Origin of the sequence: Alkalihalobacillus pseudalcaliphilus, from assembly GCF_028610675.1 — a bacterium.
Taxonomy (GTDB): Bacteria; Bacillota; Bacilli; order Bacillales; family Bacillaceae_D; genus Alkalihalobacillus; species Alkalihalobacillus pseudalcaliphilus.
This window is the reverse complement of the sequence record NZ_JAQQWS010000001.1, coordinates 212,287-327,629: the sequence shown is the minus strand read 5'-3', so window position 1 is coordinate 327,629 and position 115,343 is coordinate 212,287. Positions and strand designations below refer to the sequence as shown.

The 115,343-nt window shown below is 37.0% G+C and carries 108 protein-coding genes, 2 pseudogenes, 3 riboswitches and 1 other annotated feature (2 of these 114 only partly in view); of the genes and pseudogenes, 15 read left to right on the top strand and 95 right to left on the bottom strand.

Translation table 11 applies throughout. The features are described 5' to 3' along the window. From menG to prsW, 23 genes are all read right to left on the bottom strand, one after another. Positions 1 to 179, bottom strand: partial view of a demethylmenaquinone methyltransferase gene (menG, locus tag PQ479_RS01605; protein WP_047989324.1) — the start only. 532 nt of this gene lie to the left of the window's left edge; 179 of the gene's 711 nt are visible here — the first part of the coding sequence; its start codon is at positions 177 to 179; its stop codon lies off the left edge, out of view. Continuing rightward, positions 176 to 946 carry a heptaprenyl diphosphate synthase component 1 gene (locus PQ479_RS01600; RefSeq protein WP_047989325.1) on the bottom strand — a complete coding sequence of 257 codons (771 nt, stop codon included), beginning with the start codon at positions 944 to 946 and terminating at the stop codon, positions 176 to 178. Before PQ479_RS01600 ends, menG begins: the two co-directional genes overlap by 4 nt. 156 nt (positions 947 to 1,102) lie before the next feature. Then, complete coding sequence (gene mtrB, locus PQ479_RS01595) at positions 1,103 to 1,321, bottom strand: trp RNA-binding attenuation protein MtrB (RefSeq protein WP_047989326.1); 219 nt, start codon at positions 1,319 to 1,321, stop codon at positions 1,103 to 1,105. Between the two features lie 27 nt (positions 1,322 to 1,348). Beyond that, positions 1,349 to 1,930, bottom strand: coding sequence for a GTP cyclohydrolase I FolE (gene folE / locus PQ479_RS01590; RefSeq protein ID WP_420535506.1), 582 nt, complete (start codon positions 1,928 to 1,930; stop codon positions 1,349 to 1,351). A gap of 125 nt (positions 1,931 to 2,055) precedes the next feature. Next, on the bottom strand, positions 2,056 to 3,534 hold the full coding sequence (spoIVA, locus tag PQ479_RS01585; protein WP_047989328.1) for a stage IV sporulation protein A: 1,479 nt from the start codon (positions 3,532 to 3,534) through the stop codon (positions 2,056 to 2,058). A 293-nt stretch (positions 3,535 to 3,827) separates the two neighbouring features. Next, positions 3,828 to 4,553: a hypothetical protein gene (locus PQ479_RS01580; protein WP_047989329.1), complete on the bottom strand. Its 726-nt coding sequence runs from the start codon at positions 4,551 to 4,553 to the stop codon at positions 3,828 to 3,830. Between the two features lie 33 nt (positions 4,554 to 4,586). Next, positions 4,587 to 4,793 (bottom strand): DUF2768 domain-containing protein, encoded by a 207-nt coding sequence (locus PQ479_RS01575; RefSeq protein ID WP_047989330.1) that lies wholly within the window; start codon positions 4,791 to 4,793, stop codon positions 4,587 to 4,589. A 312-nt stretch (positions 4,794 to 5,105) separates the two neighbouring features. Beyond that, positions 5,106 to 5,372 (bottom strand): stage VI sporulation protein F, encoded by a 267-nt coding sequence (locus tag PQ479_RS01570; RefSeq protein WP_047989331.1) that lies wholly within the window; start codon positions 5,370 to 5,372, stop codon positions 5,106 to 5,108. Between the two features lie 74 nt (positions 5,373 to 5,446). Further along, entirely contained in the window at positions 5,447 to 6,490 is a 1,044-nt protein-coding gene (locus PQ479_RS01565; RefSeq protein ID WP_047989332.1) for an NAD(P)H-dependent glycerol-3-phosphate dehydrogenase, read from the bottom strand. 47 nt (positions 6,491 to 6,537) lie between these two features. Beyond that, the gene (gene plsY, locus PQ479_RS01560; protein WP_047989333.1) at positions 6,538 to 7,173 is read right to left on the bottom strand and encodes a glycerol-3-phosphate 1-O-acyltransferase PlsY; all 636 of its coding nucleotides are present in this window, start codon (positions 7,171 to 7,173) and stop codon (positions 6,538 to 6,540) included. 18 nt (positions 7,174 to 7,191) lie between these two features. Further along, positions 7,192 to 8,505, bottom strand: coding sequence for a ribosome biogenesis GTPase Der (gene der / locus PQ479_RS01555; protein WP_047989617.1), 1,314 nt, complete (start codon positions 8,503 to 8,505; stop codon positions 7,192 to 7,194). Positions 8,506 to 8,638: 133 nt separating this feature from the next. After that, positions 8,639 to 9,322, bottom strand: coding sequence for a YphA family membrane protein (locus PQ479_RS01550; RefSeq protein WP_053070430.1), 684 nt, complete (start codon positions 9,320 to 9,322; stop codon positions 8,639 to 8,641). Between the two features lie 409 nt (positions 9,323 to 9,731). Further along, positions 9,732 to 10,787, bottom strand: coding sequence for a type 2 isopentenyl-diphosphate Delta-isomerase (gene fni, locus PQ479_RS01545; protein WP_047989334.1), 1,056 nt, complete (start codon positions 10,785 to 10,787; stop codon positions 9,732 to 9,734). Between the two features lie 16 nt (positions 10,788 to 10,803). Beyond that, positions 10,804 to 11,961, bottom strand: a complete 1,158-nt coding sequence (rpsA, locus tag PQ479_RS01540; protein ID WP_047989335.1) for a 30S ribosomal protein S1 — start codon at positions 11,959 to 11,961, stop codon at positions 10,804 to 10,806. Between the two features lie 80 nt (positions 11,962 to 12,041). Further along, positions 12,042 to 12,629: a lysophospholipid acyltransferase family protein gene (locus tag PQ479_RS01535; RefSeq protein WP_047989336.1), complete on the bottom strand. Its 588-nt coding sequence runs from the start codon at positions 12,627 to 12,629 to the stop codon at positions 12,042 to 12,044. Next, complete coding sequence (gene cmk / locus PQ479_RS01530) at positions 12,630 to 13,304, bottom strand: (d)CMP kinase (RefSeq protein ID WP_047989337.1); 675 nt, start codon at positions 13,302 to 13,304, stop codon at positions 12,630 to 12,632. A 500-nt stretch (positions 13,305 to 13,804) separates the two neighbouring features. Beyond that, positions 13,805 to 15,157, bottom strand: coding sequence for a germination protein YpeB (gene ypeB, locus PQ479_RS01525; RefSeq protein ID WP_047989338.1), 1,353 nt, complete (start codon positions 15,155 to 15,157; stop codon positions 13,805 to 13,807). 18 nt (positions 15,158 to 15,175) lie between these two features. Further along, a complete protein-coding gene (sleB, locus tag PQ479_RS01520) occupies positions 15,176 to 16,063 on the bottom strand; it encodes a spore cortex-lytic enzyme (protein WP_047989339.1) in 888 nt (295 codons plus the stop codon). Positions 16,064 to 16,714: 651 nt separating this feature from the next. Then, positions 16,715 to 20,161 (bottom strand): methionine synthase, encoded by a 3,447-nt coding sequence (gene metH / locus PQ479_RS01515; protein WP_047989340.1) that lies wholly within the window; start codon positions 20,159 to 20,161, stop codon positions 16,715 to 16,717. A gap of 39 nt (positions 20,162 to 20,200) precedes the next feature. Continuing rightward, entirely contained in the window at positions 20,201 to 22,033 is a 1,833-nt protein-coding gene (locus PQ479_RS01510; protein ID WP_047989341.1) for a bifunctional homocysteine S-methyltransferase/methylenetetrahydrofolate reductase, read from the bottom strand. Next, positions 22,030 to 23,154: a methionine biosynthesis PLP-dependent protein gene (locus PQ479_RS01505; RefSeq protein ID WP_047989342.1), complete on the bottom strand. Its 1,125-nt coding sequence runs from the start codon at positions 23,152 to 23,154 to the stop codon at positions 22,030 to 22,032. Before PQ479_RS01505 ends, PQ479_RS01510 begins: the two co-directional genes overlap by 4 nt. Before the next feature lie 102 nt (positions 23,155 to 23,256). Beyond that, a riboswitch (SAM riboswitch) is annotated at positions 23,257 to 23,358 on the bottom strand. An 87-nt stretch (positions 23,359 to 23,445) separates the two neighbouring features. Beyond that, entirely contained in the window at positions 23,446 to 23,610 is a 165-nt protein-coding gene (locus tag PQ479_RS01500; protein ID WP_273716720.1) for a hypothetical protein, read from the bottom strand. A 17-nt stretch (positions 23,611 to 23,627) separates the two neighbouring features. After that, positions 23,628 to 24,275: a glutamic-type intramembrane protease PrsW gene (prsW, locus tag PQ479_RS01495; RefSeq protein ID WP_047989344.1), complete on the bottom strand. Its 648-nt coding sequence runs from the start codon at positions 24,273 to 24,275 to the stop codon at positions 23,628 to 23,630. Between the two features lie 114 nt (positions 24,276 to 24,389). Between prsW and PQ479_RS01490 the strand changes: the two genes are divergently transcribed. Further along, complete coding sequence (locus tag PQ479_RS01490) at positions 24,390 to 25,358, top strand: asparaginase (RefSeq protein ID WP_047989345.1); 969 nt, start codon at positions 24,390 to 24,392, stop codon at positions 25,356 to 25,358. Between the two features lie 504 nt (positions 25,359 to 25,862). Here the strand turns inward: PQ479_RS01490 and PQ479_RS01485 are convergent. From PQ479_RS01485 to PQ479_RS01445, 9 genes are all read right to left on the bottom strand, one after another. Beyond that, positions 25,863 to 26,834, bottom strand: coding sequence for a YpdA family putative bacillithiol disulfide reductase (locus tag PQ479_RS01485; RefSeq protein WP_047989346.1), 972 nt, complete (start codon positions 26,832 to 26,834; stop codon positions 25,863 to 25,865). 26 nt (positions 26,835 to 26,860) lie between these two features. Then, positions 26,861 to 27,781 (bottom strand): D-alanine--D-alanine ligase family protein, encoded by a 921-nt coding sequence (locus PQ479_RS01480; RefSeq protein ID WP_047989347.1) that lies wholly within the window; start codon positions 27,779 to 27,781, stop codon positions 26,861 to 26,863. A 186-nt stretch (positions 27,782 to 27,967) separates the two neighbouring features. Further along, entirely contained in the window at positions 27,968 to 28,567 is a 600-nt protein-coding gene (locus PQ479_RS01475; RefSeq protein ID WP_047989348.1) for a genetic competence negative regulator, read from the bottom strand. A gap of 111 nt (positions 28,568 to 28,678) precedes the next feature. Beyond that, on the bottom strand, positions 28,679 to 29,554 hold the full coding sequence (locus PQ479_RS01470; RefSeq protein ID WP_053070431.1) for a MerR family transcriptional regulator: 876 nt from the start codon (positions 29,552 to 29,554) through the stop codon (positions 28,679 to 28,681). A gap of 52 nt (positions 29,555 to 29,606) precedes the next feature. Next, positions 29,607 to 30,374 (bottom strand): metallophosphoesterase, encoded by a 768-nt coding sequence (locus PQ479_RS01465; RefSeq protein WP_047989349.1) that lies wholly within the window; start codon positions 30,372 to 30,374, stop codon positions 29,607 to 29,609. Positions 30,375 to 30,389: 15 nt separating this feature from the next. After that, on the bottom strand, positions 30,390 to 31,181 hold the full coding sequence (locus PQ479_RS01460; protein WP_047989350.1) for a hypothetical protein: 792 nt from the start codon (positions 31,179 to 31,181) through the stop codon (positions 30,390 to 30,392). Further along, entirely contained in the window at positions 31,178 to 31,720 is a 543-nt protein-coding gene (locus tag PQ479_RS01455; protein ID WP_047989351.1) for an RNA polymerase sigma factor, read from the bottom strand. Before PQ479_RS01455 ends, PQ479_RS01460 begins: the two co-directional genes overlap by 4 nt. Positions 31,721 to 31,903: 183 nt before the next feature. Continuing rightward, positions 31,904 to 32,047, bottom strand: coding sequence for a hypothetical protein (locus PQ479_RS01450; protein WP_273716718.1), 144 nt, complete (start codon positions 32,045 to 32,047; stop codon positions 31,904 to 31,906). Between the two features lie 66 nt (positions 32,048 to 32,113). Beyond that, entirely contained in the window at positions 32,114 to 33,325 is a 1,212-nt protein-coding gene (locus PQ479_RS01445) for a M20 family metallopeptidase (RefSeq protein ID WP_047989352.1), read from the bottom strand. 718 nt (positions 33,326 to 34,043) lie between these two features. Here PQ479_RS01445 and PQ479_RS01440 point away from each other — a divergent pair. Then, positions 34,044 to 34,265, top strand: a complete 222-nt coding sequence (locus PQ479_RS01440; RefSeq protein WP_047989353.1) for a hypothetical protein — start codon at positions 34,044 to 34,046, stop codon at positions 34,263 to 34,265. Between the two features lie 122 nt (positions 34,266 to 34,387). Here PQ479_RS01440 and PQ479_RS01435 read toward each other — a convergent pair whose 3' ends face one another. Genes PQ479_RS01435 through PQ479_RS01415 form a run of 5 tightly spaced genes read right to left on the bottom strand, consistent with a single transcriptional unit; the run spans position 34,388 to position 38,275 of the window. Continuing rightward, on the bottom strand, positions 34,388 to 34,828 hold the full coding sequence (locus PQ479_RS01435) for a DUF2663 family protein (RefSeq protein WP_047989354.1): 441 nt from the start codon (positions 34,826 to 34,828) through the stop codon (positions 34,388 to 34,390). A gap of 46 nt (positions 34,829 to 34,874) precedes the next feature. Further along, a complete protein-coding gene (locus PQ479_RS01430; RefSeq protein WP_047989355.1) occupies positions 34,875 to 35,147 on the bottom strand; it encodes a hypothetical protein in 273 nt (90 codons plus the stop codon). After that, entirely contained in the window at positions 35,147 to 35,731 is a 585-nt protein-coding gene (locus PQ479_RS01425; RefSeq protein WP_047989356.1) for a CPBP family intramembrane glutamic endopeptidase, read from the bottom strand. The genes PQ479_RS01430 and PQ479_RS01425 overlap by 1 nt, the downstream gene beginning before the upstream one ends. Continuing rightward, complete coding sequence (locus PQ479_RS01420) at positions 35,728 to 37,242, bottom strand: RecQ family ATP-dependent DNA helicase (protein WP_047989357.1); 1,515 nt, start codon at positions 37,240 to 37,242, stop codon at positions 35,728 to 35,730. The genes PQ479_RS01425 and PQ479_RS01420 overlap by 4 nt, the downstream gene beginning before the upstream one ends. Beyond that, positions 37,226 to 38,275, bottom strand: coding sequence for a YpbB family protein (locus PQ479_RS01415; RefSeq protein ID WP_047989358.1), 1,050 nt, complete (start codon positions 38,273 to 38,275; stop codon positions 37,226 to 37,228). Before PQ479_RS01415 ends, PQ479_RS01420 begins: the two co-directional genes overlap by 17 nt. Before the next feature lie 278 nt (positions 38,276 to 38,553). Between PQ479_RS01415 and PQ479_RS01410 the strand changes: the two genes are divergently transcribed. Then, positions 38,554 to 38,802, top strand: a complete 249-nt coding sequence (locus PQ479_RS01410; protein ID WP_047989359.1) for a ferredoxin — start codon at positions 38,554 to 38,556, stop codon at positions 38,800 to 38,802. A gap of 608 nt (positions 38,803 to 39,410) precedes the next feature. On the opposite strand, the gene PQ479_RS01405 is transcribed toward PQ479_RS01410, so the two are convergent. The 3 genes from PQ479_RS01405 to PQ479_RS01395 form a co-directional block, all read right to left on the bottom strand. Further along, positions 39,411 to 40,142 carry a sulfite exporter TauE/SafE family protein gene (locus tag PQ479_RS01405; protein ID WP_047989360.1) on the bottom strand — a complete coding sequence of 244 codons (732 nt, stop codon included), beginning with the start codon at positions 40,140 to 40,142 and terminating at the stop codon, positions 39,411 to 39,413. A 97-nt stretch (positions 40,143 to 40,239) separates the two neighbouring features. After that, positions 40,240 to 40,941 carry a FadR/GntR family transcriptional regulator gene (locus PQ479_RS01400; RefSeq protein ID WP_047989361.1) on the bottom strand — a complete coding sequence of 234 codons (702 nt, stop codon included), beginning with the start codon at positions 40,939 to 40,941 and terminating at the stop codon, positions 40,240 to 40,242. 101 nt (positions 40,942 to 41,042) lie between these two features. Then, positions 41,043 to 42,083: a M14 family metallopeptidase gene (locus PQ479_RS01395; RefSeq protein WP_047989362.1), complete on the bottom strand. Its 1,041-nt coding sequence runs from the start codon at positions 42,081 to 42,083 to the stop codon at positions 41,043 to 41,045. Positions 42,084 to 42,201: 118 nt separating this feature from the next. After that, positions 42,202 to 42,479, top strand: a binding site (T-box leader). 109 nt (positions 42,480 to 42,588) lie between these two features. On the opposite strand from PQ479_RS01395, the gene serA reads away from it, so the two are divergent. Continuing rightward, on the top strand, positions 42,589 to 44,211 hold the full coding sequence (gene serA / locus PQ479_RS01390) for a phosphoglycerate dehydrogenase (RefSeq protein WP_047989363.1): 1,623 nt from the start codon (positions 42,589 to 42,591) through the stop codon (positions 44,209 to 44,211). A 51-nt stretch (positions 44,212 to 44,262) separates the two neighbouring features. Here serA and PQ479_RS01385 read toward each other — a convergent pair whose 3' ends face one another. The 21 genes from PQ479_RS01385 to PQ479_RS01285 form a co-directional block, all read right to left on the bottom strand. Next, positions 44,263 to 44,655 carry a hypothetical protein gene (locus tag PQ479_RS01385; RefSeq protein WP_047989364.1) on the bottom strand — a complete coding sequence of 131 codons (393 nt, stop codon included), beginning with the start codon at positions 44,653 to 44,655 and terminating at the stop codon, positions 44,263 to 44,265. An 87-nt stretch (positions 44,656 to 44,742) separates the two neighbouring features. Further along, positions 44,743 to 45,894 carry a peptidoglycan DD-metalloendopeptidase family protein gene (locus tag PQ479_RS01380; protein ID WP_053070433.1) on the bottom strand — a complete coding sequence of 384 codons (1,152 nt, stop codon included), beginning with the start codon at positions 45,892 to 45,894 and terminating at the stop codon, positions 44,743 to 44,745. Between the two features lie 90 nt (positions 45,895 to 45,984). After that, positions 45,985 to 47,103 (bottom strand): Ger(x)C family spore germination protein, encoded by a 1,119-nt coding sequence (locus tag PQ479_RS01375; RefSeq protein WP_083991275.1) that lies wholly within the window; start codon positions 47,101 to 47,103, stop codon positions 45,985 to 45,987. Continuing rightward, positions 47,084 to 48,205, bottom strand: a complete 1,122-nt coding sequence (locus tag PQ479_RS01370; RefSeq protein WP_047989366.1) for a GerAB/ArcD/ProY family transporter — start codon at positions 48,203 to 48,205, stop codon at positions 47,084 to 47,086. The genes PQ479_RS01375 and PQ479_RS01370 overlap by 20 nt, the downstream gene beginning before the upstream one ends. A gap of 14 nt (positions 48,206 to 48,219) precedes the next feature. Beyond that, complete coding sequence (locus tag PQ479_RS01365) at positions 48,220 to 49,716, bottom strand: spore germination protein (protein ID WP_047989367.1); 1,497 nt, start codon at positions 49,714 to 49,716, stop codon at positions 48,220 to 48,222. 155 nt (positions 49,717 to 49,871) lie between these two features. Next, positions 49,872 to 50,801 (bottom strand): VanW family protein, encoded by a 930-nt coding sequence (locus PQ479_RS01360; protein WP_047989368.1) that lies wholly within the window; start codon positions 50,799 to 50,801, stop codon positions 49,872 to 49,874. 350 nt (positions 50,802 to 51,151) lie between these two features. Next, positions 51,152 to 51,736, bottom strand: a complete 585-nt coding sequence (locus PQ479_RS01355) for a cob(I)yrinic acid a,c-diamide adenosyltransferase (protein WP_047989369.1) — start codon at positions 51,734 to 51,736, stop codon at positions 51,152 to 51,154. Continuing rightward, positions 51,711 to 53,057 carry a heme ABC transporter ATP-binding protein gene (locus PQ479_RS01350; protein ID WP_053070434.1) on the bottom strand — a complete coding sequence of 449 codons (1,347 nt, stop codon included), beginning with the start codon at positions 53,055 to 53,057 and terminating at the stop codon, positions 51,711 to 51,713. The genes PQ479_RS01355 and PQ479_RS01350 overlap by 26 nt, the downstream gene beginning before the upstream one ends. 4 nt (positions 53,058 to 53,061) lie before the next feature. Further along, the gene (locus tag PQ479_RS01345) at positions 53,062 to 54,093 is read right to left on the bottom strand and encodes a FecCD family ABC transporter permease (RefSeq protein WP_420535532.1); all 1,032 of its coding nucleotides are present in this window, start codon (positions 54,091 to 54,093) and stop codon (positions 53,062 to 53,064) included. A 192-nt stretch (positions 54,094 to 54,285) separates the two neighbouring features. Next, positions 54,286 to 54,409, bottom strand: a riboswitch (cobalamin riboswitch). Between the two features lie 64 nt (positions 54,410 to 54,473). After that, positions 54,474 to 56,240: an ATP-binding protein gene (locus PQ479_RS01340; protein ID WP_047989371.1), complete on the bottom strand. Its 1,767-nt coding sequence runs from the start codon at positions 56,238 to 56,240 to the stop codon at positions 54,474 to 54,476. Beyond that, positions 56,240 to 56,956 (bottom strand): response regulator transcription factor, encoded by a 717-nt coding sequence (locus tag PQ479_RS01335; RefSeq protein WP_047989372.1) that lies wholly within the window; start codon positions 56,954 to 56,956, stop codon positions 56,240 to 56,242. Before PQ479_RS01335 ends, PQ479_RS01340 begins: the two co-directional genes overlap by 1 nt. Before the next feature lie 233 nt (positions 56,957 to 57,189). After that, positions 57,190 to 58,380 carry a c-type cytochrome biogenesis protein CcsB gene (gene ccsB / locus PQ479_RS01330; RefSeq protein ID WP_047989373.1) on the bottom strand — a complete coding sequence of 397 codons (1,191 nt, stop codon included), beginning with the start codon at positions 58,378 to 58,380 and terminating at the stop codon, positions 57,190 to 57,192. A gap of 2 nt (positions 58,381 to 58,382) precedes the next feature. Then, positions 58,383 to 60,071 (bottom strand): cytochrome c biogenesis protein ResB, encoded by a 1,689-nt coding sequence (gene resB / locus PQ479_RS01325; protein ID WP_047989374.1) that lies wholly within the window; start codon positions 60,069 to 60,071, stop codon positions 58,383 to 58,385. Between the two features lie 13 nt (positions 60,072 to 60,084). Then, on the bottom strand, positions 60,085 to 60,612 hold the full coding sequence (resA, locus tag PQ479_RS01320) for a thiol-disulfide oxidoreductase ResA (protein ID WP_047989375.1): 528 nt from the start codon (positions 60,610 to 60,612) through the stop codon (positions 60,085 to 60,087). A gap of 138 nt (positions 60,613 to 60,750) precedes the next feature. Then, complete coding sequence (locus PQ479_RS01315; protein ID WP_047989376.1) at positions 60,751 to 61,479, bottom strand: pseudouridine synthase; 729 nt, start codon at positions 61,477 to 61,479, stop codon at positions 60,751 to 60,753. Positions 61,480 to 62,184: 705 nt separating this feature from the next. After that, entirely contained in the window at positions 62,185 to 63,282 is a 1,098-nt protein-coding gene (locus PQ479_RS01310) for a branched-chain amino acid aminotransferase (protein WP_047989377.1), read from the bottom strand. Positions 63,283 to 63,519: 237 nt separating this feature from the next. Then, positions 63,520 to 64,386, bottom strand: coding sequence for a foldase protein PrsA (locus PQ479_RS01305; RefSeq protein WP_047989378.1), 867 nt, complete (start codon positions 64,384 to 64,386; stop codon positions 63,520 to 63,522). Between the two features lie 26 nt (positions 64,387 to 64,412). Continuing rightward, the gene (locus tag PQ479_RS01300; RefSeq protein ID WP_047989379.1) at positions 64,413 to 65,654 is read right to left on the bottom strand and encodes a S1C family serine protease; all 1,242 of its coding nucleotides are present in this window, start codon (positions 65,652 to 65,654) and stop codon (positions 64,413 to 64,415) included. Between the two features lie 629 nt (positions 65,655 to 66,283). Continuing rightward, positions 66,284 to 67,810 carry a BCCT family transporter gene (locus tag PQ479_RS01295; protein WP_047989380.1) on the bottom strand — a complete coding sequence of 509 codons (1,527 nt, stop codon included), beginning with the start codon at positions 67,808 to 67,810 and terminating at the stop codon, positions 66,284 to 66,286. Between the two features lie 197 nt (positions 67,811 to 68,007). Continuing rightward, a complete protein-coding gene (gene ssuE, locus PQ479_RS01290; protein WP_047989381.1) occupies positions 68,008 to 68,526 on the bottom strand; it encodes an NADPH-dependent FMN reductase in 519 nt (172 codons plus the stop codon). An 84-nt stretch (positions 68,527 to 68,610) separates the two neighbouring features. Next, positions 68,611 to 69,105, bottom strand: coding sequence for an NADPH-dependent FMN reductase family protein (locus tag PQ479_RS01285; RefSeq protein ID WP_047989382.1), 495 nt, complete (start codon positions 69,103 to 69,105; stop codon positions 68,611 to 68,613). Between the two features lie 288 nt (positions 69,106 to 69,393). On the opposite strand from PQ479_RS01285, the gene PQ479_RS01280 reads away from it, so the two are divergent. Then, positions 69,394 to 69,786 carry a hypothetical protein gene (locus PQ479_RS01280; protein ID WP_273716716.1) on the top strand — a complete coding sequence of 131 codons (393 nt, stop codon included), beginning with the start codon at positions 69,394 to 69,396 and terminating at the stop codon, positions 69,784 to 69,786. A gap of 19 nt (positions 69,787 to 69,805) precedes the next feature. On the opposite strand, the gene PQ479_RS01275 is transcribed toward PQ479_RS01280, so the two are convergent. The 17 genes from PQ479_RS01275 to PQ479_RS01195 form a co-directional block, all read right to left on the bottom strand. Next, entirely contained in the window at positions 69,806 to 70,885 is a 1,080-nt protein-coding gene (locus PQ479_RS01275) for a sulfate/molybdate ABC transporter ATP-binding protein (RefSeq protein ID WP_047989384.1), read from the bottom strand. A 7-nt stretch (positions 70,886 to 70,892) separates the two neighbouring features. Beyond that, positions 70,893 to 71,765 (bottom strand): sulfate ABC transporter permease subunit CysW, encoded by an 873-nt coding sequence (cysW, locus tag PQ479_RS01270; protein WP_047989385.1) that lies wholly within the window; start codon positions 71,763 to 71,765, stop codon positions 70,893 to 70,895. Between the two features lie 17 nt (positions 71,766 to 71,782). Continuing rightward, positions 71,783 to 72,562: a sulfate ABC transporter permease subunit CysT gene (gene cysT / locus PQ479_RS01265; protein WP_047989622.1), complete on the bottom strand. Its 780-nt coding sequence runs from the start codon at positions 72,560 to 72,562 to the stop codon at positions 71,783 to 71,785. A 110-nt stretch (positions 72,563 to 72,672) separates the two neighbouring features. Then, positions 72,673 to 73,704, bottom strand: a complete 1,032-nt coding sequence (locus PQ479_RS01260) for a sulfate ABC transporter substrate-binding protein (RefSeq protein WP_047989386.1) — start codon at positions 73,702 to 73,704, stop codon at positions 72,673 to 72,675. A 23-nt stretch (positions 73,705 to 73,727) separates the two neighbouring features. Continuing rightward, a complete protein-coding gene (locus tag PQ479_RS01255) occupies positions 73,728 to 73,889 on the bottom strand; it encodes a YezD family protein (RefSeq protein ID WP_083991277.1) in 162 nt (53 codons plus the stop codon). After that, the gene (locus PQ479_RS01250; protein ID WP_047989387.1) at positions 73,876 to 74,319 is read right to left on the bottom strand and encodes an RrF2 family transcriptional regulator; all 444 of its coding nucleotides are present in this window, start codon (positions 74,317 to 74,319) and stop codon (positions 73,876 to 73,878) included. The genes PQ479_RS01255 and PQ479_RS01250 overlap by 14 nt, the downstream gene beginning before the upstream one ends. A 196-nt stretch (positions 74,320 to 74,515) precedes the next feature. Next, complete coding sequence (locus PQ479_RS01245; protein WP_053070436.1) at positions 74,516 to 75,307, bottom strand: ABC transporter ATP-binding protein; 792 nt, start codon at positions 75,305 to 75,307, stop codon at positions 74,516 to 74,518. A 628-nt stretch (positions 75,308 to 75,935) separates the two neighbouring features. Next, positions 75,936 to 77,858, bottom strand: a complete 1,923-nt coding sequence (locus PQ479_RS01240; protein ID WP_083991278.1) for an LTA synthase family protein — start codon at positions 77,856 to 77,858, stop codon at positions 75,936 to 75,938. 369 nt (positions 77,859 to 78,227) lie between these two features. Further along, on the bottom strand, positions 78,228 to 79,718 hold the full coding sequence (zwf, locus tag PQ479_RS01235) for a glucose-6-phosphate dehydrogenase (RefSeq protein WP_047989388.1): 1,491 nt from the start codon (positions 79,716 to 79,718) through the stop codon (positions 78,228 to 78,230). Positions 79,719 to 80,365: 647 nt separating this feature from the next. Next, on the bottom strand, positions 80,366 to 80,842 hold the full coding sequence (locus tag PQ479_RS01230) for a thioredoxin family protein (protein WP_047989389.1): 477 nt from the start codon (positions 80,840 to 80,842) through the stop codon (positions 80,366 to 80,368). A gap of 4 nt (positions 80,843 to 80,846) precedes the next feature. After that, complete coding sequence (locus PQ479_RS01225; RefSeq protein WP_047989390.1) at positions 80,847 to 81,266, bottom strand: disulfide oxidoreductase; 420 nt, start codon at positions 81,264 to 81,266, stop codon at positions 80,847 to 80,849. Between the two features lie 209 nt (positions 81,267 to 81,475). Next, positions 81,476 to 82,825 (bottom strand): 5'-deoxyadenosine deaminase, encoded by a 1,350-nt coding sequence (locus PQ479_RS01220; protein WP_047989391.1) that lies wholly within the window; start codon positions 82,823 to 82,825, stop codon positions 81,476 to 81,478. A 356-nt stretch (positions 82,826 to 83,181) separates the two neighbouring features. Then, complete coding sequence (locus PQ479_RS01215; RefSeq protein ID WP_047989392.1) at positions 83,182 to 84,000, bottom strand: uroporphyrinogen-III synthase; 819 nt, start codon at positions 83,998 to 84,000, stop codon at positions 83,182 to 83,184. Further along, positions 83,985 to 85,439 (bottom strand): HAMP domain-containing sensor histidine kinase, encoded by a 1,455-nt coding sequence (locus tag PQ479_RS01210; RefSeq protein WP_273716714.1) that lies wholly within the window; start codon positions 85,437 to 85,439, stop codon positions 83,985 to 83,987. Before PQ479_RS01210 ends, PQ479_RS01215 begins: the two co-directional genes overlap by 16 nt. Continuing rightward, on the bottom strand, positions 85,417 to 86,106 hold the full coding sequence (locus PQ479_RS01205; RefSeq protein WP_047989393.1) for a response regulator transcription factor: 690 nt from the start codon (positions 86,104 to 86,106) through the stop codon (positions 85,417 to 85,419). Before PQ479_RS01205 ends, PQ479_RS01210 begins: the two co-directional genes overlap by 23 nt. Before the next feature lie 64 nt (positions 86,107 to 86,170). Further along, positions 86,171 to 87,313, bottom strand: a complete 1,143-nt coding sequence (locus PQ479_RS01200; RefSeq protein ID WP_337957075.1) for an acyl-CoA dehydrogenase family protein — start codon at positions 87,311 to 87,313, stop codon at positions 86,171 to 86,173. A gap of 5 nt (positions 87,314 to 87,318) precedes the next feature. Further along, positions 87,319 to 88,155 carry a S1C family serine protease gene (locus PQ479_RS01195; protein ID WP_047989394.1) on the bottom strand — a complete coding sequence of 279 codons (837 nt, stop codon included), beginning with the start codon at positions 88,153 to 88,155 and terminating at the stop codon, positions 87,319 to 87,321. Positions 88,156 to 88,306: 151 nt separating this feature from the next. Here PQ479_RS01195 and PQ479_RS01190 point away from each other — a divergent pair, with 151 nt between their 5' ends. Together PQ479_RS01190 and bshB2 are read left to right on the top strand one after the other, a co-directional pair. Then, positions 88,307 to 88,660: a YojF family protein gene (locus tag PQ479_RS01190; protein ID WP_047989395.1), complete on the top strand. Its 354-nt coding sequence runs from the start codon at positions 88,307 to 88,309 to the stop codon at positions 88,658 to 88,660. A gap of 16 nt (positions 88,661 to 88,676) precedes the next feature. Next, positions 88,677 to 89,345, top strand: coding sequence for a bacillithiol biosynthesis deacetylase BshB2 (bshB2, locus tag PQ479_RS01185; protein ID WP_047989396.1), 669 nt, complete (start codon positions 88,677 to 88,679; stop codon positions 89,343 to 89,345). A 504-nt stretch (positions 89,346 to 89,849) separates the two neighbouring features. On the opposite strand, the gene PQ479_RS01180 is transcribed toward bshB2, so the two are convergent. After that, positions 89,850 to 91,646 carry a methyl-accepting chemotaxis protein gene (locus tag PQ479_RS01180; RefSeq protein ID WP_047989397.1) on the bottom strand — a complete coding sequence of 599 codons (1,797 nt, stop codon included), beginning with the start codon at positions 91,644 to 91,646 and terminating at the stop codon, positions 89,850 to 89,852. A gap of 331 nt (positions 91,647 to 91,977) precedes the next feature. On the opposite strand from PQ479_RS01180, the gene PQ479_RS01175 reads away from it, so the two are divergent. Both PQ479_RS01175 and PQ479_RS01170 read left to right on the top strand, forming a co-directional pair. After that, a complete protein-coding gene (locus tag PQ479_RS01175; RefSeq protein WP_273716712.1) occupies positions 91,978 to 92,895 on the top strand; it encodes a 5'-3' exonuclease in 918 nt (305 codons plus the stop codon). A 94-nt stretch (positions 92,896 to 92,989) separates the two neighbouring features. Next, positions 92,990 to 93,499, top strand: coding sequence for a hypothetical protein (locus PQ479_RS01170; protein ID WP_047989399.1), 510 nt, complete (start codon positions 92,990 to 92,992; stop codon positions 93,497 to 93,499). Positions 93,500 to 93,907: 408 nt separating this feature from the next. Here PQ479_RS01170 and PQ479_RS01165 read toward each other — a convergent pair whose 3' ends face one another. From PQ479_RS01165 to PQ479_RS01150, 4 genes are all read right to left on the bottom strand, one after another. Next, positions 93,908 to 94,558, bottom strand: a complete 651-nt coding sequence (locus PQ479_RS01165) for a hypothetical protein (protein ID WP_047989400.1) — start codon at positions 94,556 to 94,558, stop codon at positions 93,908 to 93,910. 810 nt (positions 94,559 to 95,368) lie between these two features. After that, complete coding sequence (locus tag PQ479_RS01160) at positions 95,369 to 96,223, bottom strand: DegV family protein (protein ID WP_047989401.1); 855 nt, start codon at positions 96,221 to 96,223, stop codon at positions 95,369 to 95,371. A 198-nt stretch (positions 96,224 to 96,421) separates the two neighbouring features. Next, entirely contained in the window at positions 96,422 to 98,545 is a 2,124-nt protein-coding gene (gene recQ, locus PQ479_RS01155) for a DNA helicase RecQ (RefSeq protein ID WP_273716711.1), read from the bottom strand. 72 nt (positions 98,546 to 98,617) lie between these two features. Beyond that, positions 98,618 to 99,769 (bottom strand): PQQ-dependent sugar dehydrogenase, encoded by a 1,152-nt coding sequence (locus tag PQ479_RS01150; protein ID WP_273716710.1) that lies wholly within the window; start codon positions 99,767 to 99,769, stop codon positions 98,618 to 98,620. Between the two features lie 162 nt (positions 99,770 to 99,931). Between PQ479_RS01150 and PQ479_RS01145 the strand changes: the two genes are divergently transcribed. Next, a complete protein-coding gene (locus PQ479_RS01145) occupies positions 99,932 to 101,521 on the top strand; it encodes an ABC-F family ATP-binding cassette domain-containing protein (RefSeq protein WP_047989402.1) in 1,590 nt (529 codons plus the stop codon). 563 nt (positions 101,522 to 102,084) lie between these two features. Here PQ479_RS01145 and PQ479_RS01140 read toward each other — a convergent pair. Then, the gene (locus tag PQ479_RS01140; RefSeq protein WP_047989403.1) at positions 102,085 to 102,852 is read right to left on the bottom strand and encodes an alpha/beta family hydrolase; all 768 of its coding nucleotides are present in this window, start codon (positions 102,850 to 102,852) and stop codon (positions 102,085 to 102,087) included. A gap of 435 nt (positions 102,853 to 103,287) precedes the next feature. Between PQ479_RS01140 and PQ479_RS01135 the strand changes: the two genes are divergently transcribed. Both PQ479_RS01135 and PQ479_RS01130 read left to right on the top strand, forming a co-directional pair. Then, complete coding sequence (locus tag PQ479_RS01135; RefSeq protein WP_047989404.1) at positions 103,288 to 103,818, top strand: PadR family transcriptional regulator; 531 nt, start codon at positions 103,288 to 103,290, stop codon at positions 103,816 to 103,818. A 341-nt stretch (positions 103,819 to 104,159) separates the two neighbouring features. Further along, positions 104,160 to 104,294, top strand: a pseudogene (locus PQ479_RS01130) (Tn3 family transposase); the annotation flags it as partial. A 260-nt stretch (positions 104,295 to 104,554) separates the two neighbouring features. Here PQ479_RS01130 and PQ479_RS01125 read toward each other — a convergent pair. The 5 genes and pseudogenes from PQ479_RS01125 to PQ479_RS01105 all read right to left on the bottom strand — a co-directional run bounded on the left by PQ479_RS01125 (position 104,555) and on the right by PQ479_RS01105 (position 108,302). Next, the gene (locus tag PQ479_RS01125; RefSeq protein WP_047989629.1) at positions 104,555 to 105,808 is read right to left on the bottom strand and encodes an aminopeptidase; all 1,254 of its coding nucleotides are present in this window, start codon (positions 105,806 to 105,808) and stop codon (positions 104,555 to 104,557) included. Between the two features lie 356 nt (positions 105,809 to 106,164). Further along, the gene (locus tag PQ479_RS01120; RefSeq protein ID WP_273716709.1) at positions 106,165 to 106,287 is read right to left on the bottom strand and encodes a hypothetical protein; all 123 of its coding nucleotides are present in this window, start codon (positions 106,285 to 106,287) and stop codon (positions 106,165 to 106,167) included. 814 nt (positions 106,288 to 107,101) lie between these two features. Then, complete coding sequence (locus PQ479_RS01115) at positions 107,102 to 107,251, bottom strand: CGNR zinc finger domain-containing protein (protein WP_083991281.1); 150 nt, start codon at positions 107,249 to 107,251, stop codon at positions 107,102 to 107,104. A gap of 259 nt (positions 107,252 to 107,510) precedes the next feature. Further along, positions 107,511 to 107,624, bottom strand: a pseudogene (locus PQ479_RS01110) (ClpX C4-type zinc finger protein); the annotation flags it as partial. Positions 107,625 to 107,753: 129 nt separating this feature from the next. Next, positions 107,754 to 108,302, bottom strand: coding sequence for a metallophosphoesterase family protein (locus tag PQ479_RS01105; protein WP_047989630.1), 549 nt, complete (start codon positions 108,300 to 108,302; stop codon positions 107,754 to 107,756). A 184-nt stretch (positions 108,303 to 108,486) separates the two neighbouring features. Further along, positions 108,487 to 108,601: riboswitch (TPP riboswitch) on the top strand. Between the two features lie 132 nt (positions 108,602 to 108,733). Between PQ479_RS01105 and thiC the strand changes: the two genes are divergently transcribed. Beyond that, entirely contained in the window at positions 108,734 to 110,500 is a 1,767-nt protein-coding gene (gene thiC / locus PQ479_RS01100) for a phosphomethylpyrimidine synthase ThiC (protein ID WP_047989405.1), read from the top strand. Positions 110,501 to 110,931: 431 nt separating this feature from the next. Here the strand turns inward: thiC and PQ479_RS01095 are convergent, their stop codons facing one another. From PQ479_RS01095 to PQ479_RS01080, 4 genes are read right to left on the bottom strand one after another with little or no spacing between them, the layout of a single operon-like run. Beyond that, entirely contained in the window at positions 110,932 to 111,315 is a 384-nt protein-coding gene (locus tag PQ479_RS01095; protein WP_273716707.1) for an alpha/beta hydrolase, read from the bottom strand. A gap of 13 nt (positions 111,316 to 111,328) precedes the next feature. Then, the gene (locus PQ479_RS01090) at positions 111,329 to 111,655 is read right to left on the bottom strand and encodes an alpha/beta hydrolase (protein ID WP_053070439.1); all 327 of its coding nucleotides are present in this window, start codon (positions 111,653 to 111,655) and stop codon (positions 111,329 to 111,331) included. Then, the gene (locus PQ479_RS01085; protein ID WP_047989406.1) at positions 111,655 to 112,278 is read right to left on the bottom strand and encodes an MFS transporter; all 624 of its coding nucleotides are present in this window, start codon (positions 112,276 to 112,278) and stop codon (positions 111,655 to 111,657) included. Before PQ479_RS01085 ends, PQ479_RS01090 begins: the two co-directional genes overlap by 1 nt. Continuing rightward, positions 112,275 to 112,844: an MFS transporter gene (locus PQ479_RS01080; RefSeq protein ID WP_047989407.1), complete on the bottom strand. Its 570-nt coding sequence runs from the start codon at positions 112,842 to 112,844 to the stop codon at positions 112,275 to 112,277. The genes PQ479_RS01085 and PQ479_RS01080 overlap by 4 nt, the downstream gene beginning before the upstream one ends. A gap of 116 nt (positions 112,845 to 112,960) precedes the next feature. Here PQ479_RS01080 and PQ479_RS01075 point away from each other — a divergent pair, with 116 nt between their 5' ends. Beyond that, positions 112,961 to 113,842, top strand: coding sequence for a LysR family transcriptional regulator (locus PQ479_RS01075; RefSeq protein WP_047989408.1), 882 nt, complete (start codon positions 112,961 to 112,963; stop codon positions 113,840 to 113,842). Positions 113,843 to 113,985: 143 nt separating this feature from the next. Here PQ479_RS01075 and PQ479_RS01070 read toward each other — a convergent pair whose 3' ends face one another. Further along, positions 113,986 to 114,474, bottom strand: coding sequence for a GNAT family N-acetyltransferase (locus PQ479_RS01070; RefSeq protein ID WP_047989631.1), 489 nt, complete (start codon positions 114,472 to 114,474; stop codon positions 113,986 to 113,988). Between the two features lie 233 nt (positions 114,475 to 114,707). Beyond that, positions 114,708 to 115,103 carry a VOC family protein gene (locus PQ479_RS01065; protein WP_047989409.1) on the bottom strand — a complete coding sequence of 132 codons (396 nt, stop codon included), beginning with the start codon at positions 115,101 to 115,103 and terminating at the stop codon, positions 114,708 to 114,710. Positions 115,104 to 115,324: 221 nt separating this feature from the next. On the opposite strand from PQ479_RS01065, the gene PQ479_RS01060 reads away from it, so the two are divergent. After that, a protein-coding gene (locus PQ479_RS01060) for a TetR/AcrR family transcriptional regulator (RefSeq protein ID WP_047989410.1) crosses the window boundary here: on the top strand, positions 115,325 to 115,343 show its 5' end (the start). 566 nt of this gene lie beyond the right edge of the window; only the first 19 of its 585 coding nucleotides appear in the window; the start codon lies at positions 115,325 to 115,327; its stop codon lies off the right edge, out of view.

Genomic DNA, 115,343 nt, shown 5'->3' with positions numbered 1-115,343 from the left:
TCGCCCGTTCCACAACAAACATCTAGTGCGGATTGACCTTCCTTTACTGCCATACGCTTCATCGTATCTTTTCTCCAAGATTTATGGCGTTGAAAGCTTATGACTGAATTCATGACATCGTATCGTTTATAAATCGTTTCAAATACTTGATGTACACGTTCCTCTTTTGACTGTGTCATTCTCTCACCTTTCTTTCATCGTTCTTAGGTGTCGCTATCTTTAGCATGTTCTCTAATCGTTCGATGATAAACGAATCAAAGCCTTGAATAGTGGAAGCGATTTCGATGACTTTATCTTTAAGCCATTCACACTTTGCCTCTAATTGCTCTTCTTTGTCAAAACGAGCATTCGTCAGAGTTATATTCTTTCCGTTTGTAATACGCTCACTGTTAAGCCTTAATCTTTTCAATAAGAAAAAGTGTCTGAATAATCGTGTCCAATTGTCCTCCTTAAAGTAAGAGGATATATTTTGCAAAAGCTTTGATTCGATAATCATAACTTCATCGATTTGAATAGTTGACTGGTTTAGATTAGATGGATACACATTCATCTTCGACTCATTGATTTCTTGAATTGAACGACTAAATATTCGAATCATTTCCGGGCTTTTTAGCTGGGCAAGTAGATAATAATAGAGGCTACTATAGTAATCACCCGCTAAAACCGTTAGCTGTCGCTCTTTTTTTGCATGCTCTGCCTCAAGTTTCTCTAATGATACCTCTTCATGTACATCTAGAGCAGATTGAAGTAATATGGCAGACAATATAAGAGATTGACTATCTTGACTCGAAAGGTGTTTAGATAACATCGCATAAAGAAATGACACTTTATCCGTATCAATGACGGGACTGTTTATATGTTGCTGTAAATATGTATGTTCAATTAGCTTATAAAATCGACTTGATATTGTCTCTACTTGTATATTTAGCTCTTCTGTACTAACCATTAATAGGCCCCCAAATCACATCACTACATTTTCTATCATCGCGTTAGATACACATTAAACCGCATTCTATTATAGCATAACTTCGTTGCTTGGACTAATTAATTCACTCATTCTTCCTAAAACGATAGAATAGAAAAAAGCAGGGGGATCCCCGCTTCAATCTTCCGTATCAATCGTTCCGTGTATCGTTTGAATAATAGCCTTGCCTCTCACTTTAATAGCTGAAGTATGCTCGGTAAATTGGGCAATCATGACCTCGCCCTTATCTAGCTTCTCGGAATGATGAAAGCGTGTATCAGAGCCTCTTGTTAATCCAATAACATTAACACCATTTTCTTTTGCTTTAATTACAATGCTTTCATTTTGGTTCGCCATTTCTTCGCTCTCCTTCTCTCAACCTACTCAACTTTTGATTAAGCTAATTGCCTCTGCACGTAATGTGGCATCCTCGGCATAACGTCCCCGAACGGCCGTAGTAATGGTTTTTGCACCTGGTTTCTTAACACCACGCATCGTCATACACATATGTTCAGCTTCTACAACAACGATCACACCATGTGCCTCTAATGATTCCACCATTGAATCGGCAATCGTTGCTGTAATGCGTTCTTGTAATTGAGGTCTTTTAGCTACAGCTTCAACCGCTCGAGCTAGTTTACTCAAGCCTGTTACCTTCCCACCTCTAGGTATGTACCCAATATGGGCATGTCCGAAAAATGGAACTAAATGATGTTCACACATCGAAAAGAAAGGAATGTCTTTAACAAGTACTAATTCCTCGTGTTCTTCTCCAAAAACCGTTTGAAAGTGCTCTTTCGGATCTTCATTTAACCCTTGAAAAACTTCTGCGTACATTTTTGCGACTCTTTTTGGTGTATCCTCTAATCCTTCACGACTAGGATCTTCACCGATCGCTTCTAATATCATCGTGACGGCTTGTTTGATTTTCTCATGATCTACTGATTGCAACGTCTTTGCCTCCATTTATCCAGTTCTTGTCATAAAGGATGACATAATTAAATATTAGCATACTTTTTTCAAAAAACGCAAAGAGGAATTCCTTAATTAACGGAATTCCTCTCCATTTAAGCAGGCTTTGCACACTACAATTAAAGAATAATCGCGATTAACCCTCCAGAACCTTCATTAATAATTCGCTCAAGTGTTTCTTTTAATTTGTAACGTGCATTTTCTGGCATTAACGATAATTTAGCTGATATTCCTTCACGAACAATAGAATTAAGGGAACGTCCAAAAATGTCAGAGTTCCAAATTGATAATGGGTTTTCCTCAAAGTCCTGCATCAGATAACGAACTAACTCTTCACTTTGTTTTTCCGTACCAATTATCGGAGCAAATTCTGACTCAACATCGACTTTAATCATATGAATAGATGGTGCAACTGCTTTTAAACGTACACCAAATCGTGCTCCCTGACGAATAATTTCTGGCTCATCTAAGCTCATATCTGACAAGGCAGGCGCTGCAATTCCATAACCCGTTTGTTTGACCATTCTAAGTGCTTCGGAGACTTGATCATATTCGGACTTAGCATGAGCAAATTCTTGCATCAATTGAAGCAGGTGGTCTTTTCCACGAATCTCAACTCCGACAACTTCCTTCAAAACTTGGTCATATAAATCATCCGGGGCATATAAATCAATTTCAGCGATACCGTGGCCCATTTCAATGCCAGCAAGCCTCGCATCATCAATAAATTCGAACTCCGAAAATTGACCAACAACCCGGTCTACATCACGTAATCGTTTTATATCATTAACTGTTTCTCTCACTGATTCTTCATAACTTTGTCTTAACCAATGCTCCTCATGTAAGACCATCACCCAGCTAGGCAAGTTCACATTGACTTCATGTACAGGAAACTCAAATAATACTTCCCTTAATACATTATTAATATCTTGATCGGTCATACTTTCAATACTCATCGAAAGAACCGGAATGTCATGTTCTTCAGCTAATCCACGACGTAATTGTTCTGTATCAGGGTGAAACGGTCTCACACTATTTACAATCATAATAAAAGGCTTACCAACTTCTTTTAATTCTTCTATAACTCTCGTTTCAGATTCAATGTAATCATATCGTGGGATATCTCCTATCGATCCATCCGTTGTGATCACAACACCAAGTGTTGAATGCTCTTGAATGACCTTTCGTGTTCCTATTTCAGCCGCTTCTTGAAACGGAATTGGCTCCTCATACCATGGTGTATTAATCATCCTTGGGCCATTTTCATCTTCATACCCTTTAGCTCCTGGAACCGCATATCCCACACAATCAACGAGCCTAATGTTCACATCAAGTCCATCGTCCACGTGAATCGATACCGCTTGATTTGGAACAAACTTCGGTTCTGTTGTCATGATGGTTTTTCCTGCTGCACTTTGTGGTAGCTCATCCTGTGCTCTTACTTTCTCAGACTCATTAGTAATGTTCGGGAGTACGACGAGCTCCATAAATTTTTTAATAAATGTCGATTTCCCCGTCCTAACTGCCCCTACTACTCCAAGATAGATATCACCGCCTGTTCTTTCGGCAATATCTTTAAAAATATCAATCTTTTCCACTTGATCCCCTCCCGATCATGTAAGGATTTGAAATGTATCGATTCCGTCTAATCTTTGGACACTATCATTCTATGATGTTGTCCTACGAGATATGACAAACGTTTCAATCGAAACATTCATTTACTTTTTGCCGAAAAGGGGATGCCGAAGAATTGGCACAAAAAAGCCCCTTCCAATCCTATATATATCAATTGGTAAGGAGCAATAGACCATTTTTTTAGTCTTTCATAACATGAATTGTTATTCTTTTTTTACTAGTAAGTATTAGCCTCGATTACTCATACTTCCTAAAGCTAGCGTTCTAAGCTCATATCATATTGCGGTTCGCCATTTTCATCTAACGAATATGGAATGGAACGATTCGGTAAAAAATACGTATTTTCTACTAGAATAGAACGAATGTCTTCACCTTCAGAGAAATCGTGTTCAAATTCATTTAAGGCCATATTTAAATCAATCCGATAGTCAATAACAATTTCTCCGCTATTCAGTATTAATAATGGTAAAAACGTATCATAATATGGACTTTGCACATGTGGTTCACTCGTAAATCCTAATTTTTCATAGTCTAGCTTGAATAAACCTTGATCGAGAATTTCTGCAACAGGTGGATACGTATGTTCACGCATATAATCGTTAACTTTCGATTGAAATTCTTGAATTTCTCGCATCGTCCTTAAATCAATAACGCGAGCCTCAATCTCATCCTCGACGTTCCACAGCGCATATTGATAAACGCCTCCATTTTCAAATGCCGTAGCAGGAGCTTGCTGTAAATACCTTGGAACTAGTTGATTAAAATCAATTATATAACGTTGAAATTGTGGGGTTCCTTCGTCAAATGTCCGAATGGGAAGAACCCCACTATCTTCTTGAAACCTTTCTGCAGCCATTCTAACCGCATCAAGTTGATCAGGATAACTTAATTGATTTTCCACTCTATTTTCATCAGGATAAAAACACCCTGTTAGGTATGTAGCTAATATAAGTATACAAGTAAGCATTAAACCTTTTTTCATTTGATCCCGCCTAACTTTATTCCTCAAAATGTTTTAGTCTGCTATCGCAGTTGGTCCACCAAACACAATAATAAAGACGATTAAACCCGATACACATAAACAAATAAAGGAGAAAGTAAGAACTACCTTTTGAATAAAACCTTTTAATTTTGTTCGACTAACTAGAGCTGTCACGACTGATATAAACATAAGTATCATCGCAAAAAAAGAAACATACATATTCAGCATTGCTTGAGACATGCCAAAAAACCTCCTCAATCAAAATATGACCAAATAAATTATAGCATACAAAGAGTCATAAAGATAAACGGAATAAAAGCTTGTCTACCAATAATACGACAATTTTGTGACATGCATAAAGACTTAATGCACAGCAGAAACTATCGACGATATGTACAACTTTTAAACAAAATAAAAAAGTTGAAGAAGCGGGGCACACTTCTTCAACGTAACTAAACCCTTCGAGAATAAAGCCCTATTTATAATGTTCGTTCTTTAAAGTATATGCAACTCCGATGAAGTTGCGTTCAGCATCTGCCTATTAAGAGACACCTATTTTTTATTGAACATTTTTGCAAGAGAAGAGAAATCAGTTGGAACATTATTCTGCAATATCGCTTGCACAAGCTGGTCTTCTTTTTCCTTTGAAACCGGTTTGTTTGCAATTTTAGCAACTTGACTAATTAGCTGCCTAACCGTTGCTTCATCTTGAAGATTTGCATGACTAACTGAATTCGCCAATTTAAATAATTGGTCAGGTCTTACATTCGTTTTCTTTTGGACATTGTCCATAAACGAAGGATCATTCTTTTGAAACATTGCGCGACCTCCTTCATACATAGTGTCAATCCTATCCTATGCAAATATCTAGTGAAGGTGCACATCCTAACTATTTAGTACTCGTTATCTGTTAATGTATAATTAGAAATTGCTTCAACCTCATGCTTTTTGACTCTGCCCATTAACTCCTCAGCCGCTTCTTGTGGCGTTACATTCTCAAATAACACCTTAAATAAAGCAGCTGTGATTGGCATCTCTACATTTAATTTTGTTGCTAATTCATGGGTCGCTTGGGTCGTTCTTACCCCTTCAACAACCATACCCATTTTCTCTAAGACCTCATCTAAGGTCATACCTTGACCTAACATATGACCACAACGCCAATTTCGTGAATGAACACTTGTACATGTCACAATTAAATCACCTAGACCAGACAATCCAGAAAAAGTTAGTGGCTTTGCCCCTAGTGCCACACCTAACCTAGCCATTTCTGCAAGCCCACGTGTCATAATCGCCGCTTTTGTATTATCACCAAAACCTAGTCCATTTGTTAAACCACATGTTAAAGCAATAATGTTTTTAATAGCTCCACCTAACTCAACACCGACTAAGTCTGGATTTGTATATACTCTAAAATTTTGATTAATAAAAAGATCTTGCACTCTTTTGGCCGCTTCAATGTTTAAAGATGAGCTTGTGACTGTTGTCGGCTGTCGTAAGCACACTTCCTCTGCATGACTCGGCCCAGACAAAACAACTATATCTGCTAACTTATTAGAGTCCGCCATTTCTTCAGCGATCATTTCAGAAATACGTTTATGTGTTTGAGGCTCAATCCCTTTACTAGCATGGACGATCGTTGCTTTTGTCGTTAATAGCTCTCTTAACTGTTGAACAGTCGAACGGACGGCTTTCGTTGGAACGACTAAAACGATATCTTCCATACCAGCAACCGCTTCACGTAAATCGGTTGTACCTACAATGGATTTTGGTAATTCAATTTCAGGTAAATATTGTTGATTTGTATGTTTTTCATTGATCTCATCAATCTGTTCCTGCCTTCTTGCCCAAAGCATTACGTCATGACCATTATCTGCTAATACGATGGCTAATGCTGTACCCCAGCTCCCAGCACCAATTACCGCAACTTTTGACATATTGATCATCTCCTCGTTTCATTTCTCTGATGCACTTCATCCACTTCTCAACTTGCTGAACTTTTTTGACCTATCTTACTTTCAGTTCCGTTAAAAATTCGTAAAACATTCGTTCTGTGTCTCCAAACGGAAAGAACAGCAACAACTAAGGTTAAATAAATAAATACGTGAGGATACTCTATATACGGTAACAAAAGAAAGGTCGATACTGGTGTTAAAAGCATGAATAATAAGGATCCTAAGGATACATACCTTGTAAATACAATGCTGATAATCGCAATAATTCCAGCTATTAATGCTGGCCAAAAAACAAGTGTTGCTAACACACCTATCGTGGTTGCCACACCTTTACCACCTTTAAAGCGATAATAAATCGGCCAATTATGGCCTATAATTGCCGCTAAACCAGCTGCCACCGGAAACCATGCTGACCAACCAAGCTCAGTACCAGCTATCCAAAAGCCTAACCATACAACAACTACGCCCTTAAATACATCCAATGCTAAAACAGCTAAGGCTGGCCCTAACCCTAACACTCTTAAAGTATTTGTTGCTCCAGCATTTCCACTTCCATGCTGACGGATATCCACCTTTTTAATCTTTTGCGCAATAATATAACTAAAACTTATTGACCCTAATAAATAACTGATAATAATGAGTAAGACTAATAAGATACCCTCCATATTCTCCCCCAAAATAAGTTAATCGTTCTTTTTACGTGTCAATATTTTGATTGGCGTTCCTTCAAATTCAAATGTGGCACGTAAGCGGTTTTCTAAAAAGCGTTGATAAGAAAAATGCATTAACTCTGGCTCATTGACAAAAAACACAAAAGTTGGCGGCGAAACGGCCACCTGTGTCACATAATTAATTCGTAGACGCTTCCCTTTATCGGTTGGTGTCGGATTCATCGCCACCGCATCCATGACAACATCATTTAACACATGTGTCGGTACTCGAAGTGTGTGATTTTCGGCCACTTCATTTACTTTTGGTAAAACAAATTGTAAGCGTTGCTTCGTTTTTGCAGACAAAAATAACACAGGTGCATAACTTAGGAACAAAAATTCATCTCTAATTTTTTGTTCGAAGTTTTTCATCGTCTTATCATCTTTCACAACGGTATCCCACTTATTAACGACAATAATGACGGCTCTTCCTGCTTCATGCGCATAACCGGCAATTTTTTTATCCTGTTCAATAATTCCTTCTTCTGCATTAATGACAATTAATACAACTTTAGAACGTTCAATTGCTTTAAGCGAGCGTAGAACACTATATTTTTCAGTTGCCTCATACACTTTACCACGCTTACGCATTCCTGCAGTGTCAATCAATACGTATTTCTGATCATCTTTTGTAAAAGGTGTATCGATAGCATCACGTGTCGTTCCAGGAATATTAGAAACAATTACCCGATCTTCCCCGAGTAAAGCATTCACAAGGGATGACTTTCCAACATTCGGACGGCCGATTAAAGAAATACGGATCGTTTCTTCATCGTAAACCTCTTCTTCATCCGGTGGGAAATGCTCAACTACAGCATCTAATAAATCGCCAAGTCCTAATCCATGAGCACCTGAAATAGGGTATGGTTCGCCAATACCTAAAGAGTAAAACTCATATAACTCTTCACGCATTTGCGGGTTATCAATTTTATTAACGCCTAAAATAACTGGTTTTTTTGACCGGAATAACAGCTTCGCAACCTCTTGATCAGCTGCTGTTATCCCTTCTTTACCATTCACAATAAAAATAATTACTTCAGCTTCTTTAATCGCAAGTTCTGCTTGTTCTCTCATTTGCACAAGTAGAGGTTCGTCACCTAGTTCAATACCACCAGTATCAATGAGGTTAAAATCTCGATTTAACCATTCCCCTTTACTATAAAGCCTGTCTCTTGTTACACCAGGCATATCTTCTACAATGGCAATTCTTTCTCCGACAATTCGGTTAAATATCGTTGATTTCCCGACATTCGGACGACCTACAATAGCCACAACTGGCTTCGTCATAGCGTCACGACCTTCCTTTTTAAACTTTACCTTAATACGAATCGTTTCGTAACTCATTCATTCTACTAAAAGTTGCCACACTTGTACACAACATTTATTGAAACGTCATGGAATCCACATGATTGTAGGTAACCTATTGGGCATCGATTTTAATACTTTGCTGTCGTTGTAGCTGTTTGAGTTGTCTTCTTGAAGTAATTAACGGCCAACTTGAAGCAGGAACACTGCTTTGATTTGTTTGTGGTTGGAGCAAACGAAAAGCTGTATCTAATACATATTTTATAAGACCTACTACTAAAAAAGCAATGACAACATATGCGAAAGCATCCCAAAATAACATTCTTCCGATTTCCGCCTTCCCTACTAACCAAAATCGGACAATTCCACTAAAGCATTCTCCCTGAATTAATCCAAGTAAAGCTGCTATGAGCCGATCTTTGATTGTCCCCAAAAGAAAAAAGGCGAAAATAAATGAAATACCAGCTAAATAAATAGGGTGAGCAATAAATAAAACGACAGGGTCATAAATCGTAAAAATATCGAATGCTGTATAAGCACTAGCTAAGAATGTTGTGAGAATAAATAAGTACAGCAACTTCCCCGGCCGATAATGAAAGCACATGTAGGATAAAATTAGTAATCCAAAAATAATCCCCAAACTTATATTCAAGTCGCCCATTTTTACATGCTGTGGCATACAAATAATCACGATGAGAATGGACATCGATAGCCATGTTCGTTGGGTTGTTTTTTTAGATATAAAAGTATAAAAAGCCCAAGCTAACCATGACACCCAATAAAAATAAATTCCTTCCATCATTGAAACACCTTTCTGAACAGCCATTCTATGAATAAATGACTCTCTTATCTGATAGATCCATTATCGACAAAAGTTAGATTTTTTAGTCAGCTTGAAGCGAACTTACGGTGCTCGTTTTGGAAAGGATAATATAGAAACGGGATTGTCCGTTCATTAGCACGAATCCCATGAAAAAACACGTTTCCAATAACTTACGTTACATTTTCTCCATTTTGTATTGGTACTACTCCTCTTTTCTTCAACTCTAGATGCCTTTACTCCACTAGTATTGTTACTAATTCACTTTTCCTATACCTCCGTCACATCCTCCACTAGTGATTTTACTACATCCAAAACTCCCTTAATTCTTAGCAAAAAAGAACGAGAAGCCCTCAATAGCTCTCGTTCTCATTCGTTATTATTTTTATCATGTTCGACTCTTAAGAAAATCATGTAATGGGAAACCACGTTGTTGACTCCAATTTAATGTTTCACCACTAATGGTAATCGGTACTTGTTGAAGCTCTTCTATAGAAGAAACCCCTAAGGCTAGCATGATAAGGCGCATTTCTGCTTTCAGATCCTGAATCTCTTGAATGAGTGCCTCAGGTCCTTCACTCATTAATAATTGCAGGAAACGTCCAGCAAATCCACCTGCCTTTGCTCCAAGAGCCAGACACTTCGCTAAATCACTCGACTGCTGAAGACCACCTGAAGCAATGATTTGACATTTATTCCCGACAGATTGAGCTTCTAGTAATGAACTAGCCGTCGTGATCCCCCAGTCATTAAAGATGTTCAGTTTGCGTGTACGCCGTTTATTTTCTATCTTTGAAAAATTGGTGCCCCCATAACCACCAATGTCAATGATTTGTACACCGACATTAACCAAGGATTCAATGGTTTCACGGCTCATACCGTAGCCTACTTCTTTTATAATAAGTGGTACTTCAACCTTTGTAACCAGTCCCTCAATCCGTTTTAATGTTCCACTAAAATCACGGTCACCTTCTGGCATTACTAATTCTTGAATAACGTTAACATGAATTTGTAAGGCATTAGCTTCAATCATTTCAACCGCTTTTCGAGCTTGATCTACTGTAGCTTCTGCTCCTAAGTTAGCTATCAAAGTCCCATTTGGATATACTTTTCGAACAATACGATAACTTTCCTCTTGACTCGAATCTTTTAGTGCTGCCATTTGTGAACCAACGGCCATGCCGACATTTGTCTCTTTTGCCACATCAGCTAGTTGTTGATTGATATTAACCGTCTTTGTTCCCCCACCACCTGTCATCGCATTGATAAAAATCGGCGAACTTAACAAAAGTTCACCGATTTTTGAGCTCATATCTATTTGTTCTATATTCCCTTCTGGAATGCTATTATGTACGAAGCGAATATCGTCTAAACCATTTGAACGATTATGGCCCATTTCATATGCGTGAAGGAGATGGTCTCGTTTTCTTTTTTCGCGGGACAATCGCCATCACCTCTTTTTACTTTGATTTTAAATTCTTTAATTGATCGCCAATCCTGTCTGCTAAAGAAAAGCCACTAGATTCTTCTTCCTTAAATTGCTCATATTCAGCATAATGATCTTCCTTTGTATCTTCTTCTAATAAAGCACGAATACTAAGGGAGATACGTTTTTCTTCTAAATTAATATCGAGCACTTTCGCCTCAACTTGTTCACCTTCTGTTAAAACTTCTGACGGAGTACCAATATGTCGATTCGCAATTTGAGAAATATGAACAAGACCCTCGACACCATCAGCAACCTCAATAAAGGCACCAAATGATACTAAACGCTTGACAGTTCCATCCACAACATCTCCTTGTGAAATGTTTCCTTTAATATTTTCCCATGGTCCTGGCAAAGTATCTTTGATTGATAGTGAGACTCTTTCACTCTCTGAATCAACAGATAGAACCTTTACTTTAACTTGTTCTCCTTCTTTTACAACTTCAGCAGGTGTTTCTACACGATGGTGTGCCAATTGAGAGATATGAACTAACCCATCAACACCTCCTAGATCAACAAACGCACCAAAACTTGTTAATCGTTGCACAGTACCTTCAATAATTTGTCCAGGAATAATTTCTTGCAAGACTGACTTCTTCTGACTTTCTGCTTCTTCATCAAGAACAGCCCGTTGTGAAAGAATGAGTTTATTATTTTCCTTATCAAGCTCAACCACTTTTAGACGTAGTGTTTCTCCTTTGTACTTAGAAAAATCTTCTACATAATGGCGCTCTACAAGTGAAGCTGGGATAAACCCTCTTACGCCTAAATCAACAACAAGTCCACCTTTTACCACTTCTGCAACAACGGCTTCAATCACATCATCATTAGAATAAATCTCTTGCAATGATTCCCATGCTTTTTCTGATTGAATCGCTCTTTTTGATAAAACTAGTTCATCATCTGTTAACTTTATGACCTTTAATTCTACTTCATCATCAACCGTTAAAACATCTGCCACTTTCTCGATATGCAAACTAGATAATTCACTAATAGGTATGATGCCATCTTGCTTATAACCAACATCCACAAATGCTTGCTTATCTTCAATTTTTGTTACTTTTCCCGTTACGATTGTACCTACTTCAAATGCCTTCATACCAGCTAATTCTTGATTCATTTCGTTGACCATGTCTGCTCCTCCTTCAGTCATAAAACTTTTAATTAATATAATCTTTATGATGAAAACCTTCACAACAATAGTGAAAGGGGTTACCGTGATGTATGTTTAACTAATAACTTTTGGATTTCATTCATGATAATTTCAGTCGCTTGCTCAGCGTTAATCTTTTGTTCCCGATAAGTGGAAAAATCTATTGGTTCTCCATAAACCATTTTAACTGGGTTAAATTTCTTATAAGGACCAATAACAGCACACGGTATAATTACCGCGTCCGATCGTAAAGCAAAAAATCCAGCTCCAGCAAGTCCTTTCCCTAAAGTACCATCTTTACTACGCGTACCTTCTGGGAATAAGCCCAATACTTTTCCGTCACGTAATAATTGAATCGATGTTCGTAACGCTTGTTTATCGCCCATCCCTCTTTTTACTGGAAAAGCACCTAAACTTGTTAAAAGTTTATTTAATAAAGGCTTTTCAAACAACTCCTGCTTGGCCATATAATGAATAGGACGCTTAATATACGCTCCGAGTAAAGGGGGGTCAAAATTGCTAATATGATTGCTACATAATAAAACGCTACCCTCTTTAGGAATATTCTCTTCTCCTTCAATTTTCACTTTGTAAAAAGTAGAAAGTACACAGCGACAAGCAAATTGTCCAAATTGATAAATGCCCATTTACGAAATTCTCGCTTTCGCTAATTCTATAATCGCCTGAACGACTTCTTCTATAGATAAATGCGTTGTATCTAATTCTTCCGCATCCTCGGCTTTACGAAGAGGTGAGACTTCTCTTGTTGAATCAAACTGATCACGCCTTGCTATGTCAGCTTTTAGTTCTTCAAAATCAGAAGGCATCCCTTTTTTCACCTGCTCCTCATGTCTTCTTTGGGCTCGCTCTTCTACAGATGCTGTTAAGAAAACCTTTAATTGAGCATTTGGCAATACATGCGTACCAATATCTCGTCCATCTAGAACGACTTCACCAACCTTTGCCAGTTCTCGTTGACGTTCAACCATTTCTTCCCTAACAGCCTGATGACTCGAAGCTAATGATACATTCTGATTCACTTCATTTGTGCGAATTTTATCGGTTACATCTTCTTGATTAATCAAAACTTTGGATACTTCTTTTTCATTAACAAGCTTAATATTTAATGTATCTAGCAATGTTCTCATTGCGTTTTCATCATGTAAATTAACTCCTTGTTGGAGGGCAGAAAAAGTAAGTGCTCGATACATGGCACCAGTGTCTATGTATAAAAAAGAAAGCTTTTCTGCAACTAATTTGGCGACCGTACTTTTTCCTGCACCTGCAGGTCCATCAATCGCAATGGCTAAACGTTCATTCATTCAATTACACCTCATCCATTTTAAACAAAACAATCTCATAAGCTGCTTTGATTTCACTATTTCTATATTTTATCATATTCTTAAAAGGTGGTCTAACGTATATATTGAAATTACTTGAATCCTTTTACTTATTTTTTTGAATAATGCGTGATATTTAGTAAATTTTTGTATGAAAGTGTACTTAGGAGCGATAGTTTGTGCCTTGAAGTTAGCTGGTCATCTTTGTAGGTGGTCGAGGTAGGTTGGCTTCCTTCATTAAGAAGTTTTACTTTTGACTGACTGGTAGGATACTTTTGCAGGTGTTGGCCACCGTTCTCTACGCTAGGATTCGTACTTTGTTTCTTTTTGGGCAGTGGTGCCGCCATTCTTAGCTCTGTTATTACAGCATGCAAACACCTCAGTTTTTTGGCTAGGTTACTATAATGAAATAAAGCTTGTTGATTTCTCGATTTTAGCCGAGGGGATCAACAAGCTTGTTTTTTTAAACAATTGGTACAAAATTATGATTTATAGTTGTGCATAACTTCTGCTTGTGGCATTCTTTCAACTTTTTCTTCATCACCATTGTCTGCATTGATGAAAATACGGTAAGTTTCATCATTTAATAAAGCATAAAACTCATAACATAAAACTTCTTCACCTAAATCATTTTGAATTAAACCAATTTGATCTTCCATTACTTCTAAATGTTCATTAAGACTTTCCATCGCTTCCTCTTTAGTTAATTTCGGAGAAGCAATCTCTCGTTCTTTATGGTTAATTAAATAGTCTTTCGCTTCGTAACCAATAATATCTCCTTCGTCTAATGCTACCTCGACTACGAGTGAATCTGGATAAATCCGATAATCATCTTGTACGTACACAAAGTCAAGCATAGCGATGGAATCATATTGTTCACTGTTAACAAGTTGCATATTTTCAAATCCTTGTTCTTCTAAATACGCTTGTGCTAACTTTGAAGCCTCATTTAAACTAACATTAACCTCACCGATGTCACGAGCTTGCATAAACCAAATCGGATGCCCTCCGTGTACACTTATGTCCATATAATAGTTTGCTTTATGATGGGGGTCATCAATTGACAATGAATAAGCTTCATATTCTAAGCCATCACCTGACTCTTCGACCAAAAATGTTGCGTTTTCATTAAAATCTAGATACTTAGAAGCAATGTCTTTCGCTTCCTCTTTCGTAATTCGTTTTCCTTTTAGAGCCTTTTTTAATTGACCATTCAAATCCTTCATCGAGGCATTTTCAGGCCCCCATTCCAGCTCGCTATAACCTTCAACAGTTTTATTCATTACTTCAAAATGTGATAAAACGGTATTGTCTTTAGGCTCATATTGGGCAACCATTTCTTTTTCAATATCTAACCAACGATGACCATCAGCTAAGACCTCTGCCTGAGTTTGCCTCATCTCCTGCCTAATATCTTTGGAAACATGATAGAGATTTTCTAAATTCTCATACTCTTTATCCGTTAGAGGCTCATCATCTAAATCCCTTATCGAAGTTCTGTATGCCAATTTGCTTAGATTATATAGAAATTCCTCTGTTTTTCCGATATCCACATTCGTTAAAGGTAATTGACCCATTTCTTCCTGAGCAAGGCTCGTTACTCTCCATACTTCTGCTAAAGATGGGGAAAGTTGATTTCTACTACTCATAGCGAGTGTTGCCCCTAATTGATCTTCGATTTGATCTAAATGATAGGTTAAATCATGAAACGCTCGTTGATAGTTATTTTCCGCTTGCATCGCAACCATGTTTTTTTGTCCTTGTTCTTGAAAAGCCCAATAACCTGTTGCAATCAGTGCCACACTTAGCAAGCCAATAATCACATTTTTTACCATATCGCCACCTCCTACTTTTTAATGACAGAAAATATGTTGTCCAATTTTCTTAATTTGAGGTCTAGACCAAATCCAAGCTGAAGTTGCCGTATCAGGGTTAAAATAATACAATGCATTCCCACTTGGATCCTGTCCGTTTATAGCATCTAATACTGCTTTTCGTGATTGTTCATTAGGGTCAAGCCAAATTTGTCCATCAGCTACTGCTGTAAAAGCACGTGGTTCAAAGATAATATCATAGACTGTATTTGGGAATGATGGACTGTTTAATCTATTTAAAATTACCGCAGCTACGGCTACTTGCCCAATATATGGCTCACCTCTCGCTTCGCCATATACAGCTTGTGCCATGATTCTAATATCATTATCTGAAAAACCAGCAGGTACGTTCGTTGCTTTATCTATTGTCGCTTCATTGTCCTGTTCTGCGGGGGTTCCAGGTGTTGGCGTTTCAGTTTGTCCACCACCAGTACCACCGCGGCCTCCTCCACCATTGGAGCTACCGCTTGGACCACGCTGCTCAGATTTTGGTGTTCCACCGTAGTGAGTAAATTTTCTTCCTTCATTAATAGATTGTTGAACATGTTCTCGATTATAGTTTGTTGAAGCAACGAGTTTGTCTTTCATCGTTGGTCCCACTAAACCATCAATATCTAAACCAAATTCATACTGGAAATTTCGGACGGCCCAATATGTACCCCACCCGAAGACACCGTCAATTTTTCCATTGTAGTAACCGATATACTGTAAACGCGCTTGTAATTCAACGACATCCTCACCCGTTGCTCCATGCTGAATGACTTGTTCAGAGAAAGCATATGTCTTTGTTTCTTCTCCTAAAAGACAGAAACACGCAATGATTGATGAGAACAGTATTAGATTTCTGTAATTGAACAGACGACTCATGTTGTGATATCCTCCTTAGCTGATTGTCTAGGTTAATCATTCATTGATAATACTTTAATGGTAGTGTCTATCATCTTCCTTTTTTTATGCAATCGAAATATAAATTTACAAATTATCTATTATTGTTTTTAGGGTAGAAATAAAGCTTTTGCTAGTGGTGGCTAGTTGTGTGGTACACTAAAACGAGTACTATCCAGATGGTGGGGCTACTTCGAAAGGGGAAAAAACTTAGAACCTTTATTGAATAAAAAGCCCGCAGTAAAAGAGTGAAACAACACTTTGATTGTTGATATTGATGAATTTATTAGCCAGTCATCATGGAAGTTTTTTTGTACGTATACTTCTTGCGACTCCTTATCGTGATAAATTTGAAAAAAATAAAAAGTAACTGAACTATTTAAAAATAGTTCAGTTACTTTTTTCATTTATGCTTAGTTGTGGATAGATCTTTATTTTTAGAACCTTTATTTCATTAGGCTGCTTCTGATCAAAAATAATTAAATTTAAACATGATCCGCTCTATTTCCCCTAAATTACAAAAGGAACTTGCTCATGCAATTTCCTAAAAAATGGTATTTTTCATTCCTGGGGATCCTTTTTTATCGATGTATTCAATTCATTATTTTAAGCCACTATGAGTGATTCCCAGCCTTACATCACATTAAAATACCGTCCCTCCGGATGGGCAAACACCATCGCAGTCACACTTGCTTCTGGTTCCATCATAAACCCTTCCGTTAGTTCAATTCCTATGTCCTCTGGTTGTAAGAGTTTGAAGAGCTTTGCTTGGTCTTCTAGGTCTGGACATGCCGGATAACCGAAGGAGACGCGGACGCCTTGATATTTTGCCGCAAATCGTTGTTCCATTGTAAAGTCAACGGGATCTGGGAAGCCCATCTGATCACGCATTAATTGATGGACACGTTCTGCAAAACCTTCCGCAGTCTCTAATGCTGCCGCTTGTATGAGATGACTTTCTAAATAATCACCCGAATTCTTGGCCCATTCCGCCCATTCACGAACACCTTTACCTGCTGTAACAGCTAAAAATCCAACATAATCAACCTCTTCACTGTTAGAAGGGCGAATATAATCAGCTAAGCAAAAGTAAGGAGCTTTTTGTTGGCGTGGGAATGTAAATGTTTCAATAATTTGTTTGTCTGTTTCATTATTATATATATAAATCGAATCGCCCTCTGATTGAGCGGGGAAAAATTGATACATCCCATTTAACTGAAGTAGTTTTTCTTTTTTAGCTCTAGCCATAAACTGATCGACTCGTTCCTTAAGCTGAAGCGTACGTTCATCTCGTTCAGCTACTAATCGCGAAATATTACCCTTTAGACCAAGATGCCTTCCTAATAACATTTGCTCATTTATATAAGGCTCAATATGGGACAATTGATAGTCACGTAAAATGTGACGTTGTAAGTCTGCCGGCTTATATATAGGAACATCTAATGAAATTTTCGAGCGTTCTGGTAAAATGGCTGTAGTCTGGCGTTGTGGCTTCCGTTCTCGAACTAAGGCTTTTTTGGCACGGCTTTCCTGTAATTCCTCAACCATTACCTCTTGCTCACCTGGCTTCACTAAACGGTTTGCCAACTCTAATCCGTACATCGCATCCTGGGCATACAAAACAAGACCATCATATTCAGCAGCAATTTTTGTATCGGTAAATTTACGAGTCAGTGCAGCTCCGCCAACCAATATAGGGATCGATATATTTTGCTGTTTCAAATCCTGAGCCGTCAACACCATTTGTTGGGCCGATTTAACAAGCAATCCAGATAAGCCAATTGCATGTGGCTTTTCCTTTTTGACTGCTTCAATAATCTCATTAGAAGTAACCTTAATCCCTAAATTAATGATTTTAAAACCATTGTTACTTAAAATGATTTCAACTAGATTTTTACCAATGTCGTGGACATCTCCTTTTACCGTAGCCAATATGATTTTTCCTTTTCCGTTATCGTCCCCTTCTTTTTTCTCCATAAACGGCTCAAGATGGGCAACAGATGCTTTCATCACTTCTGCACTTTGAAGCACTTCAGCTACGATTAATTCATTGTTATTAAAAAGCTTACCCACTTCATCCATACCAGTCATTAAAGGACCGTTAATGATATCTAGAGGATCGTCATATTTTTGCAGTGCTCGATCAAGGTCTACAGCCAAACCCTCTTTAGTCCCTTCTACAATATAAGCAGCCAATCTTTCTTCTAACGAAAGTTGCGAAACCTCTTTTTTCTTTTCTGTTTTTTTACCACGATAAAAAGCAGTAAAAGTCGCTAACGTTTCATCTGTCGTTTCAAATAATAACGCATCAGCCATGTTTTTCTCTTCTTCGGAGATCGAGGCATAGCGCTCTAGTTTCTCGGTATTAACAATGGCATAATCTAAGCCGGCCTGTGTGCAGTGATATAAGTAAACCGCATTTAAAACCTCACGGCCAACCGGTGGTAAGCCAAATGAGACATTTGAAACACCTAGTATCGTTAAACAGTCTGGTAGTGCCTCTTTAATTAACTTAATCCCTTCAACGGTCGCATTAGCTGAACCAATGTATTGTTCATCACCCGTACCAACTGGGAAAACAAGTGGGTCAAAAATGATATCGCGTGGATTCAACCCATACTTGTGAACAAGAAGATTATGCGAGCGTACCGCCACCTCTAGTTTACGTTCAGCCGATACAGCCATCCCCTCTTCATCAATAGTGCCAACAACAACCGCAGCTCCATAATTTTTAATTAAAGGTGCGATTTTTTCGAACCTTTCTTCCCCATCTTCTAGATTAATTGAATTAATAATCGCTTTACCTTGTGAATAGGTTAAGGCTTTCTCGATCACGAATTCATCCGTAGAATCTATCATTAAGGGTACTTTTATCTTATTAATCACGAATTTTAAGAAGTTTTCCATATCCTCTAATTCTTCACGATCAGGGTCGGCTAAGCAAATATCAATTACATGGGCTCCCTTTTTCACTTGAGCTCTGGCAATTTCGGATGCTTCTTCATATTTCTCGTCAGCAATTAATCGTTTGAACTTTCTTGAGCCAATGACATTCGTTCTCTCCCCTACAAATAACGGTCTCATACTGTCATCGTAAAGAAGTGGTTCTATGCCAGCAACGGCGTGTTCATGATATTCCTGCTTCACTCTCGGATCTGCTTCTACGAGCTCTTTTCGTAAGACTTCAATGTGTGCCGGTGTCGTTCCACAACACCCTCCCACCACATTAATCCAGCCTTTTTCTGCAAAAGCCTGTAGTTTTTTTGCTAGTGATAGAGGTGATTCGTGATAATGCCCTTCCTCATCTGGTAAGCCTGCATTAGGATAACAGCTGACATAACCTGTTGCAAGTTCAGATAAAGAACGAATATGGTCTCTCATAAATTCCGGCCCTGTTGCACAGTTTAATCCGACAATAAGTGGGTTCATATGTTCTAATGATAAATAAAAAGCTTCAATATTTTGTCCAGCTAACGTTGTGCCCATTGGCTCAATCGTTCCTGATATCATCAGAGGGAGTTCTAACTCCAGCTCTTTAAAGGCTTTTTGAATCCCTAAATATGCCGCTTTAACATTACGCATATCCTGACTCGTTTCCAATAACAGTAAGTCTGAACCACCACGAATCAAACCACGTGCTTGAATATAATAAGATTCAATTAATTGTCCAAATGTGGTACCACCTGTCACAGATAATGATTTAGTCGTCGGGCCCATCGCCCCGGCAACAAATCGCGGCCAGGAAGGCGATGAATAGTCTGCCGCTGCTTTTTTGGCCAATGTAGCTGATAAATAACTTAGTTCCTCCGCTTCATGACCTAAATCATAATCATCAAGAACTAGATCCGTTGAGCCAAATGAATTCGTTTCGATAATATCAGCACCCGCTTCTAAATAGTCACGATGAATGCTCTCAATCACATGAGGTGCCGTCTTATTTAAATATTCATTACACCCTTCAAACTCTTCCCCGCCAAAATCATCTGCTGTTAAGTTGGCATCCTGCAACATCGTTCCCATTGCACCGTCCATAATGAGAATCCGCTTCTTTAGTTGTTGTTCGATTAATGATTTTGTCATCGTCCATTCTCCTAACCCTACTACATTTTCAGTCTTTATTTAGATTCCTTTAACGAATGATTTCTCTTTTATATAATTTGTTAATTCAATCGTCATTTCATATCGTAGAAATGGTGTGATTAAATAAATACCGTTAAAATATTCTGTCGCTGCATCGATAAGGTTTTTAGCAATATTTATACCTTCTCTCGTAGACTTTTCCTTATCACCGTCACAACTTTTCATCGTTTCGCGAATTGAGTCGGTCAATTTAATGCCGGGTACTTCATTATGCAAAAATTCAGCATTTCTAAAGCCTGTCAATGGCATAATTCCAATATAAATAGGCTGAGTAATATGACTCGTTAAAGATGCGAGCTCGATAATTTGCTGTTCATTATAAATCGGTTGGGTCATAAAATAATCAGCACCACTATCAATTTTTTTCTCCATTCGGGCAACAGCCTTATCCAAATGGCGTACATTCGGATTAAAAGCAGCACCTACCGAAAAGTTTGCTTTTTGACCTAAATCCTTTCCTGAAAAAGAAATGCCCTCATTTAATTGCTTAATCATCGTAATGAGCTGAAATGATGTCATATCATACACAGAAGTAGCACCTGGAAAATCACCAATTTTAGTTGGGTCACCTGTAATCGCTAAAAGATCATGTATTCCTAATGCATGTAGACCCATTAAATGTGATTGAAGCCCGATTAAGTTTCGATCTCGACACGTGACATGAACGAGTGGTCTCGCTTGATAACGCTCTTTCATTAGAGAACCTAATGCCATGTTGTCAACTCGAGGTGAAGCTAATGAATTATCGGCTAATGTAACAGCATCAACACCCGCATCTGTCAGTGCCTTAGCCCCTGTCAAGAACTTCTCAATCGATAATTTTTTCGGCGGATCAAGCTCGACAATAATGGATGAGCGCTTTTGTACAATATCTGGTAATGTTTCTCTTGCTGGAGGCTCTTCTTTTCGAATCGATACCGGTATCTCTTTCGTCTTTACTCCAATTCTTGCAACAGGTTGATAGCTCTTCGCAATAGCAGCAAAAGCTTGAATTTGTGCCGGCGTTGTCCCACAACACCCTCCGATCAATCGAACCCCCTGTTCAATAAAAGCCCTACCCATTTCGGCGAAATAATCTGAATTCGATTGATAGTAATAACGTCCATCACGAAAATCTGGCAAGCTAGCATTTGGATAAACAGCTAAATAGGCTTGCTCTGAAATAGTCAGTGTTTCAATCGATTTTAACATATGGAATGGTCCCATTCGACAATTCAAACCAACCACATTCGCACCAGCTTCAATTAATTGTTCATAGACTCTATCTAACGTAATTCCACCTTGCATAACACCAACCTCACCAATTGATACGTTGACAATTAAAGCTTGATCGGTTAATTTTCTCGCAAGTTGGGTCGCCATTAAAGCTTCTTCAAAGTCATAAAACGTTTCTAAAAGTAACCCATCGACACCTTCCTTAAGCAATTCATTCATCTGTTCAAAAAAAGCCGACTTAATTTCTGCCAATGTCCATTCTTCCGTTGAATAACGTCTAATCCCACCAACTGTGCCTAAAACATAAATATCCTCGTTGGCTAATGCCGAAGCAATCTGAACTCCAGCTTGATTAATTTCTTTAACTGATTGAGCTAGCCCGTATTTTTCTAGCTTTAATCGATTTGCTGCATAGGTGTTCGTTTGAATAACAGTAGCGCCAGCATCGATATAAGCTTGATGAATATGAGCGACTTTCTCAGGAGCTGAGAGGTTTAACTCTTCAAAACATTGGTCAATCCCTTGCTCATATAATAACGTCCCCATTGCCCCGTCACCGACAAGAATTTCTTTTTCTAACCTCTCGATTAAGTTCAAACGCTCTCCTCCTTCACTAGCTCGGCTGTTTTTGCAAATGCTTGCTCTAAATCATCAATTAAATCCTCATGATGCTCAATTCCTACTGAAAAACGTAAAAGGCGATTACAGACACCATTGGCCACGCGAATCTCTTCCGGAATATCCATATGAGTTTGTGTCGCAGGATACGTCATTAAACTTTCTATACCACCTAAACTTTCTGCAAATGATATCAATTGTAGCTGTTGTAAAAATGGATTGACCATATTTTCATCGAATATTCTGAATGAAAGCATCCCACCTTTACCTGCATAAAGAACGTCTGTTACAAGTTCATGCTGCTCTAGATAACGAACAATCGCTTTTGCATTTTCCTGATGCTTTTGCATTCTTAAAGATAAAGTTTTCATTCCCCGAATAAGTAACCATGAGTCAAACGCTGGTAAGGTGCCGCCGATCCCGTTATGGTAGTAACCAATTTGTTCACATAATTGGTCCCCTTTTGCTACAATGAGTCCAGCAATTAAATCATTATGTCCACCGAGATATTTTGAAGCACTGTGAATGACAACATCAGCACCATCTACTAAAGGTTGCTGTAATAAAGGTGTTAGAAATGTATTATCAACAATTAATAGAAGATTATGTCTTTTCGATATTCGAGCTAGTTCTTGAATTGATACTTCTTGCATCAATGGATTCGTTGGTGTTTCAATAAAAATCGCTTTTGTACTTTCTGTAATCGCATTCTCTACTTGTTCAAATTGTCTTGGGTCTACATATGTAAATCTAATCCCCCATTTTTTCCAACCTTGTTCAAACAATCGATAAGTTCCGCCATACAGATCACTTGAACAAATAATCTCATCACCTTGTTCAAAAAGTGAAAATACCGTCTGGATTGCAGCCATACCAGAGCTACAAGCAAAACCTTTCTCACCTTCTTCTAATAAGGCAATCGAATTTTCTAATACTTCTCTCGTTGGATTCCCTGTACGTGCATAGTCATACCCCGTCGACTCACCAATACCAGTATGTCGATAAGCTGTCGATAAATAAATCGGTGTATTAATAGTCCCTGTTTTATCATCTAATCGATTTCCTATTTGAGCCAATGTTGTTTCTAAATGCTTATTCATACGCTCCCCACTCCTTTTATCGCCATCATTTGTATTTGTGCTAAAACAAAAACACCTTCTTCAAAAATTAAGAAGAAGGTGCAACATTTATCATACAACCCCTTCTTATCTTTCAAGCATAAGCTTGATGGATTTAGCACCTGACCAAATTGGCTGGTTGCTGAGACTTCTTCGGGCCATTCCCTCCATCTCTCTCGATAAGAAAACAAAAATATATTCGATTAAAAAGATAAAAATTGTATTGAACTAAAATTACAATAATTCTAACATAATTGCAAGGGTTTTTTATCTTTATTTTTCGGGGATTGCATCAATGTGTAAATTCGTTTCATTTCCACAAACACAACGCTTAAAACCTGTTTCATACTGTCCTTCCACATTGCGTTTTCCTCGTAGGATAAATTTTTCGCCACATTTCAAGCAACGAATCGTAATTAAGTAACGGTGGTTATCCAACTTTTCTACCTCCCTCTTCAGCTGTCAAACCGACTTGCTAGCTTTACTTTATGTAGGGCAAATAACCATAAGCAAATCATAAATGGTATCACTACAAATAAAAAGTAATGATTGACGAGTCCTGTAATTAAATCATAGACGCTATGTAATGTCACTGGTACGAGCAAGGCTAAAAGCAAATAGGAGTTTTTCCCCTCTGCTTCAGTCTTAGCTTTACCAAAATAATAACCCATTATCACACCAAACAAAGCATGACTTGTAACTGGTAATAACGCTCTACCTATAGCAGTTTCTACCCCAAATGCGACTAAATAAAACACATTCTCAACGGAGGCAAAACCTAAAGCTACGGCAACACCAAAGATAATACCATCATAATGCCTTTTAAACTTTGCATGCTGATAGACAAGAAAAAACAATAAAAACCATTTGAAGAACTCTTCAAAAAAACCGTATAAAATAACAGCTTGTGAGATCGTATCTGTAAATATGCCTTCTACGATAAACGCGTATTGTAAAACCATAATCGGAAAAACTAATATACCACCAGCGATAAAAGAACGCAAAACAAGTCCATTGATTTCATGCGTATACTGGTGCCTCAAATAAAAATAGGATAGTAAGGCCATACCTGGAGCAATGGCCGCGGTTAGCACTGCAAACAAATTCGGTCCGACCCTTCTTTTAGGAAACTTAATAAAATTGATAGGCACTATCTCATAATATCGTTATAATAATATCGTAACACGTGGTGTAATGAAAAAACAGAGGTGATAGCGATGAATAAAATCTTGATCGTTCATACAGGTGGTACGATTGCCATGCAAGAAGATGCACAAGGCTCAGTAAAGCCTTTTGAGATAAATCCATTATATTCCACAGTTGACTCTCTCGCAAGTGAAGCGTTGCTCGTGAATGATGAATTTATGAATATTCCTTCTCCACATATGACGCCTTCGATCATGCTAGATTTAGCAAATCGAATTAAAACAAGAGTGCTGCAAGAGCATTTTAATGGTGTTGTGATAACCCATGGAACAGATACACTAGAAGAGACTGCTTATTTCTTGGATTTACTTTTTGATTGGGAGATTCCGATTGTTGTTACAGGTGCGATGCGTTCTAGTAACGAATTAGGTTCAGATGGTCCTCATAACTTAATTTCTGCCATTAAAGTAGCTTCTTGTGAAGCGGCTCGTTCTCAAGGAGTTTTAGTTGTTTTTAATGACGAAATACATAGTGCTAAAAATGTCACAAAAACACATTCAAGTAATATTGCGACTTTTCAAAGTCCACAATACGGTCCGATTGGAATTATTACGAAGCAAAATGTTAATTTCCACCACACTTTAGCTAACCGTGAAAGTTTTAAAATCAATCAGCTGACAAAAAAAGTAGTTTTGTTAAAGGTTTACGCGGGAATGGAGCCCGAAATTCTCGATGCTTTACTTGCAAGGAAAGTGGATGGTTTTGTGATTGAAGCGTTCGGACAAGGCAATGTGCCTCCACTGATTGTAGCGAAGCTTGAGGAGGCTTTAAGTAGGCAGATACCTATTGTTTTAGTATCGAGATGTTTTAGTGGGATTGTACAGGATGTTTATGGCTATGAGGGTGGCGGACGCCGTTTAAAGGAATTAGGTGTTATCTTCACGAATGGCCTAAATGGTCAAAAAGCCCGTCTGAAACTACTCGTCGCTCTTGAATTAACGAATGACCCTAATGAATTACAGGAGTTATTTTTGAAGTAATCTGCAACTTTCAAACCCCTTGACTGCAAGGGGTTTTTGTATGAAAGTTACATGGGTGGTGCACATTTCTCGAGATAACTTGACCTTTCAAAGTCTTTGTTTTTGGTCCATTTTTGAAAATCGAAATGACCTCACCAGTCGAATGAATTCGTCTGAAGGTTCATTTCGATTTTCAAAACTTCACGCAGTCGCGTGAAGTAGCCAAGCAAGCTTGGCTAACAGTCCAAAAACACTTGGATTTTAGATGCTAATCCTGATGAGTTACTACTCTCTCTTTTTTTTTGGTGGTGGCTGTTTGTGCGGTGCGCTGAATCTTTTTAGGAAAGCTCTTGCGAGTTCCTCCCTAAAAAGCGGTGGGGTTACGGCAAAATATGAGAATCCTCAAAACTTTTTATGAATGAAAAGCCACCAGTTACAGAACAAAATACCATTTTCACGTTTGCTCGGTTTTTTTTCTGCTTTTCCGGTTCGTAATTCCGCGTTTGCTCGGGCTTCGCTCGTATGTTAATTCGAACGTTCTCTGCTGAGAATAGCTTGGGCGATTCTTTCACCGTGGAAGCGTCCGTTTTCAATGAAGATTTCATTAGCATTATTTCCAGCAGCGATTACTCCTGCAATATAAAGTCCTTCTATATTTGTTTCCATTGATTCGTCGAGAAAAAGAGGTCTTCCAGTACTTGAATCAACCGTTACACCAGCAGCTTTTAAGAATGAATGATCAGGATGATATCCTGTCATCGCAAAAACAAAGTCAGCGTTAACCTTTTTCTCAACTCCATTGATTTGATAAATGACTTCTTTCTCTTTAATTTCAACCACTTCTGCTTGAAAGAAATGGTCGATTTTTTTATGTCTAACTAAAGCGTCATATTCAGGTAAAATCCAAGGTTTGACACTTGATGAATAGTCAGAGCCACGATAAAGAACGGTCACTTTTGCACCAGCTTTTTCTAATTCTAAAGTCGCATCGACTGCTGAATTTTTTCCACCTATTACAACAACCTCTTTATTAAAAAAAGGATGTGCTTCTTTAAAATAATGAAAGACATGAGGTAAATCCTCTCCAGGGACCTTCAAAAAGTTTGGTGAATCATAATAACCGGTTGCGATAATGACATGGCTTGCTTCATACGTTTGTTTATCTGTTAGCAGCTTAAATCCTTGTTCTTGTTTTTGTACCGACTGAACCATCTCATACGTATGAATTCGTATTTGCTTGCGTTTGACGACTTCACGATAATAAGCAAGTGCTTGATTACGCTTTGGTTTTCGTTCTTCAATGACAAAAGCCACCCCACCAATTTCTAATTTTTCACTTGTGCTAAAAAACGTCTGATGGGTCGGATATTGATAAATGGCATGAACAATATTACCTTTTTCAATGACCAGAGGATCAAACCCTGCCTCTTGACAAGCGATGGCAGCTGCTAATCCACACGGACCCGCACCAATAATAACGATTTTCTCTTTATTCATGAATTCCACTCCCACTTACATTTCGACTATTTACCTTTATTTAACGATAATTGAATCAATTCTTCTATCATTTCATCATACTCTAAACCAACTTCTCTCGCTGCATCTGGATAAAGACTCGTTGGAGTCATCCCTGGTAATGTATTCACCTCAAGAATAACAGGGTCTCCCGTTTCCGGCACAATAAAGTCTACACGAGAATAGACTTCACACCCTAATACTTGATGAGCATAGACGGCATGCTCTTGTACGTAGTCCATTTGTGCTGTTGATAACCTAGCTGGCACAATATGTTCACTCATACCTTGTGAATATTTAGATTCATAATCATAATGTTTATTTTTAGGAACAATTTCAACGACAGGCAGGCTTTTTTCAGAGCCTTTATTCCCGAGCACAGCAACCGTTACTTCTGTTCCCTTAATGTATTCCTCTAATAATATCGTCTCATCAAACTGCAGAGCTTGCAAAATCCCATTCATTAATTCTTCGTGATTTTCTGCAATCGTTAAGCCAATGGTTGAACCTTCTTGATTCGGTTTAACAACTACTGGAAATGCTAATTCACAAACAAATGTCTGCTCTGAGAATTGATGCTTATATAATACTTGTTCCTTGGCAACTCTTGTATTCATGAGTTCAAAGAAACGTTTTGACTTTGCTTTATCAATCGCAAGCCCAGAAGCTTGCGAGCCAGAACCTACATAAGGAATGGCTAACATATCTAATAACGCTTGAACTTTACCATCTTCACCAAAACGTCCATGTAATCCGATATACACGACATCTACTTGCAAGGAAATGATTTCTTCTAATTTTTTCGGGTCAAAATCAATACCGATGACCTCATGTCCTTTATTTTTTAACGCTTGAATAATCCCTTTTCCTGATGAAAGTGAAACCTCTCGCTCTGCTGAAACTCCTCCATATAATACGGCTATTTTCATTGATGACTCACTCCTAAGTTTAGTATGTATTGTAGTGTATTCGTCCAAATGAATCTGGTCACATATGTACTCGCCTCATTAGTTTAACAAAAAAACGTCAAAAAAACAGTCTTTGAACATCGTAGGCATTCAAGGATAACGTTTTCTTCACAAAAAAAATTGATGACAAGTTTTGCCACCAACTTCTTACTTCTGCATAAATATTCGGTAAAGCTTGTATACTGCTTCAAATTCAATAAGCTCCTTACCATATTCTCGGATCCGATAAATGGATGCCGTTGAAGAATTTCCATATTCAGATAATAAAGCAATAAATGCCTCTTCATTTAAATGATTAATATCAAATTCTTCGAATTGAAGGTAATAACGATTTTCAAAAAGATATAAAGCTCCACCGATAACGCCAAAATCAAATAAGCGACCAGAAAGCTGAATCACATCCTCAAATTCTTTAAATTCATAAAGGATATCTTCACTTTCATCTAAAGTGACCTGCATTTCTATATACCCTTCTTCAAATGCGTCTAAATCAAATTCTTCATCAACATCACCTTTTGTCACGATAATGACCATACCTTGTGCAGGCATTGCAAAAACTTCTACAGCTATAGGACCATCTATTTTAAAACCGAGCTCATCATCGGCTTCCATCATCATATCACGAAATAAATCATGTACTTTCGGGACATCTTGCCATAAGTCTTCTTTAGTGATGCCACGTTCATTCATATCGTCAAAGGTTAAGAATGCTTTAAATTTATTGATATCTAAACGTTCTAAACGCACACACATGGCCCTCCTTCTACAATGAAAATAAAAGTATCCCATAAAAGATCTCTTACCATACGGTATGTAAAGAGCAATCATATGGTTCTAGTTCAATCCCCATGTACAAACCTAAATATTCGAGATTATATCTTTCGCCCAATTTTCCCAGCTGATTTGACTTGTATCAAGTTGCTTTGATTTCCACTTTAATTCTTTGCCCGTAAAAAAGGTATCGTGATAAGAACCTATTGGCTTGTCCTCAACATTATTATGTTCAACGATATATATATAATCCGCTTCTGACGTCACGATAAATGCAGGTTGAACCTGGTCAGTTACATGTATAAGATCCTTTTCACTCATGCTTGCACCTAGATTAATAACCTTAAACCCTTTTCGCCTTAAAAACAAGATAAAACATACAAGCGCTAATTCATTGGGGTTCTTCTCAGCTGAAACAGCTAAAATCTTTGGATGTGGACCTTCTTTTGGCGAGCGGTCGTATATTTGACTCATTTTCATGGTCAAGAACGTTTCCACGAAATGAAATTGGGCATTTCCTACCTCATCGTTATTTTTCATTTGATGAACACGATGATAAACCGTTAATACAAGATCTTGAATGACATGCTCTATTGAAAATAGACTAAAAGCCATCTCTAGTTTCTGTTCAGCTTCTCTCTCATCAAAAATAAGCAGAGCGTTCAAGCAATCATTCACCAGCTTCTCATTAGGATTAGATAACTGACCACTTCTAACTTCTGATATACGTCCTTCATTTGTCAGCCACTCCACAGCCTGTCCTATCGTTAGGCCATGCTGCATTTTCTCAATAAGCCATTGAATAGTCCTGATCTGTTCATCCGTATAAACTCGATGGCCAGCTTGATTTCGAAGCGGTTCAATAAATTGATACCTTCGCTCCCAAGCCCGCAATGTCCCCGGTTGAATGCCCACTATTTTAGCCACTGCTTTTATATTGTACTTTGCTTCCTTTGTAGACATCTCTACTCCCCTTATCAAGTCACATACCATCTCCACACCTACTAGTAAAACATCAATTTGATGAAGAGTTTCTTAATTGAATGAGATGTGTTTCACTTTTGGCACCTAGTCTTAATGGCAATAAAGACGTACCATAACCATTACTAATTAATGTCGTTAACTGCTTCTTTTGTGTAAGAGAGCCAAGGTCCTCGAGTCCCCATCCGAACAAACGAATTTGTCCTCCATGTGTATGCCCAGCTAACAGTAAAGAAAAAGGGTGTTCTTCCGGTAAATATTCACGGACTAACGGGAAATGACTGACTAAAATAGTGAATGGACTTTCCACTTTTTTATAAAAAGAATAATGATCAAGTGGCTTATCTAACGCCTTAACCCCTACTATTTGTATTCGTTCATCCTCTTGATTTAAATCAATGACCTCATTTTCTAACATATGAACATGATATTTATCAAAAAGTGCAACCAACTTCTCTTGATCGGCTTCAACATCATTATTTCCCCAGACAAAATAGACATCTGCTAATTGGGTAAGCTTTTGCAGGTTGGCTTCAACCTTTTGTAATGGGACCGTACGCTCGGTAAAATCGCCCCCTATAATCACCGCATCACAATGACCGATGGAACTGAGCAATGAATTACTTATAGAACGACGATGAACATCACTAATAAAAAACAAACGATAACCGTCAAAAGCCTTCGGTAACGTTGGAAAATCCAAAGTATGGTGCAACAGTCGATTTCTGTTCGCTTCTAAATACATGTAAGAGAATGTCGCGATGGCCCCTATTGTTAAAAATGATGTCATTATTTTTTTCATAAAATGCTCCTCCAACTAGTATGACTCTTCCCATCTCATTGAATGGATCATAGCTATGCTTTTTTCGAGTTGTTCCTCCTGTTTTCCTGCATGAACCTCTACAGTATAAACAAAATAACCAAGTTCTCGTTGTTCAACCCAAATATAAATCGTTTCATCCACATTACCTGTTTGCTTGACTCCCATTAATTCACGTGGCAGTTCAGGCACATGAATATCTAACTCTTCACCTGGTAATTGTTCTACAAAATCGTTTATGTCAGCTTGATTTTCATAATGAGCGATCGTCATTAGTTCCACTGATTCAGATTCATCATAAAAAATGATTTCCTGACTCTTTTCTCGATAAGAAATGTGGTTTGGAACTTCGATACTAAAACTTTCTTCTTCCAATTCAAAAACGAATTCAGTTGTCATGAGCTCTAGTTGTTCCTTCTCTTCAGACTGCTCACTAGGGACTTGATTTCCCAAATTAGAATCGTAGGCCTCTTCATCTGAAGCATCTTCATCCATAAATATCTGAAAGTCATCCCCAGCTTCCATACCTGATTCACTATCATTTGATGAATAAGGGATTTGCTCAAAAACTTGCATAAACAACCAGCCAACACCAAATACAACTAGTAATGTAGCACAAACAGAAGCCCATTTCCAATAAGGACGCTTTTCGTAAAGTGGCACTCTATTTTGTTCTTCATTAGCTTCTATGATTTTAGACATAATACGGTCTGCATTTTGCTCAGAAGGGAGCTTATCATATTGTTTTTTTAGTTTTTTTAGCTTTTTCTCAAGAGGATCCAAACTCATATAGGCTCACCTTCTTTTGTATATTTTTCTTTTAACTGTTTTTTCGCACGCAACATCCGAGTTTTGACAGCTCCTTCGGAAATCTCCATGACATCCGCAATTTCTAGATAACTTAAATCATGGAAGTAATGAAGAACAATCGGTACTTTATATTTTGAATCTAATGATTGAACCAATACATGTAAATGACGTGACTCCTCATCAAAATGTTTTTCAATATACGCTTCATCTGAAAGAAGTTGTTTTTTTTCTTTCAGCTGTAGCCACTTTTTCTTTTGACGCTGTTCATGACGATAAAAATCTCTTACTACATTTAACGTCAACGAATAAAGCCATGTCGTAAACTTTCCATGTGTATGCTTCGTAATAAAACGATAAACCTTAATAAACACTTCCTGTGTTACATCATCAATTTGATAGGCAGGTACACCTAATTGAAAACAAAATCTTTCAACGGTTTTTAAATGGGTACTTACTAAGGAATGAAATGCCTCCTCGTTCCCTTCTTTAGCCTGCCTTAACCATTCTTCTTCTTTCACATTAAAGAACCCCCTACCTAACCACATCTCTAAACTTTACAGGTAACGAGTATCCCACTACCTATAAAACGCTAACGATCGTCAATACGTTTCAAAAAATTCTTCAATGAGTACCCAGTACCCCTCATTCACCAATCCATATTTTTCATCGGAAGAAACAGAATATCGCCTTTATCTTCACTTTTATTCAAAACTCAAATGGCGAAGCTCGTTCACTTCGCCACCACAAAAATCAAAGTAGTGGCGACTATTTAAAAAGTTGGTTCTTTCTCCATCACCACTAGGAGTCACACGAACAAACATGGAGCAATGACCTGCTAACTTCAAGGCACAACCTACCACCCATAAGTACACTTTCATTCAAAAGAAAAAAGCCAGTCAACGGACCAGCCTCTATTTTCCTGACAATACATCCTCACTTTGGATAGAATGCTTTAATAAATAAGTAAGAGCAGACGAAGCCAACAATTGTGCAGCGTGTAAAAGAGCTGATTCATCAATATCAAATTTAGGGTGGTGATGTGGATACGTAATCCCTTTTTGCTGATTACCTGCCCCTGTAAAAAAGAACGTCCCCGGAACACGTTCCAAATAATACGAAAAATCCTCTCCACCCATTACTGGACTCATTCTCGTGAAGCTCAAATCTTTAAATAAAGACTCCTGTCCTTCCACAAACTGCCTCGTAGCATTAACATCGTTAACCACAGTTGGGTAACCTTTCTTATATAAATAGGAATAACTGGCCCCCATCGCCTCACATACACCCTTCGTCACTTGTTCGATTCTTTCAATAATATAATCTTGTATCTTGTTATCAAAAGTTCGGACCGTTCCAACTAATTGAGCCGTATCCGCGATTACATTAAAAGGACCACCCGCATGAAAAGAAGCAACCGTAATTACTGCAGACTCTAATGGATCAACATTACGACTTACAATCTGCTGCAGACTTAGAACGACTTGACTACCAACCGTAATAGCGTCAATCGTCTCATGTGGAGAAGCACCGTGACCACCTCGACCTTGGACGACTATTTCAAACCGATCTGCTGCCGCCATACTTGGCCCTTCTAAATACCCAATTTGTCCAACTTCGAATGGAGACCATAAGTGGGTGCCATAAATGACATCCACACCATCTAAGCAACCGGCTTTAATCATTTGAATCGCACCACCAGGAGCTAGTTCTTCTGCGAATTGATGTATAAGAACGATAGTTCCTTCTAATTCTTCCTGATAGGTCATTAATGCTTTCGCTACAAGAAGTAATGATGCTGTATGACCATCATGCCCACAAGCATGCATTTTTCCAGGAATCGTACTTGCAAAAGGTAAACCCGTTTCTTCTTGAATAGGTAAGGCATCAAAATCAGCTCTTAAAGCAACGGTTTTTCCCGGCTTTCCACCTCGAATATATCCGACAACCCCACGTCCACCAACTTCTGTATGTACCTCAACACCAATATTTTCTAGATAAGAAGCTATTTTTTTCGGTGTTTCAATTTCTTCAAAAGAAAGTTCCGGATATTGATGTAGCTCACGCCTAATCATAATCATTTCCTGTTCATGCTCTCGTAAGAAGTTTAAAACTTTCTCAATCATCCAAACACCTCACTTTTTCTTTTTATTTTACCTTCCAATCTCAGAAAAGAAAATGATATTTTCGAAAACTCCAACAAATAAACCGTCACAATTCCGAAACATTACGAAACAAACTCCCCTAAAAACGGGCCAACTGTTTAAAAAGTCTCCACTACTTTCACCTTTATTGGTGGAGAAGTGAACCTGGACGTCTATCAGGTCATTTCGATTTTCAAATTAAGGCCCCAAAAATAAAACCAAGGAATCAACTTTTATGGAGCATAACCACTAACTCTCATACAAAATAAAAACTGATACCCAATTGGATACCAGCTTGCTCATACATTCATTAATCTGTTAACTCAGAAAGCTTCAACATATAATAAGCCATTGCTACTGCAGAAACCATAGCCAATAGACCGATTCCTAACACTGCGGTAAGTTGAACTAAAGTCATGAATCAACACTCCTATCTAGCAATATAGCGTTTCACAATTAAAATTATAACATATTGAATGAACCTCTCCGCTCTGAAAATGTGACAACTTTTCTAACAAAAGGACAAAACTCCAATCAAAATACCCCTTTTTGCCAAAAATACTCGAACATTTAATGGGTAGAAAATCCAACATATTAATTGAAAACTCAAAATAAAAGCTTTATACTGAAAATAACAGAGTCAGGAAAACGCTTTCATAACATGTACATTCTAATCGCTTTAAAAAGAGGAGGTATAATCATGAACTTACAAAAAATCACGAACAAGTCTTTGATTACTAACGCAGACTTAAGTTTTAGTCAACGCTTCGGCTTGCCCATTGAAGTATGCTGTTGCAAAACAAGCGAAACACTGGCTTTTGGTCAAATTCAAGATTTCAATGACCGGTTCATCATGGTCGCTGATCGTTTATTCCAGCGTGACAGTAATTTATTTTTCGGAAACCGCCACTTAACTGCTTAAACTTCAAGTCACGTTTATCACCCACCAACTTACATTGTCCTCTAGTCATGTTATTTTCTTTTACACAAATAGAGAGCTGTTTCTATTTATGTAGAATCCGCTCTCTAACTTAGATCTCTTTGCTATTTATAAAATAGATTGATATCATGCTGTTTACCAATTTGTTTGAAAAGTTTATGTCTTTTGACCCAAGTACCGTCTGCTTCCCACAGCTCAGGCGTTTTTTCAATGACTTCAGCCCGCAACTCCTCATATTCCTTTTCAGCTTTTTTCTCTTTCTTTTGGAAATATCGAACTTGTGCAATCCCTATGGCAACTAATAATACAAGAAATATCGTCATTGGATCTATTTGGAATAACTTGTGATAATTAAACCCTGATTTAAAAGCTCCAAAGCTAAATGCATAAAAAGCAAGTAACACTAAAGCCGCTATACAACCTAAACAAAAGTACGTCCATATCTTCGTTGCCTTTTCCATCTGTATCAACTTGTTCCTACGCTTGATTAATTCTTGAAGCATCTCTTTAAAAAATAATGGCATTTCTTCTTGTTTGTGATTCATCGTCCAACACCTCCCTCAATATAAGAATATGAGGTGGTGAAATAGACTAGAACAAGCTTTCAAATAATGAGCGAAACCAATCAGGGTTGTATAAGAATGTCGTAATGATGATAATAAAAAGCACAAGTAACGTACGAACGGTTAATAATCTTAAGCTACGGTTACGCTTCACCGCTTTTCTATTTGTTTGATGCTTATCTGACCTCGGAGTCCACTCCGCTTTTTCTTCTAATACCTCTAATTGATATTCATATTGTGTCTCTAATTCCATCTCATCTAGCTGTCCTGGGTAAGGACGCTGTGCTCTTGACTTTTCCATTAGGCTCCTCCTTCAACTAACTGTAACCGTATTAACAGGCCCAACATGGCATCTATCAAAAAATGTATCATGATTGTGACGAATAAATTGCCTGTCCATTCAAAAATAATACCAATCAAAAAACTTAAAACGATAACCCCAATAAATAATACAGGTTTGCTAATATATCGAAAATGCAAGCCCGCAAAAACGATGCTTGCAACCACTAAACCAAAACTTGATTGAATGACACCGCGAAAAAATACTTCTTCACAGAAGGCTATCACCATTGATAAGAATAAAATATGGGGAATGGAGAGTCCTTTAAATAACTTTTTATTTAACCCACCATCATTAAATGCTTCTTCAGAAAATACCTTCATTGCGACAATATTTAGGAAAACCACTATGAAAGCAACAAAGGAACCGATGATCAATATAGAGAAGGGCTGCCAGCTAAAAAGTGTCAACCAATCGCTCCACTGTTCAAAAAATAAAAGGCTTAAAATACCTGCTAAAAGGAGTAATAACCCTTGTGTTAAATAGACACTAATAGTTAAACCTTTTACCGTAAGTTGTTCGATCGTTACATGTGTTTGCTTCACGTTTTATTCCCTACTTGTCCAAGTTTTATTGCGAGCTGATGTTGCCACCCTTTTTCCATTTGTATTGGTTGATGATAGTCTTGAAAAAATGTTGTTTGATCGAAACCACAAATGTCACAACAAATGGACAATTGTTCCGTTTTTAATTCGTCAAATACAGTCAAAATTCCTTCTCTTCTACACCGATTTACATAGATCCATTGTTCCATTTCTTTTAGCTTTTCTTCTTTAATATGAAGCCTCTCATTAAAAAAGGATAAAAGCCGCTCCACTAAAGTAAACTCAGTCATACCCTTTGCATTTACCAGTTCCCCCTCAATAAAACCCCATTTTTCCAATTGAAAATAAAGGACTCGAGCTGCGGTTTCTCCGCTTCCATATTGAAGGCATAAATCATACCATTGCTCGGGTGTGACATGGTTAATTTGAAGAAAACGAGAAAGGATTGCTTGAAGTTGCTCTCGTTCCAATTTATCCATCGAAATCAACTGTAAGGCTAATCCATGATCATACGGACATGTAAGTAAATAAGCAATGCTTGGTTTTTGATCTCGACCAGCCCTCCCGATTTCCTGGAGGTAAGATTCTAAATCCGTTGGGTAATGGAAGTGGATAACAAATCGAACATCGTGTTTATTTAACCCCATTCCAAATGCACTTGTACAACAAATAACTTCTAATTGCCCTTGTACAAATTGCTGCTGAATCATTAATCGCTCTTCATTTTTCATTCCTCCATGATAATGGCTTACTCGTTTCCCTTGTCTTTTTAAAAGCATGCTAACTTTCTCTGACCATAAGCGACTAGAAAAATAAATCATCCCAGGACCTTCTAAGTTTTTCACTAGTGTAAATAATCGGTCTAGCTTGTCTTCGGCTGTCTCAAATTTCTCAATTCTTAGTGCTATATTCTCTCTCTCAACTGAATGAATAAACATTGTAGCTTCTTTTATATCTAAAATACGGATTATATCCTCACGTACCTCGGCGGTTGCGGTTGCCGTAATTGCTAGCGTCGGTGGAAAACCCAGTTCTTGTCTTATTTCTCTTAAACGTACATAGTCTGGTCTAAAATCGTGGCCCCACTGTGAGATACAATGGGCTTCATCAATAACCAATAAAGAAATCGTTAAGCTGTATAACCGTTCTTTCACTTGGTCATTTTGTAACATTTCAGGAGCTAAATAAATCATTTTATACGTATGCAAACGGTCTAGATGATATTTTTTTTCTTGATAACTCAAAAAACTATTTAAAGCGACCACTTCTTTTTTTCCGTTCTTTTTTAATTGTTGGATTTGATCTTCCATTAAGGAAAGTAGAGGCGATACAACAATTGTCACACCATGACTCATAAAAGCAGGAAGTTGGTAACATAAAGACTTCCCTGACCCTGTAGGTAACATCGCCACTACGTTTTGTTGCTCCATAATGGCCTGAATAATTTCCTTTTGCCCAGGCCGAAAGCTATCTAATCCAAAGTGATGTTTTAATTCAGCTTTCAAATTCATGATTTTTACTCCTTCTAGCCAATACTAAACGAATCATGAAGTAATCTATATATTCAGGAAGTACCTCTTTTAGCTCTTTAAGCTTTTTCGTTTTTTTACTTTCGATTGCTTCTTCCACTATTTGAATACTTGGCTCATCAAATAAAGAATATAAGTCAAACTCCGTTTCCAATAAAGCCAGTTCAACAATATGATCTTGAATCGTCGCTAGTTTCAAATCGCGCTTTTTACTAATTTCCTCCACGGAGAATCCTTGATAGTAATATTGTTTCGTTATTTCAGTTGAGTGCGACAATTTCTGCTTTTTTTGTTGGTTTAAATGGAGGAGACTTAGCACTGGATAGGCATTTGGTTGTTCATAAAGCTGCTGCAATAATTCATGTAAGGTTGCTTTATGTAGTAAATAAGCTTCATCTCTATCGACAAGAATAAGTTCCGCAGCTTGACTAATTGTGAGTCCAATTAACTGTGAACCGCTAAGCTGATGAACAAATAATTCTGCCTGCTCCTTCGTCATTGTCTGTAAGAAGGTTGCTAGTTCTTTATGTAATTGCTCCAAGGTCACGTCTGAACGTTTCTTTAAGGTGAGTACGATCTGTTTGACCTCTTTTTGTATCTCCCAGTCAGAAACGATAGGCACAAAGTTCTGTTTCTTTGAAACGGATGTTATCGTTTGAATAAATAAAATCAATCGTCGCCAAAAAGTCTGATCGATGCGGTGATAATTCCAACCGTTCCATTCAAATTGGTTGAATTTTTCGCAGGACTCTACATGTAATTTCTTAGCTTTTTCTGATAGCTGTAAATCAGTCAGCAAAATTTGCTCTTTTTGTAAAGTATCGATGTATGTTGTGAACTCCTCTTGTGTTAAAAAAGAAAAAAGACCGAAATAGTTAGTTAGTCCAAAAAGGTGGGTGTCTTGAATGGTTTGAACCGTTCTTTTCCCTTGAAGGATGGACCAGTAGCCGACTAAAGACTTTTGTCCTTTGCATCGGTTAATCGTATCTACAATGATATAGTCAATCAGCTTCATAATCTCCCACCTTTATAACTTTCTCTGGTTCTATTGTATCAGATCCTTGTCTATTCTCGTCTTAATTAGATAGATTTTATTTATTTTTGTCGATTTCTGCTTTACAGAGAGTGAAATTCTTCCTTTTGTGATACGAAGCTGTTGAAAAGTTTTAATTTTGGCTTTAAAATAGATGAAGGATAAAAACAGTCTGCTTCAGACGACATTCTAGATATGAAAAAATGTCATACCCTTTAGAGAGACTGATTATTGAGAATAAAATTGGAGGGTTTAATGTAATGGCTAAATTTACAATCGTTGATCAGGATACATGCATTGCTTGTGGTGCGTGTGGTGCTGCAGCTCCAGATATTTATGATTATGATGATGAAGGGATCGCTTTTGTCATACTTGATGACAATAAGGGAGTTACACCGGTTCCTGAAGAATTTGAGGAAGATATGATTGATGCATTAGAAGGATGCCCAACAGAATCCATTAAAGTGGCCGATGAATCGTTTGATGGAGATGCATTAAAATTTGAATAGATGCTTGTCAAGAAACTGTACGAATATCATGATAATGGTATCGTGCAGTTTTTTATATGAAAGTGCGAACATAGAGCGTTACTCGTCGCTCCAGAAATGCTCGCTCCGCGTCCTGCGGGGTGGCGCCGAACTAACTAGCTTCGCTAGTGGATTTCGGCTCTGCCACTATTTCCCGCGGGAGTCTTCGCGGCTTTTCTTCCGCTGGGTTATTGCTAATTCTCAAGTTCTAAAACAATCCAACAAACAAAATCAAATTTAAAAAGATCAAAACCAAATTGTATGAAGAGTTGAGTTGGAAAGGGCTTTTCGCCACTTTCATTTTTGTTGGTGGCGAAGCTTTGCTCGAGTAACTGTCATCATCGACCTTTTTCGTGTCGTTACTCAGGCTCTTCCCTCAAGTAACTGTCATGTTCGCCTCTTTGTGCAGATGCTACAAGGTTTGACCTCCGTATCTGCACAACTTGTATATCTTTATGGTGGCGATTGGCGTTTTATATGGAAGTTGCTGCTGATACTCATGTGCTTCTCATTCAAAACCAAATTGGTTCAAAATTCCATCAGTTATAGAGGCTAACATAACTTTCATATAGATAAATCCGATATCTTTGTTAGTGAAAAAAGATAAAATTAATGGCTGAGCACGCGACTAACAGAATTGCCATTCTTCTTACCACACTTGCTGAAACTTTTGTAAAAGCTTTTAATCCTAAAGAAGTACCAATAAGTACAGCCACTAAGCCAACAAGCACATACAGAATAGAGCTTGTCCCATAATCGCCATTAATCCCATGTAGTAGGACTGTAATCAAACTCGTTATAAAAAATACTGCTTGTAAATTTGCATTGTATCTCCCTTTATCCGCATAAACCATTAAAAAATAAAAGACATAAAAAGGCCCACCTACTGCAAATACTCCCCCTACTACACCACCAATAAATCCTATCACTATGGCTATAAACGTAGTCATCTGTTTGGAATGCATCATGATTTTTTTACTCCACATCAAATATATAACCATGAGTAATAATATTATTCCAAGCCATGTTTTTAAAATCTCGAGGTCTCCAAAGTATGTAAGAATAAAGAAACCAACCCCCCGCCCGACTATTGCGGATGATAGAACAGGTATTAACCCTTTCCAATCAAGATTTTTATATTGTTTACTCAAAATTCGGAGCGTAATAAACAAAGTTAACGTAATCACTAAAATCGTACTTTCTTTTACAGTAAAGAAATACGGTAGAATACTCATCGCAATTAACCCGAAACCAAAACCACTTACACCTTGAGCAAAGCTGCCAATTAATAAAACAACAAATATGAATATAATTTCCTGCATCACAATACTCCTCTGCCTTCATTCAAAGAGAAAAGAAAGCAGAATAAAACCCGCTTTCTTTGCTTAGTATAATCCTTTTACTTCGACCTCATTAATATTAGGAAAATAAATCTTTTTCCACAGCGACAATGTGATTCATCATTTTCGCATAAGCGACTTCTGCATTTTGCTCCATAATCGCTTCAAAAATTTCAACATGCTCTTTATATAAAGTAATAAGTCGCCGCCTATCATTATATAGAAACTTCTCACGTGCTTCTTTCATCGCTATTTGCATCGTTTCTGAAACCGTACTTAATAAATCTTGCAACATCTTATTTTTAGTGGCACGAACGACACATTCATGAAAAACAATATCTGCTTTTTCTCCTACTTTTCCATCATCGAGATTTTGTGCCATTTCATTAAGGACTTGTTTAAGGGCTAATAAATCCTCTTCTGTGCGATGAAGAGCCGCTAATTGAGCAGCACCTGTTTCAATAATTTTACGTATTTCAAATAATTCTTTTAAATCCTCTTTTCGCATCCAATTAACAGAAGGTAGAGCAGCTTTCGCTAAATTGTGATCAATTTCCTTAACAAAAGTACCTTCTCCTTGTTTTATCTCAATTAATCCTATTGCATTGAGTGCACTTAATGCCTCACGAATAGCTGAGCGGCCTACTTGAAACTTTTCTGCTAGTTGAGGTACTGAATCAAGACGTTCCCCTGGTTTTAATTGTTCATTCTTTATTTGTGCAGTTAATTGTTCGGCTATTAGTTCATACATTTTCTTAGGTTTGATCGGACCAAGAGACATAATTCCCCTCCAAAAAGCTACATATGCTCACGTAATATTCTTCTGTTTATTTCTTTTATTTTAGCTTTCATTTCCATCACTAGCAAGCTTCTTATTAAGTCTTATAAAGTTAGACCTTCTAAAGCTAATCCAATATTATTGGACCATATTTCAGCAAATGCCTCATTGGGAAGTGGGTTTTGGCCGTTACCGATCTCTATCGTAAAACCCGGCCTACCTGTGTGTAAAATAAACCAATCCTTATAACCACCATCACTATCAGCGGTATGAATCGGCGTATAAGAACTAGCGAGTGATAGCTTTTTTACCATCTCCTCACTTTCTTTAGGCTCATAACCTCTATACCCCCAATAAATGACTTGACCTTGAGAGTGAAAAGCTAATACATAATGAAAATCATATTTTTTTGTAAGGTTATAAATAGCTATCGCCTCTGGTTCCGACAAAGGGGCTGGACCACTATAATGTCTTGACCAAGGTTTTTGTGGACTTTCTTCAGCTTCCAATTCCCAACCAGCTGGCCATTGGTGGTTTAGATCAACACCACGAATATTACTTGACCAATGATCAAATCTTCTTTGCCCTTTATTGATTTCAATGACTTCTTCATAAAAAGAATGCTCTGGATAAATACCTTGTTCAACTAATTCGATTCCATCAGGGTTAACCATCGGTACGACCGTTAACGTAATTTTTTTTAAAATATCGACGACTGGATAACCATAGACTTCTTGATTCTGTTCATTTACTGAAGAAAGAACATCTAAAAATTTCATCAATAATTTTGATGTATGTGCTTCATTAGCATGCCAGCCTCCTGAATAAAATACATGCCTTGGACCTGTGCCAATCTTACATTCATAAAGAGGCTTTCCCATCACAGACTGTCCACATTGTGATACATGTACACCACTTTTTTCTAATATCTTTAGATCCTTTTCAAGATCAGTTGGCCCGTACTCGGTTTCAAAACTTAATCGTTTTTGATCCTCTTTTAGCGGCAGCTGTAGTATAGTTCCAGGCTGAATATAATCCTTCTCATTTAATAGACTTGGATTATAATACACCAAGTCAAAAGGCCTCATTTTATTAGCTAAAGCTACTTTAGCAATCGTATCCCCTCTTTTGACAACATATGTCATTGTTTATCCCCTCCTACTCATACGTATGATGATATCCGTTAATAAAGTAAAAAGATTTTTCTGAAAACACAATTGACAATACCTAGTTCATATGATAAATTATCTAACAATTACCATATTAAAAACATGGATGAAGAATGAAGAAATGAATTCAATTAAGAGAGCTAGTGGTCGGTGTGAACTAGTTTGAATCATTTTGGATAGCCCTTCTGAGTTAATATGCTGAAATGTACTGACTAAGTCCCATGCGTAGGCATATTCGGTTAATCCGTTACCTTATGGCTAAAATAGCCTCTGAGATGATTATAAATCAAAGACATCAGGAACATACCTTTTTGTTGTAGATTTATCTTCAAATGAGGGTGGAACCGCGGCTTTATAACTCCCGCCCCTCACAATTTGTGAGGAGTGGGCTTTTTTTGTGTAACGCTTTCATAATGTTCAGAAAATGATCATTGACTACACCACACTAACGTATTACAGTAAATAAAAGGAGTGGAGAGACATGAACAAACAAGCAGTAGCTGACAAAGAGGATATAAAGCCTACTTATACCAAGTTTCAAATCTTAGTATCCGATGCAATGAGTGAGGAAGGATTAGCGCCTTTGCTTCAAAGTGACTTAGTAGAATGTGTTCAGAAAAAAATTGAAGAGGTTGAGGACTTATCCGTTTTTGATGCGTTGCTAGTGAGAAGTGCCACAAAGGTTACAGAGGAATTACTAGTGAAAATGGCAAACATTAAAATTATTGCAAGGGCTGGTGTTGGTGTTGACAATATCGATTTAGAGGCTGCGACAAAACGTGGTGTTGTTGTTGTTAATGCCCCCGATGGTAATACAATTTCTACAGCTGAACACACCTTTGCGATGATCTGTGCTTTACTGCGTAAAATTCCTCAAGCTAATGCTTCCATTAAAGCAGGTCAATGGGAGCGTCAATCGTTTCAAGGCTCTGAATTACGAGGAAAAACATTAGGTATTGTTGGATTTGGTCGTATTGGTACGCAAATTGCTCAACGAGCAAAAGCCTTTGAAATGCCCTTACTCGTGTTCGATCCATTTCTAACCAAAGAACGTGCTGAAAAAATCGGTGTCGTCCCAGCTTCTTTAGAACAGTTACTAGAAACTGCCGATATTATTACCGTTCATACTCCATTAACAAAAGATACAAAAGGTTTACTCGGTATGAAAAATATCGCTAAAACTAAAAAAGGCGTTTACTTAATTAACTGTGCCCGAGGTGGTATCATCGACGAACAAGCCTTAAAGCATTATTTAGAGAATGGTCATATTGCCGGAGCTGCCTTAGATGTCTTTGAAGAAGAACCGGCCACTGATCGTGACTTAATTGACTTTGACAATGTCATTACGACGCCACACATCGCTGCGTCAACGGTCGAAGCCCAGTTAAATGTCGCTTCTCAAGTCTCTGAAGAAGTACTACAATTCCTTTTAGGAGAACCAGCTAAAAATTCTATAAATTTACCAGCACTTTCAAAAGAAGTATATGAAAAAATAAAGCCTTTTTATGATCTCTCAAAAGATATGGGGAATTTCCTATCTCAAGTGATGAAAACACCAGTTAAAGAAATTGAAGTTTATTATAGTGGCAGCGTCACTAATTATGAGACGTCCATTACAACAAAGAGTTTACTTGCTGGTTTCCTTCAACCACGGATTGATGCAAGTGTGAACGATGTGAATGCTTCTCTCATTGCTAAAGAAAGAGGTATTAGCTTTGGTGAAAAACATGTAACCAAATCCTATGGCTATTCGAATCTCATTCATGCGGTCGTAAACGGTGAAGATCGTGCCTTCGAAATTCAAGGAACTTATATTAAAGAATACGGACCTCGAATCGTGAACGTGAACGGTTTTAATGTCGATTTTGTTCCAAAAGGTCATATTCTCTATATTCAACACACAGACCGCCCAGGGGTTATTGGTCGTATGGGGCAGTTACTAGGTGAGCACAATGTCAATATCGCTACGATGCAAGTGGGTCGTAAAGAAGAAGGTGGTGAAGCGATTATGATGTTAACTGTCGATAAACAAGTTAGTGATACATTACTAACCGCACTAGCCAATGTTGAAGAAATTGTATATGCTAATAAAATTGAAGCTTAACTTGTGCATTCTCGGTACCGTTTTTATAAAAAGAACGGTACCGTCCGTTTATCATCCCCAAATATACTGAAAAAGTAAATCCAGTTGATCCTCTTTATTGGATAATAAAAATATACGGCCTTTTTCTGTTAAATAAATCGTCTGTTCATTTACGTCAACAAACCCTTCTAATAAGGCAACCTTTACATAAAACTCATAGAGAAACTGAAACTCACCTTTATTCGCTTTTGTTTTTAGCTTATAACCAAAAGCTCGATTATGCGAACGCCAAAAACGGGGATGAATCGTCGTTGAGTCTATCATACGGATTTGCTTATGTCTTTTCAGTTTTTGCAGCATAAACAAAAATCCATCAATTAAATCAATTTGAGTTCCGGTCAAATCAGTTTGCTCATTTAACAGCTTTAATAAAGTTGTATTGACAAAAGAACGGTCTTTATTCATGGTAAAACTCCCAATCAAACGTTATAAATTAGTTCTATTCTACCACAAAAACCAACTAATCTACATCATTTGATTCGTTCGTTTTTTTTATTGATTGACGATTAATCGTTCACCAGGGTGAATGATCGTTCCGCTTAGTTCGTTTAATTCCATTAATTCTTCTAAGTTTAAATCGTATTCTGACGCTATCTTTGATAAGGTATCACCGCGCTCAACAAAATGATACTTCCCATCTTGTATCATTTCATATACGACTAGCTCTTGATTAAGACTTAATACATCGGTTTGTAAGCTATTCCACTCCATTAATTCAGACACGGTTACTTGATACTGCTGAGCAATTCCCCATAATGTATCCTCTCGTTGAACGGTTATAATATGTTCCACTATTTCGTCTACTCGTTCTTCAACATTATCGCTTTCAATTAACCAAAATTCCGTTTCAATTTCGGGTAAATATGCCCATAGATTTTGCTCGACCTGCTCAACACTCACTTCGTTATTTGAGACTTCTTCGCTTTCTTTTTCCTCTTCATCCGAAGTGCCTAATAGAGCCTTCAATGTTTGTTCAACCATTGCGATCGCAGCCTCATAATTATCACTATCATCTTCTTGAAGTGCTGCCGTTTGTTCCGCTGTTTGCGAGAGATTATCATTCATATAGTCTTCGTCTATATAATGGCTCATCGCCTCAATCGCATGATCGTCCATATGCTCTAAAACGGCATAAACAGACTCCTCATCTGTCCCTAAATATACTAATGGATCGACTGAAGCTGATTTATGCAAATCCCATTCACTATCGTGCATTTCAAAATGTAAGTGATTACCGCGTGAATGACCAGTATTACCGACAGTTCCAATCAACTGATTAGCTTGTACCAAATCTCCCTCAGCTACTTTTCTCTCAAACAAATGGGCATAAACCGTTTCCATATTACTTTGTTCATGTTTGATAAAAACAACATTTCCATATGAAGACGAATAATAGGACTTGGATACGATTCCTTCTTGAACAGAAACAACGGGTGTTCCTTCAGGTGCAGCAATATCCAAACCAAAATGCTTTCCGCCCCTTGTTCCATATGTATCTGTCAATTCACCTATAGTTGGCCATATGAAACTTCCCTCGAAACTTCGATCAGCAGCACGTACCGTATGATTTGTTCCCCAAAAAAGAACACCTATAAATAATGCTAGCGATAATGCAATCGTTACTCTTTTTATAAAATCAAGCATAAATGCCTCCTTAAAAATAGTCGTATTAGCTATAGAGCTTTTCCGATAACTAACACTACCCTATGACAGCATGACCTATTTTATGCTCAATTATTCAATCGCTCCTGTTTGAGAAATTCTCACATCTGCTTCCACTTCAAACTGTAAAGACTGATAAATTTCGTTTTCCCAACTCTCTACATTCCAATCTCGATGTTTGCTTCTATATATTTCACCGGCTCCGACTGGGTCGATTTTTAACTCTTGAAAGTGATATAAAAGTTCTTTACACCTTTCTTCAATATCTTCTTTAACAGCTTTTTCAATTTTCTCTATATCATTACCTGTATATAAATTAACACTACTTGTTGTATCAAAAATGGTCGTAACAATGTCGAGCTTATATTTCACCGTTTTCGTATCACCTTTTTCCGTATATTTTTTATGAATATTACTTTTTAATACCTCAATAACAACTGGCCATTTTTGTTTTATTTCCTCCACATAGAATTCTTGAAACGAATGATCAGAGCGTTTACGCATTAACTTTAAATAAAAGCTCTGTTCTAGCGATAATTGATCGACCATTTTGTCTCGGGAAAATAAAGCTAGACCCGCTATTTCTATATTTTCGTCCCCCAACGTCTTAATTATAGGCAAAACCGGATCTCGTACATCACTATACATACTAAACAAATATTCATGTAAATTTGTACGTGGTACTTGACCATGCGTTTGGTTCTGATCTAAAAAATCGGGAATATAGACACCTACTTGTTCACCTGTACCTACCGTACCTTTTAAAATATCATAAGCTTGACCATCTTCAACAACGGCCATTAAAATACGATTACCAACGGTAGGATCTCGATATAACGGTAGGATATAAGGCTCTAACCCTTCTTTTGCTAATGGCTCTCCAAATAATGCAACACGTAACTGTCCAGTCACCAAAGGCTTCTGTGAACGGTTATTTAAATGATTAATGACAGCTCTAGGAGTTTCTCCTACAGCGCTTAATGATACTTGTTCCAACATTTGTTCAGAGATTTGTTCAGTAAATGTAGGAAAAGTAACGGTAATTCTAATTTTTTTGTCCATCCCATCAATATCATATCCAATTGCACGTATAATCGATAATTCGTCAATAATTTCTGATTTCACATAACAACCAGAAAAGGTTATGAGGAAAACAAATATGATTAACATTCTACATACTCGTCGTTTCATTTTGGGCACCCTTTTTCTTCACCTTATAGACAACAATCTGTAATAGTAGTAGTAACGGAATATAAGCAAAAGCAAAATAAAAACCAATTTCACTAAAAATATCTGTAATCATATTTATTTCTTGCCGAGTAGGAAGCAACATAATTCCTCCGGCTAACATGAATACAAATACAATGAGCACGTGCCTTTGGTTAAACTCAAACACCCTTTTTACCATTCGGCTAGCAGCCCAAATTGCTAGGGCAATATTAGGAGCACAAACGATCATCCACATTGTTATACCAATATATTCAAACCTCTCCAAAAATGGAAATTCAATAACCTTAAATAACGTCAAAGTAGCCCAAACAGTTTTGTTAATTTGCTCTTCACTATAAAAAAACAAACAAATTAACATAATATATGTATAAAGAAGAGTTGTGAATATTCCCCCTAACTGCGTCCATTTCTGACTAAACTCCTTCTTTTTTAAAAAGGGATAATAGATTAACAACAGCTCAAATCCGCTATAACTAAAAGTGGAAGCTTTTGCTCCTAAAAATAATTCAGTAAAGCTATGTTTCCAAACAGGTAATATATTAATGTAATGAGCAAACTCCAAGGTCATGAGAAATAAGGGGTAGATAGGTAATGTAATTAAAATACTAACAAACGCTAACCCTACAACGGTTCGGAACCCCCCTGATACGACATAATAAAAAAAGGGAATAGATAATATCGCGATGAACCACGTTTGTAAATCCTCAAACATCCATAATTGTAAGACCTCTAGATAGGTGCGAAAGATGATTAATGCCAAAAAGAAAAAATACAAACCTATTGCCGTACTTAATATTCCACCAACCCACTTACCAAACAATTGCTGATGGACTTTAATAATATCACCATCAGCCCTTTTCAGAAGGGCATACATACAAGCAATACTTATTGCCACCATGACCCCTGATAGAAGCACAGAGATCCAAGCGTCATAGCCAGATTCTTCAACTACCATTCTCTGGAAACCTAATACACCTACCCCAACCTGCATAGCATGGATGATAAAAAAGGATAAAAATGGCGAAATTAGATATTGTTCTTTGATTACTTTTTCATCACTCATTTTTTCTCCTCCTTTTACTCGTCAATGTCATGCTTTTTATTGGCTTTTCTAAAGTTTAACCTTTTTCTTTTTTGTGGCCTCAAATAGACAGGCCTACTATTCATCCAGCTAAAGGGTAAACGGATAAAAGCATCCTTCCAATCAGTCACTCGAGGTGGATAAATAGGTGCTAAGTAAGGCCTTCCTAAAGATTGTAAATGTAATAAATGAACAAGCATATATAAAACGGTTATCCCAATTCCAAACAATCCTAACCATGCAGCCATAATTATAAATGGGAAGCGGAGTACACGAATTGTATTACCCATTTGATATACGGGCGTTGTAAAAGATGCGAGTGCTGCTAAAGCAACAATAATTAAAAGGATATTGCTCGTTAATCCAGCTTCAACGGAGGCTTGCCCAATGACAATCCCACCTACGATACCAATCGTTTGACCTACTTTAGTAGGTAATCGTGCACCCGCTTCTCTCAAAAGTTCAATCGTTAGTTCTAGAAAAACAGCTTCAATAATCGGAGGAAAAGGAATATTAATCCTCGAGCCGATTATTGGACCTAATAAATCTCTTGGAATTAACTCGTAATGATACGTCAAAACGGCTACATAAATAGGAGAAGCCAAAATTGAAAATGCCACCGCAAAAAATCTTAATAGTCTCGTAAAGGACGCAACCTGCCAACCTAAGTAGTAATCCTCTAACGAAGAAAAGAATTCAACTAACGTAGTCGGTCCGTAAACCGCTTCTGGTGACCCGTCCGTTAAAAAAGCAACTTTTCCTTCGGCTAATACAGCAGAAACTCGCTCGGGTCTTTCTGTATTAATAAATTGCGGAAAAAAGGACAAGGAATCGTCCGAAATCATTTGAGCGATACTACCAGAATCAATAACTTGGTCAAACTCAATCGCCTCAATACGTTGGACCAACGTTTGAAGATTATCTTGGTCAACAATCCCTTCTATATATAAAACGATCACCTTTGTTTGAGTAAGTTTACCAACGATGAGTTTTTTAGCTTTTAATTCACCGATTGGTAATCGTTTCCTAACCAAATTAAGATTCGTATCTAAAGCCTCAATGAATGACTCTTGAGGACCTGTTACACTAAACTCAACTTCAGGTTGTGAGACTTCCCTTTCTGAATTCATCGCTACTTCAAATAAGGCATATTGATGTTCATCATGAGCGATTTCAAGTAGGAGTTGTCCTCTCAATAACGCTTCCTCGACGACTTGACCTTCTTTCACTAATTCTTTTATATCAATGGGAATCTTATTAACAATTTCGGTAAGGTCTTCTTCTTCTATTTGAATTAAATAAGGTAAAAGATCACGCATGATTCGATCATGGTCTACGAGAGAAGTAAAATAAGATATCACAAATGTATGCTTACGTGCTTGTTGTTCAAAGCGGACAAAATCATCGGATGCTTTTAATTTCTTAATCACTTCTTTAACTGTGACGTGTTCTTGCTGATATTTCATTTTTTGCTTCATCCATCTTAAAAGCATCGCTTGTCCCCCTTTCCAAATATCCTCCCAATTAGTATGATTTTCTAGGGAAGAATTATACAAAATAAATCGTCTGCACATTTACTCCTTTTACTTCATGATTGTCTTTTTAAAATCAGTAAAAAAGAGGCTGGCGATTGCCCTCCTCTTTACTCTTAAACCTCTCTATTTATCTTCTGTGTAACGACTTGAATTTGAACGGAACCATTGATGACTTCGGTCTTTAACATAATCGGATACGTAAAGCTATTTTTAAATTTAAAGTCGGGACCACCCCATGATACGGTGGCGTCTCTTCCTTTCGGCACGTAACCAATCTCTCTAGAGTGAGTATATCTCTCTGTAATTTCTAAGCCTGCTTGCTCAACAGCGTTATAAAGTGTGGAAGAAGTTTGACAGATTCCGCCACCAATACCCATAACAAACTCCTTATTTATAATTTCAAGTGCCTCTTGATATCCTCTATCTTTTGTTCTTTCTCCTACAACTGAATTAAACGAAAATGTGTCACCTGGCCCAAGAATGACCCGATCAATTTCATCTGAAGAAAGTTTAATATTCATTGTTCTTCCTGCTACACCAGAGTCAAAATAAGTTGTAAACTCACCAATGACTAATTCATCAATACCTTCTATATCTTCTACATTTATATTGGGTTCAGTGACATAAATAGGTAATGTTAATTCTTTGGTGCTAGGTTTTAAATCGAGTATTAACTCAACCGTTTCTTTCTCAGATAAAATCACTCTACTTTGGCCAGGGATAATTTCATCATTTTCAGATAAGCTGGCATTTTTTAGTGGTGTATCAATGCCTGATGCTAATGTTTTGGCTAAGGCTTGTAGTTCTTCTTCGTTAAGTGATTGACCACGGTTTTCAAAATAGCCATATTCATTTAATACGACTTTATGCTGCTCATCATTGTAGTTGTCGATTAAGAGCAATTCCCAAATCACTCCCTGTCGTTCGATAAGTGGCTGCCATTCTATTGATGGCTGTAAGGAAGCTTGGATTACTTTTGCATCTGCCTGTTGAGTACAGGCCACTAGTAATAAGGTTCCTAGGAATACTAAGATTTTTTTCATTCGTTCCCCTCCATTTTTTTGTTCATGCCATTATATGTAAGTACTTTGTCCAACATGCTTTTTGTATGAAAGTTACCTATGGGCTATAGGTTGTGTACTGAATCTTGTCAAGTTCACTTCCAGTATTACAGGTTACAACTAAGCATTAAGGTCAAGAGTTCACTGTGACATCATGCTCCTTAAGTAACTGACATGTTCAGCCTTTTTTGTGTAGTTACTCCAAGGTTTGACGTCAGTAACTACACAAACCTTTATGAATTGTTAAGATGGTGTGAAGACTCTTCTATGAATGGGCGTCTATGAAAAAAGGATGAAACCAGTCACTTAAGACGCTGATTTCATCCTTTAATTTATTGCTTACTTTTTCTTTCTTTAAAAACGATTGCACTTCTTTCGTATTCTACATCGTTGATTTTTTGTCTAGTATTTGCGGCTCTCGCTAGTACAAAGAATAAATCGGAAAGGCGGTTTATATAGGTTAAGGTGACTGGGTTGATTTCTATTTCCTTTTGTAAGCTTACAATCAATCGTTCTGCTCGTCTTGTAATGGTTCTACATACGTGTAAATAACTTGCAGCTTGACTGCCACCAGGTAAAATAAATTTTTCTAATGGCGGACTTTCCTCCATATATGAATCAATTTTTCCTTCTAGGTGCTCTACCATTTCTTCTTTGACTTTAAAAGTGGGATCTGTCGTTTTACTCATAACAAAAGCCAAATCACTACCACAGTCAAAAAGCTCATGCTGTATGATGAATAAATCTTCTATCATATCATTGAACTCAGATGTTGACATGCTTGAAATCGCTAATCCTACAAAGGAATTTAATTCATCCAAAGTGCCATAAGCTTCAACACGCACATGATCTTTGGCTACACGCCCTCCCACTACACTCGTTTGACCGCTATCACCTGTCTTCGTATATAATTTCATCCACATTTACCCCTTCCAACGTTTGTTCAATTCGTCTGAATAACTCTAACTTTATAGCGGCATATACACTTGAAAAATCACGTACATCCTTACCTTGATCCTTCATATCTATTTGGGTAGCCCCTACCAAAAGCGAACCACCGTTACCTTTTTTCTCTTTTAATTGGCTTACCTGAAAATACGTTTTAGCTTCCCCTAATAAAAGTAAAAATTGGAGAAATTGCTGTTCAGTTAAGCTTCCATTTAACAAAAGCTGGATATGAACGTTATACTTTACCCGAACCTTTTCTATATGTACAAAAAGCTTAAAGTTAAATTGTTCAGAAGTAGCCATCGATGTTGTAACAATGTCTCCAGCTAATACAATCTGTGCTGTGTGTGTTTCCTTTGGTCGGTTTCCTTTTAGGAAATGAAGTGTCTGACACCACCCACTACTTGTAAAATCACTATAATAACGGTAAGGTGCCTGCATGTTTAACTGAACCTCTCCATTTATTTCCTTCATTTCAGTTTTGTCTAGCCAGTCATTGCTATCCAATTTCGACCGGTAAGGAGAAAAATGAAGTTGTGGCTTTGGTAGAGATGGATGCTCATATCTCTTAAGGGGTGCATGATAAACAGCTTGTAAAATATCCTCATTTAACACATCGTAAGGAGTACCGATTTCTACCATTTGCCCTTGGTTCAATAATAACAAACGGTCACAATATAAACTTGCCATATTTAAATCGTGTAAAACCGCAATGACGGTTATCCCTTCTTCATCGGTTTGCTGTTTGATTTCGTTTAGTATATTCATTTGATGAGAGAAATCTAAATGATTGGTTGGTTCGTCCAATAAAAGCAATTGTGGTTCTTGAGCAAAAGCACGAGCTAATAATACTCTTTGTCTTTCCCCTCCACTTAATTGAGATAACCAGTTATGTTGAAAAATCGACGTACCCGTTTTCTCTAGTACTTTTTTGACCACCACTTCGTCCCGATTTGAAACTTGTGGCAGCCATCCTTTTTGATAAGGGTATCTTCCTAGTTCAACAATTTCCTTTACCTGATATTGAAAGGACAACTCCGATAATTGAGGTAACACAGCCATTTGTTTAGCTAATTCTTTGCTGTTTAACTTTTTGACATCCATACCATTGATCAAACAAGAGCCTTCTTGACAATGAATTCCATTGTTAATCGCTTTTAATAACGTTGTTTTCCCACTGCCATTTGGACCAACAATGCCAAAAAACTCACCCTTATTAACCGAAAATGATATATTTTTTAAAATATCTTTACCGTTGATTTGGATGTGAATATCTTGTACGTCTAACATTTTCTCACCCCACTTTCTTTTGTTGCTTTATTAATATTAAACCAAAAACGGGGGCCCCTATCATCGCCGTAATGACACCAATTGGTAATTCGGAAGGAGAGATGATGGTTCTAGCTACTATATCCGCAAGGGCTAAAAAGCCTGCACCGACAAACATAGAGAGTGGCAATAAAATTCGATGGTTACTTCCCCAAATTAATCTCGTCATATGAGGTATAACTAATCCTACAAATCCAATGGTTCCACTTACAGCAACTGCACTGCCCGTTAAAATAGTAGCAGCACCAAGTATCACATATTTCCGTACACGTACATTGACCCCTAATTGACGGGCCGTTTCTTCACCAAAAGCTAAGGCGTTTAGTTCTTGACGATTAAACAACAACATGATAAAAGCAATTATAAATAACGGTAGTGCTAACCAAACATATGCCCAACCTCGCATCGCAAGGCTTCCTAGTAGCCACCCTATAATTTGCCTTAGTTCATCCCCAGTCAAAGCAATCATTAAAGAGATAAAAGCACCTAAAAACGAACTAAATATAATGCCTGTTAAAATAATTGTTTCACTCGACATAGAGCGCTGGACCATTTTTGAAAAGCTAATCACAAACAATAATGTAAAAAACGAACTAATAATACTAATAAACGGTAGTGTAAAAAAACCTAATCCAGGTATCGTCACTCCAAAAAAAAGCACAAATACTGCACCTAAAGCTCCACCTGAAGACACCCCAAGCGTATAGGGATCAGCGAGTGGGTTTTTTAATAATCCTTGAAAAGCGGCACCAGCTAAGGCTAGACTAGCACCAACAATCATTGAAAGTAGTACACGTGGCAACCGAATTTGCACAACGATATTCACAATACTCGTTTCAGCTTGGTGTTCAAAAGGACTATAAGGAATCTCAGCAATTAAAATTTGAATCACGGTCCAAAAAGGTATATCCACACTTCCCCTACTAATAGACCAAATAAAAATAAAAAAACATAAAAGTATTAAAAGAAAATATGTAAGGCTTTGGTATTGAAAAATATGTTGACGAACGAAACGAAGCAAATAAACCCGCTCCTCCAATAAATGATTGGTATTAAAATGAGTCAATTAAGACACTATGTTCCTGGCTTAACAAAAAAGCATTCCGAAAAAGGAATGCTTTCCACCCATAGTGAAGCCCTGCTTCAAATGACAGAGCTTCATTCTAATGATCCCCTTTAACCTCGAAGGTTCAAACAATATCAGTAGGCAAGTAATCTGACTTATGCTTTGATATAAAGCAAACACAGTGGCGGGACCGTGCTGGAATCTAACCAGCTTCCTTTTTAAATAGACCTAATGATTTTCTATATGATCTTTCTTTTGATTATACATGAAACATAAAGACGATAGTATCTCAATTTTCATGAGCCTTTTTCCTACAACGGAAGTTTAAAAGAGAAAGTAGTACCTTCATTTACTTTGCTATGCACCGTAATCTTCCCTTTATGCGAATCAATGATATTTTTGGCAATGGCCAATCCAAGACCTGTTCCACCTTTGGCTCGTGTTCTCGCTTTATCTGCTTTGTAAAAACGTTCAAACACATAAGGTAAATCTTGTTCACTAATACCAGAGCCGTTATCAATTACATCAAATATGAATTCTTCTTGTTCAACACTTACTTTGACAATGACTTGTCCGAATTCCTGTGTATGTCGAATCGCATTATGAATTAAATTGGTTAATACTTGTTCAATTCGATCTTGATCAAAATAAGCATCTGGTAACTTTTCCTTAACATCTAGCTTCAGAGCAATGTGATGGTCTTTAGCTAAACCTTTAAACTTACGAACAATTTTCTCCATATAAGGTATTAAAGGAATCTTTTCTTTTACTAATTCAGTATAACCCGCTTCCATACGCGCAATATCCAATAACTCATTAACCAATCGGCCCATTCTTAATGATTCATCATAAATGATCCGAGCAAGCTCTTTTTTCTCTTCATGGCTTTCCGCTATATCATCAATAATCGCTTCACTATACCCTTGCAGCATTGAAATCGGCGTTCTTAATTCGTGTGATACATTCGCAATGAAATCTTTACGAAGCTTATCATGTTGACGTTCTTCCGTCATATCCCGAATTACTGCAACGGCTCCTCTGATTTGTTCGTGGTCATATAAAGGCGTCATAACAAGGGCAAAATATCGCCCCTGAATGGCTAATTCTAGCTGCTGTTCTCGCTCACCACGAACGACTTTATTAAATAGATTATTTAACTCTTCTGGTAGTCTATTCTGATTATTAACTCCGTCTTCAAATAACCACGATTCAAGAAATTGTTCAGCAGGTGGATTCGTAATGACAATTTCACCTTGCCGGTTAAAGGTAATAACTCCATCAGCCATACTTGTTAAAATCCGAGCTAATTGCTCCTTTTCACGACTCAATTCCGTAATCGATACATTCAAATCTCGAGCCATTCGGTTAATCGCCATCCCTAACATACCAATCTCATCATGAGAGACTATAGGGATTTTAGAACGAAAATGACCACTTGCGACTTCTAAAGCAACTTCACGCATTTTCCGGAGAGGTGCTGTAATTCGCGTTGATAAAAAAAAGGCAAATATGGTCGTGAGTACGATGGCAATCCCCGCTGATAAATAAACAATACCTTTAGTTTCTCTCGAGGTTTCTTCAATCACTTCAAGTGATTGATATAGAAATATGGCACTATTATCAAGTTCTCCAGGCATTAATGGTACACCAACAACCATTAGCTCTTTATTAGAAGGCCACCCACCCTCATTTGTATGAAATTCTCCCTCTGCCATAATTTCTTGTTGATCAGTAAATACAGAAGAAAGTTTATCATTTTCATAAAATACTTCAATAGGTAACTGTCTAATAGTAGGCTCGACATTGTCCATTTTTTTCTCGCCTTGATTAATCACTAACACATTTATTTCTAAAAGTTCAGTATATTGCTCGATTCTTGTTAAAGCTTCTTCTTCATGTTCATAACCCTCATATATATGTGAAATCATCGTAGCATGATGGAGTAATTGTCCTTCTGCCTCTTGAATATGAAATTTCTCAAATGAACGCAGTAACATCACCATTAAAATGGTTAGGACAACGGCTACTAAAAGGATAAACGTAAACCATAACTTTCCTACTACACTACGCCACAACATTATTCCTTCTGACCTTCAAACTTGTAACCGACACCCCAAACCGTTGAAATCATCGAGGCCGTTTCTTCAGATATACGATTTAATTTTTCTCTTAATCTTTTGATATGTGTATCGACAGTTCGTAAATCTCCGAAGAAATCATAATTCCATACATCCTTGAGAAGTTGTTCTCTTGAGAATACTTTATCTGGTGCTTGTGCTAAATAATATAATAACTCATATTCTTTTGGTGTTAAGTTGATTTCCTGGCCTGAGACGGTTACTCGATGTGCATCGTTATCAATGACTAAATTTTGAAACACTAACATGTCCTTTGCCTGTGTTTCTGTTTGCAAAAACTTGGTCGAAGAAGAACGTCTTAATAATGCTTTGACTCTTAGAACCACTTCTCTAGGACTAAATGGCTTAACAATATAGTCATCTGCACCAACTTCAAAACCTTGAACTCGATTTGCTTCCTCGCCTTTTGCCGTTAACATCATAACAGGAGTAGCCTTTGATTTTCTTAGCTCTGTACATACTTCTATTCCATCCATTCCTGGCATCATTAAATCAAGGAGGATAACATCATAATCTTGTTCGATTGCTTTTTCTAATGCTATTTCACCATTTTCAGCTTCATCAATTGAGTAATTTTCTCTTTCTAGATACATTTTTAACAGTCTACGAATGCGGTCCTCATCATCAACTACAAGAATTTTTGCTTCTTTTTCCATTGTACACGCCTCCAGTTCATTTACCTTGATCATCCTATAAATTAAAATAAACAGACCCTGCAGATGAAGGATCTGTTTATCGTCGTACTAGTCATTTCTCAGTAATTCGTTCATCTGCGTGTGAACGTTCTATATTTATTTTGTATGAAGTTGCTTAATGCTCATGTGCGGAGCGTTAATTTGCCGCTACCAGATTCGTTTACGTTTATCGTACTTGTTCTATTTTTTGAATCTTAACCTGCGTAGGAGTGTAGTCCGGCGATTACTAGGTTAACAAAGACAAGGTTGAACATGATAATCGCAAATCCGATTACACCAAGCCATGCTGATTTCTCACCGTGCCAGCCTTTTGAAAGGCGTAAGTGAAGATACGCTGCATAAAACAAGAATGTAATTAATGCCCATACTTCTTTTGGATCCCAGCCCCAGAATCTTGACCAGGCAATTTGAGCCCAAATCATTGCAAAAATGAGTCCCCCAAGTGTAAAGATTGGGAATCCAATCGCAATGGCACGATAGCTAATTTCATCAATTGCTTGAGGACTAATGCTTCTGACCATCGGTTGGAAAATGGCTCCGACTCGTTTACGTGCAATTAAACGAATTAAGACATATAAAATCGCACCCGAGAAAAATGACCATAAAACTGTATTTAAATCATCTGAGCGAATTATCGCTGGTGCATTTACGATTGGTGACATTTTATCCTCTGTTAAAAGCGTTCCTTCATGTGGACCAATTACTGCTGGTAGCTCATAAACAATTTGAGCTTCCGCACCATTCTCATTGATATAATTAAACTCCGCTTCATATCCTAACCAACCAAAAATATTAGTGATTAGAATAAATCCAACTGTGCTCACAAGGCCATACATGACAATTTCTAATGAAATCGTTTTTTTGTTTCGTTTTGTGAAATCAAGCGTTCGAATTAAATAAATTAATCCAGCTGCAAATCCAATTGCCAAAATCCCCTGACCTAATGCTGTCGTAATGACATGGATTTTTAACCAGTTACTCTGCAATGCAGGAACAAGTGGTGAGATTTCGCTCGGAAAAACAGATGCATAAGCAATGATTAACATAACAACGGGCATTGTGAATAATCCTAAAACATTTGATTTATAGATAGGGTATATAATCACAAAAGCAATCGCAATCGCAATACCTAAAAATGTCATATACTCAAACATATTGGATACAGGAGCATGTCCGCCTGCAATCCATCTCGCTACAAAGTAACCTAGTGAAAATACAACTCCTAAGATTGCGGCAATATATCCATATAAACCCCAACTGTTTTTCTTAATTTCTCCTTGCTTGTTGCGAAAATTCTTACCTGGTAAAGATACCGCAAAGACAATTGTCGCAGCAAGATAGAGGAAAAAGGCAACGAGTAATAAATTCGAACTAAGAGCTGCCATTTTTAACCCTCCTGCTTCTTATTTTGATTTTCTTTTTTTTCTTCTTCTAATTTTTCTTTTTCTTCTGCTTGGTCTATCGGCTCATTTAAACCAGTATCTGCAATAATTTCAGTAATATCATTACGCAGGGTTAACCAGTTTTTATTCGTATGACCTGCAATCCAAATCTCTCCGTCAATACGTTGGAACCAAATTCGACGATGGGCCCAATAAGAGCCTTGAATTAATCCAATCATAAAGATAGCTCCACCAACAATGAGGATCGGTATCGTCAAATCTTTACGAACTCCTAAACCAGACACATTACTCATCTCAACATCAACAAACGATAATTTAAACTCATGGTCCACCTCTTCAATCGATTGACCGCGAGAAGGTAAATCATAGTTAGCCATAATTCCAATAAAACTTCTTTCTCCATCTGGAGTTTCAGGTGTCTTTGTTTCAAAGATAAATGCAGGGTTATCTGGAATGCTTGAACGAGTAGCTGGTTCATTATTACTGTTTAAATAGTAATTAGGAAAATACTCGATAATAGACACTTCATACCCTTCACCTAAATCATAGTGCTTAGCAGGGTTATTTAAATCAACATCAATTTGACCAAAACGATCTCCCGTTTCTTTATTTTCAATAGAAAAACTCATTGTTTGAAGCTCGTTTAATTTATAATCTAATTGATAAAAGCTATAACCGTTATACTCAAGCGGGTCATTCACTTTAATTTCTTTTCGTGCTACCTCTGTTAATTCCCCAACTACCCCAATAGGCGAATCCGGGTCTGCTTCATACAATACGGCATCTGTTTGGTATGTCTTCACAACGAGGCCATCGACCCTTTGCATCGATTCACCAAATACTTCATCTTCTGGATCATATAACTCAAGGTGGAATCCTTCATTACCTATGTATAACTCTTGATTCGTTCCAGGCACGACTGAAAATTCATCTTCGCGAATCCAGACATGTTCATCCACATAAAAGCCCGGAAAATAACGTAACATACAGCCAATTAAGAAAATGATAATACCTACGTGATTAACATAAGGTCCCCAACGAGAAAAGCGACCTTTTTCAGCAACAATATTGCCTTTTTCCTCTCGAACGCGATAGTTCTTTTGCGATAATCGCTGTTTTATTGTATTCATCTTTTCATCATAATCAGGAACTTGAGATGAACCAAATACACGTTGTCTTTTCATGAAATTCTTGTGACGAGTAATTCTTTGTTTCTTTAAAGCACGATATAATGGAACTCCTCTATCTAAGCTTGCAATGATTAAAGATACACCTAAAGCAGCAATTAGTAACATATACCACCAAGAGTCATATAAATTATGAAAACCTAATTCATAATAAATTTGTCCAAGTGTACCGTACTCATTTTGGTAAAACACAGATGGGTCTTCCCCACCAATATAAAACTCTTGTGGAAAAATGGTCCCAAATATAGAAGCCACCAGTAAAATAACAATAATCCAAATTCCAACCTTGACAGACGAGAAGAACATCCAAATTTTATCGATGATATTTGATGTGTACGTCTGTGAACGTCTTGCCACACCTTCATAACGCATATTTAATAGTTGTTTTTGGTCATCGTTTTCATTTCCTAATGGCTTACCACATGACTCACAAATAATCGTACCATGCGGGTTCAAATGTCCACATTCACATTTGATTTTATCCATCGTTACACCTCAATCATGCTTGTGGTATTATTTCTTCCATAAATTCTCGAATTATCTCTTCTGTTAGTAGACCTGTAAACACACGAACGATCTTGCCATGCTCATCAACCAATACGGTCGTAGGTAACGGTCGAACACCATATGCGTCAATTACATGCCTACCTTCGTCAATGACAACAGGGAACGTAAGGTCTAATCTTGAGACGAAGCGCTCTACGGTTAAAGGTGGTTCACTCGCATTGATGGCTACAATCTCAATACCTTGGTCTTGATATTCATGATATAACTCTTCCATAATCGGCATTTCTCTTACACATGGCGGACAATAAGTGCCCCAAAAATTTAAAAAGACACCCTTTCCTTCTAACTCACGCAGTTCAATGACTTCACCTGTTAAATCCTCAAGGGCAAAATTAGCAGCATCATGACCAGCACGTGCAACACTTTTATCTGCAAAGAAATTATAATAGAATGTATAACCAATCGCTACAGCCATTACTAATAAAATGGTAGAACGCATGATTAAACGTTTTCTTTTCATGTTTGTCATCCTCCCTTCCAGTATCAATGAACTACATGCACAAAAAAGTTAACCTTTTGTCCTTCAATTGTACAAACTTAAGTCTAAAAATATCCCAGTCTCATTATAACCTTAAATGAAAGCTCCTATCACTTTGCTTTATGACGGTTTCGTGACAGCTACTTCTTTTAGTTTCTTAACTTCGATTGGCTTTAATGGTCTTGATTCACCTGGGTTTAACCCTTGTAAGGTTAGAAAACTGTATTGCTCTCTTTTTAACTTCATAATCGGATAATTAATAGCTTCAAACATCCGACGAACTTGTCGATTTCGACCTTCATGAATCGTTAATTGAATAATCGATGTTTGTTTTTTCTTGTCCATTGAGATTAATTTCACTTTTGCAGGGGCTGTTTTACCATCCTCTAGGCGGATCCCATCTGCTAGTCTCTTTAGTTCTTCTCTTTTTGGTATGCCCTTTACCTTTGCGACATACACCTTGTCGATATGGAATTTAGGGTGCATGAGTTGATTGGCTAATTCACCATCATTTGTTAGAAGTATTAAACCTGATGTATCATAATCAAGTCGACCAACAGGAAATAGTCTTGCTTCTGTTTCAATGAAATCAGTTACAACTTTTCGTCCTTTATCGTCAGTAACACTTGATATCACAGATGTTGGCTTATATAAAAGATGATAGGTAGGTTCTTCTCTATCTATAGGTATCCCGTTCACTTCTATTTTGTCTTTGTTAGGCGTCACTTTTACTCCTAATTCAGTCACTTTCTTTCCGTTAACCGTTACTTTCCCTTCAATAATAAGTTCTTCTGCTTTACGTCTTGATGTAATTCCTGCTTGTGCTATTACTTTTTGTAATCGTTCCATTCTTGATTCACCTCATCCCCAATCATACCCGCAAGAATAGGAATATACAAGCGAGGAAACTTTTTTGTAGCATTGATTTTCATTCAATGTTAAATGTCCCTTACCTCTTAGGAGCTTTGTATGAAAGTTGGGATTGATACTCATATGCGGAGTTCTACTTGTGGCTACCGAAAAATGCTCCATGTCCCGTGGGGTGGCACTTAGCTAATCAAGCTAAAGGGAACCACCACTTCCATGTCTGTTAGTGGCGTAGTGAATAGGCTTCGTAACCAACCAATATGAAAGTGAGATTTTTTTAACAGATGGCTTTTCATTCAATGACGATTTAGAGGACTCTCATACATTGCAGTAGCCCCAACACTTTTGGAGTGTTGCTAGTAAGAGTTTACCAAAAAAAATTCAGTGCACGGTACAACCAGCCACTAACAAGTATAAAAGTAGGTTTTGAAGCAATAAGCGGTAAGACTGGTAGCCAACACGGCGCAAATAAAAATACGCAGCAATGAAGCTCGAAAAAGAGCCAACAATACAGCGCAAATGGATAAGAGAGTCTATTTGATATCAAAAAAAGCACTCTAACAATATTCATACCATGTTAAAGTGCCATATCCTATTAAAAATACAACCAGTTGTCAAAACTGTAAACACCAAAAGTCATTTGATAATAAGTTACCGCGTTTAAAAGTCTAGACTAATATGATCCTACTAAACCGTAGGTTCTTCTTCTAAATTTTGGACTTTAATTGTCCAATTAAATGTATCAACTTTTTGACCAGTCTGAATACCTGTTAGTGTTTCGTATAATCTTTTTGATAGTTCGCCGGTCTTTCCTTCATTGATAGTCAATTTTTCTTCACGCCAGATCATTTCCCCAATTGGAGAAATAACAGCAGCTGTTCCAGTTCCAAAAGCTTCCTCTAATTGACCTGCTTTATAAGCTTGAACGATCTCATCAATTGAGATTTTCCGCTCTGTAACAGGAATATCCCATGTGCGAAGTAAGTCGATCATAGATTTACGTGTTACACCTTCTAAAATACTTCCATTTAGTTCTGGTGTAATGACTTCACCGTTCACCTTAAAGAATACATTCATACTTCCTACTTCTTCGACATATTTTTTCTCAACGCCATCTAACCAAAGTACCTGTGAGAAACCAAGCTTCGTTGCTTGATCTTGAGCATTATAAGCAGCAGAGTAATTTCCTGCCGTTTTTGCCGTCCCTGTCCCACCTTTTACCGCTCTTGTAAACTTCTCTTCTACATAAATACGAACAGGATTAATTCCTTCGGGATAATAAGCAGCTACAGGCGATAAAATAATCATAAATGTATAACATTTTGAAGGGTTTACACTTAAATTATTTTCAGTCGCAATCATAAAAGGTCTAATATATAAAGAATTTCCTTCACCTTGTGGAACCCATTCTCTTTCAAGTGCAATCAATTGTTTCAAATAATGTAATACTTCATTTTCATCAACAGAGGGCATACTTAATCGCGAACACGATTGATTTAGCCGTTTTAAATTTTGCTCAGGTCTAAATAATAACACTTGATTATCATCAGTTCGGTACGCTTTAAGACCTTCAAATACCGTTTGTCCGTAATGAAAGATCATGGCTGCAGGATCTAATGTGACAGATTGATAGGGAATAATTTTAGGATCGTGCCAACCTTTGTCCTCTGTATAGTTCATTTTAAACATATGATCAGAAAAAACAGTCCCAAATTTTACTTGATTAACATCAGGCTTTTCTTTTGGGTGCATTGTACGGATGATTTGCAATTTCTCTCCACTCAATTTTTTCATCTCCTTCTTAACCACTACTCACATTTTAAAAGTTCATTCTGAAGATTTCAAGAATAAAAATGATTCAATGATTACTTACTAACACCTACACACTCCCACTCTTTTGTCAACATTTGAAACAAATTCATTGATTTATATACTAAGTAAACGCTTTACTGAGTTGAAGATTTTTACTGAAAAAAAATCCAACCTCATCGACCATGAAGTTGGATCATTCGTTTTTATTGATTAATTTTGATAGGAGATCTCATACTTTTCTCTCAACTGAGTTAACCACGGTGTTAATTCAGTTTGATACTTTTGATTAAATAACTTCTCTTCTATTTCTTCTTGATGCTCTTCAAACTTCGCCTCTTGTTCCTCTTGTTTATCTGTCACTTTAATAATATGAAAACCATGCTCGGTTTCTACCGGTTCACTTACTTCATCGATTTCTAAACCAAAGGCGGCTTCTTCAAATTCAGGAACCATTTCACCTTTACTAAAGAATCCGAGTTCACCACCCCTTTCTTTACTTGCTTCATCTGTGGAGTTTTCTGCTGCTAAATCAGCAAAATCCTCCCCCTCATCAACCTTAGCTTTTAACTCTTGTGCTGTCTGTTCATCTTCGACCAAAATGTGGCTAGCTTCTACTTCTTCTTGTTGATTAAACTGCTCTTGATTATCATTAAAGTACATCTCTATCTCTTCATCTGTTACCTCAATGACAGGTTCCATCAATTTCTGCGTTAATAATGAATAATAAACATCATCTTCAAACATATCCATAGTAACTCCCCTTTGGGCTAACATCTCCTTGACATTCTCTTCTCCATTATACATGTCATAAAAAAATGTTAATTCTTCATCAATTTCTTCTTGTGTAACTTGTACACCTTGCTCATTTGCTTCTAACTCAATCATCTTATTATTAATAAGTGCTTCTAATATTGTTGGTCCATGTTGTGACATAGCCTCATCTGCAACTTCACTTTCTTTAATTTTTTCACCATTTACAGATGCCATAACTCCAGATGTATTCGCTACAAAAACTCCTAATACAACCGCACCACTTAAAACAACTACTCCTGATAAAATTGCCAACCATTTTTTCATTAATATTTACACTCCTTCATTTAATTTTACAATGATGTATGAACTCGAATAGGTACTTCAATTTCTTTCTTTTCACCATCACGATATAGTTCCATCGTCACCGTATCTCCAACTTCTACCTCACGATAAAGGATCTTACGAATATCAGATGCATCTTTCACTTCAATACCACTCATTGAGACGACTACATCCCCTGCTCGGATACCTGCTTCATCCGCTACAGAGCCAGGTTCAACAGTCGTAATGACAGCACCTCCTTTTATATCTTCTGGCAACGCACCTAAGTACCCACTAGGGATTTCAGATAAATGAGCAAGGCCAACGCCTAAATAAGGGCGTGTTATTTCACCTTTATCAATCATTTCCTCCACTAATGGAATCAAATCATTACTCGGGATAGCAAATCCAATTCCCTCTATTCCGTTCTGAGCAATTTTTAAGCTGTTAATACCTATGACTTCCCCTTTTGTATTGATTAGAGCACCTCCACTATTTCCAGGGTTAATAGCAGCATCTGTTTGAATGACGTCTAAATTCCATTCACCCGCTGATGTTTGGACAGGAATAGATCGATTAACAGCTGAAATTATCCCTTGTGTTACGGTCCGCGACAACTCTAATCCTAAAGGGTTTCCAATGGCAAATACCTGCTCACCTGGTCTTAATTCATCGGAATTCCCAAATTCGATGATTTGTTCACTTTCACTAGCATCCATTACTAAAACCGCTAAATCAGTTAAAGCATCACCGCCAACCAATGTGGCAGAGACTGTCTCTCCATCTGATAAGGATATCTCAATTTCATCGGCACCTTCAATGACATGGTTGTTTGTAATAATATATGCCTTACCGTCTTCTTCCTTAAAGATAACTCCAGAGCCTGTTCCAGCTTCAACGGCTTCTTGTTCAGAAGGCTGCGACTGAAAGAACCCAGGTATTCCTTGAGACTTCTGTTTGTTAACAACTCCTACTATAGACTGAGATGCATTCTCAATCATGTCAGTGTAATCCGCTACTTGATTGGACATATTTTGAACTGGCAACTCATTTGAGCCCTCTAACTGTTCATTTTCTTCTACTTGATTATTGACAGATACATGTCCAGAAGCAACCATCTCCTGATAAAAGTCAGTTTGTGGTATAACGATGAGAGTCAAAGCAGAACCAACAATTCCTGCACCAGTCATTTTAAACCATGACCACTTATTCTGTTCCTTTCGTTTCCCTCTTCCAGACGAATGCTCTTCCCACTTATTTTCTTCATTCATTTTTATACCTCCTTGTTCCGTTTATATAAGCCATACTACCGATAAATTATGTCAACAACATGTCAAGATACATTAAAGCAGGTATAAAATAGCTTTTATATGAAAGTTGATGCTGATGCTCATGTGCGGAGCTTTGCTCACCGCTCCCGAAAATCACGCTCCGCGACAATCACGTGGCCCTGAGCTAATCGGCTATGCCGCTGGATCTCAGCTCTGCCACTACGTTCCACGGGAGTCTCCGCATATTTTCGTCCGCTAGGTTTCTTCTTAATTCTCAAGTTCACAACACAATCTAACTCCATTCATTTAAAATGAAAATGGAAAAAAACTAATTGAATGAAGAGCCAACAGTTGAAAGCTAAACCATACTTTCATCTTTGTTGGTGGAGAAGTGAATCTTGTTTCGCCGTGTCGGCTGTATGAAAGTGTATGTAGAGATGATAGTTTAGCCTTGAAGTTAGCTGGTCACCTCTCTTGCAATAGATGACCATGTGTCCGGTGCAATATTTTTTTGCTAACGATATCCATTCGCCTCCTACTCACGTATTTTTCATAAGAAAAGACATTGACATGTTACTGAAAGCAACATGTCAATGTCTTTTAAGTGTTTTAATTTTTTATTCCTACTCTTACTTATTGGACTTTATTTTAGGTTGTCTTCTTCCTCTTCCAAGTCCTAATTCTTTTGCTTCAATATGCAGAGATTTCAATAAACTGATCATCATTAGCAGCATAATAAACGAAAATGGCAATGCAGATGAAATCATTGTATTTTGTAGGGCATCTAATCCACCTGAATAGAGTAGAACTAAAGCAATAGCTGCAACCATAATCCCCCATGTTAACTTAATTTTCATACTCGGAGTTTGTGAACCATTTGTAGTCATCATCCCAAGTACAAATGTACCCGAGTCTGCTGACGTAATTAAGAAAATCGCAATTAATACTAAAGTTAATATAGACATAATTAATGCCATTGGAAATTGACTTAAAACAGCAAAGAGACTTTCCTCTGTGGCCAAACTAGAAATCTCAGCAACTCCTGAATGCTCGTTCATCATCGCCGTTCCACCAAAGGTTGCAAACCAGAAAAAGCCCACTAGTGAAGGTAAAAATAATACCCCAAATACAAATTCACGAATTGACCTTCCGCGCGAGACTCTCGCGATAAATATCCCGACAAATGGCGCCCACGAGATCCACCATGCCCAATAAAAGATCGTCCAACCATCAATCCATTCTCTAGCTTCCTGATTAAATGGTGCAATTCTAAAACTCATTTGGAAAAAGTTTTGTATGTAACCACCTATAGTATCTGTATATAAATTTAAAATAGCTACGGTTGGTCCAAATATAAAAACAAATAACAATAGAATTAAGGCAAGAATCATATTCCAATTACTCAAAATTCGTATCCCTTTTTCAATTCCTGTAAGTGCTGAAATCATAAATAAAATGGTTACAATAATTAAAACAATTAATTGAATCCAAAAGCTTAACGGCCAGTCAAATAGATAACTCATCCCTCCATTTACTTGCGATGCTCCAAAACCTAATGTTGTCGAAACACCCATAACGGTCGCAATAACCGCAATAATATCTATGATTTTACCAAAAGCTCCATCAACATAATGACCAAATAACGGTCTAAGGCTTGAACTAATTAATGCCTTTTCATTTTTTCTATATGTAAAATAAGCAATAACTAAAGCTACTAGTCCATAAATCGCCCACGCATGTATTCCCCAATGAAAAAAAGTATACCTCAAAGCATCTCTCATACCTTGTGTCGTAGCTTCATTTCCTGTTGGAGAACTAATCGCATAATGACTTAAAGGCTCTGCAGTTCCCCAAAATACAAGACCAATTCCCATTCCTGCACTAAATAATAACGCAAACCAAGTCGGACGATTAAATTGTGGCTTATCATCCTCTTTTCCTAGCTTGATCAACCCAACTGGACTAATAAGAAAATATAAACAAACTAAAGCAATGACTGTAACAAGGATTAAATAATACCAACCAAATGAGGTAGAGATAAAACTTGTTAATTGACCTGTCCACTCCTCCAAAATCCCCGGTGCTAAAATACCAAATAAAACAATAATCGATAAAACTGAAACCGAAACTTTAAAAACAATATTGTTTCCCTTCATATATGTCTCCTTTCAAAACTAACCAAAACAGATATTCCCGATTCAACCAAAACAAAACACGTTTGAATATTCAAACGTGTTTAATCCATGAAAAGAAAGTATTTTCAAGTTCATAGGTGGGAACACGCGCTCCATTCACAAGGTAGTGTTAGATTACCCACACAAAACATGATTCATACAATATCTTAGCGCTACATTTATTCAATAAAAGGGAGCAACAATTCATCTAATCTTTCCTTCGTAACCTTATTTATGACAAACTCGTGACTTAGATCTTTCGATACCTCTGTTTCAACTACAAAAATACCTTTATAAATTGATTTCGCACCTAATGCTGATAAAACTGGCTTAAAACTATAATCAACCATTAATAAATGAGCAAGGCTTCCACCAATTACTAGTGGCAAAATAGGTTTTCCTTTAAAGGCATTCTGTGGTAATAAATCTAAATACGTTTTTAAAATACCGGTAAATGAAGCTTTATACACTTGGGAAGCGACTATTATCTTATCCGCTTTTTCAACCTGTTTATGAAATCTTTTTACCTTTTCATTGTTAAATTGTGCTTGAATTAATGCTTCTGCAGGTAAATCATGAACATGTATAATATCCGTCTTAACCCCTTCTTTCACAAAGTATTGTTGCGTATACTTAATTAGTCCTTGTAATCGAGAACCTTTATTTGGACTACCTGATATAATTAGAATATTACCCATCCTACACTCTCCTTTTCCATAATAAAAAGACATAGCAAATGATTCACTATGCCTCTGGTTATCCAGTCGGAAGTCAAATAATACTTAAATATAATATGTTATCGGTATATGTTTTTTTAAAACTTCAAAAATATATAGTTCAATTTCTTGCTTAGATTCCTTCCGTTCACAATAGTAACGATAAGACTCCGATTCTTCCATTAAATAAATAGTCGGAATCAAAGATGTTGCTTTCCAATTCGCCAATAATGGCTTTAGACTATATTCAATAATTGAAACATGGGCACTTGTTCCACCGATTATGACTGGTAAAATCATTTTATTTTTAAATAACGTTTCATCAATTTTTTGTAAAAAAGCCTTCATTTGTTTATATGGCTGTTCTTTTGCTTCAAAGACAAACATGACAAGATTTGCTTTATTCAGTTTATCCCATGGTTGTTGTGATTGAACATCCTCAATTGCGTGTACCGATATCACTTCGCCAAACTTTGTTACTTGTTGCTTCAAAGCACTATGCACACATTTTAGGGATGTGCCATGAGTGGGTACTTCTAATACTGATATTTGATATGACATGTTAAACCAACCCCCACCCTTCTTAATCCTGAATATTCCTACTTGTTTAATAAGAATTATAGCAAATGTAATCGTATTTAGCAATAATGGAACTGCCCATTTATCGAACTATTGTAGAAATTCGCTTTCTTATAAGGGTTAAGTTATTTTTGTATGAAAGTTGTTGCTGGTACTCATGTACGGAGCGTTGCTCGCCGCTACCGAAAATGCTGCTCCTCTGGGACTAATAATTCTCAAGTGAAAGAAATTCTAACACCATACTTTTAGATGACAAAGGACAACATTAAATTGCATGAAGTTCCGCCAGTTAATGAGCGAAATACCACTTTCATGTTTAATGGTAGCGAAGTGAACCGGGTTTCGTCATGGAAGATTGGTACCCGCATTGGCGACTCTTTTTCAGACTTCATTGCTGCGTATTTCTTTTTGCTCCGCATTGGCGACTCTTTTTCAGACTTCATTGCTGCGTATTTCTTTTTGCTCCGCATTGGCGACTCTTTTTCCGACTTCATTACTGCGTATTTCTTTTTGCTCCGCATTGGTGGCTCTTTTTCCTGCTTTATTGCTGCGTATTTCTTTTTGCTCCGCATTGGCGACTCTTTTTCCGACTTCATTGCCAATGTTTTTTATGTATTAGAAAAGAAAAAAGCCCTTATTCTAATGAATAAAAGCTTTCGGTGAACCGATCAGTCTTTTATGTTTATATCGAGAACTCTTCTGGCTTGAACACTTTCATCTGTTTAGGTTTCACATAGATTGATTGACCTTGTTGAATGTTCAAATCGAGAAATTTACTTTTTTCTAATTCAATTTCAATTACTTCTCCCTTTTCTCTTTCCGTTTCAAGAAAAACAATGGGACCAACGGCATGAACATGTTTAATCTCAACGGGAATATAGCCTTCTTTTTTCGTATCTTTTTCGATCTCAAATTGATGTGGTCGCGTATAGGCAAAGGTATTTTCATTCGTATCCTCTAATTGAGCCGCAATCTCCTCATGGAAAATCTCACCACCAGATGATTGAAATACACCGTTTTGAACACGCCCTTTAAATATATTAACATTTCCTAAAAAGTCAAATACAAATGGACTATTAGGATGTTCATACACTTCATCAGGTGTACCAATTTGTTTTATTTCTCCTTGGTTCATCACAACAACGCGGTCAGATACATCTAAGGCCTCTTCTTGGTCATGAGTAACGAATACACTCGTAATATGATACTCGTCATGAAGCTTTCGTAACCAACGCCTCAAATCCTTTCTCACCTTCGCATCTAAAGCACCGAATGGTTCATCAAGTAGCAATACTTTAGGCTGAACGGCTAGTGCACGAGCTAAGGCAACTCTTTGTCTTTGTCCACCAGATAATTGACTCGGAAAACGCTTTTCATAGCCTTCTAGCTTGACTAATGCCAACAGTTCCTTAACACGTTCATCTATTTCTTTTTTTGATGGACGATCCTTCCTTGGTTTTACACGTAACCCGTAAGATATATTATCAGCGACATTCATATGTCCAAATAAAGCATAGTGCTGAAAGACAAAACCAACCTGCCTTTTTATCGCCTCGACGTCTGTCATGTTTTGCTCACCGAAATAGATATTACCTTGGTCAGGTTGCTCTAAGCCAGCAATAATACGTAATAAGGATGTTTTACCTGAACCTGATGGACCTAATAAAGCGACAAGCTCACCAGATTTAATATTTAGATTGATATCTGTCAAAGCTGCAAATGAACCAAAATTTTTGGAGATATTTTGAATGTTAATAGACATAATTGAATTACACCACCCTTTGACGATTCACTTTCCATTCGATCATATTTTTTATAAAAATCGTAACTAACGCCAATAGAGACATTAATGATGCGACCGCAAAAGCTGCGGTAAATTGGTATTCGTTATATAAAATCTCAACATGAAGTGGCATCGTATTGGTCAGACCACGTATCTTTCCTGATACCACGGATACTGCCCCAAATTCTCCAATTGCCCGCGCATTACATAAAATCATTCCATATAATAAACCCCATTTAATATTGGGTAACGTCACATGTAAAAATGTTCTCCACCCATTTGCACCTAGTGAAACCGAAGCTTCTTCCTCAGAAGTCCCCTGTGCTTGCATTAAAGGAATAAGTTCTCGAGCTACAAAAGGCACCGTTACAAATAAGGTAGCTAAAATAATCCCAGGTACTGAGAATATAATCTTCCATCCTTGTTCCATTAAGAATGGACCAAATAGACCATGTGCACTAAATAATAAGATAAATACTAACCCGGCAATAACGGGTGATACAGAAAATGGTAAATCAATGAGTGTTACTAAAAAGCTCTTCCCTCTAAAACGGTATTTGGAGACAAGCCACGCTGCCGCTATCCCAAAAATCGTGTTTAACGGAACGACAATAATGGCAACTAAAAGAGTTAACCGAATCGCTGATAAAGCATCAGGCTCAGTAATCGAAGCCAGATAAGTAGCAATTCCTTGCTCAAACGCTTTATAAAAGATCGCAACTAAAGGTAAAACTAAAAATAAGATTAAAAATAATATGGCTATTGATATGAATGTCCATTTAACCCATGTAGGCTCCTTTAAAGCTCGAGATCCATGGATAGGTTGATTCGTTTGTGGTTGTTGAACTAGGTCAGCCATCTTCACATCCCCCCTTTTTACACATATCTCCTCTGGCTCCACCATTGTATAGCGTTAATAATCAGTAGCATGACAAATGAAAAAACCAACATAACAGCTGCAATCGCTGTCGCCCCAACATAATCAAATTGTTCAAGTTTGGTCATGATTAGTAATGGGGTAATTTCCGTCCTCATCGGCATGTTACCTGAAATAAATACAACTGAACCATATTCACCTAATGCTCTTGCAAAGGCCAACGCAAATCCAGATAATAAGGCGGGAATGACAACCGGGAAAATAACTTTAAAAAAGGTGTGAATTCTACTTGCTCCTAAACTTGCTGATGCTTCCTCTACCTCTTTTTCAATGCCTTCTAAAACAGGCTGAACCATACGAACAACAAATGGCAACCCGATAAATGTTAAAGCAACGACAACACCTAATGGCGTAAAAGCAACACGTATCCCAAAGATATCTAAATATTGACCGACCCAGCCCGTAGATGCGTACAAGGTCGTTAAGGCAATACCAGCAACCGCTGTCGGTAGTGCAAATGGTAAATCAATCAAACCATCAATGATACGTTTGCCTGGAAAATCATACCGAACTAATACCCAAGCGAGCAAAAGTCCAAAAACAGCATTCACACTAGCCGCCGCAAACGCAGCTCCTATACTCAACTTATAACTAGCAACAACTCTAGGTTCTGTCACCACAGCCCAAAAAGACTCCCAACCCATCGTTGCTGTATTTAAGAAAATCATTGATAGCGGAATAAAGATGAGCAATGTCACATACATCATCGTAAATCCCATTGACAAGCCAAAACCCGGTAACACACTATACTGCTTCCATTTTCTTTTTCTTGCCACTCCTCACACCTCGCAATCACATCGATAAAGGAAGGAAGGGAAACCTTCCTTCATTAAGGTTGATAAATACGGTCAAAAATACCACCATCATTAAAATGGGTTTCTTGTGCCTGTTGCCATCCTCCAAAAACCTCATCAATCGTAAACAATTTAATATCAGGGAAAATATCATATTTGGCTAGAATTTCTTCATTCCTCGGGCGATAATAATGTTTAGCCGCTAGTTCTTGACCGACATCTGTATACAAAAACTCTAAATAAGCTTCCGCGATCTCTCTTGTTCCTTTTCTATCAACATTTGCATCAACTACCGCGACAGGAGGCTCAGCTAAAATACTCACAGACGGATTGACAATCTCAAATTCATCCTCACCCAGCTCATTAATGGCTAAGTACGCTTCGTTTTCCCATGAAAGAAAGACATCACCAATTTTCCGTTCAACAAATGTTGTCGTTGCTCCCCTTGCCCCAGAATCTAATACTTCAACATTTTGATAAAGTTTATTAACAAATTCCTCTGCTGCTTCTTCAGTCCCATATTCTTCAAGTGCATATCCCCAAGCCGCTAAATAATTCCACCGAGCCCCCCCAGATGTTTTCGGGTTTGGAGTAATCACAGATACATCATCCTGAACAAGGTCATCCCAATCTTGAATGTTTAAAGGATTACCTTTACGAACTAGAAAAACAATCGTAGACGTATACGGGGTTGAATTATCATCTAGTCGTGTTTGCCAATCTGCTGGTATAAGCTCACGATTTTCATGTAAGACATCAATATCATACGCAAGAGCCAACGTAACAACATCAGCCTCTAATCCATCGATTACAGCCCTTGCCTGACTTCCAGAGCCTCCATGTGATGTATTAATGGTTACGGTTTGGCCAGTTTCTTCTTTCCAATATTCTGCAAACTCTGCATCGAATTCTTGATAAAGCTCACGTGTTGGATCATAGGACACATTTAAAATTTCAAATGTGTCTTGGTTTCCTCCAGATGTACCATTGTTACCTTGTGAGCAACCAACCAATGTTCCAAGTGATAGTGTCAGTACTAAAAGGAACAGCGTTTTTTTAACATTCATATTCATGACCCCCACAATCTAAATTATTTGAGTTGATTCTTTTTGTTTGGTGAAAAACGTACTTTTTCCGTCGCATCAATTTGTGTAATCTGATTATCGTGAATCGTAATTAAAACCGTTCCATACTCAATTTTTTCAATGGCCTTCTTAATTTCTTCTTGCTTTTTCTTATCAAAAATTCCCATTCCCTCTTTCCCCTTCCAAACGAATATTTTGATTTAATAAATCCTCTAAAGTTGTTGAGTCTAATACATCGGCGACAGTATCTCTAACGAGTCCCCAAAGCGGTTGTAATAGACAATTCGTTTCAAGCGGACATGCTTCATAAGAAGTCACACTCACACACCCCATTGGAGCAAGCGGCCCTTCTAACTTACGAACAACATCACCAATGACAATTTCTCTGCTGCTTTGATTTAATTGAAAACCACCATCTGTTCCCCTTCGGCTCATAATAAAACCGAGTACCTTTAATTGTGCTAACAATTTTTCCAGGTAAGGAGCGGGCACCATAATTTCATCACTTATCTCTTTCACTTTAAATCTTTGCTCTGGGTTCCTAGCTAGAACGATTAAGGCCCTTAACGAATATTCCCCTTTACTCGAAACACGCATCTAATTCAACCCCTTAATTATGAGTAATAAGACTGGTTAAGTCGGAATTATTCAATAAAAAAAACCTCAACTAAGCATTTGCTCTAGCTAAGGCCTTCGGTTGTCCGATCAGCTTTATTGTTTATAGATTTGTAACTATAATATTATTCAGATTATTCAGAGGTGTCAAGTATGTTTTAAAAAATTTAAATTTATTTTATTTACTCTCCTTTATTTGTAACCAGGGCCTTTCTTTTCTCCAATCTATATGTACGGGTAATCGAAAACACTCTGATAAGGTTTCATCCGAAAGTACATTTCTTTTTTCTCCATGTACAATCACGTGACCATCTTTCATTAATAAAGCATGAGATATTTCAGGTAAGACCTCTTCAATATGGTGTGTAACATATAAGACGGTTGGCCCTCCTTCAAGTGCCATGATAGCCGCAACGGTATTCAGGAGTTCTTCGCGAATATACACATCTAAACCATTACATGGCTCATCGAGTATGAGTAAGCATGGTTCTGACATTAAAGCACGGGCGATCATCACTCTTCGCTTTTCTCCCTGTGACAAATACCGAAAAGGAACCGTACTTAATTGCTCAGCTCCAAGCTTATTTAATAAGTGATACGCTTTATTTCTTTTTTCCGCACCAATGGTTTCATATAAACCAATCGTTGCATGAGCTCCACTTATGACAACATCTAAAGCATCGTCTTGATAACGAGTTACAAACCGTTCATCGAGTGACGAACTCACCCACCCTATTCTCTTTCTTAAATCATGGATGTTCGTTTGACCAAAACGATGACCAAGTACCTTTATCGTTCCTGATGTTGCCCACTCATAACCCGTAATTAATTTCAATAATGTCGTTTTTCCAGACCCATTTAACCCCATAATCACACTATGTTGTTGTCGTTCAACTTGCCAATCAATGGCAGACAAAATTTGCTGTTCGCCCCTTTTAAAAGTAACTCCTTCTAGTCGCACCACTTCCACGTTCTAACACCACCTTTAAAAAAATATTCAAAATAGTATATCATCAATCGATAACTTTAGTAAATATCCATACAAGATCCACATAGCGAAGCCCCATTCACTTCGCCACAAACAATCATGAAAGTCATCTATCGCCTCCTTAAGATATATAAGGGTTTGTGCAGATACTGAGGTCAAACCTTGGGGTATCTGCACAAAGAAGGGGTTAATGTGTAGATACTGAGGCCTAGCCTTGGAGTATCTGCACAAAGAAGGAGTTAATGTGTAGATACTGAGGCCTAGCCTTGGAGTATCTGCACAAAGAAGGGGTTAATGTGTAGATACTGAAGCCAAACCTTGGAGTATCTGCACAAATAGGGGGTTAATGTGCAAATACTGAGGTCAAACCTTGGAGTATCTGCACAAAGGCCATTCTTCGTGGATAGTGGCGACTGTTCAAACTTTCGGCACGTTTACAACTCGATCATCATTAGGAGTCGGCTGAACAAAAAAGGTGCACTGTCCTACTAAGGTCATTGATCGCGAGATGGATGACGAGCTAACTTCACAGCATAAACTATCGTCCCAAACTAACTTTCATATAAAAAGAAACGTCTGGTAAGCTAAAACTCACCAGACGCCTTTTTATTTATTCTTTTGTTTGATTTTGCTTTTCTGCTTCATGATCATAATCCTTATAGCGCAACAAATCACCGAAAAGAATTTTATCTGAATAACCTAAATCATTGTTAACGCGGGCAAAATAAGGCTCACAATATTCTAATTCAGTTTCTTGTTCTGTCTCCTTGTCATAACAAGTACCAGATGTAAACAAGAAGTCGTCAGTTACGAAACTTCCATCACGTAAAATCACAAGCTCATCACGTTCAGGAGCATTTAAGTCTGTGCCGAAATGGAACATATCTTCTGTTTCAATGCCTAACAAATGCAAAATGGTTGGCTTAATATCAATTTGACCTGAAACGGTCGAATTTACCTTGTTACCTTCAAATCCAGGGATATGAATATACATCGGTACACGTTGCAACTGAACGGTATCAAATGGTGTAATTTCTTCTTTATCTAAATACATCGCCATTGAACGATCGTGATTAGATGAGATTCCATAATGATCACCATACATGATAAAGATTGAGTTTTCATAAATTCCTTCTTCCTTCAAACGATCAAAGAAGTATTCAAGTGCGTGATCCATATAGCGAACAGTTGGAAAGAAACGATTTAATGTTCGACTTGGATACTCCGCTTCATCGATAAACTTGTCTTCTTCATCTAATTCAAATGGGAAGTGATTCGTTAACGTAATAAATTTTGTATAATATGGCTCAGGCTGAGACTTTAATAGATCAATAGATTGTTCAAAGAAATCAACGTCTTTTAAACCCCATCCTACCGAATTTTCATCGTGGACATCATAACTCATAATATCAAAATACTTGTCATAACCAAATGATTGGTACACCATATCTCGATTCCAAAAGCTTTTGTTATTGGCATGCATGACTGATGCATAGTAACCATTATCGGCCACATTACCTGGCATGGCATCATACACATTTCCACCGTGTGTAAAGAAAACCGAACCACTATCTCGACCAAACATCGAGTTTGCTACTAAATATTCAGAGTCAGAAGTTTTCCCTTGACCTGTTTGATGGTAGAAATTATCAAAGTAAATACTTTCATCAATAAGAGAATTTAAAAACGGTGTAATGACTTGACCATTTTCACCATTCTCATCTTCATTGACGGTCTCATTAATAACAAACGATTGAAGTGACTCCATTGAGATAACAATGACATTTTTCCCTTCAGCAATACCATATAAGTCCGGATTTGGCTGTTCATGCTTCGCTTTTACATGGCGTTCAACTTCAATAATATCTGAGCTATCAGCGAAAACACGCTGCGCCCTTGTTTGAGATTGAATATAACCGTCATAAATATGATAGTTAAAGATACCAATATTTTTCACAATTAAATCACGGTCAAAAGAACGAGTTAATAATTGAGGACGCTCTGCTTGTGCCAGTGTTAAATTTCCTACAAAAAGCAAGACAGCAACTAACATAATTAAAAGTGGCTCACGCTTTAATGGACGTAATTCAAATGTGTGTTGCTTCTTCGCAAATATCATAAGTAATAAAATATCTACAAATAAGAAAACATCGTACCACTGAATTAATCCAAATACACTTGAACCTAAATCACCCATATTACTTGTTTGGAATAATACTGGGATCGTAATGTAATCGGTAAAAAAGCGATAATATAATAAATTAAAATAAAGCACTAATGTAGCAGCAACAGCTAATATCATTAATACCCTTTTTCTCCACTTTTCATTAAAAAAGAAACTAATCCCCAATATAAAAATAGCTGAACTTAGTGGGTTAATAAATAATAAAAACTCTTGTAATGGATTATCAGATGGTATTCCAAACCCAAACTTATAAACCAAATAGGTTTTTATCCATAAAAAAAAGACAGCAAATGCAAAAAATCTTAATCGATATAATAAGTTTTTCGTCTTATCTATAATCCTCTCCATAATTTTACCCCTTCCTAATTCCCTATTCACTTACACCCTACCATTCTATTTATCTATTATGGCTTTCAGATAAAGTGACTTTTTACGTTTCGACTAAAAAACAATAACATTTATAATCTTAGCGGATTGGCATTTAAAGTCAATAGATATAATGTGTAAGATCATGAAAGTCTTTTACATTATTAGACATCTCTTTCACTACCTCTTTTATTAAGACGAGCTATGTGTAGAAAAAGTTTCACTAAATTAGACAATCTGATCATGACACCTAATAAGACCTAGCTAATCACATGATATCAATGACATTCATTTGCGTATAAAATCCTATTCTCATAAGCGAGAATAGGATTTAGCATTTTCCACTATTGTTTATAAATCCTTCAAAGACCACCATTTAAAGCCGTCTTTTTCTAATAAAAGATCGGATGCTTCAGGGCCCATTGTTCCTGCCGCATACGTATCAATTTCTTGTGTTGACTCAGCCCACGCTTGAGAAATTGGATCAATTAAAGCCCATGATAAGTTTACTTCATCCCAATGAGCGAAGTTGGTTGCATCTCCAAGCATACAATCATAAATTAATCGCTCGTAGGCTTCTGGTGTATTAACACCATCAATGCTCGAATGTTTGAACTCTAAATCAACAGGAACCGTCTCACCTAATAATCCGACCTTCTTGCCATTTAGGATTAATGTAATTCCTTCATCAGGTTGGATATGAATGACTAGCAGATTAGGATGAATTTTCCTATCACGACTCTTTTGTGTATAGACATTTAAAGGTAAATCTTTAAATTGGACAACGATTTTTGTTGATTTTACCGACATCCTTTTTCCTGTTCTTACATAAAAAGGAACGCCTGCCCAACGATGATTATCAATCATTAATTTTCCTGCCACAAAGGTTTCTGTCGATGACTTCTTTTCGACATTTTTCTCTTCACGATAACCTGGAACTTGTAAGCCACTTAATTCACCTGCACGATATTGACCTCTGACAAAGTAATTCTCCATTTCTTCTGAAGAGATCGCACGAATCGCTCGAAGTACTTTGATTTTTTCACTTCTAACCTCGTTTGTTGCCAAGCGAATTGGTGGATCCATTGACAATAATAACACCATTTGAAGGAGGTGGTTTTGAACCATGTCACGCAGTGCTCCTGATGTCTCATAGTAGCCTCCACGCTCCTCGACACCTAACACCTCACTAGATGTAATTTGGATATTTGAAATATGCCGGTTATTCCATAATGGTTCAAAGATAGCATTAGCAAATCGAATAACTTCAATATTTTGCACCATTTCTTTACCTAGATAATGATCGATACGATATATTTGATCTTCTGAAAATGCTTCTCTAATTTCGTTATTTAATTTTTGAGCGGAAGGTAAGTCATGACCAAATGGTTTTTCAATCACTAATCGATTCCAACCTTCTGACTGTGTTACACCTTCTCGTTTCAGTTGGATAGCAATGGTACCAAAAAATTGCGGAGCCATGGCCATATAATAAATACGGTTGCCTGGTATTCCATAGGCTAATTCAAGTTGATTTAATTTGTCTTTTAATTGACTGTACGACTCTGTATTAGTAACATCAAACGGTAAATAATAAAAATGCTGACAAAACTCGTCAACTTTGTCACTTGAATATTTACTCTCGACGATTGATTTTTTTACATTTTCGCGTAGTTCCTCGTCGGACCACTCTCTTCTTGCTGCACCAATTACAACAAAGTTCTTCGATAATTTTCCAGACAAAAATAAGCTATAAATCGACGGATATAATTTTCTTTTTGCTAAGTCTCCTGTTGCTCCAAACAAAATAATGCTTGTTTTTGGTTGAGCTATTTCATTCATGAAATTCCATTCCTCTCTATCCCGTAAACACTTTTTCTCTCAATATGTAAAGCTGTTTCTTTTTTTCTCTATCACTTTAAAGTATTATTCCATTTAGTATAACGCAAATGAAAAAGAAGTAAATAAAAATCAGCCTACAAGCCAAAGATTTACTTCTATTATGGTTTCATCCCTATCTATAATTATTCATCAAGCGTACAATCAACTAAAAATTATAAGTGATCAAAGGAAGAAAAACAAGGTATGCACGTGTAAATAATGCTTGGGTTACTGCTAATTCTCAAGTTCAAAAAACATTTTGCTATCATTAATAACTTAAAAAACAACTTTCATCTTTGTTGGAGTCGGAGCGGTTTTGGCTCCACCATGCGGGTTTAGTATGAAAGTTCAATGGGTGATGTACGGAAGCTCGTCAAGTTCACTGCCAGTATTAAAGGTTACGACTAATCATCAAGCTCAAGAGCTTATCGTTACATTTTTTACCAATTTTACCCCTTCTAAAAGATGATGGTTGTTCTCTCTCTTAGGGTCCATAAACAAAAATAAGTAACCGCTCCTCCATTCACTCACCCCTTTGTATATTCAATGATCAAAAAACGTGATGAGGAAACATTTCATGTAGCCATCATCACGTTTGAATTTCATTTTTACTCACTATATAAAGTGAATTGTTGGAAAAACTCTGTATATTCCTCATTAGTGGCTGCACCTTGAATTCCTTGATAAAATTCGCCATCTTTATATTGTATTAGCGTTGGTGTCGCGTCAATATTATACTTGCTCCAACCCTCATCAAATTCAAGCAAGTTCATTTTCTTTAAATCAACACCTAGGTCATCGGCGAGTGGTGCCAAGCGTGGCGTTACTTCATTACAAAAACCACAGGTTGGGCTAAAGAAATAGACGGTTAAATCTTCACCATTCCCTAACTTCTCGTCAAGCTCTTCCGGCAAGATTATATTTTGGTAATTAGGATCGTCTAACTGTTTAATTGTTTCTGGATGGAGATTTGATTTATTGTACGGATTTCCTTCCGCTTTTTGTTGGTTAGCTGTAGTTGAAACATAAGCTAAGGCAGCAAAAATAACAACAATAATGGCTCCAAAAATAATAATTTTTTTCATCATGTTACCCCTTTCGGCTTTTTAAAGCCATCAAGCTAAAAATAAAAATCATCAAAAATGCCGTTCCTGCAAGAAATGGAATTGTTACAAATCCGAACCAATTTATGTATTGTCCAGTACATGGTATTTGCCCACAAGACGGTGCACTTTCTTGAAAAAAACTAACCTTTTGAATTAAATAATGGTAGGCGGAAATACAAAATCCGACACCAGAGAAAACTAAAGAATATACCGCTACATTCTTATCCTTTTTCATAATACCAACTAATAAAATAAGGACAATAGGATACATCAGAATTCGTTGATACCAACAAAGTGTGCAAGGAATAAATTGCCTAATCTCAGAAAAATATAACGAACCTAACATCGCCACAAATGATGTAATCCAGCTTAAAATCAAGTAATTCTCACTTTTTTTTGTCATTTACCTACCTCACCATCTCCTATGATGTTCTTGTGGATATTCCCTTTTCATTATACGTTAAATTGAATGAGTTTGCTTGTCAATCTCGTGAACATTCTTATAATAAGTAAATAATTAAAAGTAAGTAATTTGACCTAAAACTTAGCTTTCAACATGCTAAGTTTTAGAGAATTTAAATACACACTTAAGGTCTATGATCGAATTATGAATCACCTTGATTGAGGTGTTAAATGCGGAATCCTCTCTAAAAGTCTTTGAATGGAGGTTTCCGCCTCTGTTAATACTTCCTCTTGATCCATTGTTTTCATCATTTGATTGTGCATAACTAGTTTTCCGTTGATGAGCGTTGATTCGACCTCTGAACGAGTGGCTGAATACACAATTCTTGAAACCGTGTCGACATCATAACGCGGATACGTATGAAATTTGCGTAAATTCAATATGGCAAGATCTGCTTTTTTACCTATCTCGATACTCCCTATTTCATCTTCTAACCCTAAAGCCTTAGCACCACCAATCGTGGCCATTTCAAATACTTGGTGAGCGTTCATCGCCGTAGGACCATGCGTTGGCTTATGAATTAATGCCGCCAATCTCATTTCTTGAAACATATCTAAATTATTATTACAAGGAGCACCATCCGCACCTAGTGATACCGACATGTTTTCTTGTAACATTTCAGGAACATCAGCAAAGCCTGAAGCTAACTTCATATTAGAGCCAGGGCAATGACTTATATGAACACCTTTATTTTTAATAATTCTTTTCTCTTCATCATTTAACCAAATACAGTGAGCTAATAAAAGTCTTTCATTTGCTAAACCTAGGTGGTCGAGGTAAACAATATTTCTCATTCCTGTTTGTTTTTCAACGATATTAATTTCCTCTTTGTTCTCAGATGCGTGGGTATGAACTTTTACACCATATTGTTTGGATAATGCCCCTACTTCTATTAATAGCTTTTCTGTACTTGAGATAACAAAGCGAGGGGCAAAAGAGTATTGAATCCGACCATTATCATACATATGCCATTTTTCAAGTAAGTCAACACTCTCTTGAAGGGATTGCTCTGTTTTTTCTTGGAGGCGTTTTGGGACTTCATGCCCTTTATCCATCATAACTTTTCCTGATAAAGCTCTAATACCACTATGAGCTATAGCTTTAAAAGCAGAATCTGTATAATGAACGGTCTCCATATCGGCAATAGTGGTTGTCCCACTTTGAATTAATTCACCTATACCTAACAGGGCAGAATAATAGATCGACTCTTCATCATGTGCTGCTTCTAAGGGCCAAATCCTTTGTTTTAACCAGTCCATCAGTTCGAGGTCGTCACCTTTCCCACGGAAAATGGTTTGACATAAATGAATATGGGTTTGCACAAATCCTGGGATGATGGTTTTGTTAGTACCATCAATGAAAGTGTCAATATTTTCTACTTGAAGGTCTTTTCCGATATGTTTGATTGTATTTCCTTCAATTAACAGGTCACCTATAAGAATATCTTTGTTTTTGTTCATGGTAATGATTTCGGCATTTTTTATTAATGTACGATGCATGTCATTCAACTCCTTTGTATGAAAGTTCAATGGGTGATGCTCACTTCTCAAGACAATTTGACCTTCTAGTCTTTGTTTATCGTCAATAACTAACTTCTCTGAAATGCTTTAATATCCTCTCTTCATTCATAGATTCACTCATAAAGTTGGGTCTATTTATTGTTGAGTATAAAATTGTTCTATTTTCTATATCTATTTAAATTCTACGGAGCTACTAAATATACGATGCCCAATTTTACTCATTAACTATATAGGTAGATGCGAGAAGTATGAGCAAGAAATGAATGTAAAAGAAAAGAACGAGGATTTAGGTGATTACCTGTCCCCGATCTTACTACGCTATTAACTAACTCTACTTAATTTTCATGGATGTTTTTATAGTGCCGAGACAACTCTAAAATCATCGCACCCATTCGTTCAAGCTTTGGAGAAACGGTCTTTGAGACACCTTGTGCACGTAATTCTTCATTTGTTAATTTCCCAACAGCACATGCTATCGTTGTACGCTCAAACACGTCTAGTAACTTCTCCAAGCAATGCTTTTTTCTGGCATAATCAAATAAAGAGCGGACTTGTAGAAAAGTAGTAAAACAAACGGCATCGACTTGATGATTGAATAACTCATCTAGTAGTTGAAAAGCGACTTTGTCCTCTGGCTTAATATGTTGATATGGAAGGACTTGTTTCACGATTGCACCTTGGTTTTCAAGAAACTGAATGAGTTGAGGAGAACTTAAACCATGTAATTGTACCGTGATATGTTGATTGGTCAACTGTATTCCTTGTAAAGCCGAAATTAGCCCTCCTGTTGTACCATCATCATCAACGACCGTAGGTTTTATGCCAAGTTTGTGTAACACAGCCATCGTCTTATAACCTCTTGCCGCTATTTTTACTTGGTGAAGTTTTTTTATAAATGCTTCTTTCGCACCTAATTGATCGGCGACATCTATTAAAGCACTCGTGCCCATACCTGTTGTTAACACAAGCCAATCAATCTGATTCTCTAAGAAAAGCCTTACATCCGCTTCTAATTGTTCCTTGGCAACAAATACCGTTCCTTGCATAGAACGAATTTTGGCGGTTCCCCCTTGCTTCTCTATCAAAAGACTCATTTCTTCTGTTTTCCTTGAAGCCGTCAAAACAACTACCTTATTTGTTAATCCTCTCCCCATCTAACTCTCTCCTTTATGTCCCTAATTGGAAAATGTAAAATAAATGTCGTCCCTTTTTCACTAGATTCTTTGAGCTCGAGGTCGCCATCCATGGCTTGTGCAATCAGTTTACTAAACGGGAGACCAAGACCTAGGCCCCTTATTTTATATTTTTTTTGCTCGCCACGATAAAAGCGCTCAAAAATATTTAACTGTTCTTCCTTTTTGATGCCTAAACCATTGTCGGTCACTTCTAGCCATAACCTTGACTCATTTATATATAGTTTCACCTTGATTTCTCCATCCTGACGCTCTATAGCATGTGCCGCATTATTTAATAAATTGACGATTATTTGTTGTAATCTTGCCGGATCCATTTTCATGACCAGCTCTTCTGGTAACGGCTTAACCGTTACAGAAATATCCTGCTCACGGGTAAATTGCCATTGTTTCACTTGTTCAAGAATTGTATTGTTCATTGCTATTTGTTGAAATTGGATAGGAAATTGCTTGGCATGAAACGAATTAAATTCAACTAAATCACCTACCATGTTCTGTAAACGCTCTGTCTCTTTTAATGAAATTTCTAGAAACTCCTTCGCTTCATCTCCCGAAACAACTCCATCTTTTAAAGCTTGTAACAATCCGCTAATAGACGTAACAGGTGTTTTTAATTCATGTGTGACACCAGCTAATAGTTCTTTACGTAATGATTCTAATTGTTCAAGTCGATCCGTCATATTTTTGAACGAATCAACTAGCTCATATAGCTCCTTTTCGGTTGGCTTAACTGGTAAACGAACATCATAATTCCCTTCCTCTACTTGTTTCGCCGCAAATGCTACCTGTTCAATCGGTTTGACAAATTTCTTCGCAACGAAATAAATCGCCGCCCAACCAAGAAGTCCTAGACTTATCACAATGATAAAAAGTAATTGGTATTCTTGATTTAACCTAGTGAGTTCCTCTTCAGATTCAACGATGACCACCCACCCTACGAGTTGTTCATAAAAAAGTATCGGCGTTTTGACAAAATAATAAGTACCTACATTTGTCTCACTAAACTGGATTTGCTGAACAAGGCTCTCGGTTTCTAACAGTTGGGGCGGAATATGATAACGGAATAAACGCTCTTGTCCCTCGTTCACTTGAATAATCGTGCCATCGACCGTTGTAATATATATAGTCGGTTCACTATTCAAATCATATCGTTCATTACGTTCAGATATATATCCGGGCACATCACCTCTGTATTCCGGCTCTCCTCCATTTACTTCCACGAAACGGGCAGCAATTTCCTCTCCTAATAGACTGGTTAAGTTAAGTCTATGCTCCAACGTGGTGTGACGAATCCACAGGACAGAAATCACTGAAATAACTAATAAACCAATAACTAAGGTGATTACATAATTTCTTGTCCATAGATGCAACAGTGATTTACGTTCCTTGTTTTTCAACACGTAGTTGATACCCCAATCCTCTTAAAGTATAGATATCCCCTTGATTCTTCGGCCAATTCTTCAACGCTTTTCTAATTCTTTTTATCGCTAAGTCAACGGCTCGATCACTACCTTCATAATCGAATCCCCATACTTGGTCTAACAATTGTTCTCGTGTAAAAGTCTGGTTTGGATGCTTCGTTAAAAATAATAACAAGGCACGATCTTTCGGTGTTAATTCCACCTCTTCATCAAATAAATACATGCGATGTGCTTTATAATCAATCATTAAATCACCGAAACTTGTTTTTAAGTTGGTTTTTGCAGAGCTAGCTCTCCTTAAAACCGCTTGCACTCTAGCTACTACCTCATCACCGATAAATGGTTTTGTTATATAATCATCTGCTCCATCATGAAGACCTTGTAACTTATCTTGCACATCATCTAGGGCTGTGAGCATAATAACTGGACACATGGAAATCTGCCGAATTTCTTTTAGAAGCGTCCAGCCATTTTGATTAGGAAGCATAACATCTAATAATACAAGATCTGGTTGAAAGTCTGCGAATACTTGCAGCACATCTTTTCCATCAAAAACTTGTTTAATATCATACCCGCTATTTTTTAAATAGACTTTTAACACTTGACTAATCGCCATTTCGTCTTCAACCACAAGAATTTTATCCATCTATCTTTCCTTCTTCCTTACCTTACATAATAGTCACATGCGTTTATGTCAAGTAGATGTCATACTACTTGCTTGATAAAGCTTCTAAAGCAAGTGATTGAATCGTCATATCATCCATAGGCGGGTTGTGAAGCCCGGCTCTTACATCTCGATAATACCGTTGCAGTGGTACATCCATTCGTAAACTATGGGCACCCACAATACGCATCGCCAAGTCTACAATTTTATGTGCATGGTTAACGACGACATATTTAACAGCACCTAAATCTGTTTTTAAAAGTTGTCGGTTAGATTCATCCGCCATTTCCCACTTTTTCGCAACATCAAACAAATACGACTCTGATTGTCGAATCAGTAACTCCGCTTCACCGATTTTAGCTCGGACATTGGGTAACTCGCTAATCGTGGATTTAATACTATTAGGGGAATAAGATTTCGCATAATCAATCGCATACTCATGGGCTGCTTTTGCAATCCCTAAATAACAAGCAGGAATATGGAGTAACCAACCTGCCGCCTTCCCTCTTTGTACAGTCTCTAAGCAAGCTTCTAAAGGTACTTGCACATGTTCAAAAATCAGATCATGACTAGCCGTTGCCCTCATGGCGACCATATCCCACGTTTCTTCAATACGTAAACCTTTCGCATTCTTATGTATAAGGAAATTCGCAACCTTCTCGTCTTCCGTTATTGTGGCAGATACGAGAAAGTAATCAAGTACGGGAGCCATCGTCGTGAATGTTTTATGACCATTGATGACCCAGTTATCTCCTTCTTTTCTTGCATGCGTCGCTGGCATTCCACCACGGGTTGGACTTCCAGTGGCAGCTTCTGTTTGAGCAGCATTTATTAAAGCACCGTTTTCGACAACATCTTGAATAACGAGCTCATACATATCTTGATGCCAATTATTATGTTCACGAAGCTGTTCCATTAAGCCCATATGCCAACCAATTGCTAAGGCTGTCGCACCGTCTTGTTTAGCAATCAGCATTTGGTATTCCAACCACTCTGATAAAAGGGCTCCCCCTCCTTGAAACTCAGTAGCGACATTATATGCTGGATAATCAATCTTTTTTAATAATGTGATATTCTCAATAGGAAAACGAGACTCTTCATCATTTTGAGCAGAATGTAAGGAAAATTCGTTCAGAATAGATAGTAATTTCTCTTTTCGTTGTTTGGCTTGTTCTAATCTCTCGCTCACGTTATTCACTCCCATTCAGTCGATTCATCAATGAATTGTCTAATATGGCACATATCATTGACAATAAACTCCATCGGTACAGCTAATCCTACAGATTGATCCCCTTGAGAATGGGTTGGATTTGTCCTAGCATAAACAACACCTATCACTTCCCCTTGTTCATTTAAAACGGGACTACCACTATGTCCAGGGTAAATCGAATTAGAAATTCTTAAAACATTAAAGCGCTCACCCTTTTCCAACACTTCTCCTTGGTTCGCTATTTGCATTTGTAAAAGTGGGTTACCAATCACATAGATCGAATCCTCTACTTGAAGCTCTTCTGTACTAAGAGATAAAGAAGGCAAGTCAGATGCTTCTATTTTTAATAAAGCAATATCTAAATTGACATCACTTTCAATGACCTCTGCTACATAAGCTGAACCATCTTGAAAATGAACGGAAATCGGATCGCGCTGATTCACGACATGTTCATTCGTGATGATATAACCATCTTCATCAATAATAAACCCTGTCCCTCTTCCAGGTCCATTCTGAATCAGGACAACTGCCTCTTTACTGTGGACAACAATTTCGTCTTCAGATAATGCTTCTGATGCCTGTCTTAATTGAATCGAATCTAAATTAAACCAATTGAACCATACAGCAAAAACTTGAAAAAGTAATCCTAAAGATAAGATCACGGCAATGCTACCAAAAAGAAAGCGCTTTTTCTTATGCCTTTTTTGCTTGATTTCCTCTGTTTCTTCGTCTTCCAAAAAAGCTTCAAGAGGGGGCTCGTCGAAATGGCCCTCTTTTTCCTCTAACTCTTTTTGCTCCTCTTCTTTTCGATGATCTGACATACGAACGCCACCTTCAATCTATTTGCTTATGATTATTTTACCATTTCCTTCTTCTAACAACTAACAATCTACTCGAAAGCCGAAATCATTGCTCATTCAAAGTAACAACGCTACAATATAAGTATCGATTGTAGAAGGAGGAGGGCTCTTTATGGAACCAATCGTCGATAAATCAATAGTACAAAATTTAATTGACCGACATGCTAATCAACCCATATACCTACACTTAGAAACAACAAACGGGGCATATGCCTCACATAATGATGAAAGTTTTTTCTCAGCTAGCGCCTATATTAGGAATGCTTCCATTACATATGAGCACGGTAAAATTGTTGGGGAAGGTCCTTATCGTATTGGTCTAAAACTCGGGCAAATAGGTTGGGTATATGCAGAAGGAGTTACTCATTTTGAACAAGATGAACATGAGCGAATTCTTTTGGCCGGTCATGGTTTTGATGGAAAATTAGGTGTGGCACTTCAATTAAGTCCTACACCATTTGAATAAGAAAGAGGTGTATAATATGGAACAAGAAAAACAAGTTCTCGTTATTTTTCCTCATCCAGATGATGAAGCATTTGGTGTATCTGGAACCATCTCTGCGTTTCGCTCAAAACAAATTCCAGTTACCTATGCTTGCTTAACTTTAGGAGAGATGGGGAGAAACTTAGGTAACCCGCCATTTGCCACAAGAGAATCATTACCAAAAATCCGCAAAAAAGAACTCGAGCAAGCTGCGAAAGCCATGGATATCGAGGATCTACGTATGTTAGGTTTACGCGATAAAACAATCGAATTTGAAGATGATGAAAAAATGATTCAACTTGTTACCTCATTAATTGATGAGTTGCAACCATCACTTGTCATTACTTTTTATCCTGGTTATTCCGTTCACCCTGATCACGAAGCGACAGCAAAAGCAGTCATTGAAGCTATCCAAAGAAAACCTAAACAGGAAAGACCAACAGTCTACTGTGTTGCTTTCTCTAATGGTCATGAAGAAGAAATCGGAACTGCCGATGTTATCCATGATGTATCTGCATTTGCTGAGCAAAAAATGCAAGCTATGCGAGCACATATTTCACAAACCGCCTGGATGTTAAAAGAATTAGAACCTCAAGTTACCAATCAAGATCAAGCCGCTTTAGAATGGCTTCACTATGAGCGTTTTTGGACATATTCCTTTGATTAACGAACATTCCGTTCGTTCTCATCAGATGAGTCAACTCGAACTTGCGACTGTATTTAGCTAGTTTGAGTTGACTCTTTTTTAAAAGCTTTTTCAAAATCATTCTTATATTTCATACTTTTTCTTCCTCTTTATTGGGTTGACTTCATTCTTACTAAACGTATGGGCATCACATTCAAAACAATATAGTTGCTTGTCAATGATGACCCCATTCAAAAAGCCATCCATGCAGAAGATACTCTTCTCGCACTTACAACAAACTCCTACCGATTCTTCCACCTACAATCCCCCCTCCTAATGAGAAATAAATCTTTTAAATCTCTATGACCTACCAATAAAATTCCAACAGACTCGATAGTCAATTGGATACAAGATACAAAATAGCCAGTGATCTTCATATTGTATCACTGGCTTTTTCTCTTAAAGAGGAATTTGACCCACCCTTTTTGATGGATAAAACAAATGTAGCATTCCCCTGATTAAAAGAACATATTTAACATGGAGCTTTTATGATAAAACTTTAAATTTCGACATCTGTTGATTCAATTGCTCAATCGCTAATTTTAGCTTTGACGTATTCTCAGCCACATTTTCCGTAGAGAGATTCTGTTGATTAACAGAGCGAGATGCTACTTCAATACTAGCTGTTGTTTGTTCGGTGGCTGCTGCCAGTTGATTAACAGCTTCCTGTATTCCTGAACTTTCAATGGCCATAGACGATATTTGTTCCGTAATCAGTTTGATTTCATCACCCATCACATGGATAAAACGTTCGATATGTTCCATATTCCCACCCGTTTGGTTCATATTCTCACTTCCCGCTTGGGCTTCTTTATTCACTTCTTGTAATAAAGTATTTACTTTCGCAGTATCTTTTTGGACATTGGTTGTAATCGTCGTAATCTGTTCAATAGAATTTGCCACTTCATTAGCGAGCTTTCTGATTTCATTCGCCACCACAGCAAAGCCTTTACCAACATCACCAGCTCTAGCTGCTTCTATGGAAGCGTTTAATGCTAACAGGTTAGTTTGATCAGCGATCCCCGAAATTACATCAACAATTTGATGAATATCACGAGAGCTTTTTGCTAATAATTCGATATCTCGAGATACTACTTCAATGGATTCAGATATATAATTAATCTTCTTCACCGAGCTTTGCATTTGTTGATTGCCGCTATTAGCAAGCTGAACCATCTCTACAGAAGTACTTCGAATCTTTTGACCGGAGTGATCAATCGTTTTGATTTGTTCTGTAAATGAAGTTGCTGATTGAGAAATATCAAGCGTTGTTGAACTTTGTTCTTCCGAAACTGCTAATAGCTGATTCAGTGTGTCAGTGATTTGTTTGCTTTCTTCATTTAATGTACCTGCAGATTGATCTAAACTTTGACCTTGTACATGAACATTATTTGAAACATCTCTTAATCCTGCAACAACACCTATTAAACTGTGTTGCATTTTGTTAAGTGACGCTCCAATTAAGGCAAATTCATCTTTTCCTCGAATCCTTAAAGGTTCAACCGTTAGATCACCTTCTGCTATTTTCTGACTAAAAGTTAAGGTACGTTTTAACGCTCGTTTAACCATTCTATTGACATTTAGTATGAGTGCAACCCCTACAAAAAGTGATATAAGAAAGGCAACCACGATAATAACAATTGTACTTTCGATTCGGTCTTGTGCATTTTGGGCATCCGCAATTCGCTGACTATCGACGATTTCCTTTAATTCGGATAATGATTGAACGGTTTGTTCGCGGAGTCGCTCAATTCTTGTGTACGTATAACTCTGAAAAGCATCGTTTTCAACCATACGATCATCTAAAACATCTTGATTAAAAATAAGAGTGATCTGCTCTTGATTGCCTTCTGCATAAAATAACTTCGACCTCATAGAAGCATCATCTAAAAAAGGCTCGACTTGATTAACTAATTCTGATAAATGAGCAGAACTTTCTTCAAATCGTTCGACAGTTGCATCATCACTTCTGTTAATATAACTTAACGTCAGCATAATTAACTCCTGGTACACATCACTCATCTCTGAGATAATGGCTGATCTTTCAGCACTTCGATTAAATTGATTCATTTCATCATGTATATAATTGACATTCAGAATAATAAGTACACACGTAATACAAAATAGTGAAATCGTTGTCATAAAAGCAAAGCCGTATTTAGCACCTAATTTAAATCTACGCCAAAAAAATAAGGAGCCGATAAAACGGTTTACTTTTCCTTTCGATTTATTCTCTTTATTCCTTTGATTAGTTTGAGCCTTGCCTTTTCTACCCTTGTTCATCTTACCCCTCCCCATAACTATCAGAAAATTCCCTCTCTCTTTTCATATTAAACGATTCGAGACTATTAGACTATTCTTTTTTTACTATTTTTCTATTTTATTTGAAAGGAACTTACATAAAGGTAATCACTAAAGTTTGTTTACTAGTAGTTATTAGAAATTACATATGAAAACCTCGGTGTAAGAAGTTAACATGTTATAATATAAAGGATGCTTATACGTAAGGAAACTAGTTGCTAGATGAAATTTTGCTAACTTCCGGATAACTTCACTTACGCAGTGCTCCACTTAGAAGGTGAACACTAATTTTTTTCAAAGGAGAGTAATGAATTTGACCATTCACACCGATCAATTGTTAATCGTAGATGGCTTCAACTTATTAAGTAGGGGGTATTTTGCGACCTCTTACGGCAAAGAGCCTGAACAATTAACCAAAAACGAACAAGGCCAATATATTAATGGCGTACGTGTCTTTTTTCAAAAACTGTGCCAGCTTACACGTGAAAATCCTTATTCACATCTCATAATTGCTTGGGATGTCAAAAGAGAAGATTCGATTAGAAGACAATATGCACCCGATTACAAAGGTACGAGAGGCGAACTACCAGAGCCACTTATTGAACAGTACCAAACTTGTTGTCAACTACTTGAGGATATTGGTATTCAACAGCTCACGATTCCACCTTATGAGGCAGACGATATTATTGGTGCGATAACAAAGAAATGGAATGCTGAGAAAGCTAGCTTGAGTGCTATTTATAGCAATGATCGTGATCTATTACAATTGATTTCTGAAACGACGACACAAATCATTGCGATGAAAGGTAAAGATACAGCGATCCAATTAATAGACTTCCAAAATCAATATGGTATTACTCCGACACAGTGGATTGATGTAAAAGCATTATTAGGTGATAAAAGTGATAATATTCCTGGATGTGCTGGTGTAGGTGAAAAATCTGCTCTACCTCTCATCCAACAATACGGAACGGTAGAAGTGCTTTATGAGAAACTAGCCAATCAAGAAATAGACCTTAGTTTTAAACGTTATTTAAAAAAACTAGAAGCTGGCTATGAATCTGTTTTATTAAGTAAAAAATTAGCCACGATTATTTGCGAAATCGAAGAAATTAATACTTATTTACTCGACGAAGCAAAATTACCTAATGATAAAGAAAAAATTGAAGATATCTTTCACACTCATGGTTTAAAAATTCAATATAATCCTCGTGTGTACGTGGCAAATTAAATGGGTGGGCACCGAATACTTCTATACCTTGAATTTTCTTGGTTACCCCTGTATAATATTGAACTTGTGTGAGATTATACTGCGAGGTGATTCGGTGCTATTAAAAGAACCATTGTCAGTAGACAAGTCGGAACGATTAAAGCAAAAGGTAGAGAATTTAGAATTTCAAATGTTTCGTTTACAGGATAATTTAAAAGTAATCGCTAAAAAATGGACTATTTTAGGTTTTGAACAATTGGATAACGAAGAATGGGTGATTGTATCTCTTTTCGATGACGGTCATGTATGTAAAATTATGCTGAATACAAATGACAAAGCTTATCGAGGAAACTGGGATTTTTCAATTCAAGCTCAATATGAAAATGATTTTACGATTCATATTGGAGATATTAAAGGGGAAGCAAACCGAGGCTTTGGAAGTGTTTGTATGACCTATTTAAAAGATTATGCTTCTGACCAAAATATCCAACTAATTAAAGGGGATATTGCAAGTCGCGATTGGTCACATTTAGATAGACTCACCCATTTTTATAAGAAACATGAATTTCATATTGAGTTAGATTTTGAAGATAAGTCTGGTTCAATATTATGTTATCCAAATTAAAAAAGTGTCATTGAGGTGAAATGGCTTCAATGGCACTTTTTATATGAAAGTTACATGTGTGAAGGGTGGCTGGTTGTGCGGTGCGCTGAATCTTTTTAGGACAGCTCTTGCGAGCTCTTTCCTAAAAAGTGGCGGGGCTACGGCATAGTGTGAGAATCCTCAAAACCGTTTATGAATGAAAAGCCATCAAACAAAGAAACTAAACCAAATTAAACAAGATGACACCAGTTAAAGAGCAAAACCAAATTTTCATGTTTGGCGGTGGTGAATTGAACTTGGCTTCGTCGTGTGTGTTTTGTTTTTCGGAACCAAGAGCAATCTTTTTCTAAACAAGCAGCCACCCACAAAAAACATTGTTGGTGGCTGGTTTATATTACTCAGAATGGTTGTTTTTTTAATATTGGTTTTTTAATCAAATGAGATTGAATCGATCATGGCGAAGAAATCGTCTTTCTTCTCTTCCATGTCTTCCCCTACCGGTAATATAATGGTGAAGGTAACTGTTTGGTCATCAAACGTTTTTCCAATATGATATCGGTATGCTTCTTCTTGCCCGGATTGAAAGTGCTCTTCATATGCATAGTCAATTCCATCAATTTCAACGGGATATTCAATTATTTCACCTTCAGCATGTTCTAGTAAATTCTCTTCAGCCACTTCACTTGTAGTTTCTCGTCCCGGGGTAAAGATTCGTAAAAGATTGGAACCGTCATCTTCTAAAAATACTTGATCAGTACGTGGCTCTTCAGCTGTAAATTCATATCCATCAACGACAAAAATCGTATAACCTAATTCACTTTCAAACTCACTACCTGGTTTAGTCTGCTCATCGGAACCATTATCTGTCACTGAATCTTCCTGATCCTCGGTTCCCTCTTCCGTTCCGTTGCCCTCTTCGTTCACCGGTTCTTCCGTTTCATTTGGCTCTTCCATTTCGTCAGGGTCCTGTTCCTCAATTGGAGGTGTTATCATTTCTTGATCGTCATCGGTCGTTCCACTTGTATTGCATGCCACTAAGGCTAACACTAAAATTATGATACCCATCAACTTTAACCACATGTAAATCTTCCTTTCTATTATTATTTTGACTCATGCTCTTATCTTTCCATACCTTTCCAGCACTGACCTGAAACCTGATTTTACCATTTGTGGTTTTGTTTGTTTCTCTATATATGACGTTGTAAATGTAGAATTGGTTGCAAAACTAACATGCCTATTTAGATATATAATGGATAGGTTCCGTATGAAAGTTACCTTAAAGGCGTTGTGTTCTTCTTCGAAAATCGCTCCGGGAATGGGGGCACACTTTCCGAAGGCGGGCGCTGAGCTAACTTGCTAACGCTGGTTCTCTTCCAGCCCTCTCCTCCTACAGGAGCTTCCCCCATTCCCTCCGCTAGGGTTCGTGCTTATCGTTGATTAGAACACTACTCACACAAAAAATTATATAAAAAGAACAAGAATCAATACCAAATTGAGAATATAGTTCCCATTAGGAAACCTAACTTCAAAGTGAATGAAAAGCCACCAGTTAAAAAGTAACTTGATTGAACATGTGTGAAAGCACAAGCTAAAACAGTCGAATAAATTACTGTGGTTAATGGCGGTAAATTCGGTATTTTTTCACTTACGTCGCTTTGACTGTTCTTTTTCTAACTTCATTGCCACGTATTTTCTTTTTCACCACATTGGTACCTCTTTTTCGACTTCATTGCTGCTTATCCTTGTTTTGTTCCACATCAACGGTCAGATTTCTGGCTCCTTTGCCTATGTCGAGCTTTTCTTCAATACTCTTCGCTATAATAAAAAAACCATCAATCAAAGGAGCCGATACGGCTTCGTTGATTGATGGTGAGGTGTTTACTTTTTTATTTATTTCGCATAGTACATAAGAGCAATTGCTCCTGGTCCTGTGTGCGTGCTAATAATAGGTGACGTTTCTGTAATCAAAACATTTGTTGAAAATGACGAGATTTTCTCTATGGAGTCTTTTAATTTATTTGCTAATGCTTCTGCTTCAATTTGAGCAATTGCAACTGCCTTGAGTTCTTTTCCTTTTGCTACGGTTTCTTCCTCAAGCTTTTTTGTCAGAAGTTTAATCATTTGTAAATGAGTTCTAACTTTTTCAACGGGTGTATATACCCCATCAGATAAAGAGGCAATCGGTTTAATCTTAAGTAATGAGCCCAATAGTGCTTTACCTCGACCGATACGTCCGCCTTTTGCTAAATATTCTAACGTGTCTACCATGATATACAGCGATGTATTGTTTCTGATTTCTTCTAGATGCGATAAAATCTCTTCCACTGATTTACCGTCCTGAGCCCATTTAGCCGCCTCAGTAACTTGAAAACCTAAAGCATGTGAAATAAAGGATGAATTGATCACCGTTACATTAGCATCTACCATTGTAGCTGCTAGCTTTGCGGTTTGATATGTTCCACTCATTCCTTCTGTTAAGTGAATGGAGATGATTGGATCATTGTTATTCTCTTTCGCTAAGCGTGTATATACTTCTTGAAATACACCGATAGCTGGTTGAGAACTTTTTGGTAATTCTTTTGAGGTCTTTAACTTTTCTAAAAACTCTGCTTTAGTAATATCAACGCCATCAAGATAAGTTTGTCCTTCAATTGTGATTGACAATGGAACAACTTCAATTTGATATTGTTCAATCCACTCCTGTGGCAGGTCACAAGTAGAATCAGTTACAATACGAATTGTCATGCAAATATCTCCCTTAACTCTCCATTTAAAAATGGTTCTTTTTTCATTCTAATTATTTTTTCCTATTTTTTCTAATTTAATTACGTGTAAAAAATCCTTATTTTTTTCATCATAACATAGTTAGATCCATGATTGATAGGGCTTTTTTTCTATCTGATACCATTTAAATGAATAAATTGTTAACGCTTTACTCTTTTTCTACTTTCCTAAAACAAAACGGATATCCTGATAACTAATTTGCTCATCAAGCTGTTCCTTAATCGGCTTCAGTCTTTCATCTCCGATTTCATCGACAACACGCTCGATTTCACCCACTTTCCAATCATCGACATACTCGACTAAAGAGTCTATCTCCCCATGACGTAGAGCTTTGATTAAATGGGTTTGAATGGTTTGCTCTCTTAAATTCTGAGCCTTTGCAATCTCAGAAATGTTTTTTCCTTCCTTAAAAGCATTTACTGTATCCTGATACGTATACTTCCTTGAAGAGCCAGCTTGGTGTGTTACCTTCACACCTTGCTCAAAAGGGTGTTTCTTCGCTCGATCCTTGTATGGTTGTAATACTTCTAAAAATTGTTCACCGTATCGCTCTAATTTTAATGAACCTACCCCATGTATTTGAGCCATCTCATCAAAGTTCATTGGAATAGCGTGGCTCATATGTTTTAATGTTTTATCAGAGAATACAAGATAAGGAGCAATTCCTTCTTCATCTGCAATTGATTTCCTTCGTGTTCTTAACTGTTCAAACACTTCATCGTCCGTATTAAACGTTTCTTGAACTTTTACTTGCTGTTGCAATACTTGCTTCTCACCTTTTAAAACTAATAAAGCTTCATTTGTTAATTGTAAGGTTGGAAATCCCGAATTCGTAGGCGTGAGATATTGCTCTGCACTTAAAAAGTCAATAAATGCAGACACATCTTTCGCTGTTAAATGCTTCATAATTCCATAGGTAGGTAATCGGTCAAGTCCTAGCTGCTTCAGCTTTTGATTAGATGAGCCAACGAGAACTTGGGCAATAACTGTTTTCCCGAAACGTTCACGCACACGTTTAACGCATGAAAATACCTTCTGAGCATCCACTGTGCGGTCGATGACATCATATTCATTTAAACAATGACTACAACGATTACATGGCTCGCTCGCATGTTCACCAAAATATTCCAATATATAGTTTTGTAAGCATTTTTGTGTATGACAATACGAAATCATTTTTTGGAGGTTTTCATATTCTTGGCGCTTACGAACTTCAGAAGCCTCAGATTGTTCAATTAGGAACTGTTGCGTGCGGATATCTTGAGCGGAAAACAAAAGTAAACACTCACTTTTCTCTCCATCTCTTCCTGCCCTACCTGCTTCTTGATAATAGGCCTCAATGGTCCGAGGAATTTGGTAGTGGATGATAAAACGGACATTAGACTTATCTACCCCCATCCCAAAAGCATTGGTCGCTATCATGAGCGGCTTATGATCATAAATAAAAGCTTCCTGCTGTGCACTACGTTCGCCTTCGCTTAACCCACCATGATAATAGGCAACAGCATGGCCTTGTTTATGTAAGTATTCATATAAACCTTCGACTTCTTTACGAGTGGTTGCATATATAATACCTGATTGATTTTTCTGCTGTAGTAGATATTGTTGAATAAACGACCGTCTATCTACACCTTTCAATACACCTAAGGAAAGATTTTCGCGCTTATATCCAGTTGAAATAATGTTTTCAGTAGGGATGAATAAATGCTCGGATAAATCAGCAGCAACTTGGTCAGTTGCCGTAGCGGTAAGGGCTAAAATCGTGGGTTTTTGGTCAATCATATCGAGCCAGGCCGGAATCTCTCGATAACTTGGCCTAAAATCATGACCCCATTCAGAAAGACAGTGGGCTTCATCGATCGCAACGATTGAAAGTGTTTGCGATTGTATGACACGCATAAAATCAGGATGCCTTAATCGCTCAGGGGCTACATAAACAAGTTTAAATTCACCTTTCTCTAACTTATTTAATCTATCCATCTCTTCTTTTCTTGATAACGTACTATTTAAATATGTTCCTTGGATACCAGTCTGTGTTAACGAATCAACTTGGTCTTTCATTAAGGAAATTAATGGTGAAATAACAACGGTTATCCCATCAGCCAGCAAAGCAGGTATTTGATAACAAACTGATTTTCCACTTCCTGTTGGCATAATCGTCAAAACATCTTGGCGATTCAGTACAAGCTCAATAACTTTAGCTTGTCCACCACGGAAAGTATCATAACCGTAGTATTGGTTTAAGGCTTTTAAAGCATCTTCCATCGTTTTCTTATTAACCATAACACCACCCTTTCTACATTTAATAATAAAAGTAGACCTATTACTGAGAATAAGTCTACTTTACCATAGATATCATTGAGCTTCATTAGTCAAATGCTGAAGAGGAATTTTAATTAATTGGTCATCATTGTCACTTGGATTACCTCTACCATCCGTATTATTGGTAAGAAAGATTAAAGAATCTTCTAGCACATAAACATCTCGAACCCTACCATAATCAGTTACGACTTGTTGCAAATCTTCGGTCTCGATATCATAGTAATAAACACCCTCACCTCTTAGGCCAGCAAAAAACAAGTCATTTTGATAACTGGCAATACCAGAAGGGGCCCACGTATCATCCCCTGAGTGAATAACAGGTAATTGCATACCATCCTCCTCTTCATCACCCTTAATCAGCGGCCAACCATAGTTTGCACCTGCTTCAATGGCATTAATTTCATCATGTGCCGTTGGACCGTGCTCGGAACTATACATGTCGCCATCCTCCGTCCAAGTTATACCTTGGGGGTTACGATGACCATAGCTATAAACATATGAATCGTTAAATGGATTGTCCTCAGGTATTGACCCGTCGAGTTCTAGTCTCAATATTTTCCCTGCTAGGCTATCAAGGTCTTGAGCAATAATCGCCCCATCGGTCTCACCACTTTGACCGTATAAAGAATCAGCATCCCCTGTTGTTACATAGAGGTGATCATCGGGACCTATTTTTATTCTTCCGCCATTATGAATCATGAGACCAGGTATTTCATCCAAGAGTGTCTCCTCTTCTACCCAAACCTGCTCATCATCTTGATAGGTACTTACAACAACCTTATTAAAAATATCATCACCTACTGCATATGTATAATACATATATGCTTGCTGATTATCTTCAAATTGAGGATCTAAAGCTAGCCCTAATAACCCTGCTTCACCTTCCGTATATAACTCATCTTCGAGCTGGACATCATATCTTTGTTCTTCGCCATCATCAATAACCGTGACGCTCCCATCTCTTTCCGTTATATAAAAAACACCATTATTTTCAGCAATGGCCCATGGCGCTTGTAAATTTCCACCAAGAATTTCTAATTCATCGCTACTATTTTGCACATCCTCGCTAGTCTCATCATTCATATTATTATCTTCTGTTGCTTGATCACCTTCATCATTGGAACCACACCCAACTAGCATAAAACAAAGCATCATCATGAGTACAAAATTTCTAGTTTTCCACATTCATTATCACACCTTTTCTTAATAATCATAAACATTATGTACCCTAGTAGAATGAATTTATAACAGATTTGAGGAAATTTCTTTGAATAATAGCCTTAATAACGTATAATCAATGATAGAATACGATTGATTAAGTTCATATATTGGAGGACATATACATTCATGATTACTGTAACAAATGTCGGTCTACAATACGGTGACCGAAAATTATTTGAAGAAGTGAATATTAAATTTACACCTGGTAACTGTTATGGTTTAATTGGTGCAAATGGGGCTGGAAAGTCTACATTTTTAAAGATTTTATCTGGAGAAATTGAACCTCAACAAGGTGATGTTTCGCTCAAGCCTGGTCAACGATTAGCTGTTTTAAAACAAAATCATTTTGAATATGAAGAGTTTGAAGTATTAAATACGGTTATCATGGGCCATGTTCGCCTTTATCAAGTTATGCAGGAAAAAGACGCTATTTATATGAAAGAAGATTTTTCTGATGAGGATGGTATTAAAGCGGCAGAGCTTGAAGGCGAATTTGCTGAACTAAATGGTTGGGAAGCAGAATCGGAAGCTGCTATTCTTCTTAAAGGACTCGGTATTTCAGAGGAATTACACATGAAGAAAATGAGTGAATTAACAGGTGCTGAGAAAGTCAAAGTTTTACTTGCTCAAACTTTATTCGGTGAACCAGATGTTCTTTTACTAGATGAGCCAACAAACCACTTAGACTTACAGGCAATTCAATGGCTTGAAGAGTTTTTAATTAACTTTGAAAACACAGTCATTGTTGTTTCTCATGACCGTCACTTCTTGAACAAGGTTTGTACTCATATTGCCGACTTAGACTTCGGTAAGATTCAAATTTATGTAGGTAACTATGACTTTTGGTATGAATCAAGCCAATTAGCATCTAGAATGGCCGCAGATGCGAATAAAAAGAAAGAGGAAAAAATTAAAGAACTCCAAAACTTTATCGCACGATTTAGTGCCAATGCCTCTAAGTCAAAGCAAGCAACATCACGTAAGAAATTGCTTGATAAAATCGAATTAGATGATATTAAACCATCATCAAGAAAATATCCATATGTTCACTTTACACCAGAACGCGAAATTGGTAATGACTTATTACGGGTGGAGAATCTTTCAAAAACGATTGATGGTGTCAAAGTATTAAATAATGTTAGTTTTGTCATGAACAAAGATGATAAAATTGCCTTAATTGGGGACAATGAAATGGCCAAATCTACTTTATTTAAGATTTTAGCTGGAGAGTTAGAGCCAGATGAAGGAACTTACAAGTGGGGGATTACAACGTCTCAAGCTTACTTTCCTAAAGACAACACACCTTATTTTGAAGGCTGCGATCTAAATCTTGTTGATTGGTTACGTCAGTATTCACCACAAGATGATAGTGATACATTTTTACGTGGATTTTTAGGACGTATGTTATTCTCTGGTGAAGAAGTGAAAAAGAAAGCTTCTGTTTTATCTGGTGGAGAAAAAGTTCGCTGTATGTTATCAAAAATGATGCTTAGCGGTGCTAACGTACTTTTACTCGATGAACCAACGAACCATTTAGACCTTGAATCCATTACAGCAGTGAATAATGGCCTAATTAACTTCAAAGGCTCTTTAATCTTCAGTTCACATGACCATCAGTTTAACGAAACGGTCGCGAATCGAATTATTGAATTAACCAAGGAAGGTCTTAACGATCAACAACAGACGTACAACGAGTATTTAAATAGCCAATCGTAAAACTAATAAAGAAATGAGCAAAATGGCTACACTGAAATGAAGACTGGACATAACCCTCTTTAAATACAAAAAACGAGTCGAGTGAACAGAACGTTGTTCAGGCGACTCGTTTTTATGCTTCATTTTAGGTGGAATGGACGTAGTTGGTGACGTGTAGAGGTAAACTTTCTTAAGTTCACCGCCACGAGAGCAATGCCTAGCTCACCGAAAAAACCAGTGAAACGTAAATTAGCCTTCAGGTTTCCAAAAACTAGCTATACATCTACCTTTCTTCTGTTCTTTTCGGTAGGTAGAATTAGTAATTAAAGGTTTGTGACCACGGTTGATGATTTTTTGGTAGTTTTGTTTTCTTCCATACCCGACATCTTCGACGATGTGTTCCGAAAGTTCAAAGAAATTTTCTTCAGCCGTATCTTGTACTCATTAATTTGAGCTACATTTGCTTTAATTTTCTCCATCCAAAATGATATCTGTGAATCCATAAATAGTGGTAAATTGTTCAGGTAATGCTCTATTCGAATCATTCATTAGTTATTGTATTGAAGTTATAAATTGGACAGGATTCAATGAACCCCTTGCTCATGCGTCCTAGTGACATGATCACTTTCCAACCAATTAACAATTGAATCAATGATCATTGCCTGCTGTTCATCAACCGTTATTTGAGCTTCATTATCACCAGATTGACTACCATATACGCCAAAATAAGCGTGGTTACCACCTGGAATTTCAAGGAAATAAGCTGTTTGTGGTAAGTTAGAGCTGTATTCTTTAATTTTTTCAGGAGTACTTAGTCCATCCAGTTCCCCACTTATGGATAGAACAGGTAAGTTGGATTCACTTAAAAAATCATTGCTTGCTGCATATGCACCAAGTAATATAAGCCCGTTTACTCTGTCTAAATTTCGGTCTGCATACATTGCTGCTGCAGCTCCTCCCATTGAATGACCAGCAATATACCATTCTATGTGATCACCATTTTCTATTACTTCATTTGCTTTAGAAACATCGAGAATTGGTAAATTTAATCTAACTGAAGGTATAGCTACTGTAATATTTTGCTTTGATAACTCTTGAGCTAAATAGCCATATGCTTCAGGTTCAACTTTTGCACCAGGGTAAAGAATGATACCTTTATCAGCCTTTTCAGATGTATAGAAATACCATCCGTTTTCTAATTTCTTTTCTTCTTCTATTACGAGTTCTTGAATATCTAGCGCACTATATGTATTTTGAGTCCATATATAGAATAGTGATAAGCTCAATATTATAATTATACCTAAAGCGATAAACAAGATTAATAACATTTTTTTATTGATAAGTTTCTTCATCATTAAAACCAATTATTCTAAATTCAATTATGTGGAGAGGTATAGATTGTCCACTAATTAAAATTAACAATAATACCCCTTTCTTAAATTTCCATTTTATGAGTATCTCAGTTAACCCCATTAACAGACAACTTGACTATAAAAACGTAAAAGGACAAGCCTGTTAAATACTATGTCGATTTGAGAGCTCAACATCAAGTCTATAGATAGAAAAAAGTCGAATTACAGTAATAAAGACCAGCAAATTAATGTTCGAACACTAAATACAATTCAGGTTCGGCTATGAACTAAGTATAGGAAATCAATATAACACCACCTTCTCTTATGTCTATTTAGACATATGAAACTATAGATATACTAAACAATGATAAAACTTTGGTCAAGGTATATGCTATAATTTCTTAATATAGACAAATATTAAGGAATTGATGTTATATGAGCTTACGTTATGCTTTGTTAGGGATAATTTCTAAAAAACCAATAACAGGATATGATGTGGTGAGAATATTTAAGCAACAGATGATTTATTTTTGGAATTCTACTCATAGCCAAATATATACAGAATTGCATAAAATGGAAAACGATAACTTAATAGAACACGAATTAGTTATTCAAGGAACCTCACCAAATAAAAAAGTATACTCTCTTACAGATTCAGGAAAGAAGGACTTAATACGCTGGGCAATTGAAGAACCTTTAAAAACAACTAAAATTAAGGATGAATTTTTAATTAAAGCGACTATTTTCCCTATTTTAACGGTTAATGAAATTAATAAATTGTTAGATGAAGTTATAGAGAGAGAAGAAAAAATCTTAAGTATGACAAAAGATTGGAAAGAACACTTTAGCAGTCAAGAGGGACAAGATGTAGGCACTATGCTAACAGTTGAATATGGAATAAGATATTCTGAAATGTACTTGGAATGGTGTAAGTGGGCAAAACAATATTTCAATGAAATTAAGTAACTAATCCTACGTTTTTATTTTCATTGAATTATTAATACTATGTAAAAAAATGGTCACATCGAATTGAATTGCTTTTTTTCCTACGACGATCCGCTTGCTGGTCCTTGACACAGTAAAGGGACGTCACCATTAAATTAAACTTCCCTTTTGGACATTAAAATCAGGAATAAGTAATGAAAAAATGAAACTTAATACCAATCTTTAGCCACAGGTGACGCCGCTTTAATTAAATCAGCACGTTTCATTTGTGCTAACGGACAGTATTACTTTTATACCTAAACTAAAGTTATTGTTATTAAAGAACGATTTATAATCAAGGATTGTTCTAATTAGAGTATTTTGCTTTTACAGTTTGGAATACCGTTTTTCTCACAGAGGCTACAAAGATATTAAAAGAAAAGGGCTTATTAAAAGAGGAGTTATTACCTCACATTTCCCCATTGGATTGGGCACATATAATTATACTTGGAGAATAATCATTTGATTCCAAAAAAGTACCCAAATCAAATGAATTAAGACCTTTAACGATATAAAAATTATGCTGATATCTCCTTAGCATTGGTGATATCAGCTTATATTTTTTCATTTATTGTCTTAACGTGGGTTTTATGACAAAATGTTGGCTATACTCCTATAAACTCTAATTTAAATGTATTAAAAAACTACTTCCTCATAAAGCTAATGAAATCCTTCTAACAGACCCACCCTGACTCCTTCAGCAGCTTCATTTATTAAACTAGAATTGGAAGTCCCCGCCTTGCATCAGTAATACGTTAGTTCCGTCTTCTTTAATTCCTACTACTTTCATATCGTCGGTACCAAATGTCACATTGACTAACAGGAGTGACGTATTTAGGCCTGCTTCCTTCAATTCTTCTTCCGATAGGTTGTTGCCATTTTGAAGGTTAGAAGGAGAAGCATTTCCGATTCCAATATGGCATGCCGTATTTTCATCAAACAAGGTGTTGTAAAAGAGAGTATCTGTCTTAGAAAGAGGAGAGTTGTTAGGAACCAAGGCAATTTCACCTAGATAATATGAACCTTCATCTGTTTCGATGAGACTTTGTAACGCTTTTTGCCCAGTGGCAGCATAGTAGTCAATAATCCGTCCATCTTTGAAGCTTAGGTAAAAATTATCGATGACACTTCCCCCATAGATAAGCGGTTTAGTGGCTACTAATTTGCCCTTTACCTTATTTTTATGGGGGGCAGAAAATATTTCTTCCGTGGGAATGTTCGGAAAGAACTGTACTCCCTTTTTATCTTTAACACCCCCACCGATATAGAGGTGATTTTTAGGCATACCGACTAATAAATCCGTTCCTTGGCTATTCGTAAAATGCAGGGCTTCAAACTGGCTATCATTAAGGAATCTTTTCCGAGACATGAAGGCTCTGTCATGACTTTCCCAATCTTCTATAGGATTTCCCCCATCTGCCCGAGCCCCTTTTAATATTAATTGCCATAATGATTGCATAGCTTCCTCTTTACTTAAGTAAGGAAATACTTTAGATGCCCAGGTAAAGCACGGGACAGCTAGAATACACCAGCGTACCTCATGGGATCTAATCTTTGCGTAATGATCCTTCAACTTGCTGCGTGAGGTCTTCTGGAAGCGATTTATTCGTTTTTCAGAAACCCCCTTAAAGACATTTACGTTTTCAGAAATTATACGGATGTAAGCAGCACCCGCATTATCCCACTCCCTAAAGCGGGCAGCCTGCCAGTCAGGAAAGTGATCGATGGCATCATCTGCTGCATGTAAAAAAAATTCTTTGGTAGACTGTTCATCGGTCCAATCAATAACCACATTTGAAGCACCCGTATCATAGGCTGCTATTTGGATTAGACGTGCAAATGTAACATTTTCTATGTCACTATGAATAATGACTAATTGATTATTTTGCACATTTACACCCGCCACTACAGCAAGCTCTGCATACTTTTTCAACTGTTCATCACTAACAAGCTCATATTTACTTTTAATCATCACACACTCAACTCCTAACTAAGGTATATTAATGCTCATAATTTATTTAGTCATATTTCCATTATACCAACTAATCTGAAGTCAGAATAAACAGTAAAATAGTTGACCTACTTATGATGAGAGAAAAAAAGTCTGGCTACCTTAAACACTTAAAGAACTCAACAAGAAAGAGTCAGGTGAACTCATATTTCAATCAGGCATGATTATTGAAGAAGAGTTTGAAATGCAACCGTTAAATGATTGGATTAAAAAAGAAAGACTACTAATTTGGCTATCCTATAACAAGGAAAGCTCTTTTCCTTATGACGTTAGGGGCAGATCTCCAAAGACAACAATAACCTTACGAATTGTGAGCTCTAGGGATATTTGTCTTTAATCAGAAGCACAATGGCAATCACTAGCGTCACGAGTGCAATGGTGTACATAACAGCATTGGTTGCAACGGTAATCATTAATTCAAGTGCTTCAAATTCAGACATATGACATCCCTCCTTCCTGAAGGGATTGCCACTAACCTCAAGAACCATCTATTTTTACTTATCTATTATTCTCACATGACCGAGACCCATTCACAAGTATCTAAATTCCCTTTTTAAACCAATACCAATCCTTTTTATGGACTTTCTAAACGCATGAGAACACCATACGTTCTCTGTTCGGACGCCTCTCAAACCCTTGATATACAAACATAGATAAAGAACACCACCTCTCTAACAGTAAAGGTTGTGTTCTTACTATCCATTCATCGCTCATATCAATTATAGTGAAAATAACGGCGATTACGCTTACGGTCATCCTGGTAGACCATTCGTAAATCGACAAGGTGATTAAGCCCTTTACGAATCGTTGAGGGTGCTAAATCTGTACAGAAACCATTTATAACGAACTAAATATGGATAGCGACTATTCTATTCGTTATAAAGATTTCTTCAAAAAGTTCTCTAAAGTTTTAATCATCGCTGAAGAAGATTTATTCAATCTGGCTGAATATATGTTTACGCCCAAAAAAGCATTTAATATGATACGGAACTTAGCATAAAGGGCCTTTCACACTAAACCCCTTTTAGTTATTAAAATCAAACAAGCAACGAATAAAAAAGCGCTACTAACCATTTATAACGAACATTTTCTAGTACAGAAACAGATGATTGAATGGACAATAAAGAATATACATTCAAATACAATAATAAAACTAAATAAATACAAGAAAAGCCGACTCCTTCGATTAGGAGGAACTCGGCTTTTTTTCAAGTAAACCCTAGAAAAAATACTAAATGGCTCCAATTAATATGTTTATTTCTTGTTTCTTTCCTTAAAAGCTTTATTCTTCGCTCTATTACCACATGCCTTCATTGAGCACCATTTCCCAGTACCAGGACGAGAGTAATCAACAAAAACACACTGGAAGTCTGATGCTGAGCATACCCTATTTCTATGCCACAAACAAAATTATCTATCTCAAACCCTTTTACCACCCTTTTGATCCGGTTGATTGACTCTCATACAGAAACATAAAAATCTTATAAATTCATTCCAAACGCATATTTATAAAAAAGGTAAATATGGTGGTTGCTTCACTTACTAGTTGAAAGTCATAACTTATTCTTTACTTCGAATAGTGCCCTTAAAATCAATAACTGAATAACTCCTTTTATAAATACCCAAAATAAGGATTTTCACCTTCATAATTTTTATAAGCAAGCTATTTTAATGAATTAGATTTAATTACTTCTGCACCAAATTCTAAACAATGGCCACATATAGAAACTCCTGGCCCTAAAGCTAACTCTCCTACTTCTTCTTTATCTTTTCGACAGAATGAACAAGTAGACGCTTGTAGCTATTCTTATTCTTTTTCTATGAAAATCAATACTCATATAGTACCTCCCATAAGATCCTATTTAGCTAAATCTTATATTGGAGGAATCCATAAATCTAATACTATTCAACAAGCCCCCTTAGCCCTGCTTTGAAGTCCAACACTTCCAGCGTTAATTACTTTCTTTGAATAAATATTCCTCTTGAATTGAATGTGAGTGTGACCATAGATAATAGTTGATTGTTCTGTTTCTTTAACCATCTCATAAACGTCTTCTTCTGGGGTATCAATCCGAATCGCCTCTATATCTTCTCTAGGCGAACCATGTATAAAAAGTACTCCTTCTTCTACATGAGAAAACTTAAAAGTACCCATCCATTCTATTTGCTCTTTCGTAAGTTGTTCTATACACCATTGGTTTAATTCGCCAACCATACCACCTAAATTATTTTGACTTCTATATTGTTCGAATATCTCTCTATCACTGTTACCCATTATAAAAATAAAATCTTCCTTCCTTATAAAGAGTGTATCTATGACCTTCCTCGGCTGGGGACCCCACGCTAGGTCGCCTCCTACAATTACTTTATCTATATTCTCTTTTTCGATCTCACGAAAAACCGCGTCTAAAGCATGGTAATTTCCATGAATATCATAAATAACAGCTAATTTCAATTATTTTCACCTTCCTTATATATTTAAATTAACCATTCTACAGACTGTCTAATTTTTCCTTTTTTGAATCTTCCCCACTTCGATTTCCTCATTTTATTCAATTCCTTATAAGAGACCGTTTTTTGGGGAACTTCTTTACAAGTTTCATGATATTGTTTAAACTAGTCTATGTATGAATTAAATAGTAATAAACTAGGGGTGTCCATTGAGTTGGGCTGAGAGAGAAACACGATGACGTTTCTTAACCCTCAGGACCTGATCTGGCTCATACCAGCGTGGGGAAGTTAGCGTCTGCAAAAATGGGATGGCATAAAAATGCCGTCTATTTATGTATACTAGCTTAGCCGGGTCTTTTAAAAGACTCGGCTTTTTCATGCTAAAAATGGGATAGATGTGTCCTTTTTATTACATTAAAAAAGGAGAGATATTCTATGAAAGATGTGAATGTTGAATGGATGTCAAGTTTTTCTGGGAGTACAAAAGTGTATGTGGAGGGAAGTCGCTCGGATCTCTTAGTACCGATGAGGGAGATTGAACAAAGCTCAACAACAGGTGCTTTTGGGGAAGAGACCAATCCTCCACTGCGTGTCTATGATTCAAGTGGTTTATATACGGATAAAAATGCAACGATTGATATTCAAAAAGGACTTCCTCGACTACGATTTAATTGGATTATCGAACGAGGAGATGTAGAGGAATATGCGGGTCGTACTATTAAACCCGAGGATAATGGCTACCGAACAAGTTCTTCTAAATCTAATGTTATAGCTTTTCCTCAGCTAAATTTAAAACCGCTCCGTGCAAAAAAGCATAGAAATGTAACGCAACTTCACTATGCAAGAAAAGGAATCATCACTCCCGAGATGGAATTTATCGCTATTCGTGAAGGGATGGATCCCGATTTTGTTCGTCAGGAAGTTGCTGAGGGGCGTGCGATTATTCCTGCTAATATTAATCACCCCGAAAGTGAGCCTATGATTATCGGGCGTAATTTTCATGTAAAAATCAATGCTAATATTGGCAATTCAGCCGTCTCTTCTTCCATTGAAAAAGAGGTGGAAAAGATGACATGGGCTACACGTTGGGGAGCAGATAACATCATGGATCTTTCCACAGGAAAGGATATTCATACAACTCGCGAATGGATTATCCGAAATTCCCCTGTGCCAGTGGGAACTGTTCCTATCTATCAAGCTTTAGAAAAAGTCAATGGAGTTGCTGAGGAGCTGAATTGGGACGTCTATCGTGATACGTTAATTGAACAGGCCGAACAAGGTGTCGATTACTTTACCATTCACGCAGGTGTACTTTTGCGTTATATCCCATTAACGGCCAAACGACAAACAGGAATTGTCTCACGTGGTGGTTCCATCATGGCTCAGTGGTGCCTTGCTCATCATACAGAAAATTTTCTCTATACTCACTTCGAAGAAATTTGCGAAATTATGAAAACTTATGATATTTGCTTTTCTCTTGGTGATGGTCTTCGGCCTGGCTCTATCAAGGATGCAAATGATGAAGCACAATTCGCAGAGCTAGAAACACTAGGCGAGCTAACGAAGCTAGCTTGGAAGCATGATGTCCAAGTTATGGTTGAAGGGCCAGGACATGTCCCTATGCACATGATTAAAGAAAATGTCGATAAGCAAATGGAGGTCTGTGATGAGGCTCCCTTTTATACTCTTGGACCACTGACTACCGATATTGCACCAGGATACGATCACATTACTTCAGCCATCGGTGCGGCGATGATAGGTTGGTTTGGAACAGCCATGCTATGCTATGTTACGCCTAAAGAACATCTCGGTTTACCAAACAAAGAAGACGTTCGAACGGGTGTAATCTCCTACAAAATTGCCGCACATGCCGCCGATCTTGCCAAAGGTCATCCCAGTGCTCAAAAACGAGATGATGCCCTTTCAAAAGCAAGATTTGAATTTCGCTGGCGAGATCAGTTTAATCTTTCACTAGACCCGGAGCGTGCCCTCGAATACCATGATGAAACTTTACCTGCAGAAGGAGCGAAAACCGCCCATTTCTGCTCTATGTGTGGGCCGAAATTCTGTAGTATGCGTATCTCTCATGATATTCGTACTCTCGCCAAAAATCAGGATCAAAGCTTTGAAAATGTTATTGACAAAGGACTGCAGGAAAAAGCCAAAGAGTTTCGTAACAACGGTAGTCAGATTTATAACTAGGATGGTGATGCTTTTGAAGGATGTACAGGCAATTAAAAATGAAATTAAAGTACTTGAAACTAGAATCGAAGAACTTACCCAAAAAATCACTCTTTTTCAACTTAATTGTACTCATATTTATATTAGGAATGGGCCTATACAAGAGTGCAGAAAGTGTATGCACATCGTGAATTTGAACTGGTGAAGAACGGAGCATATCAATTACTTTAAAATCAAAACCCCAATGCTCTAACCCTACTCCCGTTGTTGGAAATCAGCTAACAATGGGGTGGCTTAACGTTATCAAGACCTAATTTTAAAAAAGATAGAAAAATTAAAGGCTTCTACATATTAGATATGTCTAATATGTGGAAGCCTTTCTTCTTTTACTAATGCCCCCGTTAGTTCAATAAACTTAAAACAACTAACGTTGAATTACGAATCTATTGTTTTCACCATTTTAAACCATTCAAGAAATTAAGAATGTCTTTTTGTATCAAATCCCTATCCTTACCTGATGTCATTAAGTGATGTGAGTTTTTATATCCTTTAAGCTCAGTTTTTGTATTTAAACTTGTTACCATTCTTAATCCACTCTCTTTATAAAGCTTTTCATCTAATTCACCATACATAATTAAAATAGGCTTTGAGATTTTATCTAACTGTTCCATAGTTGAATCTATATTTGTTTGAAAAGTGATTAGGGATAACTTAAATGCCTTTTTTAATCTATCAATGTTTTCTACAGGCTCTCTCATTAGCTTTTGATACGCCTCTGCATAAATCACAAACCGATCTTCTAATGACTCTATACTCTTTTTAAATGGTACAGACATTACTATTATTCCATTAGGTTGAAAGGCATTGTCCAACATTTAAAGCGAAAATTCCACCTAATGATATACCAATTACAGCTACTTCCGAATATTTATTTTTCAAAAATTTGTATCCTTCTTCAACGCTCTCCCACCAATCGGTAATACCTGTAAATGCCAATTCTTCTGGTGCCATGCCATGTCCTTTATAAATTGGAGCATAGCAACTAAACTCATGCTCATTTAGAAACTGACTCAATTTTTTTACATCACGATTCGTGCTAGTAAAAGAATGTAGTAATAAAACGGCTTTACTTTTACCTTTAAGGTAGAGTGGTTTAGGTTGAACAATTCTAACCATTATCTATTCACATCCAATAATTTATGATTGATATTATGTTCCCTTACATTTCCTATGAAGAGTATTAAAATTAGTAAAATAAAACCTATTAGTATCATAAAAAAAGTCCATCCTAAAAATGAAAATAAATATCCACTCAACCATCCTATAACACTTGACCCAACATAGTAAAAGATGGAATATAAAGAGTTAGCTTCCGTTTTATATTGTTCAGGTGAGTTATTTGCAATCCAGTTACTTGCGATAGCATTGCTTGCAAATAACCCAAAAGAAACAAGAAGTAACCCCACAATAACGAGCCAAATAAAATTAGAAACGGTAAAAATGACACCTATAAATATAGTAAATAAAGCAATTCTATAAAGGGAAATATCAAATATTTGTCCGATAAAACGACCAAAGATAATGGAACCAAACACTCCAGATAATGTAGCAACATATATGAAGCCTATTAAAGATTGACTCATTGAAAATGGTGGTTCAGTTAAAGGGTAAGAAATATAGTTCAAAATAGCTGTATAGTTACCGATTGTGAAAGACGTACACAAATAAATACTACGTATTTTCTTATCAAAAAAGCAACTTATAAATCCTACTCTTAAGTCTCTAAGTGAATAGTTCATCTTACTGAAGTTCTTTGAGTTTGGGAGACTAACCAAAACACGATAGATGCCATTAGAGTTATTACTCCAATAATAAATGCAAGGGAACTTAAATCGACTTGTTCTATTAAAGAACTGCTAATAATCCTTGCTAAAACACCACCTAATGCAGTTCCCCCAACGTAAATGCCAACAACCTTTCCTAATATCCCTTTATCAATTTCTTCCTTTAAATAGGTAATAACTGAGGCTAAAAAACCTGAAATACAAATCCCAATAAGAGCCCTTATAAACAAAACCCAGTAAAAATGATCGATGGCTAAACTTATAGCATTAAGTAACGAAGTTAATAACAATGCCCAAACCATCGTCTGTTTCCTTCCAATTCTATTTGAAATGAGTGGAGCAAAATAGAGAGATAGAGCGATGGAGATAGTAGTCATAGAAAGAACTAAGCTTGCTGACGCAGGGGATTGATTAAAACGTTCTGAAAAAAAGATGATTAACGGCTGTACCCAATACAGACTGGTGTAAATGACAAATGCCCCTGTACCCATTGCCGTTAGTATTTTTGTAACTTCTTTCATTTTGACCTCCAAGATTATTTGATGTACCTCTTCTTATATTATTGCTATCTCCTTATAATTTCTAATGTATAATATGTATAAAGTTCATTACTTTTTGTTATGAGGTGATTCATTTAATGGAATGGCAATATATTAAGTATTTTTTGAAGGTAGCCGAATACGAGCATATAACAAAAGCATCGCATGAGCTAAATATCACACAACCTGCACTAAGCCGAGCGATTTCTAAGCTTGAAGAAGAATTAGGGGTACCTCTTTTTTTACGTGATAATAGACGTATTAAGCTAAATAAGTATGGTTTGATGTTTAAAGAACATGCATTAGTTATCGAAAAAGAAATGCAACAAGCCAAAAAGAATATATCTGAACAGCTACAACCTGATTTTGGAGAAATAACCATTGGTTTTTTTCATACACTTGGTATTGATAAACTCCCTTCTTTATTAGCAAGTTTTAAAAAGAAATACCCAAAAACAATTTTTAAACTAAAACAAGCTAACAAAAGGAGCTTAATTCATTTACTTTATAATGGAGAAATTGACTTCTGTTTTACGACCATAACAGGGGAGGAATTAGGGGGAAGCTACTCTAGTTACGACTTATGGGAGGATCAATTATTTCTAACGGTTTCCAATCAGCATAGGCTCGCTTTCAAAGATAATATTCATTTAGATGATTTGCATGCCGAGGATTTTATTATCTTAAAAGACGGGTATGGACTTAGAACTATTACCAATAAGATTTTTAAACAACTCTCTTTTAAACCAAAAGTTAGTTTTGAAGGAGAAGAGATAGATACAGTAGCAGGATTAGTGTCAGCTAATTTAGGCATCTCTTTTTTACCTAGGTTAGAAGGTAACCCCAAAATAAATCAAATAAAATTAAAAGCTATAAATCATAATAGAGTTGTAGGAGTTATTTTTAATGAGAGAGAGTTAGTTTCACCGATATCAAAAAGTTTTCTTAAACACGTACTTAGTACATTTAAAGTTAATTAATCACTGTAATCAAAGTTTTTAATAATAATCGATTAAAAAAGTCAAGGCATAGCGTCTTGACTTTCTTTCTTTACTAACCTGCCCCTTTTGTAACATAAGAAAAAGGCATTCTTATATTAAGAACGCCCCCCATTAGTTGAAAGTCATTGACTAGTAGAATTAAGGTCTAACTTCATAATAAATTGTTCACCAATTTTTCCGATTTTTCTTCTACCAGTATCTACAAAACCTACATTCTTATATAAGTTTTGTGCAGGTATGTTCTTATGATTAACGGCTAGGATTATCTCATCACACTTTTCAAAGTTCCTATATACGAAGTCTTTTAACTCAATCATAGCTTTCTTTGCGTAACCCTGTCCTTGATGTTTATAATTTATTGATAATGCAGTCAACAGCATGGCATTCGGGTTCATTGTATATTCACTTACTCTACTTGTACTATGTAATAAAAAGAATCCTACAGGACGCTGCTCAGATACTATAACTATTCTATACTGACCATCGGAGACATTCAATATAGCCTCTGGTAGTGCCGTAAATTTTGCTTGAGAATCTGGCAGTTCAAAATCACTTAATACTTCATGGTATTGTTCATCATAAAAAGATAATTGAATCTGTTTATTGAAAATCAATTGTCATCTCTCCTAGACTATAGATGTTTATCTGTTCTTTATTAAACATAGATTATTTACCAAATGAAAATAGATTATTTTATATTTTTGGTAAGTACAAAGGTTATTGTACCATTTTTCTCAATTAACCTGCCCCTTTTGTAACATAAGAAACGAACGTTCTTCGTATAAAGCCCCCCCTTAAAGAGGTCGTTAGAAGTATATAACAAAAGGCCTCAACCATTTATGGGTTAAGGTGCTACCAACTCAACTTTAACTCTATCTGGATCTTCAAAATATACAGCATAATGCTCCTCCCCTCCTGCAAAGGGATGCTTATCGGGATAAAGAATATTAATACCCTTCTCTTCTAACTTTTTTGTCATATCATCTACTTGTTGGCGAGAACCTGCGTGGAATGCCAAATGATTAAGACCTACTCGACACCTGTGATATGTTATGTCCATAAACCGTTTTTCTGCTTGAACGAAAACAATATATGTATCTCCAATTTTCCAACTTTGGCCACTTTCCCATGATTGGAAAGTGGTATATCCCAATTCCTCTAAAAACCAACCCCAAAAATTGATTGAATCATCTAAATCTGACACATAGATTTCAATGTGGTGAATCAGTCCTTTTGACATGGTCCAGCCTCCTTTTCTAATCTTACTTTCTCTTTATTGTATCCGATAGATTTAAAACAACCATTAATTATCATAATAACAAATAGCATTGCCAAACAGTCTTTGTCTATTATTTTTCGTTTAACATACTTAATTTAGAATTTATTGTATTTTTAGTTATTATGAGGTAAAATTTATCTAATTAAGTTAGTTAGTCGAATAACTAATAAGGAGGTCAGTAATTGGCAAAACCCAATGTAA

Excerpts from the sequence above, each read along its gene's own strand:
- PQ479_RS01600 (WP_047989325.1), bottom strand. The coding sequence starts at position 946 with ATGGTTAGTACAGAAGAGCTAAATATACAAGTAGAGACAATATCAAGT.
- rpsA (WP_047989335.1), bottom strand. The coding sequence starts at position 11,961 with ATGGTCAACGAAATGAATCAAGAATTAGCTGGTATGAAGGCATTTGAA.
- PQ479_RS01285 (WP_047989382.1), bottom strand. The coding sequence starts at position 69,105 with ATGTCATATCAAATATCAGTATTAGAAGTACCCACTCATGGCACATCC.
- PQ479_RS01255 (WP_083991277.1), bottom strand. The coding sequence starts at position 73,889 with ATGGGAATTTTTGATAAGAAAAAGCAAGAAGAAATTAAGAAGGCCATT.
- PQ479_RS01400 (WP_047989361.1), bottom strand. The coding sequence starts at position 40,941 with ATGTCTCTTGGTCCGATCAAACCTAAGAAAATGTATGAACTAATAGCC.
- PQ479_RS01405 (WP_047989360.1), bottom strand. The coding sequence starts at position 40,142 with ATGCAGGAAATTATATTCATATTTGTTGTTTTATTAATTGGCAGCTTT.
- PQ479_RS01190 (WP_047989395.1), top strand. The coding sequence starts at position 88,307 with ATGGAACCAATCGTCGATAAATCAATAGTACAAAATTTAATTGACCGA.
- PQ479_RS01535 (WP_047989336.1), bottom strand. The coding sequence starts at position 12,629 with ATGGGCATTTATCAATTTGGACAATTTGCTTGTCGCTGTGTACTTTCT.
- PQ479_RS01165 (WP_047989400.1), bottom strand. The coding sequence starts at position 94,558 with ATGTGGTTAAAGTTGATGGGTATCATAATTTTAGTGTTAGCCTTAGTG.
- der (WP_047989617.1), bottom strand. The coding sequence starts at position 8,505 with ATGACGAAGCCAGTTGTGGCTATTGTAGGTCGTCCGAATGTCGGGAAA.
- PQ479_RS01445 (WP_047989352.1), bottom strand. The coding sequence starts at position 33,325 with ATGATTGAGAAAGTTTTAAACTTCTTACGAGAGCATGAACAGGAAATG.
- PQ479_RS01260 (WP_047989386.1), bottom strand. The coding sequence starts at position 73,704 with ATGAATGTTAAAAAAACGCTGTTCCTTTTAGTACTGACACTATCACTT.
- PQ479_RS01440 (WP_047989353.1), top strand. The coding sequence starts at position 34,044 with ATGAACTTACAAAAAATCACGAACAAGTCTTTGATTACTAACGCAGAC.
- PQ479_RS01230 (WP_047989389.1), bottom strand. The coding sequence starts at position 80,842 with ATGAAAAAAATTATTATTTTTGGAGCCATTATTGTTGTTATTTTTGCT.
- metH (WP_047989340.1), bottom strand. The coding sequence starts at position 20,161 with ATGACAAAATCATTAATCGAACAACAACTAAAGAAGCGGATTCTCATT.
- PQ479_RS01375 (WP_083991275.1), bottom strand. The coding sequence starts at position 47,103 with ATGAAACGACGAGTATGTAGAATGTTAATCATATTTGTTTTCCTCATA.
- PQ479_RS01430 (WP_047989355.1), bottom strand. The coding sequence starts at position 35,147 with ATGGAAAAGTCAAGAGCACAGCGTCCTTACCCAGGACAGCTAGATGAG.
- folE (WP_420535506.1), bottom strand. The coding sequence starts at position 1,930 with ATGGAGGCAAAGACGTTGCAATCAGTAGATCATGAGAAAATCAAACAA.
- PQ479_RS01485 (WP_047989346.1), bottom strand. The coding sequence starts at position 26,834 with ATGAATAAAGAGAAAATCGTTATTATTGGTGCGGGTCCGTGTGGATTA.
- PQ479_RS01300 (WP_047989379.1), bottom strand. The coding sequence starts at position 65,654 with ATGAATGAAGAAAATAAGTGGGAAGAGCATTCGTCTGGAAGAGGGAAA.
- PQ479_RS01075 (WP_047989408.1), top strand. The coding sequence starts at position 112,961 with ATGGAATGGCAATATATTAAGTATTTTTTGAAGGTAGCCGAATACGAG.
- PQ479_RS01295 (WP_047989380.1), bottom strand. The coding sequence starts at position 67,810 with ATGAAGGGAAACAATATTGTTTTTAAAGTTTCGGTTTCAGTTTTATCG.
- PQ479_RS01410 (WP_047989359.1), top strand. The coding sequence starts at position 38,554 with ATGGCTAAATTTACAATCGTTGATCAGGATACATGCATTGCTTGTGGT.
- PQ479_RS01150 (WP_273716710.1), bottom strand. The coding sequence starts at position 99,769 with ATGTGGAAAACTAGAAATTTTGTACTCATGATGATGCTTTGTTTTATG.
- PQ479_RS01180 (WP_047989397.1), bottom strand. The coding sequence starts at position 91,646 with ATGAACAAGGGTAGAAAAGGCAAGGCTCAAACTAATCAAAGGAATAAA.
- resB (WP_047989374.1), bottom strand. The coding sequence starts at position 60,071 with ATGGATAAAATCAAATGTGAATGTGGACATTTGAACCCGCATGGTACG.
- PQ479_RS01575 (WP_047989330.1), bottom strand. The coding sequence starts at position 4,793 with ATGTCTCAAGCAATGCTGAATATGTATGTTTCTTTTTTTGCGATGATA.
- PQ479_RS01350 (WP_053070434.1), bottom strand. The coding sequence starts at position 53,057 with ATGTTAGACGTACAAGATATTCACATCCAAATCAACGGTAAAGATATT.
- PQ479_RS01205 (WP_047989393.1), bottom strand. The coding sequence starts at position 86,106 with ATGGATAAAATTCTTGTGGTTGAAGACGAAATGGCGATTAGTCAAGTG.
- PQ479_RS01120 (WP_273716709.1), bottom strand. The coding sequence starts at position 106,287 with ATGTCTGAATTTGAAGCACTTGAATTAATGATTACCGTTGCAACCAAT.
- PQ479_RS01220 (WP_047989391.1), bottom strand. The coding sequence starts at position 82,825 with ATGCATCGTACATTAATAAAAAATGCCGAAATCATTACCATGAACAAA.
- thiC (WP_047989405.1), top strand. The coding sequence starts at position 108,734 with ATGAAAGATGTGAATGTTGAATGGATGTCAAGTTTTTCTGGGAGTACA.
- PQ479_RS01335 (WP_047989372.1), bottom strand. The coding sequence starts at position 56,956 with ATGGAAAAAGAAGCAAAAATTCTTGTAGTTGATGATGAGGACCGCATT.
- PQ479_RS01465 (WP_047989349.1), bottom strand. The coding sequence starts at position 30,374 with ATGAAAAAAATAATGACATCATTTTTAACAATAGGGGCCATCGCGACA.
- PQ479_RS01415 (WP_047989358.1), bottom strand. The coding sequence starts at position 38,275 with ATGAAGCTGATTGACTATATCATTGTAGATACGATTAACCGATGCAAA.
- PQ479_RS01580 (WP_047989329.1), bottom strand. The coding sequence starts at position 4,553 with ATGAAAAAAGGTTTAATGCTTACTTGTATACTTATATTAGCTACATAC.
- mtrB (WP_047989326.1), bottom strand. The coding sequence starts at position 1,321 with ATGGCGAACCAAAATGAAAGCATTGTAATTAAAGCAAAAGAAAATGGT.
- ypeB (WP_047989338.1), bottom strand. The coding sequence starts at position 15,157 with ATGGTAAAAAATGTGATTATTGGCTTGCTAAGTGTGGCACTGATTGCA.
- PQ479_RS01340 (WP_047989371.1), bottom strand. The coding sequence starts at position 56,240 with ATGTTGTGGCGTAGTGTAGTAGGAAAGTTATGGTTTACGTTTATCCTT.
- zwf (WP_047989388.1), bottom strand. The coding sequence starts at position 79,718 with ATGAATGAAATAGCTCAACCAAAAACAAGCATTATTTTGTTTGGAGCA.
- PQ479_RS01505 (WP_047989342.1), bottom strand. The coding sequence starts at position 23,154 with ATGAATAAGCATTTAGAAACAACATTGGCTCAAATAGGAAATCGATTA.
- PQ479_RS01145 (WP_047989402.1), top strand. The coding sequence starts at position 99,932 with ATGATTACTGTAACAAATGTCGGTCTACAATACGGTGACCGAAAATTA.
- PQ479_RS01080 (WP_047989407.1), bottom strand. The coding sequence starts at position 112,844 with ATGAAAGAAGTTACAAAAATACTAACGGCAATGGGTACAGGGGCATTT.
- PQ479_RS01570 (WP_047989331.1), bottom strand. The coding sequence starts at position 5,372 with ATGTTTCAAAAGAATGATCCTTCGTTTATGGACAATGTCCAAAAGAAA.
- PQ479_RS01140 (WP_047989403.1), bottom strand. The coding sequence starts at position 102,852 with ATGAAGAAACTTATCAATAAAAAAATGTTATTAATCTTGTTTATCGCT.
- PQ479_RS01085 (WP_047989406.1), bottom strand. The coding sequence starts at position 112,278 with ATGAACTATTCACTTAGAGACTTAAGAGTAGGATTTATAAGTTGCTTT.
- PQ479_RS01275 (WP_047989384.1), bottom strand. The coding sequence starts at position 70,885 with ATGTCTATTAACATTCAAAATATCTCCAAAAATTTTGGTTCATTTGCA.
- PQ479_RS01095 (WP_273716707.1), bottom strand. The coding sequence starts at position 111,315 with ATGTCTGTACCATTTAAAAAGAGTATAGAGTCATTAGAAGATCGGTTT.
- PQ479_RS01135 (WP_047989404.1), top strand. The coding sequence starts at position 103,288 with ATGAGCTTACGTTATGCTTTGTTAGGGATAATTTCTAAAAAACCAATA.
- PQ479_RS01365 (WP_047989367.1), bottom strand. The coding sequence starts at position 49,716 with ATGCTTTTAAGATGGATGAAGCAAAAAATGAAATATCAGCAAGAACAC.
- PQ479_RS01090 (WP_053070439.1), bottom strand. The coding sequence starts at position 111,655 with ATGGTTAGAATTGTTCAACCTAAACCACTCTACCTTAAAGGTAAAAGT.
- ccsB (WP_047989373.1), bottom strand. The coding sequence starts at position 58,380 with ATGGCAGCTCTTAGTTCGAATTTATTACTCGTTGCCTTTTTCCTCTAT.
- PQ479_RS01065 (WP_047989409.1), bottom strand. The coding sequence starts at position 115,103 with ATGTCAAAAGGACTGATTCACCACATTGAAATCTATGTGTCAGATTTA.
- PQ479_RS01240 (WP_083991278.1), bottom strand. The coding sequence starts at position 77,858 with ATGGAGAGGATTATAGATAAGACGAAAAACTTATTATATCGATTAAGA.
- PQ479_RS01315 (WP_047989376.1), bottom strand. The coding sequence starts at position 61,479 with ATGGAACGATTACAAAAAGTAATAGCACAAGCAGGAATTACATCAAGA.
- cmk (WP_047989337.1), bottom strand. The coding sequence starts at position 13,304 with ATGAATGAACGTTTAGCCATTGCGATTGATGGACCTGCAGGTGCAGGA.
- PQ479_RS01470 (WP_053070431.1), bottom strand. The coding sequence starts at position 29,554 with ATGTCTACAAAGGAAGCAAAGTACAATATAAAAGCAGTGGCTAAAATA.
- PQ479_RS01225 (WP_047989390.1), bottom strand. The coding sequence starts at position 81,266 with ATGACAAAAAAAAGTGAGAATTACTTGATTTTAAGCTGGATTACATCA.
- ssuE (WP_047989381.1), bottom strand. The coding sequence starts at position 68,526 with ATGGGTAATATTCTAATTATATCAGGTAGTCCAAATAAAGGTTCTCGA.
- PQ479_RS01490 (WP_047989345.1), top strand. The coding sequence starts at position 24,390 with ATGAATAAAATCTTGATCGTTCATACAGGTGGTACGATTGCCATGCAA.
- PQ479_RS01460 (WP_047989350.1), bottom strand. The coding sequence starts at position 31,181 with ATGAGTTTGGATCCTCTTGAGAAAAAGCTAAAAAAACTAAAAAAACAA.
- cysT (WP_047989622.1), bottom strand. The coding sequence starts at position 72,562 with ATGGGATTTACGATGATGTATGTGACATTGCTCATCTTTATTCCGCTA.
- PQ479_RS01550 (WP_053070430.1), bottom strand. The coding sequence starts at position 9,322 with ATGGAAGGAATTTATTTTTATTGGGTGTCATGGTTAGCTTGGGCTTTT.
- PQ479_RS01160 (WP_047989401.1), bottom strand. The coding sequence starts at position 96,223 with ATGACAATTCGTATTGTAACTGATTCTACTTGTGACCTGCCACAGGAG.
- PQ479_RS01480 (WP_047989347.1), bottom strand. The coding sequence starts at position 27,781 with ATGAAAATAGCCGTATTATATGGAGGAGTTTCAGCAGAGCGAGAGGTT.
- PQ479_RS01355 (WP_047989369.1), bottom strand. The coding sequence starts at position 51,736 with ATGAAATTATATACGAAGACAGGTGATAGCGGTCAAACGAGTGTAGTG.
- bshB2 (WP_047989396.1), top strand. The coding sequence starts at position 88,677 with ATGGAACAAGAAAAACAAGTTCTCGTTATTTTTCCTCATCCAGATGAT.
- PQ479_RS01250 (WP_047989387.1), bottom strand. The coding sequence starts at position 74,319 with ATGCGTGTTTCGAGTAAAGGGGAATATTCGTTAAGGGCCTTAATCGTT.
- PQ479_RS01125 (WP_047989629.1), bottom strand. The coding sequence starts at position 105,808 with ATGATTAAAAGTAAATATGAGCTTGTTAGTGATGAACAGTTGAAAAAG.
- PQ479_RS01370 (WP_047989366.1), bottom strand. The coding sequence starts at position 48,205 with ATGAGTGATGAAAAAGTAATCAAAGAACAATATCTAATTTCGCCATTT.
- PQ479_RS01360 (WP_047989368.1), bottom strand. The coding sequence starts at position 50,801 with ATGAAAAAAATCTTAGTATTCCTAGGAACCTTATTACTAGTGGCCTGT.
- recQ (WP_273716711.1), bottom strand. The coding sequence starts at position 98,545 with ATGGTTAATAAGAAAACGATGGAAGATGCTTTAAAAGCCTTAAACCAA.
- serA (WP_047989363.1), top strand. The coding sequence starts at position 42,589 with ATGAACAAACAAGCAGTAGCTGACAAAGAGGATATAAAGCCTACTTAT.
- PQ479_RS01385 (WP_047989364.1), bottom strand. The coding sequence starts at position 44,655 with ATGAATAAAGACCGTTCTTTTGTCAATACAACTTTATTAAAGCTGTTA.
- PQ479_RS01565 (WP_047989332.1), bottom strand. The coding sequence starts at position 6,490 with ATGTCAAAAGTTGCGGTAATTGGTGCTGGGAGCTGGGGTACAGCATTA.
- resA (WP_047989375.1), bottom strand. The coding sequence starts at position 60,612 with ATGAAAAGAAAACGTTTAATCATGCGTTCTACCATTTTATTAGTAATG.
- PQ479_RS01395 (WP_047989362.1), bottom strand. The coding sequence starts at position 42,083 with ATGACATATGTTGTCAAAAGAGGGGATACGATTGCTAAAGTAGCTTTA.
- PQ479_RS01380 (WP_053070433.1), bottom strand. The coding sequence starts at position 45,894 with ATGCTTGATTTTATAAAAAGAGTAACGATTGCATTATCGCTAGCATTA.
- PQ479_RS01305 (WP_047989378.1), bottom strand. The coding sequence starts at position 64,386 with ATGAAAAAATGGTTGGCAATTTTATCAGGAGTAGTTGTTTTAAGTGGT.
- plsY (WP_047989333.1), bottom strand. The coding sequence starts at position 7,173 with ATGGAGGGTATCTTATTAGTCTTACTCATTATTATCAGTTATTTATTA.
- sleB (WP_047989339.1), bottom strand. The coding sequence starts at position 16,063 with ATGAGTCGTCTGTTCAATTACAGAAATCTAATACTGTTCTCATCAATC.
- PQ479_RS01195 (WP_047989394.1), bottom strand. The coding sequence starts at position 88,155 with ATGTCAGATCATCGAAAAGAAGAGGAGCAAAAAGAGTTAGAGGAAAAA.
- cysW (WP_047989385.1), bottom strand. The coding sequence starts at position 71,765 with ATGGCTGACCTAGTTCAACAACCACAAACGAATCAACCTATCCATGGA.
- PQ479_RS01215 (WP_047989392.1), bottom strand. The coding sequence starts at position 84,000 with ATGGGGAGAGGATTAACAAATAAGGTAGTTGTTTTGACGGCTTCAAGG.
- PQ479_RS01435 (WP_047989354.1), bottom strand. The coding sequence starts at position 34,828 with ATGAATCACAAACAAGAAGAAATGCCATTATTTTTTAAAGAGATGCTT.
- PQ479_RS01420 (WP_047989357.1), bottom strand. The coding sequence starts at position 37,242 with ATGAATTTGAAAGCTGAATTAAAACATCACTTTGGATTAGATAGCTTT.